The organism is Glutamicibacter sp. BW80, assembly GCF_002332385.1.
GTDB lineage: Bacteria > Actinomycetota > Actinomycetes > Actinomycetales > Micrococcaceae > Glutamicibacter.
Genome location: NZ_NRGV01000030.1, coordinates 169,801 through 285,143 on the forward strand (window position 1 = coordinate 169,801; position 115,343 = coordinate 285,143).

The following is a 115,343-nucleotide window of genomic DNA, read 5'->3' on the forward strand; positions in this document are numbered from 1 at the left end:
TCACGAGGCAAGGAAACGGATTCGAGGGCATTGCGGATGTATCCCACCAGAGCGACATTCGAGTTCAGCGCCGCCGAGCCGCCGCGCAGCAATACTGCGTTGCCACTTTTCAACGAGAGACCGGCGATATCGACTGTTACGTTGGGGCGGGCTTCGTAGATGGTGCCGATCACGCCCATCGGGACGTTGATCTGCCGCATCCGCAAGCCGTTGGGAAGCGTTTCGCCGCGTACCACGCGGCCGACTGGATCGGGCAGTCCGATGAGCTCTTCAAGGGCTGAGATCAAACCGTCGATACGCTGGTCATCAAGTTTCAAGCGGTCAAGCAGCGCGGCGCTGGTGCCGCGTTCCCGGCCATTTTCAAGGTCTTTGGCGTTGGCCGCCTTAATTTCCCGGCGATGGCTATCGATGGTCTCTGCGATGGCACGCAAAGCCTTGTCTTTCCAATCACGGTTTGCCCGCGACAGAGTGCGCGAGGCCCGGCGGGCACGATCTGCCAGCTGGTTGACCGACGCGAATACGTCGGTGGTGGATTCGGTCTTTGTTTCGGCTGAATCTAGACTCATATCTCCCATTCTATTGGCCTCCTTAGATCAAGGCCAGATCATCGACATGTACTACGGCTTTGTCGTAACCCTCGCCGAGCAACTCGGCCAGTTCGACGGTAGTGCGTCCAAGCATTTCCGGAAGTTCTTCGGCCGAGTAGTTCACTAGCCCACGAGCAATGATGTTGCCCTCTGAATCGCAGATTTCCACTGCGTCCCCGGCTTCGAACTCTCCGCGAATCGACGTGATGCCCGCGGCAAGCAAGGAATTTGTTCCGTCCGCCACGGCACGCACCGCACCGGCGTCCAGGACCAGGCGGCCTTCGGAGGAGGCTAGGTGCGCCAACCACACGTCACGGGCCGAGCGGCGCGTGTTGCGCGCGGCGAACCAGGTTCCCACGTCTTCGCCCGCCAGCGCCCTGGCGGCATTGTCGGTGCTGGTCACCAGCGTCGGAATACCCGCCGAGGCGCTCATGGTGGCCGCGTCGACCTTGGTGATCATGCCACCGGTGCCGACGCCGGCCGCTCCCGGAGTGCCCAAGTCAACAGCGTCGAGCTCGTCGGGATGGCCCACATGCGAGATGCGGCTTCCGCCGTCCTCCGGGTGCGCGTCATAAACCGAGTCAACATCGGAGAAGAGCAACAGCGCATCGGCCTTGATCAGGTGGGCGACCAGCGAGGCGAGTCGGTCATTGTCGCCGAAACGAATCTCGCGGGTAGCTACCGCATCATTTTCATTCACGATTGGCAGCACGCCCAGGTTCAGCAAGCGCGTGAGCGAGCGCAGCGCATTGGTGTACGTGTTGCGGTGCATCAGATCATCTGCCGTCAGCAGCACCTGACCGACATTGATGTCGTGTCTTGCGAATTCTTGGGTGTACTGCGCCAGCAGCAATCCCTGGCCTACGGCCGCTGCCGCCTGCTGGGTGGCAAGGTCTTTCGGACGCTTTTCCAGTCCTAGCGGCGACAGTCCGGCGGCGATAGCGCCAGAGGAAACCAAAATAACTTCGGTATCATCATGCAGCGTGTGTGCGAGCGTATCTGCCAAGAACTTCAACCGCTCGTGGGAGATCCCGCCGCTGACAGTTGTCAACGAGCTGGATCCCACCTTTACGACGACGCGTCTTGCTTGGGGTAGATCTCGAAGTGAGGAAATTGAAGATAATGTCTTAGTTGCTCGCACATTCATACTTAGTCTTCCTTATCTGCTGCCCGATTCTGAGCAGCGCGTTCAGCGTTCTTCGCATGTACCGATTCGGTCCAAATGCCCGCCCGACGCTCGGCTTCAAGCTCTTCGCGTGCGGCGGCTTTCGCCGCGCGACGCTCATCATGCTCGGCGCGCTTCTCTTCACGCGTCTTTCGGTTTCGGTCTTCCAGACGGATGTCCTCGCCACGGCGCGAGCCGAGCAATTCGGCCCCGGCGGCCATGGTTGGCTCCCAGTCGAAGACTACCGAGTTATCTTCGGCGCCGATAACAACCGCGTCGCCTGGCTTGGCGCCGGCCTTGAACAACTGGTTTTCAACACCCAGCTTAGCCAGGCGGTCTGCCAGGTAGCCGACTGCCTCGTCGTTACGGAAGTCGGTCTGCACGATCCAGCGCTCAGGCTTTTCACCGATCACTCGCCAGAGTGGTTCGAAGTTCACCTCTTCGCGGCGGATGGTGAATTCCGTCTTCTTGCCGGTGCGCTGACGCAGCATCGGAACTTCCACGATCGGGGCTTCTTCGACACGCTCGGAGCGTGCCTGCTCTACCAATTCAGCCATGGCGAAGGTCAATTCGCGTAATCCGTTACGTGCCAGTGCGGAGATTTCAAAGACGCGGTAGCCGCGCTTTTCGAGCTCTGGGCGCACGAATTCAGCCATGTCGGAGCCGTCGGGCATATCTACTTTATTGAGCGCGATAAGCTTCGGGCGCTCGGTCAAAGCAACGCTAGTGCCGTCGGTTCCAGCGAAGCTGGAGTCGGCTTCATAGGCCGCCAGTTCCGCTTCGATGGTTTCCAAATCGTGGATCGGGTCGCGGTCCGTCTCCAGCGAGCCGCAGTCCAGCACGTGCACGATCGCGGCACAACGCTCGACGTGGCGCAGGAACTCATGGCCCAACCCCTTGCCTTCGGAGGCACCTGGGATAAGCCCGGGCACGTCGGCGACGGTGAAGCGCACTTCGCCGGCCTGCACGACGCCCAGGTTGGGTACCAGCGTGGTGAATGGGTAGTCGGCAATCTTTGGACGTGCCGCGGAGATCGAGCCGATCAGCGAGGATTTACCGGCCGAGGGGTAACCCACCAGCGCGATATCTGCGACGGACTTAAGTTCCAGGACTACTTCCTGGCCGGTGCCCGGGGTACCGAGCAGGGCGAACCCTGGGGCCTTGCGCTTATCGGAAGCGATGGCCGCGTTGCCCAGTCCGCCCATGCCGCCTTGTGCGGCGAGGAACTCATCGCCGGTCTTGACCAGGTCCGCAAGGATGTCGCCATCCTTGGATTTGACCACGGTGCCCGCAGGCACGCCGAGGACCAGGTCTTCGCCCTGCTTGCCGGGGCGCAGTCCGCCCTGGCCGGGCTCGCCGTTGTTGGCCTTGCGGTGTGGCAGGTGGTGGAATTCAAGCAGCGTGGTGACCTGCGGGTCAACGCGCAAGATGACATTTCCGCCGTCTCCGCCCTTTGCCCCGTCCGGTCCGCCTAGGGGCTTGAACTTCTCGCGCTTGATGGACACACAACCGTGGCCACCATTACCTGCGGTGACATTTAGAGTTACGCGATCAACGAATGCAGCCACGGGGCCATCTTCTCCTATAACGGGGGTGCGAGTTACTACTCGCTTAAAGTCTATCTATACGCACACAAGGGGCGGACCGAAATCGGCCCACCCCTTGTGCACTCAAAAAATTGTCTGTCGCCTAAATTAGGCAGCAGTTACAATGTTCACCACGCGGCGACCACGACGGGTGCCGAACTCGACTGCGCCAGCAGCCAAAGCGAACAGAGTGTCATCCTTGCCACGGCCTACGCCGGCGCCTGGGTGGAAGTGGGTGCCGCGCTGGCGAACGATGATTTCGCCTGCCTTGACATCCTGACCGCCAAAGCGCTTTACGCCTAGGTACTGTGCGTTGGAATCGCGACCGTTGCGAGTGGAACTCGCACCTTTCTTATGTGCCATGCCTTTTAGCCTCTTTCGCTACAAAAATGGTTAGTACGATCAGCCCAAATTAGGCGATCGAGGTGACCTTGACCTTGGTCAGAGCGGCACGGAAGCCCTGGCGCTTCTTGTAACCGGTCTTGTTCTTGTACTTCTGGATAACAATCTTCTGGCCGCGAAGGTTTTCTACAACCTCAGCGGTGACCTTGACCTTAGCCAGGTCGGCAGCGGCGGAAGTTACCTTCTCGCCATCTACCAACAGCAAGGCTGGAAGGTCAATAGAGCTACCTAGGGCAGCCTGAAGACGGTCTACGGTGATGAGGTCTCCAACGGAAACCTTCTCCTGGTGGCCGCCTGCGCGGACAATTGCGTACACCACGTGGGTACTCGCTTCTACTCGACGTTTATTGTCTTACCGGCGCAGAAATCAACCCGGACGCCTGATAAATCAGGCACCTTATTCAGGGATCTCATGCGCTTGTGCCTTGACGCCGAGCGGATCAGAAATCCGTGATCTTGGCGTTTAGCACCGATGAACCAGATTACGCTAGTCCACACCACTGGGGCAAATACAAACTGCCCCAGCGGGTGAAGCGTGATCAAGTTCATCTATTTCAGTTCACGAACCGGAACCCCAACTCCGAGCATAACCGGTTGCCCGGCAGCCTCGGCTGGCTTTTCGTTTCGTGCACTGTTGGTATCCATCTGGACCACCGAACCGGTGGCAGCGGATACCTCCGCCACGCGAACCTCTGCATGCGCATCGCCCTGGACCGAGGTGGCCCGACGACTGCGACGCTTTGGCTGCGTGGAACTCTGTGGGGCCGCAGCAGCTGCTGCGGCCGGCTTGCCCTCCGTGATGGCCGCAGCAGCGGCAACCTCGGCCTGCGAGGCGGGCATCGCCAGTCCGGTCAGCGTTGGCTGGTCCGAACCGCTTGACGGCGCAACCGACTCGCTCTGAGCACGTGTGGCTCGACGGGAGCCGCGCTTGCGTGCGCTTGGTGCAGGCTGCTCTTCCGCAACCGGGGCCTGCGCCGGTGAAGGCTCGACCTCCGGCGTGGAGGATTCATCCGCGCTCTGCTCGCTGGCTTGCGCCTGCTCGCCCTGGCCGCGGCCACGGGAACGCGAACGTGAACGACGGCGTGACTTGCGCCCGCCCTCGTGCTGCTCGGCGCCTTCGGCTTCCTCTCCCCCGGGCAAAGCTGCTTCCAGAGCTTCCAGGGTCACCGAGGCATCCTCGGCAGCGGCATCCGAAGGTGCTGCTGCGGCCTTGGCGACCGGCACGGTAGCCCCATCGAACTTCAATCCCGATTCGGCTGGCTGATCGAGGTGCGAAGCGGCAGCAATATTTGCCAGCGCGTTGCGGGTCGCCTCGTGCTGCTCCCCGCCCTCTGCCTCGGCGTTCTCGGTTCCATGCTCGTTGGCTTTCGGCTCTTCACGTTCGTTGCCGCGACGGCGACGACGCTCGGAGCGAGGAGCCGCAGACTTCTCCGCGAACTTCTTAGCGTGCACTTCGCCCGAAGCGTTGAAGGACTTGCGGTGCTCGACCGGCTCTTCGTGCGTGACGAAGCCGCTGCCGGCACATGCCTCGCAAGACTCGCCGAAGACCTCAAGCAGGCCGGTGCCCATGCGCTTGCGGGTCATCTGCACCAGACCAAGGCTGGTGACCTCGGCGACCTGGTGCTTGGTCCGATCCCGGCCCAGGCACTCGACCAGACGGCGCAACACGAGGTCGCGGTTGGCTTCCAGGACCATGTCGATGAAGTCGATGACGATGATGCCGCCGATATCGCGCAGGCGCAGCTGGCGGACAACTTCCTCGGCCGCTTCCAAGTTGTTCTTGGTCACGGTCTCTTCGAGGTTGCCGCCGGAACCGGTGAACTTTCCGGTGTTCACATCGATCACGGTCATCGCTTCGGTGCGGTCGATAACCAGCGAACCACCCGATGGCAGGAAAACCTTGCGATCCAGTGCCTTGTTGATCTGCTCGTCGAGGCGGAAGTTGCTGAAGATATCTTCGGACTGCTCCCACTTCTCCAGGCGGCTCATCAAATCCGGGGCCACGTACATGACATAGGCCTCGATGGTGTCCCAAGCTTGTTCGCCGGAGACGATCAGCTTGGTGAAGTCTTCGTTGAAGACGTCTCGCACCACCTTGATGGTCAGATCCGGCTCCGAGTACAGCAGCTCCGGGGCCAGGGTCTTGGTCGAGGAAGATTGCGCCTCGATACCTTCCCACTGGGCGCGCAGCCGGTTGATGTCATTGGTCAGCTCTTCTTCGGAGGCGCCTTCGGCGGCGGTGCGGACGATGACGCCCGCGTTCTCCGGCAAGTGGTCCTTCAAGATCTTCTTCAGGCGCTGGCGTTCCACGTCTGGAAGCTTGCGGGAAATGCCGGTCATCGAACCGCCCGGCACGTAGACCAGGTAACGACCAGGCAGGGAAACCTGGCTGGTGAGCCGTGCGCCCTTGTGGCCCACCGGATCCTTGGTGACCTGCACGAGAACCGAGTCCCCGGCCTTCAACGCGTTTTCGATACGACGCGGCTGGCCTTCCAGCCCTGCGACATCCCAATTGACTTCGCCGGCGTACAGCACAGCGTTGCGGCCGCGCCCAATATCGACGAAGGCGGCTTCCATGGATGGCAGCACGTTCTGCACCTTGCCCAGGTACACGTTGCCGATCAGCGAATCCTGCTGGGTTTTGGAGACGAAGTGCTCGGCGAGCACGCCATCTTCCAATACGCCGATCTGGATGCGGTCCTCGCGCTGACGCACGATCATCTTGCGTTCCACCGATTCGCGGCGAGCCAAGAACTCGGCCTCGGTGATCACCGGACGGCGGCGGCCGGTCTCGCGGGATTCGCGGCGGCGCTGGCGCTTGGCTTCCAAACGGGTGGAGCCGCGCACCGAGGTGACCCGGTCCGATGCGGGGATATGCGCATCGGCGCTGGCACGCGGAGCGCGCACACGGGTGACGGTGTTTGGCGGATCGTCCTGCGAACCACCATCGACCTCCAGATCGACATCGCCGCGACGGCGCCGACGGCGGCGGCGCGAGGACACATCGTCTGCTTCCAGATCCTCGTCCTTCTGGCGCGAGGCGGGTGCAGTTTCCGGCTTGGCGGTGTTCGCCACCACATGCTGCACCACCGTGTGCGCTGCTTCCGGGATCGCAAACGGGTTCATGATCATGGAGCTGCCGTGTTCGGCTAGCAGTGCACCGGTATGATCCTCGGCCGAAGACTCGAAGACCTCGGCACCCTTTGCCGGTTCGGTCACCGCGGGCGCCAGCTTGATGCCGGTTTCTTCCGGTGCCTGGGCTGCGGTGGTCACCGGAGCCTCGGTGGAAGCCACTTCCTCGGAGGCCGCGGCTGCCTGTTCGACTGTGTCGCGGGCGACCTGCTGACGGCGTTCGGCCTGGCGGCTCATGCGCTTGACCGAGTCAGGAGTGGATACCTGGGTACGACGCGTTGCGCGCCAACGGTATGGGCTTTCTTCGACTCCGGCTGCGGCATTTAGCTCTGCCAGGGTCAACGCACGCCGCAATGGACGTGATGGGGTGGTGGCTACAGTGGTACGGCGGGCTCGTGTTGAACGATTGCCTCGCTTACTTCCCTGTGCCCCTCCTTTTCGCTGATTTGATGCGCTCATTTAAATTCGCGTGCTCCTAGTTTAAATCCCGCTTCGGCGACCTCCACAGACGGTGCCTAGGCTGAAACAACATTCGTCACGTGTCTTTCGGCCGTCTTCGTGAGTCGGCCAGACACAAAAGTCCTTGTGTGTTCCGCATCTGGGTTCTGTCCTGAATCAATTTTCCGATTCAAGAGAACTAGCTGCGGTTCAACGTGGCCATTGAAAACCGGCTGCTTTCCTTTGCAGCCCTACGATCCGCGGTATTCCTACGGGAGGCGCACGTAATGGGCACTCAACCGAAGCGATGCATCGCTTGACGATCTGTCGTTTCAAAAGTCTGTCGTCGGGTTGAAAGCAGACTGTGGATCCGCGAACAACCTCTTCCATTCTCTCATAGTTCGTTCATCGCTAGTTCACCAGCTCATATATATTGCACAGAAAAGCTTCATAGTATGTGAAAAGCAAGGTGCGCAATGACCCGCATTCGTCTGAACATATGGAATAGTCAAGACATGGTTTCATCACTTGAGAGTCCTCAGAACTCGGGCGTGTTGCCCTGGTGGGCAAAAGAACGCGGCTTCGGAATATTCGCCGTGCTCACCGGCACGATTGCTTGGGTCGCCTCGGGGATCCTAGTCCTTGAACGCCTCGAGCTTTACAAAGACCCCGACTACATCACCGGTTGCGATATCAACCCCTGGGTTTCCTGCGGCACCGTCATGAAATCCGACCAAGCACAATTGCTCGGTTTCCCGAACCCGCTCTTGGGCATCGTCCTCTTTGGCGTGCTGATTACCATCGGAATGGCGCTGCTGGCCGGCGCAAAGTTCCACCGCTGGTTCTGGATTGGAGTGCAGTCCGGAGTGACGCTGGCCATGGCGTTCATCGCCTGGCTATGGTCCCAGGCTTTGTATGAGATCAACGCCTTGTGCCCCTACTGCATGGTCGTGTGGGCGATGATGATTCCGCTCTTCGTCTTCACCACGTCGCGCAATATCGTCAACGGAGTCATCCCCGCATCCGAAGGCGTGAAGAAGTTCGCCAAGGAATGGAGCTGGATCGTCGTTGCGATCCTTTGGGTTTTGGTTATCGCATCCATCGTCCTCCGCTTCCCGAACGCATTCTTTGGATAGCCTCACCCGGCGCCGAATCATTTTGGGGATCAGCGCTTGTGCGCTGGTCCCCCTTGGCTTGTTCCTGCGTTTTCTGCCTTGGGGGCTCGTCGCCGACCTGGCCGGCGGGGTCCTATACGCGGCGCTGATCTACGTAGTAGTCGCCTTCATTGTCCCAACGCGCTCTTGGCTCACCGTCGGGGCCTGGGCGCTAGGGTGGTGCGTGGCGGTAGAGCTGCTTCAGCTCACCTCGTTGCCGCGAGAGGCTGCGGCCCTCTTTCCTCCCTCGCGGTTGGTACTGGGCACTGGCTTCGCAGCGATGGATCTTCTGGCCTATATTGTTGGGGCGCTGACGGCTGCGCTGGCGGATCGAGCGGCACGCCGCCGGACCTAATTCCCGCTATCAGCGAAAGGCCGCGGCGGAGCTGTACCGCTAGAAACCTGATGAACACGCAATTTATCGATGACTTTACGCCGCATCCCACGCCTAGGCACGAGACTTTAAAATGAGGCAGGTCACCCGGCTCCAAGCTAAAGCGACTAGATTAGGGTCATGGGAAGCCACAAATGGAATACAGAAAACGCCCAAGATTACGGCATCAATCTACTGACTTCGGACACGATCCGGCTACGCGAACTACAGGATGAAGATCTCTCGATCCTGGCCCAATGGTGGAATAGCCCGGAATTCATGGCGCTGCAGGGAAATATCGTACTTCCGCATCCCGGCGTCGAAGCCGCAAACCTATTCAAGAGCTGGAGCCTGAACCGAGGCACCAAGGATGGTGTAGGCCTTTCAATTACGTTGCCCGACGACACGTTAATCGGCCACACCGCACTCTACAATTTCAACGCCCCGGCCCGTTCGGCGGACCTCATGCTGATGATCGGCGGTTCCAATGTTGGGCAGGGATACGGCACGGTCGCAACCAAGATGATCGTGGACTTCGGCTTCCGCGAAATGGGGCTGAACCGGGTCGGGCTAGGGATCTGGGCCTATAACGAGCGGGCTTTGCGCACGTTCTCCCGCGCCGGGTTCCGCGAGGAAGGGCGAAACCGCCAGGCTGGTTTTCACGATGGGGCGTTCCACGACCGCATTCTGATGAGCCTGCTGGCTGACGAGTATTTCGGCCGCTAATCCGGGAATTTGGAAATGGGGGTGTTTCTTCAACCTTAGGTGGAGAAACACCCCTTTTTCATGTGCTTTGTGAGCGTAAAAGCGAAAGCCAGCGCCGAAATGACGTTTCCTCGGCGTTGTGGCAATTCCTAATCAACTCGTTAGCCTATTGTTGGAGCTAGTTAGTATCAGCCTCAAGGAGCACCAATGGATTTTCTCCGCAAACTAAAGCTACCCAAGCGCAAGCCACCGGCTGCTCCGGCACCGACCCCGGAACCTCCGGTAGGTGAATTGCTCAGCGAGTCAGAGGTTACCAAGCCAAACTTCACCGTGCATTCCCTGTGGACGGACATGCTCGGGCGCCTCGGTATCCGCAGCGCCCAGGTCTTGATCGTTGGCACCTTAACCACCTTCTTCATCATCGGACTCTTACGTCTGACGATGATCGTCATTCCAACGTTGCTTGCAGTGATTATCTCGTGCGCGCTGTGGCCCTTGGTGCTGAAGCTTCGCAAGGTCTTTTCTCCCTTGATCTCCGCCTGGATCGTCTTCCTCAGCTCCCTGTTGGTGCTCGGCGGCATCGGCACCGGGTTGGTCTTCTCGGTCATCAAGGAATGGCCAAAGCTGGTCGACCAAGCGGTCGAAGGCTTCAATCAGCTCAACGACATGGCGCAGGGAATCATCGGCAATATGCCATTGTCCATCGATCAGAGCCAGATCGACGGCGTCGTGGACACGGTGACCTCGTTCCTGACCAGTTCCCAATTCGGCACCGGCGCTCTGAACACGCTCAGTGCCGCAGGTAGCTTCGTGACGGGCTTGATCTTGCTCCTGGTGATCTTGTTCTTCTTCCTGAAAGATGGCGACCGGATCTGGGCCTTTGCAGTGTCTTGGACGCCCAAGCACTACCGCAATAAGTGGATCCTTTCCGGTGACCGGGCGCTGCGCACCTTCGGCGGCTATATTCGAGGAACCGCTACTGTGGCCGCGGTGGACACCTTGGGCATTACCGCAACCTTGCTGATCCTGCAGGTTCCGCTAGCGCTTCCCCTGGGCGTCATCGTGTTCCTCGGTTCGTTCATTCCGATGGTTGGTGCCACCGTGGCAGGCATTTTGGCTACCCTGATCGCCTTGGTCACCAACGGTCCTGTGGTAGCCCTGATCGTGCTGGCCGCAGTCATCCTGGTCAATCAGCTGGAGGGCAACTTCCTGCAGCCGGTGGTGATGGCAAACGCACTGAACTTGCACGCGCTGGTGGTCTTGATGGCCTTGACCGCTGGTACCGTACTTGCAGGTATTATCGGCGCCGTGCTGTCCGTGCCGCTGACCGCCGCAGCGTGGGCAGTGATCAAGGTGTGGACCGATCGCGATAATTCGGATGCGGTGGATGACGCGAAAAAAGACATCCGAGAGAAGGTCAAACCCGAGGAGAAGCCAAGCCTCGTAGAAAAAGCCAAAGAAACCGCTAACCCAGAGCCTGCGCCTAGCGCAGACAATAGCTAGCGTTTCCTTGCCTCCGGTCTTGGCCTCATCCCTTGGATGAGGCCAAGACCTTTTTCTTCCCCTCCAGAAAGGAATTTCGGTGACTTTACCCGATCGAGAAGTGATCGCCACACGCGAGGGGGTGTCGTTGGGGCGATACCGGGCTTCGGATTTCGCAGCGGTCCACGAGTACGCCACGGACCCCATGGTCTACCGATATGCCGAGTGGGGTCCGAATTCCGCAGAGCAGACCCGGCAGTATCTCTTAGAAGCCAGCCTGCCCAACAGCCAAGCGCTGACGTTGGCGGTCCTCGTCGATGAACAGGTGATCGGAGGCGCGGCGGTGTGGAGCACCGATGCGGACCACCGCCGCGGTGAACTGGGCTATAGCCTGAATCGCAAATTCTGGGGTCGCGGCTACGCCACGCTGGCAACGAAGATGCTGCTCGATCTTGGATTTTCTTCCCTGGATCTGCACCGCATCACAGCCACTTGCGCCCCCGAGAATTTGGCCTCCCGACGCGTGCTGGAAAAGGCCGGGTTCGCCTACGAAGGGCATTTGCGCGAGCATAAACTCGTTCGCGATCGACGCCGCGATTCCTTGCTCTTTGCACGGCTTGCTACCGACTGAAGCCGCCACATGATGACGCGCAACATTGCGCTTTCATAGACGGATGTGTTTAATGTGACTCAAGTGAAAGATGTGTATTGAAGTGGCAAGAGCAACTCCTTGAGAATTCTTGCCACTGCCCCGTCGCTCGATCAGCAGGGAGCACGAAGCGCTAGTTCGGGACACACTTCTACTCAAACTCGAAGTGCCGTCAGGCGCTCACCGCGATATTTGGGAGGTACTCATGCTGAATTTCAGCTATGAGGAAGCACTAAAGAATTTCTCGAGTCTTGTCGACAACGTAGTCTCCGAGCATGCTGTCGTCTCCGTTTCCAGGTCCCCGAGAGAATCTGTCGTCATGATCTCCAAAGATGATTATGATTCGATCCGCCAGTCTTCGCTGCGTCCTTCAACGGAAACCTTATGGGGCTCTTCGCCGGCCACCGGTGCGGCCCTGCTGCCGCATGCGCACAACTCCCTCGACGACTGGTTCTAGGGCCCTGCCACGCACTCGGGCCAGCTGCCCAGAGATGCGGCTTATTGATCAGCTACACATAGTGTCCCGCCGGATCCATCGGATAGACTCCACGTCCGCCATGCTCCGCGCCGCCAAGCCCCCTCAGGCTGCTCCACCGATTTGCTGTCCAGCGTTTCCGGAACCGAAAAATCCCCGTAGGGATCCACGTCACTAGTGGATCCCCACGGGGATTTCCTCCTCTCGTGCGAGAGGGACTTGAGCGGTCTACTTACCGAACCAGATGCCGATCTCACGTTCCGCGGACTCGACGGAGTCCGAACCGTGAACCAGGTTCTGCTGAACCTTCAGGCCCCAATCGCGGCCGAAGTCACCGCGGATGGTGCCCGGTGCGGCGGTGGTTGGATCGGTGGTTCCCGCCAGCGAACGGAAACCTGGGATCACGCCGTGGCCTTCGGCAACGATGGCGACGATCGGTCCCGAGAGCATGAACTCAACCAGTGGCTCGTAGAATGGCTTGCCTTCGTGCTCGGCATAGTGTTCGGCGAGCACCTCGCGCGAAGCGTTCAGCTGCTTCAGCTCGGCGATGCTGTAGCCCTTCGCTTCGACGCGGGCAAGGATCTGGCCGGTCAGGCCGCGCTTCACACCGTCTGGCTTGACGAGAATGAGAGTACGTTCGGTCATGTTTCTACCTCTTTGTTCTTTGATACTTTTGGTCTGTTTAAGATTCTACGTTCGGATGAGCGCGGTCCCACTCCTGCTGAGCGGCCGCGCGACGCTTATTCTCCACGTCGATTTCCCCGCCCTTCTTCAGCGCGTACCACCAGCAAAGTCCGAAGAAGACCGACAGGTAGAACATGTCCACCAAGATGAACCCGCACAGGAAGAAGACCACCTGCAGGATCCAGCCGATCAGGTATCCTGCCGGTTTGCGGAGCAACGCACAGGTGATGATGCACAGTACCGCCACTGCGGCGCCGAGGCTGAGCACCAGTGCTGGTTCGGCACGCTTGAGCCCGAAGGCGGCCAAGGTGACGAAGATTGCCAGGAACGCCTCGCAGGTCAATACGGTCGAAGCAAACATCACCTTGGTGGAGCGTTGCTTTTTCTTCATCCCCGGGTGCCATTCGCGTTGCGCCCTAGTTAGCTTGGCCATTAGGAGTTCTGCCCTCCCTTGAGCAGTAGTGAGATTTCGCCCACCAGTGTAATCGAACCGGTCACCAGGACGCCGCCGGCCAGGTCATCCCCGGCCTCTGCACGGCCAACGCACCATTCCACGGCGTCTTCAAGATTCTCGGTGACATGCAGGTCTTCTTCGGGCCACCCGGCATCGACTGCCAGGGTGGCCAGCTCCCCCGCGGGAATGGCCCGCGGCGAGGAAGACTGGGTCAGGCACAGGTCATCAACCAGATCGCCGTACTCTTCACGCATGGTGTAGAGCATCGCTTCGGCGTCCTTCTCGCGCAGGATCCCCACCATGAGCACCAGGCGGGAGAACCCGAAGGATTCCTTGATGGCTTCGGCGCTGGCTTTGAGGCCGTCCGTGTTGTGCCCCGCATCGACCAGGACGCTGGGCGCGCTGCGCACCAGTTCCAGGCGGCCCGGGCTGGTCGTTGCGGCGAATCCGTTGCGGACCAGGTCGATATTCAGTTCACGTTCTCCGCCGCCGAGGAAGGCCTCGACCGCTGCCAGCGCCACGACGGCGTTCTGTGCCTGGTGCGCGCCGTAGAGCGGAAGATAAATCTCCTCGTAGCGAGCCGCCTGCCCCTCGATGGCCAATACCTGGCCGCCAACGCCCATGGTGCGCTCGATGAGCTTGAAATCCAGCGATTCGAAAGCCACGGGAACTTCAAGCTCGCGCACCTTGGCGAGCAGCACATCCGCCGCGTCCACCGGCTGGACCGCGGAGACCAGGTAACCGCCGGGCTTGAGGATCCCGATCTTTTCTTCGGCAATCAGTCCCGGGGTATCCCCCAGCAGGTCGGTGTGGTCCAAGGAAATCGGGGTGATCACCGAAACTTCGGCATCGGCCACGTTGGTCGCGTCCGTGATTCCGCCGAGGCCTACCTCCAGCACCACCACCTCCACCGGAACCTCGGCGAAGATCGCGAAGGCCAGGATGGTCACCGCTTCGAAGTAGGTCAACCGGTTTTCGCCCTGCTCGGTCAATTCGGCATCCACCAGGTCCAGGAACGGTGAAATCTCATCCCAAACGCGGACGAAAGTCTCATCGTCAACGGGTTCCCCATCGATGCTGATCCGTTCGGTGACCTTCACCAGGTGCGGCGAGGAGTAGCGGCCGGTGCGGATATCGTGTGCCTGCAGCAGGGACTCGATCATCCGCGCGGTGGAGGTCTTCCCGTTGGTCCCGGTGATGTGGATGACCGGGGAGGACTTCTGCGGTTCGCCGAGGATCTCCATGGCACGGAACATCGGTTCCATGCGCGGTTCAATCTTATTTTCCGGCGCGCGCGCCAGCAGTTGCGCGTAAACGCGTTCTAGATCGCTCATACGGTGGGCTCCACTTCGATCTTCGCTTCGGTTAGCGCCCCGTTGGCAACTAGGTCCAGCTGGGCGGTTAAGGTTTCGCTGCTCAGCAGTTCGCGGTTCAATTCCAGCGCCGCCACCACCTCGGCGGAGGCGGTGATGACCGTGCGGATACGGTCCGAGACCTGCAGATCCGCTTCCTTGCGGGCGGACTGGATCGCACGGATCATATCGCGGGCGGTGCCCTCGGCGGCCAGCTCGGTGGTGACCTCGGTATCGAGCACCAGGAAGCCTCCGTCGATGACCGCGGCGGCGATTTCGGCTGCCTCATCCACCACGGTGTCCAAGGCGTATTCGCCCTCGGCCAGTTCCAGGCCGCCGGCGGTAACCACACCGTCGGTCACCGACCAGTCACCGGACTTCGCCCCCTTGATGGCCTGCTGCACGGACTTGCCCAGGCGCGGGCCGGCGGCGCGGGCGTTGACCACCAGCTGCTGGCTGATGCCGTAGCTGGCGGTGTCCACGCCTTCGGCGTCGATCAGCGTGACGCTCTTCAGGTTCAGCTCATCCTTGATGATCGAAGCGTAGGTGCCTTCCAGGCGGGCAGCGTCGGTGAGCACCACCTTCAACTCCGCCAGCGGCAGGCGCACGCGCAGGTTCTTCGCCTTGCGCAGCGAGGAGCCCACCGAGCAGATTCTGCGGGTGGTTTCCATGGTTTCGAGCAATTGGGCATCTGCCGGGAAATCCGCGGCCTCTGGCCAATCGGTCAGGTGCACCGAGCGTTTCCCGGTCAGCCCGCGGTAGATCTCCTCGCTGGCCAGCGGCAGCAGCGAGGCGGCGACCTTCACCAGGGTTTCGAGCGCCGTGTACAGGGTGTCGAAGGCCTGGGTGTCTTCTTCGAAGAAGCGCTGGCGGGACCGGCGCACATACCAGTTGGTCAGCGTGTCCATGTAGTGGCGCACCGCTTCGGTGGCTTCCGAGACCTCGTAGCCGTCCAGCGCCTCGGTGACCTCGCGGACCAGTGCCCCGGTGGCGGCCAGCATGTACTGGTCCAGCGGATCGGTGGAGCTGTGCGAGCGCTTCGCCTCGTAGCCGGCCCCGTTGTTCGCGGAGTTGGTGTACAGGTTGAAGAAGTGCCACACGTTCCACAAGGGCAGCAGCACCTGGCGCACGCCGTCACGGATTCCCTGTTCGGTGACAACCAGGTTGCCGCCGCGCAGGATCGGGGAGGACATCAGGAACCAGCGCATGGCGTCGGCGCCGTCGCGGTCCAGGACCTCGGTGACGTTCGGGTAGTTCTGCAGCGACTTGGACATCTTCTGCCCGTCTGAGCCGAGCACGATGCCGTGGGAGATCACGTTCGTGTAGGCGGGGCGGTCGAAGAGCGCGGTGGACAGCACGTGCATGGTGTAGAACCAGCCGCGGGTCTGCCCGATGTACTCCACGATGAAGTCCGCCGGGTGGTGCCCGGAATCAAACCATTCGCTGTTTTCGAAGGGGTAGTGCGCCTGGGCGTAGGGCATCGACCCGGAGTCGAACCAGACATCCAGCACGTCTTCGACGCGGGTGAGGGTGCCGGACTCGGCGCAGCCTTCGTGGGCGCGGGTCAGCTCGTCGATGAATGGGCGGTGCAGATCCGGCTGGCCCTCGTGGTTCAGCGGCAGGCGGCCGAAGAAGTTCTTGATTTCTTCCAGCGAACCGAAGACCTCGCGGTGCGTGCATTCGGCTCCCGAGCATTCCCAGACCGGGATCGGCGAACCCCAGTAGCGGTTGCGCGAGATGGACCAGTCGCGGGCGTTTTCCAGCCACTTGCCGAACTGACCGTGCTTGACATTGCCCGGGATCCAGTTGATCTGCTCGTTGAGCTCGACCATGCGGTCCTTGATCTTGGTGACTTCCACGTACCACGAGGAGACGGCACGGTAGATCAGCGGAGTGCGGCAACGCCAGCAGTGCGGGTAGGAGTGCTCGTAGGAGGCCTGCTTGACTAGCTTGCCGTCTTCCTTGAGCACATTGGTGATGGTCTTGTTGGCCTCGAAGACCTGCACGCCCGCGATGTCGTTCAGCGGTCCGCCGGCGAACAGCGGCAGGAACTTCGCTCCCTCATCCACCGAGAGGATCACCGGGATGCCGTGCTCTTCGCAGACCTTCTGGTCATCTTCACCGTAGGCCGGGGCCTGGTGCACGATGCCGGTACCGTCGGCGACGGTGACGTAGTCCGCGGTGACGATCTGCCAGGCGTTCTGCGTTTCGTACTTCTCCACGTCGGCGAAGGTGTCCCACAGTGGCGCGTAGCGCACGCCTGCAAGCTCGGAGCCCTGGTAGCTGGCGGTGATGGCGGCGGCCGCTTCCTTCACATCCTTGTAGCCAAGCTCCTTGGCGTAGGAGCCGAGCAGGTCGCGGGCCAGCAGGAACGGCCCGGCTGCCGCGGAGGCTTTCACTCCGGCCTCGCCTGCCGGAACCACCACGTACTCGATGCTTGGGTGGACCGCCAGTGCCGCGTTGGTTGGCAGGGTCCACGGGGTAGTCGTCCAGGCCAGGGCCTGCACACCGGCCAGCGCCTGGGATGCCGCGGTTTCACCGGCAAGAACGGTGAAGCCCACGGTGACGGTCTGGTCCTGGCGGTTCTTGTAGACGTCGTCATCCATGCGCAGCTCATGGTTGGACAGCGGGGTCTCGTCCTTCCAGCAGTACGGCAGGACGCGGAAGCCCTGGTAGGTCAGCCCCTTGTCGCTGAGCTGCTTGAAGGCCCAGATGACCGATTCCATGTACTCGACGTTCAGCGTCTTGTAGTCGTTTTCGAAGTCGACCCAGCGTGCCTGGCGGGTGACGTAGTTCTGCCATTCGTCGGCATACTTCATCACCGAGGTGCGGCAGGCGTCATTGAACTTGTCGATGCCCATGGATTCGATCTGCTGCTTGTCGGTCATGCCCAGCTGCTTCATGGCTTCCAGCTCGGCCGGCAGGCCGTGGGTATCCCAGCCGAAGCGGCGTTCGACGCGCTTGCCGCGCTGGGTCTGGTAGCGGGCTACCAGGTCCTTGACGTAGCCGGTGAGCAGGTGTCCGTAGTGCGGCAGGCCATTGGCGAAGGGCGGACCGTCGTAGAAGACGAATTCTTCGCCCTCGCGCTGGTCGATGGAGGCCTGGAAGGTATCATCGTTCTTCCAGTATTCGAGGACGCGCTTCTCAATTTCTGGGAAACGCGGTGAAGCCGGGGTTGAACCGGTCGGGTCGGTGGTGACCTTTGGGTAGAAGCTCATCGAAATGGCCATCCTTCAAGCGTAGGGTCGAAAATCTTGCCTACGAGGACGGCACTTGGCCGCGGTACCACCCCGCTTATCCGCCACCGTGATGCTTGCGCACAATGGTGGCGAACCGCTTCTCATCAGCTATGACGGGCTGGTCCCGCTTGGTTCTACTAATTCGGAAGCAACAGAGCCGTCCCGAGGGTTCTTCCAAGGACTCCCCGGCGATATCCGGATCAACGTCGTATGCCTTCCAGTCTAGCGCGTCTGGCAGGCGCTGAAAACTCAATTCACCGCGATGAAAGCTGGATCACTCTCAACGTCTTCAACGTACCGCTGGATCTGCTTTTCGCCATCGCGCAGCGCGATGCGGTAGAGCAATACGGCCGCGCCGGCACCAAGCAGCAATCGCACCACGGGGTCCAGCTCGGAAAGCAATCCCGAAGCGAGCATCATGAGCACCAGGCAAAGGAGCAGACCCGGTTTCATCGTGATACGCCGCAAGTTCGGCCCTGCCTTGCGCTCGATCGCCAGACGCAGAACTCCAATGACCGCCAAAGAGCCGGCCAGGCCAAACGCCCAAGGCCAACTCAGAGTTCCGGACTGCCCGGCAACGAACATGATCAGGGCAATACCCGCCGCGCTTCGTCGAATGTTCAGCTCTTGAGTCATCGGCCGCTTCCGCCCTTGGCATCTGGAAAGGACTCCCAGCTAATCAAATTTTACGATAAACATCAAGAATTAGAGAAACAACCAATAGGTCAATTACGAAAATATGCGTTTCCCGAACTTTTTGAACAAGGCGAGCTAGACGTTCGGAGAAACAAGAGGCGGAGCATCGAAAGCAGGTTGAGCCAGGGCCGCAATGCCCAGTGAAAGTGGAACATCAATTGTCCCTACATTTTCAGAATATAGCCTGCAGGGGGCCTTGCCACAAGACCCCCTGCAAGGCTCACAATAGGTACTTGTCCCCCACCGCTTTCGCAGCAAAAGACCGGAGCAAGACTATGCGCACCGATCCGATTCACGGCTATTTCCACCTATCCGAGCCTATGGAGAACCAGCAAATAATCGAGCAAATTTTTGAAGATCAGCATCAGCTTCGCCGCATCGCTCAGCGCCTGGATGCGCAGCGTCAGGAAGCAGCTCAGCGCATCGCCTCGCGCGGTCAAGACAGCGCCGGAAACCTGCAGCAGTCCCTGGAACGCGATGTTGACTTGCACCAGCTAGCCCGCAGGCTGCACACGCTCGAACGCTTAGGCCCAGAGGCATGCTTGGGGTTCATGGTTGAGGCAACTACCGGACGGCGCACTTACGTAGGAAGAGTCGGACTCTCCGATGAAAACTCCGCGCAATTGCTGGTGGACTGGCGTGCGCCGGCCGCGGAACCATTCTTCGCTGCCACGCACGCTCATCCGATGAATCTCTCCAGCAGGCGGCGCTATCGTTGGCGCCAAGGGGCCATAATCGACTTCTGGGATGAGGTCTTCGACTTGGCGCAGCTCACCGCGAGCCCCTCCTTGGACGAACATTCCGCATTCCTGGCCTCTCTCGGTGCCAACCGGATTGGAAAAATGCAGGATGTGCTCTCAACCATCCAGGCGGATCAGGACGCCATCATCCGTTCCTCTGCCAAGGGAGCACTAGTGGTGGACGGCGGACCCGGAACCGGCAAGACCGTCGTTGCGCTGCACCGCGCCGCCTACCTATTGCATGCCGACGCGCAGCTGCAAGGCCGTGGCGGTCGCGTGCTGGTGCTCGGCCCGCACAATGCCTACACCGCCTATGTCTCGGATATCCTGCCAAACCTGGGCGAGGAAGACGTGCTCATTTCCACCTTGCAGGCAATGGTCCCCGAAATTCGCGCGGCGCAACCCGAGGCCTCCAGCGAGGTAGCGACGCTGAAGACCTCGGGAGCCATGCTGGCTGCCCTGCGCCGGGCGGTGAGCGTATTCGAGCAACCGCCAGCCCAAGACCTGCTCGTCGAGACCCGGTGGGCCGATCTGCGGTTGACGGTGCGGCACTGGGAGCATGCCTTCGCGGCGGTCGAGCCGGGTACCAACCACAACGAGTCCCGGCTGCAGATTCGAGAGGCGCTCGAAGAAATCCTGCTCGAACAGCTTCCCGAAGGCTGCGCAGCCGAGGAGCAAGTCCGCAGGGAACTGGCCCAGAACGTCCAGTTGGCACAAGCCTTCGAAGCGCACTGGCCGCTATTGGATCCGGCAAAACTGCTGAGCGCGCTGTACTCCATCCCGGCGCTGCTGCGCTACAGCGCACCGTGGCTCACCAATGAGCAATCCGAACTCTTGTTCCGCAAGGACCCGAGCGCATTCACCGTCGAAGACGGGCCGCTGCTGGATGCCGCGCGTTTTCTGGTGGGCGATCCGGAGCTTGAGGCGGCGGCGCGTCGACGCGAGGCCCGGCTGGCCGCCGAACGGGACCTGATGAGCCAGGTTATCGATGATCTGATTTCTGCCGCAGACGATATGGAAGATCTGTCCTCTCAGTTGCGCCATGCGGACCTTCAAGACACCTTGATTCGCCAGCGCACCGAAGCCGACCCGTCCCCCGACGCCTTGGCCGGGCCTTTCGCGCATATCATCATCGATGAGGCGCAGGATCTCACCGAAGCGCAGTGGGCCATGGTGCTGCGGCGCTGCCCTTCCGGGAGCCTGACGATCGTCGGCGACCGAGCCCAAGCCGCTGGCGGATTCACCGAATCGTGGGAACAGCGTCTGGCGCACGCGGGCATTTCCCGTTGCCGTGTTGCCTCGCTAAGCGTGAACTACCGCACCACCGAACAGATCATGGACGCAGCCGAATCGGCGATTCGTGAGCAGCTGCCAGATGCAAACGTGCCCTCCTCGATCCGGACCGATGGTGCGGCGGTCATTTACGCCAGGCCTGAACGGCAACAGGACCTTGTGCGCCAGTGGCAAGACGAACACCCGCTCGGGGTCGGCGTGGTCATTGGCGACCCGAGCTTCAACGGCACGGACCGGATCCGCGCGTTGAGCCCGGAACAAGCGAAGGGACTTGAATTCGACCTGGTGGTCCTGAACCGTCCGGAAAATTTCGGCCCGGGAATTTCCGGAGCAGTGCACAGGTACATTGCGATGACCCGTGCCACCGCTCAATTGGTCATCCTCACCGACCAGCCGGGCTAGCGAGCCCGTGGTTGGCCGGGGCAGCCTGCACTAGCATTCCCTCCATGTCTCCGGCTAGTTTGAAAGCAGGACACAAAATTTAGGGGCGGGAAATGGATCGCGGGCTTTTCGCGGTTATAGACACGGAAACCACCGGGCTTTTTCCCGGTGCGCACGACCGAATCGCCGAGATTGCGGTGCTGAGAATGGATCGCCAAGGACAGATCGTTGACCGTTGGGAAACACTGGTCAATCCCGGACGTGACCTTGGCAAGCAAAGCATCCATGGAATTCAGGCCCGCGACGTGCTGCAGGCTCCCAGCTTTGAGCAGATTGCCGACGAGTTGGAGTGGCGGCTTTCGGGCACCGTGGCGGTCGCCCACAATTTGTCCTTCGACGCGCGATTCCTCGAAGCAGAGTTTGCCCGAGCAGGGCGCTCGCTTCCAGACTTCTACTTGCCCCGGGGACTGTGCACCATGCGCATGTCCCACCAGTTCCTGCAAGGCGCCGGACGATCCCTGCAAGACTGCTGCGACTCCTTTGGCATTACCTTGCAGCAGGCGCACAGCGCCGCGGGTGATGCCGAAGCAACGGCGGTATTGCTCTCACGGTACCTGGAGCTAGAGCCAACGCTGCCCGACTGGGACCAGTGCTTGGAGCAAGCCGCCGGCGCAAGATGGCGGACGCAGGCTCCGGAAGTCCTGCTCGCCCCGGCGAAGCGAAGCGTCGGCGATAGCGCTTCGGCGGAGCACTTTTTAGAGCGCTTGGTCCAGCGCCTGCCCGAAATGACCGGTGCGGAGCAATTCGACGACTATTTTGCCGTGCTGGATCAAGCGCTGATTGACCGCTACCTCTCGGCCCATGAGCAGGCGCAACTTATTGAGCTGGCAGGCTCCTTGGGAATCGATCGGGCTCGGGCGGTGGAACTACACCTGGATTACTTCGCTTCATTGGCGACTGCGGCCTGGCATGACGGGGTGCTCACCGGTGCCGAACGCTCGGATCTGCAACAGGTAGCCAAACTGCTGGGCATCGGCCAAGCCACGCTAGAGCAGGCGTTGCTCCCTCCGGCCCGCGGTGATTCGGTGGCCACCGTGCAAGGTCCCGGTGCGATTCACAAGCGATTGGAACCCGGGAGCCTCATTGTGTTGACCGGCGAGATGAGCCGTCCGCGCGTGGAGCTGGAATCCCTATTAACCCAAGCTGGTTACAAGCTGCACCCAGCGGTGACGAAGAAAGTCGGCATGCTGGTGGCAGCCGACCCGGATTCGCTATCCGGCAAGGCGCGCAAGGCACGCCACTATGGACTTCCGGTAGTCGGCGAACAGTATCTCTGGGACCACGTGCTCAATTGCTAAACGGCGCTGTTCCCCGGGCGGAGCATGCCTCCTGCGCAGCCCGGGGAACAGCCACTCCCGGAATTAGTTGGAGAAGGTATCGGCCAGCTTGCCGTCCGCGGTCCACAGGGCCAGCGAATCGCCACCGTTGTTCAGCACGCTAGCGGTGCCACCGTTATAGTAGGCGTCCTCAGCGTTGGTGCCCGGACCGGTGTACACGCGCAGCTCCTCGCCTGGTTCCAGCAAGTATCCCTGACCAACCGGCAACAGGTTGTTTCCAGCATCTCGAACGAGGTAGCCGGAGACGTCGATGGTGCGCTTGCCGGTGTTGCTCAGTACCACATGCTCGCCGGTCTCGGCCTGGAGATCATTGCCCGGAACGTCGTTGACCGAATCGCCGATGACCACGCCGTTATTCGATGGGAAAATCTTCTGCCCCTTCAAATGACGCTGAATCTGCCGGGGGAAATCACCGGTCAGGCGTTCCACGCCCAGATCCAACGAAGCCTGCGCGGCTTCGGCAGAGTTCACCGTATACACGCCCAAGCCCAGACCCGCAGCCTTCACACGCTGCGCGCCGGCTTCATCCAGGGTGCGGTAGTTGGTTCCGAAGGAATCGGCGAAAGCGGAAATTTCTGCCAATTCGGATTCGCTTGGAACGGTTCCGACCAGCTGCTGCAAGGGAACCTCCGGAGCGATTTCTGCGAACTTCTTGTTCGACGTCGCATCGAAGCTGAGCACCTCGATCTTTCCGGCGTCTTCCAATGCGCTCCACTGCGGATCGGTGGCCAGGTAATCGGCGACCACTTGCTCGACCCCGGGAGAATTAGCTGGCGACTTGATCTCGATAAACACACCGGTTTCGCCGTTCAGCGCATCTGCAACCGCGTCGAAGTGCGGGATTCCTTCGCCGGTGAACTCCGCGGAGAAGTATGAACCCGCGTCCAGCTGCTGCAGCTCAGCCCAGGTGAAGGAGGTGATTGGGTCAGCTTCGCGGCCGGGGAAGACCTCGGCCACATTGGTGGTGCGGGCGGGGGTATTGTCGTGGAAGATGAACGGAACCCCGTCGGCGGAGAGCTGGATATCGATCTCAACGAATTGGGCACCTGAACGGCTGCCGGCGTCGATCGCTGCAAGGGTGTTTTCCGGGGCCACCCCGGCGGCGCCACGGTGGCCGATCAAGATAGTCTCGTCCTGATCACCCTTGGGCGCTGCCATGGCCGGGCTGAGTGCAGTTGTGGCTAAGCAGGCGGCCAACGCGCCTACTGCGAGGGAACGTAGTTTCATCTCAGATATCTCCTTAGTTTTCTCAACGGGACTTCTGCCACGATCCCTGATGGAAACCACGCGCTGCCAAACGCGGTATGAATCGGAACTAAAGAACTGATCGAGCCCGAATCGAGCGCTGGCGTCCGCGGAATCAACATCGCGCCTTAAGCCCGCGTGGCCCTGCGTTTAGATAGAGTCAAAGACATGAATTCTTGTGCAAGGCAGATGTTGTCGAGACGGTGGGCCAACTATGGACACCGCTGAAGGCACCGCAACTTCGGCATTGGGCAGGGGGAAATCTTCGGAAAGGATCTCCAAGCAACGCGTCCTCTCGGTGCGCGCGCTGCGTTGGGGCCAGCACCTGATCACCGCGGTGCTCCTGCTCGTCGCACTGCTGCGAGCCATCTCCAGTCCAACCTCCGGCACCTGGCTGTCCATCGCAGCGAGCACGCTCTTCGGCCTGTGGTATCTTTTCGGGTTTGTCGTATTGCGGTCCAAGGGAAGCACGAGGCTCCCCGGATACTGGTTGGCGGTCCTGTTGGCCATCTGGGCTTTAGGCATGGTGGCCTCACCGGAATTCATGTGGCTGGCGTTCAGCCTCTGGCTGCTCATCGGGCACCAGCTGGCCCTGGGGCTCTCTGTGCTGTGGTCGGCTGCGGTTTACGTGGTGACGGTCGTAGCCCCGTTCCTCCATCAGGGGCAAACCACGGCTTCTGGAATTGTCGGCCCGCTAGTCGGCGGAACCTTCGCCTGGGGCATCTCGCGCGGTTACCTGCAGCTGGAAAACGACATCGCCGAGCGCAACGAACTGGTCTCCTCACTGCTGCGCGCCCATCAGGAAATGGCGGACCTCCAAGAAGAGCTGGCCCGCTCCCAGCATGAAGCCGGCGCCCTAGCCGAACGCACCCGCGTAGCCCGCGAAATCCACGACACCATAGCCCAGCAGCTCTCCTCCATCGGCCTCCACGCGAAGGCCGCCCTGGATTCCCAACAAGCCCCGCAGGCTTTCCAGGCCCTGGACCGGATCGAGGCGCTCTCCGGGCAAGGGCTCACCGACCTGCGTAGAATCATTACCGCGATGTCGCCCAGCGAACTCGATGCGCATGCCCTGGCCGGGGCCTTGCGGCGCATGCTGGTAGATTTCGAAAAGGACAGCTCGGTATCCAGCGAACTGCGCGTAGATGCCGAACTCCCCGTACTGGATCCGGGCATACAGGTGGCGCTGCTGCGCACCGCTCAGTCCGCGCTCGCCAACGTACGCCGGCATGCGAAAGCCGCTAAAACCGTCGTTTCGTTAGTCGACACGGGAGACGCCATCAGACTCGATATCGTTGATGATGGCATTGGATTCAACCTGAGCAACTGGCAATCCACCCTCGGCAAGAACCTCGAATCCGGAGGATTCGGACTGCCCGCCATGCGCCAACGGCTACGCGAACTAGGTGGCGGGCTGGACATTGAAAGCACCTTGGGCGAAGGCACGGCACTGTCGGCCTACGTCCCATTGAAGAACCCGGAGGCGGGCAATTGATTAATCTGATGCTGGTTGACGACCATCCGATCGTGCGCACCGGGCTGCGCGCGCTATTCGCGAACTACGACGAAATTACCGTACGTTGCGAGGCAGGCAGTGGAGAAGAAGCGGTCGGCTTGGCCACCAAAAATCCGGTGGACGTCGTGTTGTGCGACCTCCGTCTGGGTGAGGGAATGAACGGCGTCGCGACCACCGCTGCCTTGCGTGCACTGCCCAATCCGCCACAGGTGATCATCTTGACCACCTTCGACAAAGATGCCGAGATCCTGCAGTGCATCGAAGCCGGAGCCGCGGGGTATCTGCTCAAGGACGTCGCCGCGCAAACCATCATCGACTCGGTACGCCAAGCGGCAGCCGGATACACGGTACTGGCTCCCGAGATGGCTCAACGCGTCGTTGCCGGTCTGCGTAAACCAAAAATTACCTTGACCAGCAGGGAAACAGAAGTGCTCAAGCATCTGGCCACCGGTTCGAGCAACCGCGAAATTGCGCGTACGCTCTTCGTTTCCGAAGCGACGGTGAAGACCCATTTGGTGCATATTTTCGACAAGCTCCAGGCCCCTACGCGCACCGCGGCGGTGCAGGCCGCACGCAATCACGGACTAATTTAGCAACCCGCAACCTCCTGCGGTATCAACCGAACGGTTGACAAGCAGTTCGAACGCTTCCACGATTCGCCAGACCCATATTTGGCATTGACTAGAAGTATGAAACATCCAGTCCTCAGTTCGCTAGCGAACTCGCTCAGCTCACGGCGCGGTGCGCGCCTGTGGTTGCTCGGAGCGCTCGCAGCCATCCTCGCAGTTTTCGGTTTGCTCAGCTCCGCGCCGGCAGCCGAACGCAGCACCAGCACGCTGGTCACCGGCTCCGATTCGGCCCAGGTAGAAAAGCTTCTGGAAGAGATTCCCGACTCCGGAAAGGAATCCGCGTTGCTCGTCGCCGGCCACGGCGATCAGCACAAGCTCAGCAGCAACGACCTCAAGGGCCTCGAGACAATCTCGGGCCAACTGACCACCGCGCTTCCCGTGGAGATCTCCCAGCCGCTGCCCAGCGAAGACGGCCGGCTCTCCTTGCTCACAGCTTCCTGGGAGAGCGCGGGAACCGACGCCGATCGGCAGCTCGTTGCCGAGCTGCGCGAACAGATCAGCGCACACAATCATTCGGGATTCTTGATCGAGGTCTCCGGCGCTCCAGCATTCGGGCTCGACCTGTCGGCCACCTTCGCCGGAGCCGACTTCACGCTACTTGCGGTGACCATCGGCATCGTTGCGGTGCTGCTGATCCTGACCTACCGCTCCCCGGTTCTCTGGCTGATTCCACTGATCGTGGTGGCCATGGCCGACCGCAGCGCGAGTCTCATTGCCAACGCACTGAGCCAGCCATTGAATCTGCACTTCGACTCTGGTGTACTGAGCGTCTTGGTCTTTGGCGCCGGCACCAACTATGCCCTGCTGCTGATTTCGCGCTACCGCGATGAACTGCATCAGCATGCCGATCACCGTGCGGCGCTTGCGAGCGCCTGGCGCAATAGCTTCGAAGCGATTGCCTCCTCGAACCTGACCGTGGTTTTCGCCCTGGCGTCGTTGGCACTGGCGGTTATGGATGACACGCGCGGATTGGGAATTGCCTGCGCCGCCGGGCTGCTGGTGGCCGCCGCGTTCAACCTGTTCGTACTCACCCCGCTGCTGGCGCTCTGTGGCCGGAAGGTGTTCTGGCCGTTGATCCCTCGACCGGATCAGGCTGCGGCAAAGCGCTCCCTATGGGGCAAGGCCGCCGCCGCGGTCATCAAGCGTCCGGTAGTGAACCTGTCGGCACTGGTCTTGATCTTGGTGGTCCTCGCTTCGGCGCTCGGGGCAACCAACGTGGGATTGCGCCAGACCGAGCAGTTCCGGAGCGCCACCGAATCCTCTTCCGCCACCGAACGGCTCGCCGAGCACTTCCCGATCGGTGAAACCGCCCCGATCACGGTACTGGCAGAACCTGGTACCGGAGAAGCGGTCACCGCGGTAGCCGGAAATTTGCCAGGCGTGGAGCGCGCCACCCTGCTGCCCGCGCTACCGGATTCCGGGCTCGAACGCTTGATGGTTGTCGGCAACAGCGAATCCGGCTCTCCCCAGAGCTTTGAACTGATCGAGTCGCTGCGCAACGAATTGAATCAGGTTTCCGGCGCCGAGGCGTTGGTCGGCGGATCCATTGCCGAAGCCTATGACGCGCACCAAAGCCACCTTCGTGACTTCGCGGTCATCGCTCCGCTGATCGTGCTTGTGTGCCTGGCGATGCTCTGGGTAGTTACCGGCAAATTCCGCACAGCGCTGGTGTTGTCGCTGACTAACTTGCTCAGCGCTGCGGCCGCGGTTGGCTTGGGTTCCTTGCTCGGTTCCATGGTCTTCGACACGGCCGCCTTGGATGTCCAGGTGCCGCTGCTGGCCTTCGTCTTCCTGGTCGCGCTGGGTGTTGACTACACGATCTTCTTGACCCAACGCGTCAAGCAAGATGCGGCCCGGCTGCCACTGGATGAAGCGATCGTCAACGCAACGAGCCGGACCGGCGCCGTGATCACCAGTGCTGGCGTGGTCTTGGCCGGCGTTTTCGCCGCCCTGTCCAGTCTGCCCCTGATGGTTCTTGGCCAGCTTGGCCTCATCGTTGGCCTCGGGGTTCTGTTGGACACCTTCGTGGTGCGAACCTTGCTCCTGCCGGCGCTGTTCATCTTGCTGGGCCGCGCCAAGTCGCCGGTCTTCGGATACCGCGGCACCAGCATTACCCCCGAAAATTCTTCGAATGCCGAACTCATTGAAAGTGAAACCCATGCGTAAGCTCATCAACATCGCCTTTGCCTACATGCTCGTAGGCGTTGCTTCCGGACTCTTCTACCGCGAATTCACCAAGATCAATGAATTCCCCGAAGGCGGCTGGACGCAGCTGTCGGTGGTTCACACCCACTTGCTGGTCCTTGGATTCATCGTCACCTTGCTGGTCCTGCTGCTGGAGAAGGCCTTCAACCTCAGTGCCCACCGCAAGCTGTATGCCTGGTTCCTTGGCATCTACAACGCCGGAGTAATCCTGACCGCAGGAATGCAGGTCACCCACGGCATGCTCACCGTGCTGGGCCTTGAATCATCCAAGATGATCTCCGGCATCGCCGGGCTTGGACACATGGCCCTGACCGCAGGAATGATCTTGCTGTTCGTCATGCTTCGCCGCAGCGTTCCGGCAGGCGCCGGGGCTGAGCCGGTCGAAAAGATCACCGCCTAAAGGTAGTCTGTGCAAGGACTGGAGCTCATGGGAGGGGCAATTTTCCCTTCCCTGAGTCGTGCCAAATTCCTTAGTAACCACCACGAAGTCTGGAAAGTACTTCTCCCACCCCTTCCGTAATCTGCGCAACGAAGGTCACCACTTGCCCATTGATCAGCACCTTCGCTGATCGGACAGCCTTCAGATCGGTGATCAGCCGCTTTAACGGCAATCCGGTCAGTTTCTGCAGATGCCGACCGATAGCCAGTGCAGCGAATACCACGGTCAAATGCGCGTCAAGGGAATCCACTTCACGGTGGAAGATCGGCCTGGCACGCAGGTCTGATTTCGTCATCCTGAAAGACGCTTTAACCTGCCACAGGTCGTGATAAGCACTAATCACTTTGGTGGCAGGCACAGCTTCGATTGGCAGATTCGTGACGTAGCCTTTGAGTCCGGCCAGCATCCTGGCTCGTTCGATGATCTTCTCGTTCAGCTCTTTCTCGGCTCCAGTCACTTTCAGGAACCGCATCTTCTTCAACAGGGACTTCCCCTCGGCCACCGCTAGAGCCTTGCGTTCCATGAGGTTAATATTGCGGTTGTCCCTGGCCAAGCGTTTGGCCGACCGCTGGTACACCACCCTGAGTTCCCAGGCATTTTTCCCGGTACCCATCAGGCGGGTGGATTCGAGTACCTCCCCATTGGTGAACCTGTTGCCTTTGGCATCAAAATATTCTTGAAAGTCGTAAGGTGCCTTGGTAAGCCGGGAGCCGACAATGAACGTGAACCCGGCATCCTCGATCACGTTCAGGTTGTTGGCCGAGAGCATCCCGGCGTCGGCCACGACCACCAGGTCGGTGATGCCGTGGCGTTCCTGGAACGCTTCGAGCACGAGGATGATCGCGGTGGTTTCGGCCTTGTTCCCTTCGAACATAAGCAGTTCCAGCGGGAACCCTGCCGGGTCGACGAGCAGTCCGACCTGGATTTGCGGGTCGACGCGGCGTTCCTTGCTCATGCCGACCTTTGCGCAGTTTTTCTTCGGCTTTCGCTTCAAAAATGAAGTGTGGCTACGTCGTACATGACTAAAGAAGCCAGTCCGGCGGTTGCCGGTCGGCAGGCGCCAGGGCTTTGGCCAGCAGGTCGCGGTAGTCCTTGTCGATGCAGGTGCCCAAGCTGCGGAACAACGTGCGCAAGGAAAGATGGGGTGCATCAACCTGCTTGAGGACACGAATGCTCTGTGCCTTCGAGGTCGGCTCGATCAGCCGCGCCAGCACCATGGCTTTGAACGCCGGAGCGTCTAGGATGCTGAACCCGAGCCGGTCGCAAGCTGCTTCAAAAATCTCCCAGAGGACAGTGGCTGGGGCGCTGCGTGGTCGGCCTACGGAGCGTGTTTCTTCAGGAAGCTATTGCACGGTCCAGTTCGGGATATCGCCTATGGTCACGGGCTCTTGCTCTACGCTGAAATCGAGGGTGTCCGGGCCGGGAAGCAGCCGATCTTTCGCTGTTGCCAGTAGGGCCGCAAGGTCTTGGTCGGTGTTCGCAGAGCCCAGGTGTTCAACGCCGGTCATGGTCCGGCCATTTTTCACCACGGTTTGCACTGCAACCACGCCGGACGCGGTGCGAACTTTGCGAATGAATCGTGATTCCATGCTCTTTAGCGTACCGAAACACGGATTTTTAGTAACCACATCAGCACCACTTGGATGCTAAATCCTCAAGTCAGAACCTATTTCGATTTTCAGATCCCGAATCATGGCACGAAACACGTCCGAAGCATGCGGACGCCAAGGGGTTACCGCGCGCGTACCTTGCATCGATTCTGTTCTGGACAGCGAACGTGGACACAATGTCATTGGCCGGTACCGGTTGTCTCTGGTTGACTGGCCTGACAACCCAGATGATCGACTGCCCTCGTCGGGGCAGAAGATCCGCCCTCTGGAAAGATGTCGTCAAAGAGTTTCATGAAGTTTTCACCGCGGCTCCTGATGCACGGCAAGAAGTGGGCCATGCAGCCCTGCTGGCCTTAGGCGAAAGATATCGCCTCGGTTAGCTCTCTACGGAGGTTGCAAACGGAGGGCTGATGAGTCGAAGGAAATGGGGATCGTAGACCCGACCGGGCTTCCCCAGGGCATCTTGTCGGATAAGGCTTTCGATTTCGCTTGATGAACTATGAGTCATGCCAGCAATACGGTCAGCCGAAGGACTTGCTTGAACGGCATTGTTTGGAAGGCCTCGCAGTCCCGGCGGTTTCCGAGCCGGATGTCGCACGTCCTTTAGTGCGGCGTGCTCCCATCACCACCGATCCAAATGACGTCGATATTCAGGAATCTTCTAACAAAAGATCGGCCTCGAANNTTCGAGGCCGATCTTTTGTTCTCCAAGACAGTGAGAGAGCGGGCGTGATCAAGCCTTACTTTCTCGGTGAGCCTTTACGCGTCTGGCCCATTCGAGGCCACCTACGACAATTCCAACAACTGTGCCCAGTACGGGAATTATTGCTGATGCAAGTAAGACAACAAGGTTTTTGAAAGATCTTTCCATCCATAGATTCCAAGCAGTCATCACAATCACAGCAAGCCACACGAAGAGGAATATGGCTTCAAATAGATTTATCTCAAGCATCGTAGTCCCAATACCCAATGCGAACTCCTTTCCCGCTTACACGCAATCCTTGAACAGCTTTACCTTCTTGTATACCGCCGCTCTTGGTCACATGCCAAGTGATTTCGCAAACTGCTTTTGTCTTCTTGCTCTCGAAGTACTGCGAAGGTATCGATTGAATGGTTCTGAGTGGAATCAGGTTCGTATAGAAACCTCCGCAGCTGTTGATGCTGGTAACAGTCTTACCGTTGTACTGGTAAGTCATTCGTGCTTCAACTGAGGCGTAGGTGATTCCAAACATTTTCCACGATTTTTTGTGCGAATCCGTTTTACGCTTAGTAGCCGCCATCTGCCCAAAATTTAGATCAGCAGGCTGAGCTACGGCTGCTACCGCACCGCTGGAATCTGTTTCCTTTACATTTTTCCACTTCCCGGTCCCAGCATTGAACGTGGATTCCGGGTCGAGAGCTGCTATTAAAAGTTCTTGCTGTTGCGCCCCGGATAGGCGGTCGAACTTGACACGGTCACCCTGTGGCATGTTGGACCGAAGAGTTTCGAACGTTTGATCACTTGTATCTATCTGGAGCTCCGGAGTAATGGGTGCGCCGAATGAAGGAGTCACCAATAGTGACGTGGCCAAAACTGCTGCTCCAGTTGAAGCCACAATACGCTTTAAGAGTTTAGCCACTACTTCACCTTAACTTTCGATTTACTAGTAGATACCCATTAGATGGGGAGGCAAAAATAAATCTACACAATCGTTTGATCATTTACGGCGACGAACTGCTGCGACACGCACAAAAAATCAATTGGACTGACGCTGGCGTACGACCCGATAGATTGCTGAAACAATAACCTAGAAGCACCCCGCTTCCACCACGGAAGCGGGGTGCTTTTCTGTTCGCGGGGTGCACCGTAGAACAAGACCTCATCGTTGCGCGAGTTGGTTCACCGAAGACCCTGCGATCGAGGAGTAGGGCAATCTGAGCTTAGACTGCCGCCTTTCTGTGCATGTTCCAACGCATATACCTCCAAGAACTTCAGCGTGCTGCCGCGCGCGGCTGCACCGACAATCCGGCTCCTTTGACCTCCCCTGCATCATGACCGGCGTAGCTGTTGCCGCCATCCTCACCACAGGCGTGCTTGCTGCCACTTTCGGCGCAATCCCCTGGAGCCAGGACAAGGCCACCCCGGAGGAAGCCGGCCAGGGTACCGCGGAAGATAACTAATTCGGCGATTCCGAGCACCTTGATGAAGCGGGGCTTCTCCCCCATGGAGACACCTATTGTGCCGCGTCTACCTGAGTCGGCGAAGGATTCGAAGCGTATTCTCGTTCGAAAACCGGCAAGGTTTATACCGCCAGCGAGAAGCAGCTGACTCCGACCTTTAGTGCGGCGTGCTCCCGACTTCAGCCGGGAGGTTCAGAGCACCGGAGCGCTGCAGCAGTGACCTAGAACGGCGTGAAGCCGGTAAAAACCGCACCGTGCTACCTCGGTGCGGTTTTGTGCGTCCGGGGAGCTGTCCGGAATCTCCCGCACAAATGGGTTCCAAGCCCTGTGGAGCTCTCCCTTGCATAGACAGGATTACGGGGATCGTTCCCCGAAATACCAATCGTCGAAAGGCAGCCACAATGGCGTTCACCCATCCGCATGTCCACTCGGAGATGAGATCCCTAGATGGCCTGCGTCGTGATGAAGCCGGTCCGAAGCGTGCCACGGCTCTAGGCCAGGAAGCTATGGCGATCACCGATCACGCAGATCTCACTGGCGCCTACGCGTTCCGTAAAGCAAGCCTGCACGAGGGCATCAGGCCAATCATCGGTGTGGAGTTCTATTTGGCGATCGGCTCGCGTTCCGAGAAGAACTCCGAGACGGTAGCCAACGATGACGACAACGCCACTGATGCTGATGACGGCAAAGAAAAATCCAAGAAGTACATGCACCTTACCGTGGTGGCGCGCAATGAAACTGGCTGGAAGAACCTGCTCGCCCTGCACAACAAAGCCGAAGATTACTTTCGGTATAAGCCGAGAATTGATTTTGACCTGATCAAAAAGCACCGGGAAGGACTGACCATCCTCACCGGCTGCTTGGGTGGGCCAGTCGCCGGGCCGCTGTCCCGCGCGGGGGCAACTGAGAAGCGAGGCGATGCGCAAACCGCAGAGCTATTTCGGACTGAAGCTCGCAAGAACCTCGATATCCTCATCGATGCGGTGGGACGCGAGCATGTATTCCTTGAAGTCATGTACCACGGCATTGGCGCCGAGGTGCATGCATTCCGTGAGATCCGCGCATTGTCTGAGGAAACCGGCATCCCACTGGTCGCTACCAACGACTGCCACTACGAACACCAAGAGGACGCCCACGCGTACGATGCATTCCTAGCCGTCGTGAAGAAAACGTTAGATGATCCCGAACGGTTCAGTTCCAACGGCACCCCGGACTACTACATCAAGTCCGAGGACGAGATGCTAGCCGTACTTGGCAACCCCAAAATGAAGCCGCAGCTTCCGCATGGGGAGAGGCATGTGCCAACACCCAGCTGGTCGCTGATCAGGTTGCTGATCGGACCATTCCTGACGACCGGCAGCGCCTCCCCGATTTCCCGATCCCGGAGGGTGAAGGCACTGCGGAAGAATTCTTGTATAAGCTGGTTAAAAATGGAGCAAAAGACCGCGGTGACGGGCGCGTCGCTAAAGAGGTCGGAGATCGTCTGCGCATCGGGCTGAACATCATCAACTCGATGAGGTTCGCCTCTTACTTCTTGATCACTTGGGACATGATCAAGTGGGCGGAATCTAATTACCTGTCTGCGGATTGGATTGCCAAGCAGGCTGGCGGGAATGTCGATGAGGAACGCCGCGAACGCAAAGAACCAATCCTTGTCGGGCCAGGCCGTGGTTCGGCCGGCAGCTCCTATGTTCCTCGGAGTTTAGGAGCTGTCAACGACATAACGGGCAACCGCCTCTCCCATTTCCGTTTTAGCCTGGGGCCCGGGTAGCCCCGGCAGACGCCTTGCTTCGGGCACGATCAAGATCCGCCGGATCGCTTTCTTGCTTTTGCTGGTTAAAGGAAAATGGCACTCGATGATCAAAAGATCATCGAGTGCCAGTTATTCCTGAACCTGTCTGCGTACTACAGGCTCTTAGCTAATTTTTTTGCTCGAGCAAACTCCAGCATGTCGTTGCGCTCGACGAGCTTGATGCGGTCGCGGGTGATTTCACCGAAGCGAGTTTCGAGGGTGCCTGCGGCAGCGCCCAGAGCCTTTTCCTGTTCGTCCAGGTTCATCCAGCCCTCCCAGTCTGCGTAGTCCACGCCACGGGATTCCAGGAGTTCGGCTGCACTCTGCTCGGAGGTTGGGACCGGAAGGCTGCCCAGGTCCGAAAGCAGGTGGTTGATGGTCTCCAGGGCATCGCCCTTGGTGTGGCCGATCAAGCCAATTGGACCGCGCTTGATCCATCCGGTCGCGTACAAGCCGTCGATGTGGGTGCCGCTAGCATCCAGCACACGGCCTTCGACGTTTGGCAGCACGCCGCGCTTGCCATCGTATTCGATGCCATCCACGGCAGAGCCGAAGTAGCCCACCGCACGGTAAACGGACTGGACCGGGTACTCGACGAATTCGCCGGTGCCCTTGACGTTACCGGTTCCGTCGAGTTCATTGCGTTCAAGCTTCAGGCCGGTGACCTTGCCATCTTCGCCGAGGATTTCAACCGGAGACTGCAAGAAGTGCAGGTGCAGGCGGCGAGAAGCGCTGCTGGCTTCCTCGCGTTCCTCCTGTTCAATCAACCAGTTGGTCAGGGTCGCAACCATGGTCTTGGTCTGGTTGCTGGTTCGGATTGCTTCCTCCGAACCTTCGTCAAAGTCGAAGTCTTCTTCGTACAGGACAATATCCACATCCTTGGAGTGCGACAGTTCGCGCAGTTCCAACGGGGTGAACTTCACCTGTGCCGGGCCACGGCGACCGAAGACGTGCACATCGGTGACTGCCGAGTCATTGAGCTGTTCGAAAATATGTGCCGGGATTTCGGTTTCCAGCAGCTGGTCTGCATGCTTGGAGAGGATACGGGCCACGTCCAACGCGACGTTGCCGTTGCCGATCACGGCAACTTCCTTGGCCGACAGGTCCCAGTCCTTATCCGCATCCGGGTGTGCGTCGTACCAGGAAACGAAGTCCGCGCCACCATGGGATCCAGCAAGTTCAACACCTGGGATGTTCAGGTCTGCGTCCTTCTGGGCGCCGGTTGAAATAATGACCGCGTCATAGCGTTCCTGGAGTTCTTCCAGGCTGATGTCGCGACCCAGACCAACATTTCCGTAGAAGTTGATCCAGTCATTATTCAGCACCTTGTGCAGGGCGGTGATGATGCCCTTAATGCGCGGGTGGTCCGGGGATACGCCATAGCGAATCAAGCCGAACGGGGTGGGAAGCTCATCGAAGAGGTCCACCTTGAGGGACAACTCGCCGGAGGAAACAGGCTGGCTCTTATTGAGCAGGTCTGCTGCGTAGATGCCTGCAGGACCGGCACCGACAATGGCAACGCGCAGGGCGCGGGAGGTCAAATGTCCAGGTACGTGAATTTCACTCATCAAACAACATCTACTTTCTTAGTCAGCGAATGAGGCCGACGCTGCGGCGTCGACGGTGTCCAGCGGCTGAAGTCCAACCAACTGGGTTGAAGCTTCAGGTGCCAGACGAACAACGTCACCGATCACGATGACGGCCGGATTCGCCACGGCGGCCTTGCGGGCGCGCACTACAATCTCTTCTAGCGTACCGATAGTTGTCCGCTGCGTCTGTGAGTAACCTCGCTCAACTATCCCAATTGGCGTACTTGACGCTAAGCCACGGGTAAGCAAAGTCTCAACGATTTGTGGCAGATTAGACACCCCCATCAGCACTACCAGCGTGTGATCGGCGCGCAGCGGGACGTCGGTGAGATCGTCATGGCCGCTGATCACCGTGAACCCGGCAGCCACGCCCCGATGCGTCACCGGAATTCCCGCCGCGGCAGGCACCGAAATGGAACTGGTAATTCCCGGAATGACACGAGTCGAAATTCCATGCTCCGCGGCGAATAGCATTTCTTCACCGCCGCGGCCCAGAACGAACGGGTCGCCGCCCTTCAAGCGAACCACATCAAGCCCTTCGGAAGCGTACTTGACTAGTAGTTCGTTGATTTCATTCTGGGTTTTGACGTGGCAACCGGGGGCTTTTCCGACATCAATAACTTTGACGCCCTCGGCAAGGTCCGCCAACAGCGCGGTGGGACCAAGCCGATCGGCGAGCACCACATCCGCTGCCAAAAGTGCCTTATATCCGGCCACGGTGATCAGCTCGGGATCCCCCGGGCCGCCACCAATCAGGGTTATTTTTCCCTTAGCCATTATTTCCTCCAGTTCGATTCATTCCCCGGTCGCGCAAGAGCTTGCGCTCCAAGGGGGCAAAGCATAAAAGTTCGATGAGTATGCCGACGAGCAAGATCACCAATATGACCAACATCACCAAGGGCAGGTCTGCCAGATCGCGGCCTCGTTGCAGCAACGAGCCCACCCCGAGTGCCAGCGATCCGCCCACTGCGATGAGTTCCGCGGCCATCAATGACCGCCAGGCGAAAGCCCACCCTTGCCGGAGCCCGGCAACATATCCTGGCAATGCGGCAGGCAGTTCAACGTGCCAGATATGCTGGCGTTTGTTTGCGCCGAGCACCGTGGACAGCGCGCGGTACTGCCGCGGGATCAGGTCGATTCCGGAGAGCAACCCGTTAATAATCGAGGGAACCGCGCCCAGCAAGAGAACCGTGTAGATGGTCGCATTGCTCAACCCGAAGAGAATGATGGCCGCTGGAACCCAGGCGATGGATGGAAGCACCTGCATGGCCGAGATCAGCGGCCCAATGCCCTGGCGGGCCAGTGGCTGATGGGCCAGCAGCAAGGCAACCGGAGTCGCGATGACTACCGCAAGCAGAAATCCCGTCAACGCTCGAAACAGCGAGGTACCCACGGCAGCAGCCAGCGATCCGTTGGCCAGCATCTCAGGCAATTTCGCGGCAACGGCTCCGGGGCCTGGGAAGAGGTCTTCACGGATCGGAACAGCCCACGAAGCAATCTGCCACAGGCTAATGAGCACAACCACCGTGATGATTGGCGCGATGACCGCATCCAATGATTTCTTCGCCCTGCCCTGGCGTGCGGCTTTGGCCGCAGGCCGGCTAGCTCGCTGAGTCAATGTGCTCATGCTTTCGCTGCTCCTTCCTGAGGATCGTTGTGAGCTCATCGGCGAGGGCGGCCGACTGGGCGGGGTCGTTTCTTAGTTGGGTGGAGATGCGCCGGGTCTCCAGGATTCGCCCCGGATGGGAAGAAAGCACCAGGATCCGGCCGGACAGCCGAATCGCTTCGCGCACATTGTGGGTGACGAAGATGATCGTCTTGCCTGTCTGCTGCCAGAGATTCCGCAATTCTTCATGCAGCATGTCTCGGGTGATCGCATCCAACGCGGCGAACGGTTCGTCCATCAGCAGCACCTGGCGGTCCTGGGCGAGGGCCCGTGCCAGCGCCACGCGCTGCCGCATGCCGCCGGAGAGTTCATGTGGCTTTTTCTTTCCGGCTTGCCCCAACTGCACCAGTCGGAGCAATTCGGCAACTCGCACCTCACGTTGCTCGGCCGGGTATCCCCCAAGTTTCAACGCCAGCGAAATGTTCTGCGCTGCGCTGAGCCACGGGAGCAGATTTGCATCTTGGAACATGAAGGCGGCGCCGTCTTTGGGGACTTCGAGCCACCCGGAGGTGGGCTGGAGCAGTCCGGCAATCAGGTTCAGCAGCGAGGATTTACCGCAGCCCGAGGCCCCGAGGATGGCAATGAATTCACCGTCTTCGATCTGTGCGCTGAGATTCTCTATCACCAGATCCGCGCCATCATAGCTCAGCGAAACTTCGTGGAGTTCCACACCCATCAGTCTGTCCCGATCCATTGGTCGTTTACGATCTTGGAAAGATCTCCAGAATCGCCCAAGCCTGCGGATTCGAGGTGCTCCATCAGCGTCGGGAAGGTGCTTTCCAACGGATTCTCATCGAATCCGACCTCGCCAAGCGCCGCACCGATAACCGTATCCGGCAGGCTGCTCCCGTTGATCCCGGTCAAGGCTTCCTGCACCGCGGCCAGGCGTTCGGCGGGTTCTGCCGAGTTCAACCAGCCGATGGCTTCGGCGTTGGCGGCAACCAGTTCCTTGACCGTTTGCGGGTGTTCTTCCAAGAAGTCTTGGTTGACCACTAATACGGTCGTCGGGAACTTGCCATCGGGCCACAGCGTCGCCTCGTCCACCAGCCGGTGGGCGCCGTATTGCTCGACGAGCAGCGAAGCATGCGGTTCCGGAAGCCACGCTCCATCGATGGCCTCGCGAGCGAATAACTGGGGAACCGTGCCATTCGAGCTTGGTGTCACGGTCACCGAGTCTTGGATCCCGCGTTCTTGCAGGTAGTTCCGCAAGGCCACATCCTGGGTCCCGCCGAACTGCGGCGTGGCAAGCTCGGTACCGGCCAGCTGTTGAACCGAAGCAATATCTTCGGAAACCACCAGGCTCGCTCCCCCATTCGTTGCCCCGGCGACGACCTGCAACGAGGATCCACCACTGGACAGATAGCTATTGAGCGCCGGAGCCGGCCCCAGATAGGCTGCGTCCAGCGCCCCGCTATTAAGCGCTTCGATGGCCGCCGGACCGGCATTGAAGATTTGCGTCTCCAACGCCGTGGAATCCGTCTCCAGCGCCGATTCCAAGATGCCGCGCCGGTCGGCGATGAGCGCCGGGGCATGGGTGACATTGGCAAAGTACCCCAGGCGCAACTCCGCTGCCGGACTCGGGCCGGCCACCGAACTTCGTTCCGTGCTCGGCGGCGGAACGACGGTCGTGGTCAGCGCCAATGCCGCCAGCACTCCAACGAGCACAACCCCGGCAAAACGCGCCCGGTGATTGGGCTGCTCAACCAGCGAGGTGAAGCGTTGGCGTTCGGAGGATTGGTGCTCAGGCGGCTGCATTCTGGGCCTCGATAATTCCCGCTGCCAAGGTCTGCCCGCTGCTCGGATCGATCAGCAGGAATGAACCGGCGGTGCGTGAGTCTTGGTACTCGGAGACGGCCAAGGCCGCCGAACTGCGCACCGTCACGCGAGCCAGGTCGTTCAGATTCAGCTCGGTGGCCGCGCTGCGCGAGAAGTCGGCCACGTTGATCACGTGATCCAGGCTTTGGATCTTCGCCTTGGCTACCTTCGTGCCGTGCTTGATGAGCAGCTGCTGTCCGGCGGTGAGCTTGGCCGGAGCCAGCACGCAAATATTGGCTTCGATCTCGCGCACCGCGGCATCGAGCTCCCCGGCGATGATCGTGTCGCCGCGGGCAATATCGATCTCTTCGCTCAGCTGCACGACGACCGCGTCTCCGGCGAGCGCGGTGTCCACCATGCCGGCCGGGGTTCGGATGGCCTTGATCCGGCTGCTGGCCGGCTGGCCGTTGGACAGGATGGCTACCGAATCGCCGACCGACAGTCCCCCGTCGACCAGGGTGCCGGCGTAACCGCGGAAGTCGCGGTATTCTTCGGCGTCCAGTCCGGCGGCAAGCGCCCCCTGCGGGCGGATGACGTACTGGACATCGAGCCGGCCGGCGCCCTGGCCGCCGCCCGGTTCGAGACCTTCGAGGAGCCCGAGCAGGGTGGGGCCGGCATACCAGTCGCTGAGCGCCGAAGCGTCGACGATGTTATCGCCGTTCAGTGCCGAGACCGGGATGACCGCGCTCTGCGTGATGCCAAGGCCGGCGGCGATCTGCAGAATGTCGGTTTCGATGTCGCTGAAGCGTTGTTCGTCCCAGCCGACCAGATCCATCTTGTTCACGGCCACCACCAGCTGCGGCACCCGCAGCAAGGCAAGCACCCCGAGGTGCCGGCGGGTTTGCTCCAGCACTCCGTGCCGCGCGTCGACCAGCACGATCGCCGCATCCGCGGTGGATGCCCCGGTGACGGTATTGCGCGTGTACTGCACGTGGCCCGGGCAGTCGGCCAGGATGAAGGAGCGGTTCTGGGTGGAGAAGTACCGGTAGGCCACGTCGATGGTGATGCCCTGTTCCCGTTCGGCACGCAGTCCGTCGGTGACCAGCGCCAGGTCCAGGGCCGGGGTCTCTCCGCCGAAGCCGCGTTCGGCGCTGGTCCGGGCGATGTCGTCCAGCGAGTCGGCGAGGATGGCTTTGGCGTCATGCAGCAGCCGGCCCACAAGCGTTGATTTTCCGTCGTCTACCGAGCCTGCGGTGGCGATGCGGAGCAGTGTGGTGGTCATTTTAGAAGTACCCTTCGGTCTTGCGGTCTTCCATTCCCGCAGCGGAAATTCGGTCATCTGCACGGGTGGCGCCGCGTTCGGTCAAGGTTGCCAGGGCTAGTTCATCCAATACCTTGGGCACCGTATCCGCCGCGGAGAGCACCGCGCCGGTGCAGCTTGCGTCTCCCACGGTGCGGTAGCGCACCTGCCGGATGCTCACGATCTCTCCCTTGGCCGGCTGCGAGACGGAGGTGACCGCCCGCCACATGCCGTCGCGTTCGAAGACCTGGCGCTTATGGGCGAAGTAGATGGGTGGCAGCTCGATCTGTTCCTGCTCGATATAGGCCCAGATGTCGCGTTCGGTCCAGTTGGAGATCGGGAAGGCGCGCACATGTCCACCGGGGGCGTGCCGTCCGTTGTACAGGCTCCAGATTTCCGGGCGCTGGTTGCGCGGATCCCACACCCCGAATTCATCGCGGAGGGACAAGATGCGTTCCTTGGCGCGGGCCTTGTCTTCGTCGCGTCGGGCCCCGCCGAAGACGACGTCGAAGCGGTTGGCCTCGATGGTGTCCAGCAGCACCCGGGTCTGCAACCGGTTGCGCGTGCCATCGGCCAGCTCGGTCAATTCGCCGCGGTCAATATATTCCTGCACCGAGCCGACAACCAGGTTCAGTCCGTAGCGGGCCACCACCTGGTCACGGAATCTGAGTACCTCGCCGAAGTTGTGGCCGGTGTCGATATGCACAACCGGGATCGGCACCCGGGCGGGGAACACGGCCTTGGCTAGCAGGTGCAGTACGACTACCGAGTCTTTTCCTCCGGAGAACAGCAATCCGGGATTTTCGAATTCGGCGAGCACCTCGCGGATGATGTGAATTGATTCGGCTTCTAAGGCGTCAAGGACGCTGCGCCGCGCTTGGGTGGGCGCGTTGGCTGTAATGGTCATTTGCTTCTCTCCTCGACTAGATGTGTATGCCGCATTCGGTTTTCGCCAGCCCCGCCCAGCGACCTGCGCGGGGGTCTTCGCCTTCGGCCACCGGCCGGGTGCATGGTTGGCAGCCAATGGATGGATACCCGTGGGCGAGCAGCATATTCACCGGAACCGAGTGCTCCGTGGCGTAGCCGATGAGCTCCTCAAAGGTCCAGGCGGCCAGCGGGTTGAACTTCACCAGCCCGTGGGCTTCGTCGAAGGCCACCAGCGGGGTGTTCACTCTGGTGGGTGCCTCGTCGCGGCGCACCCCGGTGAACCAAGCCCCGTAGCCGTTCAGGGCGTTCTTCAGGGGATCCATCTTTCGCATCTGGCAGCAGGACGCTGCATCGCGGGCGAATAGCTCCTTGCCGAATTTGGCGTCTTGCTCTGCCACCGTGAGCTCGGGCAGGACGTCGATGATGCGTACCGGCAGGGCCCGGGCGACCTCGTTGCGGGTCGCAATGGTTTCGGCGAAGTGGTACCCGGTTTCCAGGAACAGCACGTCCACCTCTGGAATCGTTTCGGAGACCAGGTGCGGGAGTACCGCGTCTGCCATGGAACAAGCCACCGCAATCTCGCGTAGTTCAAAGTGCGTGGCCGCGAATTTGATGACCTGTTCGGCGGTTGCGTCCCAGCCAAGTTCTTCGGCTCCTAGGGCGGCGATCCGCCGGAGCTCAGATTCGCTGCGCTGTACGGTGCTCATACCAGTTTCTCCTCCTCCGCGCGGTGTGCCCAGGCGGCGAATGACTCGTTCTCCTCGGCGTGGGTTGAATAGCTTTTGACGACGCGTTCCACGTATTCGGGCAGCTCGTCGGCGGCGACCTTCAGCCCGCGAACGGTGCGGCCGAGTCCTGCCTCGCCGTTCTCGAAGCCGGCCAGCGTTCCGCCGAGGTGCACCTGGAATCCGGAGACCTGTTCGCCTTCGGCGTTGGTAATCAGCTGTCCTTTCAGCCCGATGTCTGCGGTCTGGATTCGGGCGCAGGAGTTCGGGCAGCCGTTGACATGCAGGGACAGGGCCTTGGGGAGCTTTCCCTCGTGGTCCGCTAGCCTTGACTCGATTTTTTTGACCGCGTCGATGGTGGTGTCCTTGGTATCGACGATGGCCAGTTTGCAGAATTCGATGCCGGTGCAGGCGATGGCCGAACGCTTGATCAGCCCGGGAAAGGGGTCCAGCCCCAGTTCCTGCACCGCAGTGGTGAAGGCATCGACCTGGTCTGCGGGAATATCCAGGGCGATCACCTTTTGGTGCGGGGTGGTGCGCAGCCTGGTGGAACCGGCCGCTTCGACGAGGTCTGCGAGCTTGTTCAGGATGCTTCCCGAGACCCGGCCCACCGGTGGGGTGAGCCCGATATAGAACCGGCCGTCCTTTTGCTCATGCACTCCGGAGTGGTCCCCTGATTCTTCCGGTTTGACCGCCGGCGGGCCATCTGGAAGCTCATAGCCGAGGTATTCGTCCTGGAGGACCTGGCGGAACTTCTCGGTTCCCCAATCGGCGAGCAGGAACTTCAAGCGGGCCCGGTTGCGCAGGCGGCGGAAACCGTAGTCGCGGAATATGGAGGTGACGCCCTCCCATACTTCGGCCGCCTTTGCTTCGCTGACGAAGGTGCCGAGGCGTTCGCCAAGTCGCGGGTTGGCAGATAATCCGCCGCCCACCCAGAGGTCATATCCTGCACCGAGTTCCGGGTGCACGACGCCGATCAGCGCGAAGTCGTTGATCTCATGGACGACATCCTGATTCGGATGACCGGTAATGGCGGTCTTGTACTTGCGTGGCAGGTTGGAGAATTCCGGGTTGCCCACATAGCGTCGGGCGATCTCTTGGATCACCGGGGTGGGGTCGATGATCTCATTCTTGGCGATGCCGGCCACCGGTGAGCCCAGGATGACGCGCGGGACGTCTCCGCAGGCTTCGGTGGTGTTCAGGCCCACCGCTTCGAGGCGGCGCCAGATTTCTGGCACATCAACCACGTCCACCCAGTGCAGCTGAATATTCTGCCGGTCGGTGAAGTCGGCCGTGTCGCGGGCGAATTCGGTGGAGATCCCGGCGATGACGCGCAGCTGCTCGGTGCTCAGCGCCCCGCCGTCGATGCGCACTCGAAGCATGAAGTACTTGTCTTCAAGTTCGTGCGGCTCAAGGGTGGCGGTCTTCCCGCCGGGAATGCCCTGGGCGCGTTGGGTGTATAGGCCCCACCAACGGAAACGACCGTGCAGGTCATCTGGATCTATCGAGTCGAAGCCTTTGAGCGCGTAGATCTGTTCGATACGTTCCCGGACGTTCAGTCCGTCGTCGGCGGCTTTGAGTTCCTCGTTATGGTTCAACGGCTCGTGGCCGTCGATCTTCCATTGACCTTGAGGTTTAGCTGCCCGCTTGGGGCGAACGGGTGCGGTTGATTGCGTCATGTAAGCCAGCGTAGAAACCAGCCCCGGGGGGCTGGCAACCACGAGTAGTCACATGAACGCGCTTTACTCAATCACGATGCACTTCGTCATCTAAGGAAAGCCAACCGGCCGCTTTGAGCGCCTCTTGGAGTCTTACGAAGAAACATTTAGCGATCATGACGTCCGGCAACAGCGGGCTTGTGATCACCGAGGCACCCGTGCTAGCGAGGCGCGTTTGGAATAAACCATCGGCGAGCAGCGCGCTCAGCACGAGCACCGGTGTCTGGATTTCGGTGGAGAGCAGATCCTGGATCAGCGGCTTGGCGCCGGCGCAGTAAGCGACCTGCACTTCGCGTCCAAGCTCGACCGAGAGCCGTTCTGCCAGTTTCCGGACCTGTAGCTGGCCTTTTTCTAGTCGGGTTCCGGCCGCGGCTAGAACAACGCTTGGGTGCTCTGCAAGATGAGCTTGCGCGCGTTGCGCCAAGACTTTGGCAAGATCCGGCAAGGAGCCAAGCGGGGCGGCCGCGGTGGTGTTGGCTCTGGCCGCTACCGCGCCGGCGATGTCATAGGTCGTATGCACTCCGTCTGCCACCAGCAGCGGCAAGACCACTGCCGGTTCATCTGCGGGCAGTGAGCCGAGCACTTCGGGAAGCCGCGGCTGCTGGACATCTACATAGGCTTCATGCCACACCAGCTCGGTGAGCCCGGCGTCGCGTGCCAGCTCTTCGAGCTGTGCGCGCAGCTCGTGGATCAGCTGCTGGCCGCGTTCATTATCGGTGCCGTGCGAAGCGGCAAGTACGTGTATTCGTCCCATATTAGGTGTCCTAGCCCTTGCGGATCAGCTTGTGATTGGCGGCCTGAGCCTGCGGACGGATCACGATTTCGTCGAGGTTCACATGGGCCGGCGCGCTGACCGCGTAGCGGATCACCTCGGCCACGTCTTCGGCGGTCAATGGTTCGGCGACCCCGGCGTAGACGTTCTCCGCGGCTTCCTTGCTTCCCAGCCGGCGTAATGCGAATTCTTCGGTCTGCACCAGACCCGGAAGGATCTCGATGACGCGAATCCCGTTTTCGACTTCCTCCAGGCGCAACGCCTGGCTCATGGCGCGCTGCGCCGACTTTGCAGCGTTATATCCGCTGCCGCCTTCGTAGCTGGCCAATGCCGCGGTGGAGGTGACATTCAGGATTGTGCCACCGGTGGTGCGCAGCGACGGCAGCAGCGCTCGGGTCAGCCGCATGGTGCCCATGACGTTCGACTGCCACATGAACTCCCAATCTTCGTCTTTGGCCTCGGCCCAGTAGTCGCTGCCGCGTGCGCCGCCTGCGCAGTTCACCAGCGTGTCCGCACCGCCTTGTTCGGCGACGCTGAGCACCAGTGCGTCCACCTCGGACTGCACGCTCACGTCGGCGGCCAAGGCAATCGCACCGCTCTCCGCGGCCAGGGCGTTGAGCCGCTCGGCACGGCGGGCCACGGCGAAGACCTTCCAGCCTTGTGCGCGAAGTGCGCGCACCGTTGCCTGTCCGATGCCGCTGGACGCGCCGGTGACGAGGGCCGAACGGGAGATTTCAGTATTTTGCGAAGTAGTCATACCCCAACCTTAGAACTTCGCGGCTTCGGGGCGTGCGGCGATGAATTTGTCTTACGCGAAGACTTTCTGCGTTTCTAGTTCTCCGGCGGCCCTGCCTGGCTTGGGCCAAGCCTAGGCAAACTCTTCTGGGACGAGTGCACTATTGGCTCTGGCCCTTTGACGCTCTCCGTGCACAGCGTTGCTGGTCAAGTGGCCGAGACCATGGATCACAATGCCCGGCTCCCCGGCAAAGCATGGAAGAATGGAACCATGGCAGAAGACAACTTGGGCACAGACACGCCCGCAACGGTTTCCGTTCCTGACAAGCCCGCTTTGGAAGGCTTGGAGGAACGTCTTTCGTCCCGGTGGCGCACCGAGGGCACCTATCACTTCAACGAGGACACGACCCGCGAGGCCGTTTACTCCATCGACACTCCCCCACCGACCGCTTCGGGTTCCCTGCACGTAGGACACATGTTCTCCTACACGCAGACCGACGTGTTGGCTCGCTTCCAGCGCATGAGCGGCAAGAACGTGTTCTACCCGTTGGGCTGGGATGACAACGGCCTGCCCACCGAGCGTCGCGTGCAGAACTACTATGGCGTTCGCTGCGATCCGACCAAGCCGTACATCGAGGGCTACCGCCCGCCGGAGTCCCCGGCGAAGAACCAGCGCGACTGGGATGTGGTGAGCCGCAAGAACTTCATTGAACTCTGCGAAGAATTGGCGGTCGAAGACGAGAAGGTCTTCGAGCACCTGTTCAGCACCTTGGGCCTGTCCGTGGACTGGCGCATGACCTACCGCACCATCGATGACAATTCCCGCGCCGTATCGCAGCGCGCCTTCCTGGAAAACCTGGCGGAGGGCGATGCCTACATGGCAGAGGCGCCTACCCTGTGGGATGTTACTTTCCGCACCGCGGTGGCCCAGGCGGAACTCGAAGACCGCGAAATGCCCGGTGCCTACTACCGCTACGCATTCAATGCCGAAGGCGGCGAGCAGGTTTTCATCGAGACCACCCGCCCGGAGCTGCTCGCGGCCTGCGCAGGTCTTGTGGCCCACCCCGAAGACGAGCGTTACAAGCACCTCTTCGGCAAGACCGTCACCTCGCCAATCTTCGGCGTACCGGTGACCGTCTACCCGCACCCGCTGGCCCAGCCAGACAAGGGTTCGGGTATCGCCATGGTCTGCACCTTCGGCGACCTGACCGACGTCACCTGGTGGCGCGAACTGCAGCTTCCAACCCGTGCCATCATCGGCCGAGACGGCCGAATCCTGGCCGACACCCCGGAGTGGATCAGCACCGAAGCCGGCCAGGCCGCCTACGCAGAGATCGCGGCCAAGACCGTATTCTCCGCCAAGGAAAGCGTCGTCAAGATGCTCACCGAGGCGGATCTGCTCGATGGCGAGCCGAAGAAGGTCTCCCGTCCGGTGAACTTCTTTGAAAAGGGCGACAAGCCACTGGAGATCGTCACCTCGCGTCAGTGGTACATCCGCAATGGCGGGCGCGACGAAGAGCGCCGCACCCAGATGATCGCGCGCGGCGAGCAGATCGATTTCCATCCTTCGTTCATGCGCTCGCGCTACGAGAACTGGGTCTCGGGACTAAATGGCGACTGGCTGGTTTCCCGCCAGCGCTTCTTCGGCGTGCCGGTACCTGTTTGGTACAAGGTCGACGAACAGGGCGAACCGGATTACGATGCTCCGATCTTGCCCGAGATAGCGCAGCTTCCGGTTGACCCGGCTGCCGACGCTCCGGCAGGATTCACCGAGGATCAGCGCGGCGTGGCCGGCGGCTTCATCGGTGACGCAGATGTGCTCGATACCTGGGCTACCAGCTCGCTGACTCCACAGATCGCGGGCCGCTGGGGACGCGACGACCAGTTCTTCTCCAAGGTCTATCCCTTCGATCTGCGCCCGCAGGGCCACGACATCATCCGCACCTGGCTGTTCTCCACCGCCGTGCGCGCAGATGCGCTGCACAACGATGTCCCATGGAAGCATGCGGCCATCTCCGGTTGGATCCTGGATCCAGATCGCAAGAAGATGTCCAAGTCCAAGGGCAACGTTGTGGTTCCGAACGAGGTTCTGGAGAAGTTCGGTTCTGACGCCGTGCGCTACTGGGCAGCCAGCGCCAAGCTGGGCGCGGACACCGCCTACGAGATCAACCAGATGAAAATCGGTCGCCGCTTGGCGATCAAGATTCTCAACGCCTCGAAGTTCGTCTTGAACCTGGGCGCCACCGAGGCCAATGTGCTCACCGATGACGCATCGGTGGTGGCCAACGGCCTGGACCGCTCGCTGCTTCTGCGTCTGTCCACGGTCATCCGGGACGCACAGCGTGCCTTTGAGAATTACGACTACGCCCGTGCCTTGGACATCACCGAGTCCTTCTTCTGGTCATTCACCGACGATTACGTCGAGCTGGTCAAGGATCGCGCCTACGGCGGTCATGGTGCAGAGGAGCAGGCTAGCGTCCTGGCAACTCTGGCTACGACCTTGGATTCGGTGCTGCGTTTGTTCGCACCGTTCCTGCCGTTCGCTACCGAAGAGGTTTGGGGCTGGTGGCGCACCGGTTCGGTGCACCTGTCGCAGTGGCCGAGTTCCGCGCACCTGACGGCCGCTACCGAAGGCGCCGACGCAACGGTTCTCCCAACCGTCGGCATGGCACTTTCTGGCATCCGCAAGGCCAAGTCGGACGCTAAGGTCAAGCAGCGCACCGAGGTCCTCTCCGGTGAGATCCATGCACCGGCGGTTCAGGTTGAACAGCTGCGGGCCGGCTTCGCCGACCTCAAGTCGGCCGGCAACGCACGCGAACTGACTTTGGTTGAGGCCAAAGGCGAGCTGAGCGTAGTGAACGTGGAATTGGCTCCCGCAGAAGAAGCCTAGTCTTCGAAAACAGCGTGTGAAGAAGGCCGTCGAGATTCTCTCGACGGCCTTCTTCATGCCTGAGCCGTTCCACGAATCGACCTTCGAAGACGATGCCGAAGTCGCTTGTTGGTTCTCAACGCCTTGATATTATTTATTCATGCCTTAGAGTCAAGGGGTACGCTCATACTACGTATTCAAGCTGCTCTCCAGGGAGGCTCGCATGACTACCACGCCGGAAGACCCAAATGACTCCGATCCGCTCAGCGAGGGCCATCGCTCGACCCCCTCGCCTGGCGAATCAACGACGCCCCCTTCCAGTTCAGAACCGGCTGGACCATATCCGGGACAGGTGAATGACCCGCAGCAGGGCTACCAGGGGCAAAACCCGGATGAGAACCTCCAACGGATTCAGCTCAACGGCTGGCTATCTGCATTCTTCGGCATTATCCCGGCGCTGATCTTCTTTATCATCGACAAGGAACGCACCAATCCGATAGTGCGAGACTTCCATCGAGATACCCTGAATTTCAGCATCATCCGCGCGATCATCGGCTTGTTGGCGCTCCTGCCCGTGGTCGGCTGGGTCATCGGTCTGCTCGGTGGCCTCATCTGCTTCGTGGTGGCCATCGTGGCCGCAGTTAATGCTCCGAACGAGTATCAGGCAGGTCGTTCTTACAGGTATCCCTTCAATTTCACGTTCGTGAGCTAGCCAAGTAGCCGCGTTGCGGGCGATACCTAGCGTGCTGCTCTCGAACCTGTCGGTTCGAGAGCAGCACGCGTTAACCAGAATGTCCAGCGACAGGGTCAGTTGCCGTCCTCATCCTTGCTTTGCCCGGTTGGGCTTGGTATTACTACCTGCATCGGCTTGGCATCCTGCTTTCGCATGTCGTTAAAATATGCAAGCTGTTCGCTGACCGTTTGATCCAACTTTTGCCTAGTGCGCTTTTCGCTGGCACATTCCCCAGCGGCTTCATCCTCTGCTTGCATCCCCTGCTCCTCAACGGATTTGGGCGGAATGTCGTCACTGACATTCCGCCCAAATCACGTCCTGCTAGTTCTGAGCTGCGTTATATGCCTGCTCAACGACCGATCCCCAGTAGGGGCCGAACATCGTGTTACGCACTCCACTGTAACCGAAGCTGTTGACGGAGTTCTGGTATCCATCGGAACCGCCGAGGAACCATGGGCCGCCGGAGGATCCGCCCGTCATGTCGCAGGGAATGCCTTGGGACTGCGACTGTCCGTAGGGATCATCAGTGGCAGATCCACTACAGGACTGCAAAGTTTCACCGTTGAACGGGGTCGCGGCGGGGTATCCGAAAGCTGTGTAGCTCAATCCGCGCGCCTGGTTGAAGGCTACGCCCGAAGCTCCAACCTGATCTGCGAGGCTTACCCCGCTGTTGTCGGTGACCACCGCGAAGGCGGTGTCGTAGCTGATGTCTCCGCCGTTGCTCCACTGGGTTGGGGTGACCAGTTCGGTAGCCGCGAAGGAGCCATAGGGTGCGTTGCCGTTTTCATAGGCTGGAACGAACACCCATCGAGTTGCGAAGGCGCCCGGTCCTTCATTGGCGCAGTGGCCGGCAGTGGACACGGTCGATTCATTGGCCGAGACAACCGAGTTGCCCGAGCAAACGTAATCAGATCCGCCGAGGGTGAAGAACACCTTGCCGATATGGGACACCGGAGTGACTGCAGATCCCTTTTTCGGCTTGTTGGCGTTCTCGTTGCGCTTCAGCGCTTCCTGGCCGGCAATCTTCTTTGATTTGCCCGCCTTCAGTGGCGCGTTTGAGGCTGCTTTACCGTGGGCGAGGCTGTCAGCGGACTTGGCGTTTTCCATGCGCTCAGAAGTCCAGTAACTCATTGCATTTTCCGCCTGCGACAAGGTAATGCTTGTCGACTCGATCTTGTCCGTGGGGGCTGTGGGGGCAGCCATAGCCATCGATGCACTTCCACCGATGAGTCCGCCGGCCAGCAAAAGCGCGGCGAAAGCTCTGCCCTTGTTTTTGCCCTTCTTTGGACCACGATCTTCGTATCTATCTTGCACGATTTCTCCCTATCTGGCGGATGGGGGCCGCCATCGAAAGCATGTGCCGAAGCACCTGTGGGAGTTAGTCAAACACATCTTTCAGGCATTACCTAGGGGTTTCCAACAAGAAATTTGACAGTCCATTGTCGCTACCGTCAAAAAATATGAAACGGATTTTTTCCTACTAATAACTTCTGCGGGAGACAATCACGGCCCCGAAAACCAGGGCGCGCCTTTTGCCTTGGGGTTGCATTCGCTACTCACCAGTAATTTCCGGGAACCGCCAATCCCAACTGCCGATCGACTGAACCAGCTACTCTGAGGAGGAGCGGCAATAATTTATGAAAGCTCCGCGACGCACTTCACATTATTTACATAGAAGATTCACATATATTTTTTCAGGACAATTAGCAAGAAATGAAACATTAACTCACGACTAGTCAGTGAAAGCGCTCCCCCAAGATGCGCAGGGTTACTTATAATCCGTCGCGAACTAACCGCGCAAGAGCCATGGGAAGCCGGACCTATCGCTTAGCCCCTGCCAAAGACAAAAGGGTCCAGCCAAGAAATTTTTGGCTGGACCCTTTGGTGTTGGAAGCAAACCCGGATTATTCGAAGATTGGGCTTTCGGTCCGACTACGCTTCATCTCGAAAAAGTATGGGAATGAAGCAAGCTGCGCTGCAGCGTCAAACATCTTGCCTGCGTCTTCTCCGGTTGGAATACGGGTGATAACCGGCCCAAAGAAGGCGACACCATCCACAGCGATGATTGGCGTTCCTACATCTTGGCCGACCTTGGAGATGCCTACCTCGTGGCTTGCGCGAAGTGCAACGTCATTTTCATCGGTATTCGCCGCATCTGCGAGTTCGGCAGGCAGACCTACCTTCGCAAGTGCCCGGGCGATCACCTCGTCACGATCTGAAACCTTCTCGTGATGGAAAAGTTCACCCATGGCGGTATAGAGCTTGTCGATCACTTGATCGCCATGATCTTGGGCGGCCTTGATCACGACGCGGACCGGTCCCCAAGACTTATCCATGGAAGCGCGGTAGTCTTCCGGAAGTTCCCGTCCTTCGTTGAGCACCGATAAGCTCATAACATTCCAGCTCACGTCGATGTCGCGGACCTTTTCAACTTCCTTGATCCAGCGGCTAGTCGCCCAGGCAAAGGGGCAAATTGGGTCAAACCAGAAATCAACTTGAGTGCGCTTGGGCATGAACCCTCAACTTTCTACCGATAACTCAGCGGGATTTTAAACTATGCGGACTTCTTGTTTCGCTTGGCAGCGACCTCGTGTGAAAGAAGTAGCGGTGCTTCACGGTTCATCACCGTGCCACGGGTGACAACCACTTCGGCAATTTCTTCAAGGCTTGGCAGTTCAAACATGATCCCGCCAAGGCTCTCTTCCAAAATGGCACGAAGCCCGCGAGCACCAGTTTCACGTTCGATGGCCAGCTCAGCGACCGCATCCAATGCCTGCGGTTCGAAGCTCAGCTCCACACCGTCCATGCGGAACATTTTTTGGTATTGCTTGACCAAAGCGTTCTTGGGCTCAGTCAAGACCCGAACCAGGGATTCGCGGTCAAGGTGTTCGACCGTGGTGATCACCGGCAGTCGCCCGACAAACTCGGGTATCAAACCGAATTTCAGCAGATCCTCAGGACGAACATCGGAGTACGACGGGGTTTCAGATTTCAGCGCGGTCAAGGGCGCACCGAAGCCGATTCCCTTACGTCCCGCGCGCGAGGAAATGATCTCTTCGAGCCCTGCAAAAGCGCCAGCTACGATGAACAAAATGTTTGTCGTGTCCAACTGCAAGAAGTCTTGATGCGGATGCTTGCGTCCCCCCTGTGGCGGGACTGCGGCAACGGTACCTTCAAGGATTTTCAGCAATGCCTGCTGGACGCCTTCACCCGAGACATCGCGAGTAATCGACGGATTCTCGCTCTTTCGCGAGATCTTGTCGATTTCGTCGATGTAGATAATGCCTGTCTCGGCCTTCTTCACATCGAAGTCTGCGGCTTGGATTAACTTGAGCAGAATGTTTTCAACGTCTTCGCCAACGTAGCCAGCCTCGGTCAGGCTGGTCGCATCTGCAACGGCGAACGGAACGTTGAGTTTTTTGGCCAGTGACTGCGCCAAATAGGTCTTACCGCAACCGGTGGGACCTATCAACATGATGTTGGATTTTGAGACCTCAACATCGTCCAGTGGGTTGTCACTGTTTAAAGCAGCGACCGGAGCATGCTCCTGGGTGCCATGAATTCGTTTGTAGTGGTTGTACACGGCTACGGACAGTGCGCGCTTCGCGTTCTCCTGGCCGATCACGTACTCCTCTAGGGAGTTGAAGATCTCAAGCGGTTTTGGCAGCGAGAAATCTTCGGAGACCTGTTCTTCAGCAAACTCCTCTGCAATGATTTCATTGCACAGTTCGATGCATTCAGTACAGATGTAGACTCCGTGGCCTGCAATTAGCTTCTTAACCTGCTTTTGGCTCTTTCCGCAGAAAGAACACTTCAACAGATCCGAGCCTTCGCCCATTCGTCCCATCGCACCGATCTCCTGTTTGCTTGAGTTGCCGTGGACTATCCCAATTCTAGGTCAGATAACCCCAAAATTAGCTGAATATGGCGGTCTACCTGTGTGGTGTCCTCCTCTTGTGGAGAACGCACCAACAAGGTAAACCGCCAATACTCAATGATTATTCCGCGTAAGGCCTAGTTACCGAGCTGAGCGCGGTTTACCTTGCGTGGGGTAAGTACTTCGTCAACGATGCCATATTCCTTGGCGTCGGCGGCAGTCATGAATAGGTCGCGCTCCACGTCGTCGCGAACCTTCTCCACGGACTGGCCCGAGTGCCCGGCAATGGTCTCTTCCAGCCACGCGCGCATGCGCATTACCTCTTCGGCCTGGATCTGCAGGTCCGTTGCGGTACCGCGTTCGCCCCCGCCCATCGATGGCTGGTGGATCAGCACGCGGGCGTTTGGCAGCGCCAGACGCTTGCCCGGGGTGCCGGCGGCCAGCAATACAGCTGCTGCTGAGGCTGCCTGGCCGAGGCAAACGGTCTGCACCTCTGGGCGAATGAACTGGATCGTGTCATAGATCGCGGTCATTGCGGTGAACGAGCCGCCCGGTGAGTTGATGTACAAGGTGACATCGCGCTCCGGGTCCATGGATTCGAGCACCAGTAGCTGTGCCATCACGTCATCTGCCGACGCGTCGTCGACCTGGGCGCCGAGGAAGATAATGCGATCTTCGAACAGCTTGGCGTATGGATCCTGGCGCTTGAACCCGTATGGGGTGCGCTCTTCGAACTGTGGCAGGATGTAGCGGGCCGACGGCGTCTGACCGCTGATGGCTTCCGGATTGAAGTTCATGGTTTTCTCCTAGGACAAATCTTTGGGATTCAGGCGGATGAGTAAGACCGACTACTTGGCGGTATCGACGCCGCCGCCACCGGTGACCGTGCCGGCATGCATGGCGATCTGATCGTAGAAGCCGTACTTCAGGCCCTCTTCAGCGGTGAACCACTTATCGCGCTGGTTATCGATAAGGATCTGCTCAACGCTCTGACCGGTCTGCTCGGCAGTCAGGTCGCTCATGACCTTCTTCATGTGCATGATCAGCTCGGCCTGGATCTTAATATCAGAGGCGGTACCGCCGATGCCGCCGGAAGGCTGGTGCATCAGGATGCGGGCGTTCGGCGTAGCGTAGCGTTTGCCCGGAGTGCCCGAGGACAACAGGAACTGGCCCATCGAAGCGGCCAGGCCGGTTGCAACGGTGACGACATCGTTGGGAATGTACTGCATGGTGTCGTAGATAGCCATGCCCGCGGTGATGGAGCCACCTGGAGAGTTGATGTAAAGGTAGATGTCCTTTTCAGGATCTTCCGCCGAAAGCAACAGCAACTGCGAGCAAATAGCGTTCGCATTGTCGTCGCGGACCTCGGAGCCCAGCCAGATGATGCGCTCTTTGAGCAGGCGGTTGTAGATGTAATCCTCACGGCCGGCCGGGTCAACGGTGGCCATGGTGGGAGTGCGCGAATCATTTGACATGTTCTCTACCTCTTCCAAACGTGTAGATCAGATTTTGAAACTCTATTTCGAATCTCAAAGCTGCAACTGGTTACTTTGAGATTACTGACTTCAACCCGGCCTTGGGGCGTTTCATGCCCCGTTTTCGCTCACGGCGCATGAGTACACCGAGAGCGAACAAAAAATGGCCGCCTGCCAGCTTGTTTCCAAGCTGGCAGGCGGCCATCTATATTCCGGGGACTACTTGGCCTCGGTGGTCTCCTCGACCGCTACAGCTTCTTCTTCGCCAGCTGGCTTCACGAAGGAAGTCAGATCCACTGCGGCACCGTTCGAGTCGGTGACGGTTGCGAATTCCAGCACCTTGGCAAGTGCCTTGCGACGGCGAACTTCGCCCATCAGCATTGGGACCTGACCGGCGCCGTCCAGCATCTGTGCGAACTGGTTCGGTTCCATGCCGTACTGACCTGCGGTCTGCACGATGTAGTCGATCAACTCGGACTGCTCAACGCCAACTTCCTCGGCGTCTGCGACGGCGTCAAGGATGATTTCGTTCTTGAATGCACGCTCGGTGTTCCCGCGAACCTCTTCGCGGTGCTCCTCGGTGTCGTGGTCAGCTTCAGCGTCTGGTGCGTTGAAGTGCTGCTCGATCTGCTCTTCGATCACCGATGCAGGCACAGGGACCTCGATCAGTTCGACCAACTTGTCCAAGACGAGCTCGCGGGCCTCAACACCCTGCTCGACAATCTTGCCCTCAGCAGCATCGTTGGACAGCGACTCGCGCAATTCAGCGATGGTGTCGTATTCGGAAGCAAGCTGAGCGAAGTCGTCATTCGCTTCTGGCAGTTCGCGCGACTTCACGGCGGAGACGACAACGTTGACGGTTGCGGTCTTGCCTGCGTGCTCGCCACCGGCAAGGGTGGTCTCGAAGGTTGCGTCTTCGCCAGCGGACAGGCCGGTAACAGCCTCGTCCATGCCCTCAAGCATGTTGCCCGAACCCACCTGGTAGGACAGGCCCTGTGCAGCGTCAACCTCTTCGCCCTCAACCGAAGCGGTCAGGTCGAGAGTGACGAAGGAATCTGCAGCTGCTGGTGCTTCAACATCCTTCAGGGTGCCGAAGCGACCGCGCAGGTCGTCAAGGGCCTTCTCGATATCTTCGTCGGCAACTTCCTTCGCCTCGACGGAGACCTCGATGCCCTTGTAGTCAGGCAGTTCAACCTTCGGACGGATATCAACTTCGAAGGTGAAGACCAGCTGGCCTTCGCCTTCCTTCTCGATGGAAGGAAGCTCGGTGATGTCAACCTCTGGGCGAGACAGCGGGGTCAGCTCGTGCTCGACCATGGCCTTCTGATAGAAGTCGTTCAGCCCCTCGTTCACAGCGGTTTCAATGACGTAACCGCGACCAACGCGCTGATCGATCATGCGAGTTGGAACCTTGCCCTTGCGGAAGCCTGGAACCTGAATCTGCTGAGCGATGGTCTTGTACGCCTCATCGACGCGGGGCTTCAGTTCCTCATAAGGAACCTCAACGTTCAGTTTCACCCGAGTCGGGTTGACGTTTTCGACGGCGCTCTTCACAGCGTTGTACTCCTGAGTGTCTAAGAATTAGGTCTGATCTGCAAAAAACCCCGCAACATGGTGGCGTTGCGGGGTTATTCGACAGAGTCGGGGTGACAGGATTCGAACCTGCGACCTCACGCTCCCAAAGCGCGCGCTCTAGCCAAGCTGAGCTACACCCCGATTAGCAGTGATTAGTCTAACCTGAGTTATCCTTTATCCACTAATCGTTTGTGATGCATACCAGCAACTTTTCACAGTTCCCGGTGATCACCAGAGCTAAATTATATTTAGTTCTCGATTTCATGAGATATAAACCGAAGTTCTTATTTCACGAGTCGGGGTAACAGGATTCGAACCTGCGACCTCACGCTCCCAAAGCGCGCGCTCTAGCCAAGCTGAGCTATACCCCGTTGAACACCTAGTGAAAATCCCTTTTCACCTGAGTCAACATCTTGCGAATCGTTGCTGGGTTTTTGTTATCCCTGCGTGATCACAAGAAATAAATTTACACGGGTTCGCGCGAAATGCAAAATCGGCATCCTGCTGGCAATTATCAACAACTTCAGCGAATTTACGCGGAATTTACCGCCTTGACGTCTCTTTTTAGCGCAAATCAGCGAAAAAGGTGAGGTGAGTAACAGGAAATTTGAACGTTTTTCATCGCTTTTGCACTCAGTTCATCCAGCAAGTTCCACGATGGCTGTAGCCGCCGAACCGCACCAGACGGGACATTCCATGGACTCCGCGCAGTCAATCCATCGGGGCTACGATCACCCTATGGCAATTACTTGGGCACTGACCTTTGACTGCAATGCACCGGCGGATCAAGCGAAATTCTGGAAAGTGGCGCTTGATTATGCGGACGCTCCCCCGCCACCAGGTTTCACTTCTTGGACCGACTGGCTTATCGCTTGCGATGTGCCAGAGGACGAATGGGACGACGGGGCAGTGATTTGCGATCCCACCGGGGAAGGCCCGCAAATTTCGATGCTAAAGGTCCCGGAGGGGAAAACCGCAAAGAACCGGATTCATCTAGATCTGAAAGTTGGCCTAGGGCGGAAGCAACCCGCGCACTTGCGCCGGCAACGGATCGAAGAGAAGGTTGGGCTGCTTCTGAGCCTGGGAGCTAGTGAACTGGCGCGGCACTACATGAATGGTGAACTGGATCATGTGGTTCTTGCAGACCCCGAAGGAAATGAATTCTGCGTGGTTTAAGTAGCATTCGACCCTCGGCGCAAAAAAAGGTCCCGCATCAGCGGGACCTTTTTATTTGGAGGGGATGACGGGAATCGAACCCGCATCATTAGTTTGGAAGACTAAGGCTTTACCACTAAGCTACATCCCCACATTTCGTGACTTCATCGCCGCGAACAGAATTTAGTCTAGACCATAAATCTAGGTCCATGCAAATCGGCTGATTTGGGTTCCGACTTGGACGCATCCTCTATAGCACCACGTGGAGCCCGGTGGGGCGATAACGCGCCGAGGGGCCAGGATCTCCTGAGTGATTCCGCACCCACGCATCCAGATGCCTAGCGTGAAGCGTCTTTGCTGCGCGGCAACTTCTGGCACCGCGGACACCAGTACAGTTTCCGACCAGCCACTTCTTCGAGTCTTATGCTCCCTGGGCACTTGCGACAGCCCATCCCCTGACGCTGATAAACGTAGTAGGCGTTGTCCGGCCAGAGCACGCCTTCAGGATCGCGATCCTCTTCGCGAGTGGTAATGATCTTTCCATCGCGGACCCCGTCCTCCATGATGGCGACAATATCCCACCACAATCTGTTGGCGGTTCGCCCGGAAAGCTGGTTGGACGGAAGGCTTGGGCAAACACGATTCCGGAATAGCGCCTCGGCGCGATAAATATTCCCAACACCGCTGATCAGGTTCTGATTCATCAACGCGACGCCGATGGGTGTGCTGGTGCGCGCGAGATTGACTCGAAACTCCCTGAGCCCTGCGTCCAAGTATCGCTGGTCTACGCCTGGTTCCACCTGCCCCTTGGCAGCTTGAAAACGCGCGGATGCCCCCGCCAGCGGATCCGGCCCAAGCTTCGCTAGCTGCCGTTGCACCTGATCGATGTCCAAGACTTCGCATGCGGTAGGTCCACGTAGATCCGCCCAGCCATGCTTGGATACGATGCGAGCACGGACCGCTCCGATTGGAGCAGGCGGTCCGGAGTACGACGCAGTCTCCTGCATGCTGGCTTCGCGCTCGCCTATGCGTCGTGGAGCGCCGATGGACGATGCACCAGCGAATAGGCTGTCGCCGCCAAAGTCGAAAGCCCCATAGAGGCCTAAGTGCACCCGCAGATATAGGTCGTTGGAGAAGCGGCAAAACAGTTGCTTCCCTTTGGCGAAGGCGTGCTCTAGCTCGTGGCCGTCAATGCGAGCGGCATCCGATGCAAAGCGCCCTTGGGGCGAAGAAACCTGTACCGCCTGTCCACCAAAGACATCGTCGAATTGGCGGGACAGGCGATGCAGGGAATGTCCTTCAGGCACAGTTAGTCGATAACCTCGCCGGTTGTTTCATACGAGGCGATTTTGCCGATGCGGCGCACATGTCGTTCGGCGTCGCTAAAAGGTTCAGCCAGGAATGCTTCGATTAGCTCAGCGGCTTCCACCACCGAGTGCTGGCGTCCGCCAACGGCGATGACATTTGCATTGTTGTGCTCGCGAGCAAGCTTCGCGGTATCAAGGTTCCACGCTAGCGCTGCGCGCACGCCTTCCACCTTGTTCGCAGCAATCTGTTCGCCATTGCCCGATCCGCCGAGGACGATACCCAAGGCGTCTAGCCCCGCGCGCTGATCCGCAACGACAGCTTGGGCCGCGTTAATGCAGAAAGCTGGGTAATCATCTTCTGGATCATAGGCCTCCGGCCCGTGATTGACCATTTCGTACCCTCGGTCCGTGAGGTGCTTGACCAAGAAGTCGCTCAGTTCCAGACCTGCGTGGTCAGTGGCGATATGCACGCGCATGTTTTATTGCCTCATTCATTGGGAGGAAAGCCGGTTTAATGCTCCCTCAAGCTTAGCGACCCCCGGGACATAGAATCTAACTCTGCAATGATTCGCAGTGTCTGTGACACCTCATATGAGCACGCACTATTTTGCCAGTCATAAAAAATTTTGCGGTCAAGGACTTGCGTGCTCCCCCGTTGCCAGTGACACAATGGAGGAAGTTATTCAATATTCGTTTCAGAAACTGAGGCGATGTCACTTCATCGCCTGAAGACGGAGAGCCCAATGCCCGGAATGAACCTCACGCGCGCCGAAGCAACCGAGCGCGCGAATCTGATCAATGTCGACAGCTACGAGGTGAGTCTGGACCTAACCCAGGGCGACCGCGTATTCACTTCCCGCACTACCGTACGTTTCACCGCGAGCCCGGGAGCAAACAGCTTCATCGACGCGATCACCGACACCGTCCGTTCGGTGGTCCTCAACGGCACCGAGCTGGATCCAGCAGTCGTCTCCGACGGTGTACGGATCCAGCTTCCAGAACTCGCGGCACAGAACGTGCTGGTGATCGACGCCGATGCGCGCTATATGAACACTGGCGAGGGACTGCACCGATTTGTAGACCCAGTCGACCAGGAGGTATATCTCTACTCCCAGTTTGAGGTCGCCGACTGCCGCCGCATGTTCGCCGTATTCGAACAGCCGGACCTTAAAGCCACCTTCCAGTTCTCGGTGAAGGCCCCGACGAAGTGGAACGTTGTTTCAAACGCGCCAACACCTCAGCCAGTGGTCGATGGCCAGGCCTCACGTTGGGATTTCCCGGCCACTCAACGCATCTCTTGCTACATCACCGCACTGATCGCAGGACCCTACGAGGTTGCAAGGGATTCGCTGGTCTCGTCCGACGGCCGCACCATAGAGCTTGGAGTCTTTGCCCGCGCCTCGATGATGCAGTATTTGGATACCGAAGATATCGTCACCATCACCCGCCAGGGATTCGAATTCTACGAAAAGAACTTCGGAGTGGCATATCCGTTTGAAAAGTACGATCAGCTTTTCGTTCCGGAATTTAATGCCGGAGCCATGGAGAACGCCGGAGCCGTTACCTTCCTCGAAGAATATATCTTCCGCTCCCGTCCGACCCACGCCATGGTGGAACGCCGAGCGATCACCATCCTGCACGAACTGGCTCACATGTGGTTCGGCGACTTGGTCACCATGAAGTGGTGGAATGACCTTTGGCTCAATGAATCCTTCGCGGAGTTCATGTCGGCCCTTGCCGCGGCGCAGAATACCGAGTTCACCAGTTCTTGGACCACCTTCAACATCATGGAAAAGAACTGGGCCTACCGCCAGGACCAGCTTCCGAGCACCCATCCGATCGTTGCCGAGATCAACGATTTGGAAGATGTGGAAGTCAACTTCGACGGCATCACCTATGCCAAGGGCGCTTCGGTGCTGCGCCAGCTGGTGGCCTTCGTTGGCCAAGAAGAATTCATGGCCGGTGTGCGCGAGTATTTCAAAAAGCATGCATGGTCCAACACCGAGCTGCCAGACTTGCTGACCGAGCTTGAGTCGGCAAGCGGGCGTGATTTGAGCGATTGGGGCACCTCCTGGTTGGAGACCGCCGGCGTGAATACTTTGAAGGCGGACATTTCCACCGATGATTCCGGATGCATCACCGGATTCACCATTAACCAGTCGGCCATCGAACAGTTCCCAACACTGCGCAAGCACCGGCTGGCGGTAGGCTTCTACACCCTCGATGAGCAGGGCAAGCTCGTCCGCGTACACCGCGAGGAGCTCGATGTTGCTGGCCCGGCCACCGAAGTTCCGGCGCTTGTAGGAATGCAGCGCCCCGATCTGGTCTTGCTTAACGACGATGACCTGACCTACACCAAGATTCGTCTGGATGAGATCTCGCTGGCTACCGCCAGCGAGCACTTGAAGGACTTCACCGAGTCATTGCCGCGCACCTTGGTGTGGAGCGCAGCTTGGGATGCGGTGCGCGATGCTGAGACCCCGGCTAGCGCCTATGTGCAACTGCTGCTCAACAATATCGGACACGAAATTGATTCCTCGGTGATCATGGTGCTGTTGCGCCAGCTGAATACCGCAATGGATTACTACGTATCCGGCGACAAAGCCAAGGAGCTATCGGTGCAAGCCGCCGATCGCCTGTGGGAATTGGCGCAGCGGGCCGAATCAGGTTCCGATGCCCAGCTTCAGTTCGCCAAGGCCTTTGCGCATCGTTCGCGCACCGCGGCCCAGCTCGACCAGGTGGCCGGCTTGCTCAATGGCACGGTTCTGTTGCAGGGCCTTACCCTCGACACCGATCTGCGCTGGTCCTTGGCGATCGCGTTGTCTGCCGGGTCCCGCATGGATGAGAAAGCCCTCGACGCGATGCTCGCAAGCGATGACACCGCTAAGGGCAAGGCAAGCTGGTTCACCGCCCGGGCAGCTCGACCGACAGCCGAGGCGAAGGCCGAGGCCTTCGCCGCAGCGACCTCGGCGACACTATCCAATGATCAGCAAGGCGCGGTGATATCCGGATTCAATATTGCCCACGATAACTCGCTGCTCGAAAGCTATACCGAGGATTACTTTAATCTGCTGATTGATGCGTGGGAGAACTTTTCCCATGAAATGGCGAAGCAGATCGTGCTCGGTTTCTACCCTTCCTCTATGGTCTCCGTGCAGACCATCGAACGCACCGATGCGTTTTTGTCGGCGCTAGGTGAAAAGCATCCGGCCATGCGCCGACTGTTGGTTGAAAGCAAAGCAGATGTGGTTCGGGCGCTGGCCGCACAGGCCACGGACGCCGAAGCCTAACTTTTAGTTTGCACCGGTGGTGTGCGGTGTGGCTCGATGGGGTTATGGTACCTAGTAGGTACGGAAACCAGCCATTGTGCCACACCGCACACCACAAGCATTTTAAAGGGTGGGAGAATAGCAGCATGGACCTCTCGCAGCACAGCTATCGAGTCGACATAGAGTGGACAGGTAATCACGGAGCTGGCACCACCAGCTATCGTGACTACGGCCGTGAGCACATCATCCGCGCGGCCGGGCTACCCGACATCGCGGGCACGGCCGATCCGACTTTTCATGGCAGCCCCGATCGCTGGAACCCCGAACAGCTCTTGTTGGCGGCCTTGAGCCAATGCCATATGCTCTCCTATCTCCATGTAGCCGTGACCCATGGAGTTGTTGTCACCAGCTATCAGGACCAGGCTTCCGGTAGCTTGCGGTTGAACCGAGATAACAGTGGAGAATTTACCGAGGTGATTCTCCGCCCGCAGGTTCAGTTAGCCGATGAGTCCCAACGAGAACTCGCGGATTCTCTCCATCAGCAAGCCAATAAGGTATGTTTCATCGCTAGATCCGTGAATTTTCCGGTTCTCCATGAACCAGTTGCCGCTTAATTTCAGGAAAGTACCCATGAGCGATTTGAACCCACTGCCCCACACCGTGAAGCGGGATCCCATGACCAATCCGGTGGTTACCGGTCCGTCGAGTGAAGAATTCCTGCAATTGGCGCAGGCACCGGTGGATGCGTCCGACTACGCCGGAACCTTCTACGCGGAAGTAGGCGGCCGCGAAGTCTTTGCGCAGCTGAGCAAAAACTTCTACGCCTCCGTTGCAGAAGACGCGGAATTCCGGGAAATGTATCCGGAGAAGGATCTCTTCCCCGCGCAAATTCGATTACAGCTGTTCCTTGAGCAGTACTGGGGCGGCCCGACATCATACTCGGAGCACCGCGGGCATCCACGCCTGCGCATGCGCCACATGCCTTACCTCGTCAACCCGCATAATCGAGATGTTTGGCTCGGGCATATGAATAAGGCTATCGATCAGCTGGAGCTGCCAATGCTTCATGCCGAGACGCTGCGAGAATATTTTGATCGCGCGGCGCACTCCTTGCTCAACGCATCAAGCTAAATTCTCGATAGGCAGTCCGCGCCGGGACTACCGGCGCGGATTTCGCCTCTAGGCAAGCAGGGCTGAACGGCGCAGCAGCACATGTCCCAGGCCGTTGCTGACTCGAATCCAGTTCCCCTGGCGCAGTACACGGCTTTCGCCGCCGGGGGTCAGGAATCCCAAGGCATGCATCGCGAATGCGGCGCCAAGCGGTAGAGGTGGCTCGGTGTTCTCCAGCTCGGAAGACCAAACCCGCTGGCGGATTTGCGCTACGACAGGTTTCCCCGGATTAGCAGGTAAAGCTTGGGCTACCGCGTCAATACCTGTCTGCGTGGCTGCGGATAGAACGTCATCAGGAACGCTCCCAGCATCTTCCCACCCAGACATTGGAACGGTAATACCTGCCCACCTGGGATTTTCTTCCACTGGCGGCAACACGAATTCGGTGGATGCATCGCCCATTCGCGCCAAGCGATCCTGAATTGCGGAGAAAGAATAGCAAGCATTTACCGCGCCCGCCACGGCTAACCGATGCACACGCATACCAAGAATGGTGTAATTGCCCTGGCCTAGCTCGGCCGGGACTAGAACCGGAACATAAACCGCAAGGGCAGTGCCTCTAGCGGTCAGCAAGGCTCCGTCATCTTCAATTGCCTTAGCCCTGCTCAGCAGGTTGGCTAAATCGCTTACTGAATTGGAATCTTCAAAAACAAGTGCGTCACTGACCATAGGCCAATCGTCTCATGACTTGATCCTAATCATCCGGCGCAAGCAAGCATTTTCGTCATATGCCGGCTCCGTCGTGCGGTGCTGTCGCGAGATTCTTGACACTTGTCACGATAGAGTTTTCAAAGTCATCGCAAGCACGTCAAGGAGTCATTATCGTGACAGAGGAACTAGGCACTACTCAGATCCTGCTAGATCTCTTGGATCTAGACGGAGACGACCGGGCGCGTACGGATGAAGATATCTTCATCGGCCATACTCCCAAACAGTCTCGAACCCGAGTCTTCGGTGGCCAGGTCCTGGCCCAATCTGTGGTTGCTGGATCACGCACCGTTCCCGATGGACGGGCAATTCATTCAATGCATGGTTACTTCCTGCGTCCAGGTGATGCATCGCAGAACATCACCTTCGGTGTCCAGCGGCTGCGTGACGGGCGTTCATTCTCGGCGAGACGAGTACATGCTTATCAAAACGGCGTGCCCATCCTGTCCATGATTGCTTCTTTCCAGGAGCCTGCTTCCGGCCTGGATCATCACGATCCGGTGCCATTTGACGTGCCGGCTCCGGAGACTTTGCGCACAACGGCGGAAATTATCGGCAAGTTCGACCACCCGGTTGCTCGTGAATGGGCTTACGAGCGGCCTTTTGATATGCGTCACATCACCGAACCGGTTTATCTTCCCGGCTATGACCAGCACGAGGCCATGGCAGCGGTATGGATGCGCACCACCGCCCCGATGCCCGATGATCCAATGCTGCACCGCGCCGCGCTGGCCTACGCCAGCGACTACATGCTGCTTGAACCGGTGCTTCGAGGACATGGAGTCAGTTGGATTCATCGTGGCCTGAGTATCGCCAGCTTGGACCATGCCATGTGGTGGCATCGTGAATTCCGGGCCGACGAGTGGTTGCTCTACGTACTGCGATCACCGAGCGCTTCTTCGGCTCGTGGCCTCGGCACGGGGCAGGTTTTCAATGCTGCCGGTGAACTGGTAGCAACCGTAGCTCAAGAGGGCATGGTGAGACTTCCAGAATTCTTGTCCGAAGACGAATAGCCTCGGTTCGCGCTCGATCCCAATCAGTCCCCTGATGCGGCACGCAACGATGGACAGGCTCTTTGGTTACTTGTTCTTTGGCGAGGAGAATCAGACGCGCCAAGAAACGGGGCTAGGAATGGGCAGAAGTCGTCGCGTGGCCGTTAATGTCGGCAGAACACCTGAACTCGTTGCTTAAATATCGCTCTCGGCATCCCCGGTTTCCAGTCTTCGGGCGCCGGCTCCTTCTTGGGCGAGCGCGTCCTCTGGATTCAGCAGCAAGCAAGCTTGCATCGAAAGGCACCCGCAACCGATGCAGCCCATGAGCCTGTCTTCTAATTCTTCGATTGCTCGCCGGCGGCGCTCGAGGACCCGCTTCCATTCGTTGGATGCGCGTTGCCAGTCCTTCTCAGAGGGAATTTTATCCATTGGCACCGGCTCAAGAGCGTGCCGGATGTCCGCCAGAGGAATACCGAGCTTGCTGCCGACGGTAATCAGCGAAATGCGTCGAAGCATATGGCGTGGGTAACGTCGCTGATTGCCGGATGTTCTGGTCGAACAGATCAATCCAATTTCTTCATAGTAGTGCAGCGCTGATTTTGCCACGCCGGTGCGTTCGCTGACGTGTCCAATCCCGAGCAGCTCCTGGCCGGGTTCTACATGTTCCGCCATGTTTGCTTCCCTATGCCCCTCATCACTGTCCAGTAGCTTGACCTCAAGTTTACTTGAGGTTCTAGGCTAATGGGTAGATGGTGTCCATGCACACAGATACTTTTCGAATAGGAACCATGGATCGCGAAGATTCAGCAAGCGAAGGACTACTTACATATGAAGAATTTGTCGGCTGATTTCCGCGATGCATTTCGCGCACACCCTGCGGGTGTAGCCTTAATCACCGCAACGGTAGCTGGCATTCCCTACGGACTAACCATCTCCAGTCTGGCATCGCTGTCCATCGAGCCTGTAGCGGTTTCTTTTTCACTCACCAAAGAATCCGGAGCCGCAGGTGCGGTACTTTCCGCAAGCTCTTTCATGATTCACATGCTGGGCGAAGACCATTCGGAGCTTGCCGACAATTTCGCCCGCCCCGGCGCTCCTCGCTTCACACCCGAACAGGGTTGGTCCTATCTGCCAACCGGCGAGCCTCACTTCGACCAGGCGCCCGTGTCCATGCGTGCACAGATTCACTCGTCGATTAGCGTCGGCGGTTCGCGGCTGATAGCGGCAGAGATCCTTCAAGTCATCACGGGAGAGCCAGTCCAGCACCTGATGTACCAGAACCGCGAATACCTGAAGCTGCCTTCGCTGCTCGATGCATCGGCACCGCGTAAATAATCAAGGCTTGCGGCGGCAACGTTACTTAGATAGCCCAAAGGCCACCACGAAAATAATTCGTGGTGGCCTTTGGCTTCGACTCAGACTTAGTCGCGAGTCAGGCGACGGTGGGTCACGCGATGCGGCTTAGCTGCGTCGGCCCCCAACCGTTCAACCTTATTGTCTTCGTAAGACTGGAAGTTTCCTTCGAACCAGTACCAGTTCGATGGGTTTTCTTCCGTACCCTCGTAGGACAAGATATGGGTTGCGACCCGGTCCAGGAACCAACGGTCGTGCGAGACGACCACTGCGCAACCGGGGAACTCGAGAAGAGCATTTTCCAGTGACGAGAGAGTTTCAACGTCAAGGTCGTTTGTAGGCTCATCGAGGAGCAAGAGGTTTCCGCCCTGCTTCAGGGTCAATGCAAGGTTCAGACGGTTACGCTCACCACCGGAGAGGACACCGGCCTTCTTCTGCTGGTCTGGGCCCTTGAAGCCGAATGCCGAGACATAGGCACGCGATGGCATCTCAACCTGACCGACCTGAATGTAGTCCAGGCCTTCCGAAACTACTTCCCATAGGGACTTTGTCGGATCAATGTTTTCGCGGTTCTGGTCAACATAGGAAATCTTGACGGTATCACCGATCTTCAGCGTGCCCCCATCGAGTTCTTCCATGCCAACAATGGTCTTGAACAGAGTCGATTTACCAACACCGTTAGGACCGATCACACCGACGATGCCATTTCGAGGAAGTGAGAAGGACAGTCCGTCGATTAGCACACGTTCGCCGAAGCCCTTGTTCAAGTCCTGGGCTTCGATGACGACCTGACCCAAGCGTGGACCAGGTGGAATCTGGATCTCTTCGAAGTCAAGCTTGCGGGTGCGCTCGGCCTCCGCAGCCATTTCTTCATAGCGGGCCAGACGAGCCTTCGACTTCGTCTGGCGTCCCTTGGCGTTGGAGCGCACCCAGTCGAGCTCTTCGGCCAGACGCTTGGCAAGCTTCTGGTCCTTTTTGCCCTGTACCTCCATACGCTCGCGCTTCTTCTCCAGGTAGGTGGAGTAGTTGCCCTCGTATGGGTGCAGGCGACCGCGGTCAACTTCACAGATCCACTCTGCGACGTGATCCAGGAAGTAACGGTCGTGGGTTACGGCCAAAACCGCGCCCGGGTAGGCTGCCAGGTGCTGTTCGAGCCACAGTACGGACTCGGCGTCCAAGTGGTTAGTAGGCTCATCGAGGAGCAACAGGTCTGGCTTCTGCAGCAGCAATTTGCACAGCGCGACGCGTCGACGCTCACCACCGGAGAGGTGGGTGACCATTTCGTCGCCCGGCGGGCAACGCAGGGCATCCATTGCCTGTTCGAGCTGGTTGTCGATGTCCCAAGCATCGGCGGCGTCAATAGCCTCCTGGAGCTTGCCCATCTCTTCTAGCAAGGTGTCGAAATCGGCACCTTCCTGAGCCATCTCTTCTGAGATTTCGTTGAATCGGGTGATCTTTTCATAGATCTCACCGACGCCTTCCTGGACGTTGCCCAGGACGGTCTTTTCTTCGTTGAGGGGTGGTTCCTGCAGCAAGATGCCCACAGAGTAACCAGGTGAAAGACGTGCCTCACCATTGGACGGGGTATCGATTCCCGCCATAATCTTCAGGATCGTTGACTTACCAGCACCGTTAGGACCCACGACACCAATTTTGGCGCCCGGGTAGAAGGACATGCTGACATCGTCAAGGATGACTTTGTCACCAACGGCCTTGCGAGCCTTGGTCATCGTGTAAATAAATTCCGCCATGGTCTTAAGGCTAGTGCCTCAGAGGGTGCAAATCCGAATCCACACACCACTATTTTGCTCCAGTGGTGCCCGGTTTCACACGTTTTCCCGCGACACCACTGAATGCAGAGGATTTACGCTGCGTCGGTGTCCCTTTCAGGCCACGAGCCACCGGTATTCTCGCTCATGGGATGGTTGCGCGATTCGATTTGGGAGGGATGTGGCGAACGTTCAATGTCTCCCGAGGCGGTTCGCACTTTAGTGAAGTGCGAAGTCCCGAACTTCAGGTCATGGCCGAACGAGAAGGCCTCAATATCAGCGCTCGTTCCGCGCGATCCATCCGCCCGTTCGAACTGGCGAATTTGGAGCTTGCCGATGATGACAATGTGGTCGCCCTGCTCCAACGACTCCATCCCATTCTCGGCCAGCCCTCGGAAAGCACTGACGGAGAACCAGTTGGTTCCGGCATCGACCCATTGCCCGGTTTCAGGGTCCTTTTTGCGTTCGTGAGTCACCGCACGAAATTTGAGCACCGCAAGCCCCTGCGGGGTGATACTCAATTGTGGCTCTGTTCCAATTACTGCACGGATGGTCACAAGATCACTCATGACGTTCTTCTCCTTTGGTCCTGCCCCGGGAGCGGCCCCGGGCTTCAGTCCATGCTGAGCCCCTGCCCATTGGATCCAGTACTCTTCAGCTCATTCTGTGGATAACTTGGATCGGTTCTTGCCCGGAAGGCTCCGAATAGCACCATCACCAAAATCACCGCCCCAGGCAAGATCCAACCCGACCAGCCCAGGATTGAGGCCTTGGTCGAATCAAGCATTGACCCCATCATCATGAACAGCGATACCAACCCCACGCTGGCATTGAAGACGCCATGAGCAAATGCGGCAGGCCAGACGGAGCCACTGAACGTGCGCAGCCAGGCAAAAAATGCCCCTACAACGATGCACATTCCGCACATCGCGGCAAGGCCCCACGCGCCCTTGGCGAATGGGTAGTTGTATCCCAATAAGATCAATGGAGCATGCCAGATACCCCAAATAACACCTGAAATCAAAATTGCGGGCACCTGCCCTATTGGCTGCAGTTTTGGCCATAGCCATCCACGCCAACCGATCTCTTCACCCAGGGCAGGAATGAGGTTCATTAATCCGGCAACGAGGATGATTCCTGCCTGGCCAAGCAAATATCTGCCGGGTCCGTCGGTCCCCGCCACGAAGTTCAAGACCATGAACTGGTTCAAGTCTCCGGGGAAGACCCCTAGCCACGTTCCAATGATTGGCGCCTGAACTATCAGGACGATCGGCAATAGGTAGGCAAGCAGCACTGCGAGCAGAAATCGCGTGGGCTTGCCAAGCGGAAGCAGTCCGGATTCCTTCAAGAATTGTTTTCCGCGACGTTGAAGCAAGCTCATACACAGGGCAGCGACAGCGGGCGTCAGCATCATACCCATGGCGATCCACATGAATTGCGGATGATGAAGGCCCGAGCCTTGCCACAACGGCAAAGCGACGAGCCACGCGAGCCCTAAACTTATGGCCGTATAACAGGCGATGCTTTTCAGACCGCCAATTCTCCATCGCTGCATACAAAGATTCCCTACTCAACGCCCAACAAAGCGGTCCTACTACAACACTAGCGTCTCCGGTTAGAGATCTTGCTTGTCAATGGGCTAAACTAATTTTCGGTTACGCCTCCGTAGCTCAGCTGGATAGAGCAAGAGCCTTCTAATCTCTAGGTCGCCGGTTCGAATCCGGCCGGGGGTACCAAATTAAACCGTCGCTCTCTTGGTAAAACAAGTGAGCGGCGGTTTTTCTTTTCGAATCGAGAAAGAGGCCGCCTTAGCGGGCTTTGACCATAGTTTTGTTTTTCAGCCCCAAGCCATGGCATCTTTTCAGATTTGCGCATCACCAAATGAAGTATTCCTCAGACCAGGATTCAGGCCTGCAACAGTCCACCACGTTCGCGATCACATCATGTCGCTTCAGGGCTAATGCGCTTGCCCGCCGAGATTGCACTCCTGCCCGTGGATCGTCACTGGCAGTCCCGCAACAATTTGATTCGAAAACTCCTAGTTTCACCCCTGCCCCAGGCCGCATCGCTTGCATGGCGCCTTCGTGGCGCTTCGCCAATCGCTTTATTGCCGATAGAAATCCTCATGCTCAGCGGCTTAGAACGAACTCCGGCTAGCCGAACACCGGGACTAAAAGTATCCGATACTTAGAGTTTCATCGGAGCCCCCTAAAAGTGCGCTAGCAGTACTCGGAATCGCATAGATTTTAGTTTCAACTTTTTTGAAACTGGGATAAACTCAAGGTGCTGTACAAATCAGGAGGAACCGGTAAATGGCGCTCATCGCCCCCGCTCGAGCAAAGCCGGTATTCGGCGAACGCTTAAGCGTTAACCTGATCTTTTTGATTGCTGGTTTATCCTTTGCCTCCTGGGCGGGCCGACTTTCGATCTTCGCCATGATCTTTGATTTTTCTGGCTCTCGGCTCGGGGCTTTCCTCTTTTGCATGACCGCCGGAACACTGGCCGGCATCACGTTTGCACCGGCACTGAGCCGAAGAATCTCGGCCAAGAACTTGCTCTTGGTGTTGCCGATAATCCTTGCCCTAATACTTGTCGGGCTAGGAATGTCCGTGTCGATACTGCACAGCGAGGTCTTAGCATTCGTCGTGCTTTTCACCAATGGGCTGGTTTTTGGTTGCCTTGACATCACCATGAATGTCAATGGGGCCAAGGTTGAACGAAAACTTGGTAAGAGCATCATGCCTTCCCTGCATGGCTACTTCAGCCTTGGCTCCTTGCTTGGCGCAGGAATCGCGACGACCACCCTCAGCTTGGGCATCACTACGGCATGGCACTTTATTCTGGTCGCCGTCGTGATCATTGCATTGGCACTAGTAGCGCAGACTGGATTCAGGGATTGGAACTACAACTACTCCCGTCCACGAGAAAGCACCCAGCTGAAGGTTTCGGGAGCACGCTCCCACCGGGGCTTATTGCTCTTGCTCGGACTTATGGTGGCTGGACTGAGCTTCGCCGAGGGGGCGGCCAATGACTGGCTGGCAGTGGCCTCGGTTGACGGCCATGGTTTGGACCACCCAACCGGTGCCTTGATGTTCACCCTGTTCGCCGGAGCCATGACGATAGGCCGGTTCGCCGGTGGGCCGATCGTGGACCGCATCGGCACCAAGTGCTCGCTGATGATCATGGGAATGATCGGCCTAATCGGGATCGTGCTATTCATCCTGGGCGAAAACACTGCAACCCTAGGAGCGGGCGCCGTACTTTGGGGTCTTGGAAGTGCCCTTGGCTTCCCTGTTGGCATGTCGATCGCTGCCTCACGTAGCGATCACCTCGGCCCACGAGCCGTGAGCGTGATCAGCGCTTTCGGTTACGGTGCGATGCTCAGCGGACCTCCGGTAATCGGATTCGTAGCGGATGTCACCGGCTTACCGCAGGCGCTATGGATCATTGCGGGTATTTTGGTGATTTCGTTACTCATTACACCTCGCGCCGCGCAGTCCGGCAACGCGGTTGAAGTCAACCATTAGACCGGCAGGATCGCCCGCTCTTTGATATTTCGCATCACGATCGTGCTATTTAGTTTTTCTACTCCTGGCAGCTCGACTAGCACGTCATCGTATAAGTGCTGATAATGCGTCAGGTCTTTGGCGTACACACGAAGCAGGAAATCCGGTTCGCCAAACAAGCGCTGCGCTTCGACGATGAGTTCGTCCTTCTCTACAGCCGCCTCAAAGGCCTTGAGTTGGGTTCGGTCTTTCAGTGTCACGAACACCAACGCTTCGAAGGCCAGCCCTACGCGCTCAGGGGTGACAACGGCTTGATATCCGGCGATAACCCCCGTGCGTTCGAGTTCGCGAATGCGACGGTGGCATGGCGCCACCGATAGTCCCACCTTGTTCGCCAAGGCGGTTGCACTCATCCGGCCGTCCAATTGCAGCTCAGCGATAATCGCACGATCCAACTTATCCATAGCGCCAGCATACTACGCAAAATAATTGCGCTAAGCGCGGCTATCTCGAATAAATTGCGCTCAAATTTCGTCATTTCAAGCAAAATCGGCAAACACTTTTCGATGAATATTTCCTACGCTTGCCCTAGTACTGCAAGAACCACGAGGAGACACCTTGGATATCGCTCAACTAACCGGATTCCTCCTTGTCTCCGTTACGCTTGCCTGCACTCCGGGTGCCGATTGGGCGTATATCATCTCTTCTGCCATTGGGCCCAAGGGGTATTGCGCAGCGGTTTGGGGGCTCCTCACCGGATATCTGTTTCATACCGTGCTACTGGTCTGCGGTGTGGCGGCACTTGTGGCTAGCTCGCCGCAACTCTTGTTGTGGCTCACCATGGCCGGATCCCTTTACCTTTTGTGGCTTGGCATCATCACCCTCGCGAGTTGGAGATCCGCGAAATTTTATAGCGGCTCATCAGCTACACCTTCCGCGTCCATGACTCCGGTGAGTTCTTCAAGCGATCCCACGGAGCTTCCATTCGCGGCTGCCGCCGTGCTTACCGAAAGCCGTCCGCTGCTGAAAACTGCCGGCCCATGGCGCGGCGCGTTTTTCAAGGGCCTGCTCACCAGCAGCACCAACCCGAAGGCTTTGCTTCTCTACCTTGCGCTCATCCCCCAATTCATTGACCATTCTGCCGCCTGGCCGCTATCGCTGCAGACCGGAGCCCTGGGGCTCACGCACTTCGCCGTTTCAGTCCTTGTGTATTTCTCGATTGCCTTCGCCTCGCGTCTTTTATTACGCTCACGTCCACTGGCCGCACGGATAGTGACTGCATGTTCAGGAATCATCATGATCGGTCTCTCACTAGTGCTTATCTACGAGCAGTTCCTCGGCTTCTAGAAATTTCTTGAACACCGATCAAGACAATTGAACAGTGATCAAGTATGCTCCTTTCTCAGTGGTTCAATCGACCACGAAGAACGCAGCCCTACCGCCAACTAGCCACTGGTGATTTACTGGGCGAACAAGTACGTCGCGATGGAGCATTGTGGAACTACCAGAGATCCAACTTGAGCATGTCACCGTCAGCTTCGAGGACCGGACGGTCTTAGCTGATATTAATCTGACGCTCAACGAACGTCGCATCGGAATCATCGGCGCCAACGGCGCCGGGAAAAGCACCCTGTCCCGATTGCTCAACGCTCTCGTTGTTCCCACCTACGGCACGGTGCATGTAGGCGATTTGAATACCTCCAAGCATGCAAAACAGATACGCCGCGATGTAGGTTTCGTCTTCCAAAACCCTGCAAACCAAATCATCATGCCGCTGGTGGCTGATGATATTGCGTTCGGCCTGAAGAACCTAGGGCTGTCAAAGGCCGACCGCAAGGTCCGGGTCGCGCAAACCCTAGACGAGTTGAACATCAAGCATCTAGCGGACCGGGAAAGCCATACCCTTTCAGGGGGCGAGCAGCAGATGGTCGCGCTGGCCGCCGTGATTGCAATGCAGCCACGCACGATCGTCTTCGACGAGCCAACGACCATGCTCGATCTGCGCAACCGGCTACGATTCCAAGGAGAAATTGCGCAGCTTCCACAGCGCGCGATCGTGATCACGCACGATCTGGAACTGCTCGAAGATTTCGATCGCGTACTGGTCGTCACCGACGGAACCATTGCATTTGACGGCCTTCCAGCGGACGCCATCGCTCACTACCGGCAGTGGAGCCACGTATGATCGCGGCACACAATACCTCCTACCTGGCAAAGCTTCCTGCCGGACTAAAGTTTGGCGCGCTCTTGGCTATCAGCATCGGGTTGTACCTGATCCCAAGTTGGCAAGCGCTTGTCGTGCTGCTCATTGGCAGCCTCCTGCTGCTGTTCAGCGCGCGAGTGAAATTTCAGCAATTGCGCACCGCCTTGATCACCTTGTTGCTGATCCTCAGCTTTGTCTTTATTTCGCTGGGCATGCAGACCAACTGGGAAAACGCTTGGGTGTCCGTGCTTCGATTGCTCACCATGTGCATGTTCGCCTACGCCGTCAGCCTGACCACAACCTTCGACGCCATGCTGGAACTCTTTCAGCAGGTGGCCTCTCCCCTGCGTTATGTGGGCGCTAACCCGGCCCAAATTTCCTTGGGGCTATCTCTAGCCATTCGCTTCATTCCAGAGCTCAAGCGAGTTTATCTAGAAGTACGCGAGGCACAGCATGCGCGCGGGCTGGCCAACAATCCTTTGGCTGTGGCGGTCCCGCTGGTGATTCGCTCACTGCGAATTGCCGACGACACCGCCGAAGCACTGGAAGCTCGTGGGTACGACTCTGCCGACAAACTCAAATAACCTCGCCATCAGCTCTCGCAGCATCATTCGTTAGGACCCAACTATGGCAACTGCCACTTCTTCGCAAACCCGAAATACCGTCTACGTAGCTATTTTTGCTGCGATGATCGCAGCCATGGGACTTGTTCCCCCAATCGTGATTGGCATCGTTCCGGTGCCCATCACCTTGCAGACCTTAGGCGTCATGCTGGCAGGCGCGCTGCTCGGCCCCATCAGAGGCATGCTCTCCAGCCTGGTTGTGGTTGTCCTTGCCCTGGCAGGATTACCGCTCCTAGCAGGCGGCCGCGGCGGACTCGCGGTCCTACTCGGCCCAACCGGCGGCTACCTGCTCGGCTGGATCTTTGGCTCCTTGGTCATTGGCGTATTGTTCAAGTACTGGGTGCTTCGCCAGAAAAGCCAGGGCACGCGCATCGTGACCGGACTGCTTTCCATACTGTTGGGTGGAATAGGCATCATCTACCTCTTCGGAATTCCCTGGACTTCCGTGGTGACCGGCCTTGACCTTGGCACCTCTGCGCTCGGTTCCCTGGCGTTCATCCCCGGGGATCTGATCAAGGCAGTGGTCGCCACGCTCGTGGCCGTCACCGTTCACCGCAGCTACCGGGGACTCATGCGCTAGATCCATGAATCTCGCCAGCCAGCTGCAGCATCACGCGCTCACTCGTCCAGATCACCCGGCCGTAATCAGCATTTCCCAGGTAATCGATTACGCAACCCTGTACGCCTCGAGCCACGATTTGGCTCAGGCATTGCAGCGGGATCCACGCATTGGCCGTCGCGTAGGACTCTACTGCTCGGATCCAGTCGCATTGGCCATAGGATTCCATGCTTGTCTGCTCGCCGGGGTGAGCGCCATGATTCTCGATCCGACCTGGCCTGCCGAAAAGCTGAAGACCACGCTCACGCAATTCGGGTCTCCGAAGGTCCTAACGGATCAGCCCGGTGAAGCGTCGGTGACAGAGCTTGGCCACACGGCTCTAGGCGTGCGCAAGGTATCGGATCCCAGCCATGCGCTTGCGGACCTGGCCACACAGGCCGGCTCCGACTCCGAGCTTTTGCTCATCTTCACCTCCGGATCCACCGGCAGCCCCAAGGCAGTTGTTCGCACCCGCCATTCATGGGAGCAGTCCATCAGCCGGTGCGCGGGGATTCTCGGGGCCAGCGAAGATTCCACAACGCTTGTTCCCGGTCCGCTCGCTCATGGCCTCGGCCTATATGCGCTGGTTGAATCGGTCGCGCTCGGCGGCACCCTAGTGGCACCGGGACGTTGGCAGGCCGGGCACGTTCGGCGACTATTGCAGTCAACCAGCTGTAACCGACTGGTTGCAGTTCCTTCGCTCGTGCGGTTGCTGCTCCAGCAGATTCCACTCCAGCGGCTCTCCGGGCTGCGTCACGTGGTCACCGGCGGCGAAGCCCTGAGCCTGGATCTGGCCCAGCAGATCCTACAGCTCTCGAAAGACGTAGATTGCATCGAATACTTCGGCAGCAGCGAGCACAGCCTGATTGCCTACCGCCAGCGCAGCCTTGAAGAAGCCGAGGAGAGCCCTTTCATTGGGACGCTCTTCGACGGAGTCCGGGCACATTTGCATGCACAGAATGGCACCGACGGGACAGGTCGGCTCATGATTCGAAGTGCCTTCAACGCCATCGGTTATGACCCGCAGGGCTCGGGCCAGCTAGAACGCTGCGAGGAAGCGACCGGAATCGGAGATATTGCCCGCTTGCTACCCGGTCAACGTATTCAAATCCTTGGCCGCGGCGGCGAGATGATGAACATCAATGGAAACAACGTCTATCCTGCGGAGATCACCAGAGCGCTCGAAGCGGCAGGCTTGAGGCAGTCGCTCGTTCTGGCGCACCGCCTGGCCCACGGCAAGACGGTGCTGACCGCCTATGTGCAACTTGCTCTTCACCAGCCACTGCCCGATCCATCTTCGGTCTTGCAGGTACTCCGCGAGATTCTGCCCGTTTACAAGATTCCCCACGACGTAGTGTTTTTGCCTTCTTGGCCACTGACCGCCAGCGGCAAATGCGATATTCAAACTCTTCCAGCACCAACAACATCCGGACTGAGAAAGCTGCGCTTGCGATGAATGAAGCCTTGATCATAGCCGCCAGGCGCACGCCAGTGGTGCGCTCAAATAAGGAATTCGCTCGTCTCGGAGCCGACCAACTACTGGGCAAGGTCTTTGACGCCTTGTTGGAGGACACTGGAATCTCCCCCGCTGACGTGGACCACGTCTTCGCGGGAAACGCGGCAGGACCCGGCGGAAACATTGCGCGCGTCGCAACGCAGGTTTCTCGGCTGCCTGACTCCGTGCCGGCGACTACCCTCGATGCCCAATGCGCGAGCGCGTTGGAGGCAATCGCAGCGGCAGCCAGAATGGTGCGCTGCGGCGAGGCACGGGCGGTGATCGCTGGTGGTGTCGAATCGGTATCCACCGCACCTTGGCGAATGGAGAAGAATGGGGATCCCGCTTCTCCGCCACGGATCTATTCGCGCGCCCGTTTTACCCCGCACCCGCAAGCCGACCCGGAAATGGGTGTGGCCGCGGAGAACATCGCCGCACAGTTCCAGATCTCCCGCACCGCCCAGGACGAGTTTGCCCTACGCAGTCACCAACGCGCGGTGCAAGCGCAGCAAGCCGGACGCTTCAACCAGGAAATCGTGCCGATTGGCACTCCTTCGGGAGTGGTCCAATCCGATACCTGCCCACGCGAGGGATTGTCGGCCAAGAAACTAGCCTCCTTGCGTCCCGCGTTCGTTCCCGGCGGTACCGTGACGGCAGGCAATTCATGCCCTATAAATGATGGGGCCGCAGCGGTGTTGGTTGTCGATGCAGAGCATTATGCACGACTTGACGCACGGTTTGCCCTGAGATATCTAGGAACCGGCACCGGGGCCTGCGACCCACAAATCCTTGGCATGGCAGCGGTGCCCGCGTATCAAAAGCTTGCGCAGCTGCTCGGCGTCGACCGGCTAGGCAAGGCGGAACTCATCGAGTTCAATGAGGCGTTCGCCGTCCAGGCCTTGGCTTGCCTTGCAGAGCTAGGAATTGGCGCCTCAACGGTTAACCGTGATGGCGGCGCGCTTGCCTTGGGACACCCCTACGGTGCCAGCGGGGCTTTGCTGGCCACCCGGCTCTTTTGGCAGGCACGGGCCACCGCACGCGGCGATGAACTCTGTCTGGCCCTCATGGCCGCCGCCGGTGGCACCGGTACGGCGATGGCTTTTGAATCGGTGTACACACAGCCCGACTAAAACCATCGGGCCAGGGACGGGGCTACAACCAGCGCAGATTCAACAAGCGGATTAAGAAAAGGCACCTTTCGAATCTNNAGATTCGAAAGGTGCCTTTTGGCTCTACAACTTAGATGTTGAACCCAAGGGCTCGCATCTGGTCGCGACCATCGTCGGTAATGCGTTCCGGACCCCAAGGCGGCATCCAGACCCAATTCAAACGATGCTCGTCGACAACGCTTTCCATCGCTTGGGCGACCTGCTCCTCGATAATATCGGTGAGCGGGCAAGCCGCGGTGGTCAGGGTCATGTCGAGAATAAGTGCGCCGTCTTCCGCGTACTTCAGACCGTAAAGCAGGCCCAAGTCGACGATATTAACACCGAGTTCCGGGTCAATGACGTCCTTGAGCGCCTCCTCTACGTCTTCCAACGGAGTCGTAGCGGCTCCCGTGCTCTGTTCGGTTGATTCACTCATGGAATTTACCTTACTAGGCCTTGACGTTGAGGAAGCGGTCGTAGCCTTCGTCTTCCAAACGATCTGCAAGTTCCGGGCCACCCTGCTCAGCGATGCGACCGTCAACAAACACGTGCACGTGGTCTGGCTTGATGTAGCGCAGGATGCGAGTGTAGTGGGTGATCAGCAAGGTGCCCATCTGGTTATCATCCTGAGCGCGGTTGACGCCCTCGGACACGGTCTTCAACGCGTCAACGTCGAGGCCCGAGTCGGTCTCGTCCAAGATGGCGAACTTAGGCTTGAACAGTTCCATCTGCAGGATTTCGACGCGCTTCTTCTCGCCGCCGGAGAAGCCTTCGTTGACGTTACGGCCAGCGAAGTCCGCATCGATCTTCAGCTTCGCCATGGCTTCCTTGACGTCCTTGGTCCAGGTACGCAGCTTCGGAGCTTCGCCGTCGATTGCGGTCTTGGCGGTACGCAAGAAGTTGGTCATGGTCACGCCGGGGACCTCGACTGGGTACTGCATGGCCAGGAACAGACCGGCCTTGGCGCGCTCGTCAACGCTCATCTCCAGCACGTCGACGCCATCAAGGGTAATCGAACCCGAGGTGACCTTGTAACGTGGGTGGCCGGCGATGGTCGAGGCCAAGGTGGACTTGCCCGAGCCGTTGGGGCCCATGATTGCGTGGGTTTCGTTGGTGTTGATGGTCAGCGAAACACCCTTGAGAATTTCCTTCTCACCCTGCTCGGTGTCGATCGAGACGTGCAGGTCTTTGATTTCCAGAGTAGACATACGTCGTTCCGTTTCTATATCTAAAAGGCTGGTAGAACCGGCACTACCTAGAGGGTAGTGGTTGCCAATTCTTCTTCGATGGTGTCGGTCAGGCGCTCCTGGAGCTGCTCATCACCGATCTGCTGGACGATTTCGTTCAGGAAGCCACGAACCACCAAGCGGCGTGCGGTCTTCTCATCGATACCGCGAGCCATCAGGTAGAACAGGTGCTCGTCGTCGAAGCGTCCGGTGGTGGAAGCGTGTCCGGCACCGTCGATCAGGCCGGTCTCGATTTCCAAGTTAGGCACCGAGTCGGCACGGGTGCCGTCGGTGAGCACCAGGTTGCGGTTCGCCTCGTAGGAATCGGTTCCCACGGCAGCCTTCCGGATCAGCACGTCGCCAACCCAGACGGTGTGCGCGTTCTTACCCTGCAAGGCACCCTTGTACAGCACGTTCGACTTGCAGTTCGGTACCGCGTGGTCGACGAACAAGCGGTGCTCCAAGTGCTGACCGGCGTCGGCGAAGTACAGGCCGTAGAGCTCGATCTCGGCGTGCTCTCCGGCAAAACGAGCCGAAGGGTTCACGCGCACCAGGTCGCCACCGAAGGTGACCACGATGTGCTTGAAGGTTGCGTCCTTGGCCACCGAGGCCTGCTGCGAGGAAGCGTGGATTGCATCCGATTCCCAAGCCTGCAGCGAGACAACGCGCAGACGAGCGCCCTGGCGCACATCGAATTCGATGTTCTGCGCCAGCACTGCCGAGCCTACGTGGTCGATAACGACCATGGCTTCGGAGTTCTCCTCTGCCACGATGATCAAGTGCTGAGCCGCTGGATCCAGCGACTCACCGGTGATGCGCAGGACGCTCTTCACATCTTCGGCGTTAGCCGGGATGGTGAGCACCTGTGCGCCGTTGGAGTACTTCCAGCTGTTGGCCGACACGCGGTCATCAGGGGTGAAGGCGTTGCCGCGGATCGCGTCGTCTGCCGCGACGGTGCGCAGCGAGACGTTTTCGGAACCGGTCAGTTCAACCTTCGGTGCCTTGCCGGTCAGTTCAGCGGTGTGCAGGCCACCGATGCGCTTGAGCGGGGTGAAGCGCCAGTCTTCTTCGCGTCCGGTCAGCTTCGGGAAATCCTCGACGTTGAAGCTGGTCAAACGACCGGCACGTGAAGAATCCGTCACACCTTCGCCGCCGCCGTGGCTGTGGCTCTTGGCCGAGTCGCCGGCAAGTGGGGAGGTGGCGCTGTCGTTCAATGGCGAAAGGTTTTCGCCCTCTTCTGTGAAGCCCGGGATGGAGGGGGCGCCAATGCGCGCCTTCTCATCGGGAATCTGAGTAGTGGTCTCGGACATTCTTAGCCGACCGATCCTTCCATCTGGAGTTCAATAAGGCGGTTCAGTTCCAGCGCGTATTCCATTGGAAGTTCACGGGCGATTGGCTCAACGAAGCCACGCACGATCATCGCCATTGCTTCGTCCTCGGCCAGGCCGCGGGACTGCAGGTAGAACAACTGTTCTTCGGAAACACGGGAAACCGTTGCCTCGTGGCCCATGGTCACGTCATCCTCGCGGACGTCGATGTATGGGTAGGTGTCCGAACGCGAAATCTGGTCAACCAGCAGCGCGTCACACACGACCGAGTTCTTGGTGCCCTTGGCACCCTCGCGAACCTGAACCAGACCGCGGTAAGCGGAGCGGCCACCGTTACGGGCCACCGACTTGGCGACAATGGAGCTGGAGGTGTTCGGAGCGATGTGAACCATCTTCGAACCGGTGTCCTGGTGCTGGCCTTCGCCGGCGAAGGCGATGGACAGGGTCTCGCCCTTGGCGTGCTCGCCGACCAGGTAGACAGCCGGGTACTTCATGGTGACCTTGGAACCGATGTTGCCATCGACCCACTCCATGGTGGCGCCCTCTTCGCAGACGGCACGCTTGGTCACCAGGTTGTACACGTTGTTCGACCAGTTCTGGATCGTCGTGTAGCGGACGCGGGCGCCCTTCTTCACGATGATTTCCACGACTGCCGAGTGCAGCGAGTCCGACTGGTAGATCGGCGCGGTGCAGCCCTCGATGTAGTGGACGTAGGAGTCCTCGTCGGCGATGATCAAGGTGCGCTCGAACTGACCCATGTTTTCCGTGTTGATACGGAAGTAGGCCTGCAGCGGGATCTCCACGTGTACGCCCTTGGGGACGTAGACGAACGAGCCACCGGACCAGGTCGCGGTGTTCAACGAAGCGAACTTGTTATCGCCCGCCGGGATGACCGAGCCGAAGTACTCCTTGAAGATGTCTTCGTGTTCCTTCAACGCGGTATCCGTGTCGAGGAAGATGACGCCCTGGGCTTCGAGGTCTTCACGCAGCTGGTGGTAGACAACCTCGGACTCGTACTGAGCGGCTACGCCGGAAACCAGACGCTGCTTTTCAGCCTCTGGAATGCCCAGCTTGTCGTAGGTGTTCTTGATGTCTTCGGGCAGGTCCTCCCACGTGGTGGCCTGCTTCTCGGTCGAGCGAACGAAGTACTTGATGTTGTCGAAGTCGATGCCCGAGAGGTCTGGACCCCAGGTAGGCATTGGCTTGCGGTCGAAGTACTTCAAGCCCTTCTGGCGCAGCTCCAACATCCACTCAGGTTCTGACTTGAGGTTGGAAATGTTGGCTACAACATCGGCGTCAACGCCGCGACGTGCATTCGCACCCGCGTCGTTCTTGTCTGACCAGCCGTATTCGTAATTACCGATTCCGTGGAGTTCGGGGTTCTTCTCCAGAATATCGGAAATTACACCTGGGTCGGCAGACTCCTGTGCAATCTGATCCGTCATCGCGGCCTCTCCTGCTTCGTGAACTTAATTCGAGTTCTCTTCTCAGCGCGTATTGGCGCCTTTCCGCGACCCACAGGGATGTGGGTCGTGCACACATGTCCACCGCCGGCCAGCGTCGACAGCCTTCTCACGTCGACACCGACCAGACGGGCAAACATTTCAGTTTCCATGTCGCAAAACACCGGAAACTCGCGTGCCAAATCTTGTATGGGGCAGTGCCCCTGGCACAGCTGAACGCTGCGCATTAGTGCTGTTGAAACCTTCGCTTCAACCTTGCGGGTGTAGCCAACGAAGCCGTCGGAGCTAAGCAATTCGCTGAGCTTCGCCGCCCGTTCCTCCAGCCCTTCAACACCGTCTAATGCTTTCGCATAGCGGCTTTCCATCGTCGCGAAGCGGTCCTGGGCGAATTTGCGAATCGCATCTTCTCCCGCCGCGTCCCCCAGCACTTTAAGTGCCTGGGTGGCGATATCCAGGTAGTCATTGCCCAGTTTCGCCTGTCCCCGGTGCGAAAGTACGTACCGACGGGACGGACGGCCTGCGCCCGACTTCTGGTTGGCTACCAGCTTCACCTCTACCAGTCCGGTTTTGGACAAGGCATCGAGGTGACGCCGAACCGCCGCGGGCGTGAACCCGAGCTTGGTGCCAAGCTCGGCCGCACTAACCGGTCCATCTTCAAGGACTGCGTTCAGAACTCGGTCTCGCGTGCGCTCCTCAGTATCCCCAACCGCGTCAACCGTAGTGCCAGTTGTGGTACTAGCTGTGTCTGAATTAGATGAATACACAACATAAGCATGCCTATATTTTCAGCGTACGTCTAGTAAGGAAGGACTTACTAAGGTAGAGCTTGTCACCTTGTGAATCTCGCGGATTTTCTCTTCCGCTACAACCATCATCCTCCGCACGCAAACCTAATTCGAGTCTTCGTGACAAAGGACTCAGGGCCCTTGACTTCGACATGACGTAGAATGCTGTGGTGTCTTCAGTTACTCCCAGCCTCATCATCAATGAGCTGAGCAAGGATCTGGGACCGGTTCCTGCGCTGAATAATCGCATGCTCAGGGTCCTGGATTCCGTCTCCCTCAAAGCCTTCCCCGGGCAGGTCACCACGCTTCTCGGCTCCAATGGCGCCGGCAAATCAACGACCCTCGCCTGCGCCCAGGGGCTTATGCGCCCGGAAAGCGGAACGGTGCAATTGCTCGGCCAGGATCCCTACGGGGACAATCCAGACCTCCGCTCGCGTGTCGGCGTCATGCTGCAGGACGGCGGGCTGCCACCCTCGATGCGCCCGGTTCCCTTGCTGCGCCATGTCGCGGCCATGTACAAGAACCCAATAGATATTAACGCGCTGATAACGCGTCTAGATCTCGAATCCTTCGGCAGCCGCACCATCCGCCGGCTTTCCGGCGGCCAAAAACAACGCATCGCCCTGGCCCTGGCGCTGGCCGGGGACCCGGAGGTCCTGTTCTTGGACGAGCCAAGCGCGGGACTGGACCCGCAGTCGCGCCAAGTAGTTTTCGACCTGATCAGCGAACAGCGCGACGCCGGCAAGGCGATCGTGCTCACCACCCATCTGATGGATGACGCGCAACGCCTCAGTGATTACGTGTACATCATCGACAAGGGCCGCACCGTTGCGCAGGGCACCGTCGCCGAATTGACGACACTGGCCGCCGCCGAACATGAGACCCGCCCGGTGAGCTTTGGGGCGGCACCTGGCCTCGCGCTACCGCACCCGCCGGCAGGCCTGCACTTGAGCGAAACGGCACCCGGCGAGTACCACCTGACCGGAGTGAGCGCCGCGGAGCATCTGCACTGGCTCACCAGCTGGTGGGCACGCGAGGGAATCCTGCCTAAGCATATGAATCTGCAGGCACGCAGCCTCGAAGATGTTTTTCTGGAATTCGCGCAAAAGGAGGAACCGGCATGAGCCAGACAGCCGCCAAATCCAACGCGGTTTCCACGCCCAAGCGCATCGCGCTCCAGGGCAAATACGAAACGATCATGATGCTCAGCAATGGCGAGCAACTGGTACTCGCGGTGGTGCTGCCTATTATCGCCTTGTTCGGTCTCACCTTTACCGATTTGCTCGAAGGCGTTGCCCCGCGCAGCATCGATGCAGCCGTCCCCGGCGTATTGGCCCTGTGCGTGATCTCCACGGCCTTCACTGGCCAGGGCATTGGAACTGGCTTCGACCGCCGCTATGGCGTGCTGCGGATGTTCTCCACTACTCCCCTGGGAAAGACCGGATTAATCTTCGGCAAGGTCATTGCGGTGCTCACCGTGCTGGCCATCCAGGTAGTCCTCATCACCCTTGTGGCCTTGCTGCTCGGATGGGAGCCAAACCTGTTTGGAATCCTTCCGGCGATCCTGTTCTTGCTTCTCGGGGCAGCGGCCTTCACCGCCCTGGGGCTGTTGATTGCCGGCACAGTTCGCCCCGAAGCCACATTGGCAATCACGAATTTGGCGTGGATCCTGCTCGCCGGAGTGGGCGGGGTGCTCTTCCCGCTGAGCATGGCGCCGCATTGGATCCAGCCGACCCTGGACGCCTTGCCCTCTGCCGCACTCGGCGATGCGATGCGCTCGGCGCTCATAGAAGGCCGGTTCAGCATCGCGAGCGTGATCTTCTTGGTGCTTTGGGCCGCAGCTGGTTCATTTGCTGCCATCAAACTATTCAAATGGAACTAACCAGAACACCAATGAAGGGGAGATTTCCATGTCTTCAGACCTAGCTAAACGAAGCTGGGCTTCCAGGATGCTCGCCAAGATCGGTGACCTCTTCGGAATCATTGTCGCTGCCGCCAATACATGGCTAGGCACTATGCCGCCGAAGGTCACCGGCATCGTCCACGGCCTGGCAATCGCCTCCTTGGTTTCGCAGATCGGGATCATCGTGACCGGCGGTGCGGTGCGGCTGACCAAGTCCGGGCTCGGCTGCTCCCACTGGCCTAACTGCGTCCCGGGGTCGATGACTCCGGTTCCAGAAATGGGTTACCACGGGCTGATCGAGTTCGGGAACCGCCTGCTGACCTTTGTCCTGCTTGCCATCGCGGTGGCGTTCTTGATTTCGATCTGGAATATGCGCAAGAGCCACCCTTCGATCTTCAAGCTCGCAGTGGTGCTGCTGGCAGGCATTCCGGCTCAAGGCGTGATCGGCGGCATTACCGTCTGGACCGATCTGAACCCCTGGGTAGTTTCCCTGCACTTCATACTCTCGGGCACGCTGGTGTGCCTGGCCACAATCCTGGTCAACCGAACCCGCCGCGAGCTGAAACATGACATCACCCCGCCAACGACGAAGACCATTGGGCAATTCGCGACCGCCGCTTGGGTCCTGTCGATGCTTGCCGTCATCATGGGAACGATCGTAACCGGAACCGGTCCGCACGCCGGGGATGCCACCGCTCCCCGGCACCTCTTCGACCCCTTGCTGGTCACGCGCATGCACACCGCCCCGGTGTACCTGCTCGTCCTTGCCACGGTGATCGTCTTGGTACTGGCCTACCGCACCGGAGGCAACGCCAAGCTCCGCGCAGCCAGCTGGTGGCTGGTCGTCGTTATTGCCTTGCAGGCGGCCCTGGGTTACATCCAGCACTTCACCGGTCTACCTATCGGCTTGGTGCTTCTGCACATGCTCGGTGCGAGCCTGCTGATGGTCGCCTCCACGAACCTGTGGGATCGTGCGGCCAGACTGCCGAAGAGCGAGCGCGTCGAGCAGCACTAACAACGGACTCGGCATGGCAAAAGGCTGGAAACCACTTGGTTTCCAGCCTTTTGCCTTCCCATATGGGCTAGCGCATGTTGTGCGAAGCAGGCTCTCCAGCAGCCCCTAGTGCAGCAGCACATAGCGCCCGAAGGCAGGGACCAGTCCCCCGGACAGCCACCAGAGCGGCGACGAGCATTCCTCCGTCGAATGCCGCACCGTAGAATGAATCGCCGCGTAATTGAGCGCGGCCAGTCGGAAATCTCCGTTGAGCTCCACCGATGGCAAGCACCTGCGGGAGCAGCATCAGGGGCACTCGATCAGGGGCACTCGGGTCGAGTCCGTCCAAGGAGACAAAAATCCCCGCCTCCAACTCAATGGAAGCGGGGATTTCAGAGTATTACTTAGCCAAACAGCGGGCTGCCGACGAACGGGTCAATGGCCAGCGCCAAGAACACGATCGATAGGTAAGTGATCGAAATATGGAAGACCTTCATGGCCTTGCGATTCATCTCAGCAGGGCTGTGATCGCGCTGAGCCTCGCGGTAGAGCACATGTGATTCGTAGACGAACCAAACGCCTGCCCCGCCGGCGATCGCGGTGTAAACGATGCCCGCATATCCCATGGGCAGCAGCAGCAGGGAGCAGACCACCGTGGCCCAGGCGTAGAGAACTACCTGCACCGACACACGGCGGGCATTGGCGATCGCTCCAAGCATCGGCACCGAGGCGGCGTTGTAATCATCTGCATACTTCATGGACAGTGGCCAGTAGTGCGGCGGGGTCCAAAGGAAAATCACCAGGAATAGGATGATCGCCGGCCATTCCACGGTCTCGGTGACCGCCGCCCAGGCGATAAGGACCGGCATGCAACCGGCAATGCCGCCCCAGACGATGTTCTGCGAGGTGCGGCGCTTGAGGATCATCGTGTAGAGAACTACGTAGAGAAGGATCGCGGCAAGTCCCAGGGCCGTGGCCAGCGGATTGGTGCCGAACCAGAAGACAACGAGCGATGCGATCGCCAAGACCCAAGAGAAGATCAGGGCCTCGCGCGGGGTGACGTCACCGGTAACCAAAGGCCGCCCCTTGGTGCGCTTCATCAACTTATCCATGTCGCGATCGAGGTAGCAGTTGAATGCGCTTGCCGCGCCGGCGGCCATGGCACCGCCAAGAATGGTAGCAACCATCAACCAGACGGCGGGGAAACCGCGCTCTGCGAAGATCATTGTCGGCAAGGTGCTCACCAGGAGCAGCTCTACGACGCGAGGCTTGGTGAGCGCCAGATAGGCACGGGCCTTGCGCTTGGCAAAATCCCCAGCATTTTCGTCAGGTTGGCGCGATGAGCGCGGTACTAACGATCCGGCGACGCTAAGAGTCTTCAATTAAACGCACTCAGTTCTACACGGGTACAAGACAGACACCACTTATTCTACGACGAATAGAACTCGGACGGTAGTTGCTTGATGTAAGTATTCATGGCCAACCGCGTGATTCCGGTCATCTTTACCCCTCTGCCATCCTCGGGGTGCAGCCTCGCATACTCCGTAACGCTGGGCCGCAGCCACTAGCCGGCACCCGCGTCGAGCGGCAGCACCGCCACCCCGGCCCGAAAGCAACAACCCCCAAAGTTTGTGAATCACAGAACAACAACAACATAACATTGTAGGGCAAGGGGTTTCCCAAGCTTCAAGCACAACCTCACCTGGATGGCCAAGGCTCTCCGCGCGATAACCATTTCCCCACGACCCTCAAGCGAGCGCGGCATGGCATTCGCGCACCGCCGGAGCGGCGGAGAGAGGCCCAAATCAACACCGCGTGTCGTTGCCGCATCCCGGGCCACGGGAGGCTCGCCCTCCGGTTGTGACCTCGGCAATGTTCGATGGGTCAAAGATTGATGCAAAATGTGCGTGTCATGTTTGTTCAACCCATACAGTCATAGAGCGATTCGCGATACAGTGGACACTAATCGCGCCGTCGCCACCTAATACCCCAAAAAGCTCGACTACGGGTAGCAGGGTCGACGGCGTATTGCGTGTCAGCGGGATAAACCCCGTCCAAGCCTGAATGGAAGGAACGCCGCAGTGGCGATTGAATCCTTAGTAGAAGAGTTCTCACTTACCGAGTTGGATCGTAAGGCCATCGACACCACTCGTGTCCTGGCAGCCGACGCAGTAGAAAAAGTTGGCAACGGCCATCCCGGTACCGCCATGAGCTTGGCTCCGGCTGCGTACCTGATCTTCCAGAAGCACCTGCGTCACGACCCGAAGGATCCGAACTGGATCGGTCGCGACCGCTTTGTGCTCTCCCCCGGTCACACCTCGCTGACCCTCTACCTGCAGCTCTTCCTCTCGGGCTACGGCCTGGAGATGGAAGATATCGAAGCGCTGCGCACCTGGGGCGCGAAGACTCCGGGCCACCCGGAATACGGCCACACCGCCGGCGTAGAGATCACCACCGGCCCGCTGGGCCAGGGCCTGGCCTCGGCCGTTGGCTTCGCTTACTCCCAGCGCCGCATGCGCGGCCTGCTGGATCCGGCAGCAGAAGCCGGCACCAGCCCGTTTGACCACACCGTGTACGTCATCGCCTCCGATGGCGACCTGCAGGAGGGTGTCACCTCCGAGGCCTCCTCGCTGGCTGGCCACCAGGAACTGGGCAACCTTGTCGTTATCTACGATGACAACAAGATCTCCATCGAAAACGACACCGACATTGCGTTCACCGAAGACGTGCTGGGCCGCTACGACTCCTACGGCTGGCACACCCAGCGCGTGGACTGGACCGTGACCGGCGAATACATCGAAGACATGCATGCCCTGGACGCCGCAATCCGCGCCGCCAAGGCCGAGACCTCCCGTCCCTCGATGATCGCGCTGCGCACCATCATCGGCTGGCCTTCGCCAACCAAGCAGAACACCGGCGGCATCCACGGTTCGAAGCTCGGCGGCGAAGAAGTCGCAGGGCTGAAGAATGTCCTGGGCTTCGACCCTGAGCAGTCCTTCCACATCGATGAGGAAGTACTCGCCCACGCCCGCGAGGTAGTGACCCGCGGTGCGGAGCTGCACGAGTCGTGGAACGAGACCTTCGAAGCGTGGAAGCGCGCCAACCCCGAAGAGGCAGCGCTGCTTGAGCGCCTGCAGGCAGGGGAACTGCCGGAGGGCTGGACCGAAAAGATCCCGACCTTCGAACCAGGTTCCACCATGGCTACGCGCGCCGCTTCGGGCAAGGTCATCAACGCGATCGCCGATGAGCTGCCGGAACTGTGGGGCGGCTCCGCGGACCTCGCCGGTTCGAACAACACCACCATCGCCACCGCGAAGTCCTTCGCACCCGAGCGCCGCTCCACCGATTCCTGGGATGCCAGCCCCTACGGCCGGGTGCTGCACTTCGGCATCCGCGAGCACGCCGCCGCGTCGATCGTGAACGGCATCGTGCTCTCTTCCCCGACCCGCGCGTTCTCCGGAACCTTCCTGATCTTCTCGGACTACCAGCGTCCGGCCATCCGCCTGGCCGCCTTGATGGGCATCCCGTCGATCTTCGTCTGGACCCACGACTCGATCGGCCTGGGCGAGGACGGCCCGACCCACCAGCCGGTGGAGCAGCTCGCTTCCTTGCGCATCATCCCGAACTTCGACGTCGTCCGTCCGGCCGACGCCAACGAGGTCGCCTACGCCTGGCGCGGCATGCTGGAGTTGACCGGCACCCCATCGGGTATCGTGCTCTCCCGGCAGAACCTGCCGATCTATGACCGTTCGGCGCCAGGCTTCCGCGGTGCCGAAGGCACCCTGAAGGGCGGCTACATCCTGGCCGAGGCCGTCCGCGAGGGCGCCGAGACCACCCCGGATGTCATCTTGCTGGCCACCGGCTCCGAGGTCGAGCTGGCCGTCGAAGCCCGCGAGGCACTGGCCGCGAAGAACATCGCCGCCCGCGTCGTCTCGCTGCCGAGCTTCGAGTGGTTCGCCAAGCAGGACGCCGCTTACCGCGAAGAGGTGCTCCCGGCGGCCATCACCGCCCGCGTGTCGGTGGAAGCCGGCGTAGCCCAGGGCTGGCGCGAGCTGGTCGGCGCCGCAGGCGAAATCATCTCCCTGGATCACTTCGGTGCATCCGCAGACTACAAGAAGCTCTACAGCGAATTCGGGATCACCACCGATGCAGTTGTCGCAGCCGCCGAAAAAGTTGTTAAGTAAAGGAACTGGCACACATTATGAGTAACCCAAATACCCAGGCCCTGTCCGACGCCGGCGTTTCGATCTGGCTGGACGACCTTTCCCGCGAGCGCCTGACCAGCGGTTCGCTGGCCAAGCTCATCGAAGAGCAAAACGTCGTCGGCGTGACCACCAACCCGTCGATCTTCGCCGCGGCACTGACCAACGCAGCGGTCTACGGCGAGGCCATCGCCGAACAGCGCCACAAGTCGGTCGAAGACGCGATCACCGAGATCACCAGCGACGACGTTGCCGCCGCCTGCGATCTCTTCCGCCCGGTCTACGACTCGAGCAACGGCTTCGACGGCCGCGTGTCCATCGAGGTCGACCCGCGTCTGGCCCATGACACCGCGCAGACCATCGTCCAGGCCAAGGCCCTGCACGAACGCGTAGCCCGCGAAAACGTGCTCATCAAGATCCCCGCCACGCTGGCCGGCCTGGAGGCCATCACCGAAACCATCGCGGCGGGCATCAGCGTCAACGTCACGCTGATCTTCTCGCTGGAACGCTACCGCGAGGTCATCAACGCGTACCTGATCGGCCTGGAGAAGGCCAAAGCCAAGGGCTTGGACCTGTCCAAGATCCACTCGGTCGCCTCCTTCTTCGTCTCCCGCGTGGACTCGGAAATCGACAAGCGCCTGAACGCCATCGGCACCGAGGCGGCACTGGCACTGCGCGGCCAGGCCGGTGTGGCCAACGCCCGCCTGGCCTACCAGGTCTTCGAGGAGACCTTCGCCTCGGCACGCTACGAAGCGCTGGCAGCCTCCGGGGCCAATGTGCAGCGTCCGCTGTGGGCTTCGACCGGTGTGAAGGATCCTGCCTACCCATCCACCCTGTACGTCACCGAACTGGTGGCACCGCAGACCGTGAACACCATGCCGGAAAAGACCCTGGAGGCCACCGCCGCAGAGGCCGAGGTCCGCGGAAACGTGGTTTCGGGCAGCTACGCCCAGGCCAACGGCGTGCTCGACGCGCTCGCGGCCCAGGGCGTGGACTACAACGAGGTTGTGTCGCTGCTCGAGGTCGAAGGCGTTCAGAAGTTCGACGTCGCCTGGAACGAACTGCTCGAGGACATGTCTGTGGCTTTGAAAGAGGCCAAGTAGATGGAGTTGGGCTTAGTTACTTCCGGCGCGGCCCTCGCCTCGGTCGACCGGCTGCTTCCGCAGCTCATCGAGGCTAAGGTCGGCAGCCGCATCGCCGGCCAGGACCCCACCGTGTGGGGTGCCGAGGCCGAAGCCGAGTCCGCCATGCGCCTGGGCTGGACCCAGCCCTTCGAAGCCGCCGCAAAGCTGCTTCCGCAGATCCTTGAGCTGCGCGAGCAGCTGCTGGCCGAGGGCCTGACCCGGATCGCCCTGTGCGGCATGGGCGGCTCCTCGCTGGCACCCGAGGTGATCGCCGCGCATGACGAGGTTGACCTGGTCATCTGCGATACCACCGACCCGCAGATGGTTTCCGAGATCGTGAACACCGAGCTGGAGCGCACCGTCGTGGTCGTCGCCTCCAAATCGGGGTCCACCGTGGAAACCGATTCGCAGCGCCGCGCCTTCACCGCGGCCTTCGAGGCCGCCGGCATCGATCCGGCTACCCGGCTGGTGCTCGTCACCGATCCGGGTTCCCCGATGGACAATCCCGAAGGGGTGCGCGCGGTCTTCAATGCCGACCCGAATGTGGGCGGGCGCTACTCGGCGCTGACCGCCTTCGGACTGGTGCCTTCGGGCCTTGCCGGGGCCGATATCGAAGCGCTGATCGAAGAGGCCGGGTTGATCTCGGACCTGCTCAGCGGCGACGACGAGGACAATATTGCGCTGCACCTGGGCGCCGCGCTGGTTACCGCCGGCCGCGACAAGCTGGTGATCGCGGAAATCGGCGACGCCCTGCCGGGCTTCGGGGACTGGGCCGAACAGCTCATCGCCGAATCCACCGGCAAGCTCGGCAAGGGAGTGCTCCCGGTGGTGGCCCACGCGGACGCGCCCGAGCTGGAGCAGGTGGCCGCCGATGTGCTGCCGCTCTACCTGCACGAACAGCTGCCCGCGGAAATTGATGAGGAGGCCACCGCGATCCACCTCAGTGCACCGCTGGGCACCTCGTTCATGATCTTCGAGTACGCAACCGCCGTGGCCGGCTACCTGCTGGGCATCAACCCGTTTGACCAGCCCGATGTCGAGGCCGCCAAGATTGCCGCGCGCTCGCTGCTCGACGCGCCGACCGCCGGATCCCCGGATGCGGTGGACGGCAGCGTCGAGCTGTTCGGCACGCAGGCCGCCGATCTGGCCGGCGCGCTCGATGCGCTGACCGCGCAGCTGGGCGAGGATGGCTACCTGTCCATCCACGCCTACCTGGACCGCCACGGCGACAAGGATCTGGAGGCGCTGCGCGACCTGCTGGCCGAACGCACCTCACGTCCGGTGACCTTCGGCTGGGGGCCACGCTTCTTGCACTCCACCGGCCAGTACCACAAGGGCGGCCCCCGCCAGGGGGTCTTCCTGCAGGTGACCGCGAACCACGAGCAGGACCTGGAGATCCCGGGCCGCGCCTACAGCTTCGGCGGTTTGATCACCGCCCAGGCTACCGGCGACGGTGCGGTGCTCGCGGACGCCGAACACGGCCGTCCGGTGCTGCGCGTGAATCTAACCGATCGCGCCGCGGGTATCGCGGCGCTGCTTGAGGCTGCGAGCTAAGAACAAAATATGAGCAATCCACTTCGCGACGCCCGCGACCGGCGGCTTAACCGCATCGCCGGTCCGGGCGCGCTGGTGTTCTTCGGAATCACCGGCGACCTGGCCCGCAAAAAACTGATGCCCGCGGTCTATGACCTGGCCAACCGCGGCCTGCTACCCCCGAACTTTGCCATCGTCGGCTTCGGCCGCCGCGACTGGTCCGCCGAGGACTTCGCCAACCAGGCCCGCGAATGGATCCTGGCCAGCGCGCGCACCCCGTTCAACGAGACGGTGTTCGACCAGCTGGCCTCCGGAATGCGTTTCATCTCCGGGGCCTTCGACGACGACAACGCCTATGAGCAGCTCTCCGCCACCCTGGACGAGCTGGCCGATTCGCGCTCCACCGGACGCAACCACGCCTTCTACCTGTCCATCCCGCCTAGCTGGTTCGACGTGGTCTGCCAGAAGCTCTCCGAGCACAAGCTCGCCAAGGATGAGAATCCCGGCTGGGAGCGCGTGGTCATCGAGAAGCCCTTCGGCCACGACCTGGAAAGCGCCCGCGAGCTCAACGAGATCGTCGAGTCGGTCTTCCCGCCCGATGCGGTATTCCGCATCGACCACTATCTGGGCAAGGAAACCGTGCAGAACCTGCTGGCCCTGCGTTTCGGCAACCAGATGTTCGAGCCATTGTGGAACAACAAGTACGTGGACCACGTGCAGATCACCATGGCCGAGGATATCGGCATCGGCGGGCGCGCCAGCTACTACGACGGGGTGGGCGCGGCCCGCGACGTCATCCAGAACCACCTGCTGCAGCTCCTCGCCCTGACCGCCATGGAAGAGCCCATCTCCTTCGACGCAGATCACCTGCGCGCCGAGAAGGAAAAGGTGCTCACCGCGGTGCAGCTGCCCGAGGATCTGGGGGCCGCCAGCGCCCGCGGCCAGTACACCTCCGGGTGGCAGGGCGGCGAAGAGATAGTCGGCTTCCTCGACGAGGAGGGCTTCAACCCGAAGTCCAAAACCGAAACCTACGCGGCGGTGCGGCTGAACATCAACACCCGCCGCTGGGACGGGGTGCCCTTCTACCTGCGCGCCGGCAAGCGCCTGGGTCGCCGCGTCACCGAGATCGCGGTGGTCTTCAAGCGCGCACCGAACCTGCTGTTCACCGACCACGCGGATGACGAGTTCGGGCAGAACGCCTTCGTGATCCGCGTGCAGCCCGATGAGGGCGCGACCATCCGCTTCTCCTCCAAGGTGCCCGGCACCCAGATGGAGATCCGCGACGTGACCATGGACTTCGGCTACGGCAACGCGTTCACCGAGTCCTCCCCGGAGGCCTACGAACGCCTGATCCTCGACGTGCTGCTCGGCGAACCGCCGCTGTTCCCGCGCCACGAAGAGGTCGAACAGTCCTGGCGCATCCTCGACCCGTTCGAGGATTACTGGGCCGCACAGCCCGAACAGCCAGACCCCTACCTGCCCGGCTCCTGGGGCCCGGCCAGCGGCGATGAGCTGATGGCCAAAGACGGAAGGACGTGGCGACGCCCATGATGATCGATCTTCCCAACACGACCACCTCGAAGGTGGCCAAGAAGCTGCTCTCCTCGCGCCGCACCCACGGCGTGGTGGCCCTGTCCCGGGTGCTGACTCTGGTGGTCATCACCCGCGAGGGCTTCGCGGAGAACGCCATCGAGGCGGCCAACCTGGCCAGCCGCGAACACCCCTGCCGCATCATCGTGGTGGTGCGCGGCTCGGAGAAGGGCGAGAACCGGCTCGACGTGCAGATCCGCGTCGGCGGGGACGCCGGGGCCTCCGAGGTCATCGTGATGCGCACGCATGGCCCGGATATGGCCGCCGACGAGGCGCTGATCTCCGCGCTGCTGCTGCCCGACGCGCCGATCGTGGCCTGGTGGCCGCACGGGGTCCCGGCCGACCCGTACAACACCGCGCTGGGCAAGCTGGCGCACCGGCGGATCACCGACTCGAACGAGACCAAGGATCCTACCGAGGCGCTCTTCCAGCGCGCGAGCACCTACCGCGCCGGGGACACCGACCTGGCGTGGACCCGCATCACTCTCTGGCGCGCCCAGCTGGCGAGCATTATCGATTTGATCGGTACCGAGGGCTTGAGCGGCATCACCGTGAAGGGTTCGGAGAACTCTCCGTCCACCTCGCTGCTGGCGGCCTGGCTGACCATGGCCTTGGACGTCCCGGTGACCATCGCGGCGGATAAGTCCACCGGCGGGCTCTCCAGCGTGCGTCTGGCTCGTGAGGATGGCGACGTGGAGCTTTCCCGTCCCTCCGGAGCCGTGGCCCACCTCTACCTGCCGGGCAGCGCGCCGCAGCGCATCTCGCTGCCGCGCCGCTCGGTGGCCGAATGCCTGGCCGAGGAGATGCGCCGCCTGGACGCGGACGATGTCTTCGGCGAGGTCATCACCCGCGGGCTGAACCTGACCAACCTAAGGAGCATCATTCCCAGTGATCGCTAGACAGATTGTCATCCATGAAGACACCGCCGCCACCGCGCACGGGGTCGCAGCCCGGCTGATCACCTCCATCGCCGATGCGATCGCCGCCCGCGGGGTCGCCCACGTGGTGGTGACCGGCGGCACGCTGGGCATCGCGGCGCTGGTGGCCGTGGCGCAGAACCCGGCGAAGGCTTCGGTGAATTGGTCCCAGGTGCACTTCTGGTGGGGAGATGAGCGCTTCGTCGCCGCCGGCAGCACCGATCGCAACGCGGTGCAGGCCGAACCGCTGTTCGCCGCCCTGGACGAGCTGGGCCTTGACCGCGGCACCGTCCACGTGATGGGTGACAGCGACGCCTACGCCAGCGCCGAGGACGCGGCGGCCGCCTACACGCAGCTGCTCGCCGAGGAGGCCGGCGACGGCGCGGCGAACCCGGTCTTCGACGTGCTGATGCTCGGCATGGGCCCGGATTCGCACGTCGCCTCGCTGTTCCCGGACCACACGCGCTCCACCGAGCTCGGGGCGATCGCGGTGCACGACTCCCCCAAGCCGCCACCGCACCGGGTGTCGCTGACCATGAGCACCATCAACACGGCCCGCGAGGTCTGGCTGCTGGTCTCCGGCGCGGAGAAGGCGCCGGCCCTGGCCGCCGCCCAGCACGAGGTCAACGAAGCCAAGGTGCCGGCAAGCGCCGTGCAGGGCACCGAGGCTACCCGCTGGCTGATCGACCGCAGCGCCGCGACGCTGCTCTAAGCCTCACCGCAGACCGGTGCCGCCCAAAAGCCATGGGCGGCACCGGTCTTTGTGATTTGAAAGGACCCTGGACATGACCGCGCAGCAACAGCCGGCAGAGGCACGGCGCATCACGGTGATCGGTGCCGGAGTGATCGGGCTGTCCACCGCCCACGAGCTGGCCAGCGCCGGCCACCGCGTCACCGTAATCACGGATCAAGACCCATTGGAGACCGTCTCCGCGGTGGCCGCCGCCATCTGGTTCCCCTACCACTCGGAGAACTCCCCCGCCGCGGATTTGCTGCTGGCACGCTCGCTGGCGCGGTTCGAAGAACTGGCGTCCATCCCCGAAACCGGAGTGGATCTGCGTTCGGGCTTGAACGTCGATCATCTGCCCGGGGCCGACCGCTCCTGGACCAGAATCGTTGCGAAGACAATCGAAGCGCCAAAGGCAGATTTGCCCGAAGGCGCCCACGCCGGAGTCTACGCGCGCCTGCCGATCATCGACATGACCACCTACCTTTTGTGGCTGCGCAATGAGGCCGAAGCACTCGGGGTGGTTTTCATCCACGGTACGGTCATGGATCTTAGGGAGCTGCAGGGCGGCGCAGATCTTGTAGTCATCGCCGGCGGGCTGCGCGGTGGACAGCTCTTGGGCGATGATGAGTCCGTCTACCCGATCCGCGGCCAGGTGGTACGCCTGGCCAATACGAAGAAGCTCACCGACTGGCTGTGCGACGACGACTACCCCGGCGGGGTCAGCTACATCATTCCCCGGCGCGAGGACATCATTGTCGGCGGCACCGACACGGCCAATGATTGGAACCGCGAGGTCGAGCCGGACACCGCGGCGGCGATTCTGCGCCGCGCCACCGAGCTGGTGCCAGAACTCGAAGGGCTGGAGGTCCTGGAGCACAAGGTGGGACTTCGCCCGGCGCGCGATGCCATCCGCCTCGAACGCGTTGCGGGACACCAGTTTCCGGTGATTGCCGCCTACGGCCATGGCGGCGCGGGTGTCACCCTGTCGTGGGGTACCGCGCAGCGCGTCGTCGAGCTGGTCGGCGAGATTCACTAGCCGCTCGCGTTCCCCGAAGGTCCTCGAAGGCAAATCCCGATTATGCGGTTTGACTTCGGGGATCCATGCTTTACTCTCGATGCTCGATGCACCGGGCGGCCCAATTAGATGAGATGCATATCACGGATTAGTACCTTGAAGACAGGCGTAGTATTTCATTCGTTACTCGCGCTCGCGCTTCCGCACGGCGTCACTACGACCAATGTGAAATCATGCTCGCAAAGAAGTCCGGACTCCAAGTGAGCCCTCGCCACAATCCCCTGGCCCGGCCAGCGCAACTGGTCGCCCTGGGGTTCCTAGGCGCCATCCTGATCGGTGGCCTGCTGCTCGCCACACCGTGGGCACACACCGATGGACGATTCACCCCACTGATCGACGCGCTGTTCACCGCCACCTCGGCGGTCTGCGTCACGGGGCTGACCGTGGTGGACACCGCAACCCATTACACGCTCTTCGGCAAGCTCATCATCTTGGCGCTCATTCAGCTCGGCGGGTTGGGCATCATGCTTGTCGCCTCCCTGCTGAGCATGCTGCTCATGGGCAAGATCGGGTTGCTCACCCGGCAGTCCTCCCAGCGCGAAAGCAAGGCCATGAGCGGTCAGGACGTCCGCACAGCCACGAAAACCATTCTGCTCTTCTCCCTGTCCCTCGAAGCGGTCACCGCGGTGCCACTGGCCCTGCGCTTCTGGCTGGGCTACGACTACGATGTGCCCTCGGCCCTATGGCACGCGGTGTTCCATGCGGTGTCCGCGTTCAACAACGCTGGATTCGCGCTCTATTCGGACAGCCTCATGGGTTTTGTGGACGACCCGTGGATCAGCTTGCCGGTCAGCTTCGCGATCATCCTCGGCGGACTCGGCTTCCCGGTACTCGTTCAGCTGCGCCGCTACGGACGCAACACGCTCAAATGGAGCATGAACACCCGACTCGTGCTGCTCATGACCGGCCTGCTGCTGCTCGGCGGTACGGTGTTCATCACCGCCATGGAGTGGAATAATCCCCAAACCCTTGGCACCTTGGACCCGGCGGCACGCGTGCTCGCCGGCTTTTTCCACTCGGTGCAAACTCGTACCGCCGGGTTCAACTCCATCGATATCGGCGCCATGCACCCGGCCTCGTGGCTCGGCATGGATGTGCTCATGTTCATCGGTGCCGGCCCTGCCGGTACCGCCGGTGGCATCAAGGTCACCACCGCGGCGGTGCTCCTATTTATCATTCTCACCGAGCTGCGCGGCGAAACGGCCGTCAATGTGCTGGGCAAACGGCTTTCGCGGTCCATTCATCGCCAAGCGCTGACGGTCACGCTCTTGGGCGCCGCCGCGGTCTTCGCGGGAACCATGGGATTGTTGCTGCTGACGCCGTATTCGCTGGATCGTTGCCTCTTCGAGGCCACCTCGGCCTTCGCCACCGTTGGCCTGTCCACCGGCATCACCCCCGACCTGCCCGATGCCGGCAAGAGCATCCTGATCGCGCTCATGTACTTAGGGCGCGTCGGAGTGCTCTCGCTCGGTTCGGCCCTCGCCTTGCGCGACCGCAAGGCCCTCTACGAACTTCCAAAAGAAAGGCCCGCAATTGGGTAAGCTACTGAATTTCCGCTCAGACTCGAAGCATATTGCCGCCGCCGACTCGGTTGCGGTGATTGGCTTGGGGCGCTTTGGCGCTTCGCTCGCCATGGAATTGATGAAATCGGGCACCCATGTACTGGGCATCGACTTGAACGAGGATAATGTCCAGGCGTTGAACGGTGAGCTGACCCAGGTGGTGCGGGCGGACGCCGCACGCCGCGAGGTGCTCGAGCAGCTCTCAATTCAGGACTTTGACCGCGTAGTGGTCGCCGTAGGCAGCCATCTGCAGTCCTCCATCCTATGCTGCTCGCTGCTGGTCAGCATGGACATTCCATTGATTTGGGCGAAGGCTCAGGATGACCGGCACGGGCTGATCCTCGAACAACTTGGGGTGCACCACATTGTCTACCCCGAAAAGGATATGGGCCGGCGCGTAGCCCATCTGGTGCGCGGCTCGATCATGGATTACGTGGAGGTCGATCCGGGCTACGCCCTGGTGAAGATGACCGCACCGGCAAGCCTGCATGGGATGCGGTTGAGCGAGATGGGAGTCCGGAAGAAGTACCGGGTGACCATCGCAGCGAAGGCCAACGCCTCCGGCATTTGGCAGAATACCGATGCGGACACCGTGCTTGTCGAAGGGGACCGCGTGCTGGTGCTCGGATCCACCGCGGACACCGATCGCTTCGGCCAGCTGCGCTAGGCGGCACAAGCGAATCGAGGCTTAACTAGGAAAGGGGACCCACTGTCGTGGGTCCCCTTTCCTAGTTGTCTGCTATGACTCGATGCTGAAGCGCATGACCAGGGCTAGGCCAATGATGACCGCGCCCCAGACCAGACCAAGAACAATGGTGATGCGGTTCAGGTTGCGCTCGGCAACACCGGACGAACCCATCGAGCTGGTCATGCCGCCACCGAACATGTCGGACATACCGCCGCCTCGACCCTTATGGAGAAGGATCAATAGGGTGAGCAGGACACTGGTGATACCCAGCAGTACCTGCAGAATGATCTTGATGATATCCAAGTCGACGGTTCCTTAATTAGATTCAGTCGGTGACGAGATGGTGCTCGAACCTAACAATATTAGCAAACTCTTCGGCATCCAAACTAGCACCGCCGACCAGCAGGCCATCAACATCGCGTTCACGCATGATCTGCGCGGCATTTGCGGCCTTGACGCTTCCGCCATAGAGCAGGCGTGCCTTCTGCGCAATCTCCTCGCCGAAGCGCTCGATCAATGCTCCGCGAATCGCGGCGCACATTTCCTGCGCATCGGCCGGGCCCGCCACTTCGCCGGTTCCGATAGCCCACACCGGCTCGTAAGCGATGACGAGGGTTTCGGCCTGTTCGGCGGTGACGCCTTCCAGGGACTCGGCAAGCTGGTTCAGCGTGTAGGCAACATGCTCGTTCGCCTGGCGCACCTGGAGCCCTTCGCCGACGCAAAGCACCGGGGTCAGCTCGTGGCGGTACGCGGCGGCAAGCTTCGCGGCAATCACAGCGTTGGACTCGTTGTGGTATTCGCGGCGCTCCGAGTGGCCGACCAGCACGTAGCTGCAGCCAAGCTTATTCAGGAACTGGCCGGAGATCTCCCCGGTATAGGCTCCCGAGTCCTGTGCGGACAGGTCCTGTGCGCCGTAGACGACGTCCAGCTTGTCGCCCAGGGTCAGGGTCTGCACACCGCGGATGTCGGTGAACGGCGGGAACACCGCAACCTCGGCACGGTCGTAATCGTGCTGCGCATCCTTCAGCGTCCACGCGAGCTTCTGCACCAGGGTGATGCCCTGGACGTGGTCCATGTTCATCTTCCAGTTGCCCGCGATCAGCGGCTGGCGCACGTAGGCGCCGTTATTCGACATCGTCATAAATTTAGCCTTCCAAAGCGGCAACACCCGGCAGGGTCTTGCCTTCAAGGTATTCGAGCGACGCTCCGCCACCGGTGGAGATGTGGCCGAAGTCGTCCTCCGAGAAGCCCAAGGCACGTACCGCGGCGGCTGAGTCGCCACCGCCTACGACGCTAAACGCCTCGGAACCTGCCAATGCCTGGGCCACCGTGCGGGTGCCCTCGGCGAAGGCCGGGATCTCGAAGACGCCCATTGGGCCATTCCAGAACACGGTGTTTGCGCTCTTGATGTAGCTTGCGAACAGCTCGGCGGACTTCGGTCCAATATCCAGGCCCAATCCGTTCGAGCCGAAGCTGGCTTCTTCGATCTTGTCGGCGGCAAGCACCTCGTGCTCGGCGTCTGCCCCGAACTTGCTGGCCACGACGACGTCCGATGGAACGATGATGTCGCAACCGAGCTTTTCGGCGCGGGCCAGGTATTCCTGGCAAACCGGGATCTGGTCTTCTTCAAGCAGCGAGCCGCCGATGGCGTATCCCTGGGCCTTGAGGAAGGTGAATGCCATGCCGCCACCGATCAGCAGCTGATCGGCCTTGCCTAGCAGGTTGTCGATGACCGCGAGCTTGTCCGAAACCTTCGACCCGCCCAGGACGACCACGTAGGGACGCTTTGGCGCTTCGGTCAGGGTCTTGAGAACCTTGACCTCGGTTGCCACCAGGTCACCCTGGTAGCTCGGCAGCAAGGCAGCGATGTCGAATACCGAGGCGTGCTTGCGGTGCACTGCACCGAAGGCATCGTTGACGTAGGCGCCGTTGTCGCCGGTCAGTGCGGCCAGCGCCGTGGCGAATTCTTCACGCTCGGCGTCTACCTTGGAGGTCTCGCGGGCGTCGAAGCGCACGTTCTCGAGGACCAGTACCGCACCCTCGGCCAAGGCGGCGGCGGATTCGCGAGCCGAAGCTCCTACTACATCCGTTGCCACGGTGACATCGAAGTCTGCAAGTTCGTTCAAGCGGTGAGCGGCAGGCTCGATGGAGTACTTCGAATCGACCTGGCCCTTAGGGCGACCCAGGTGTGCCATCACGATGACCTTGGCGCCAGCCTCGGTCAGTTTGGTGATGACCGGAAGGGACGCGCGCACGCGTCCGTCATCGGTTACGGTCGCCCCGTCGAGCGGTACGTTCAGGTCGCTTCGGACCAATACGTACCGCCCGCGGACACCGTCAGCGAGTAATTCGTCGAGAGTGTGAGAAGACATGTCTCTAGGTTATCGACTAGAGGCTTGATCCCACGAATTCAACAAGGTCAACAAGTCGCGAGGAGTAGCCCCACTCGTTGTCGTACCAAGCCACAACCTTGACGGTGTTGCCAATCACGGAGGTCAGGCCGGAGTCGAAAATGGCGGAGTGCTTGTTCGTCACAATGTCGGAGGAAACCAGCGGATCGGTCGAGTACTCGAGGTAGTCGGCCAGCTTGCCTTCGGTGGCAGCCTTTTCGAAGGCGGCGTTGATTTCTTCAACGGTGGCGGTGCGAGCCAGGTTGACGGTCAGATCGGTGGCCGAGCCGGTTGGTACCGGTACGCGCATTGCGTAACCGTTAAGCTTGCCCTTCAATTCCGGAAGCACCACGCCGATGGCCTTGGCGGCACCGGTGGAGGTCGGGATCAGGTTCAGCGCAGCGGCGCGGGCACGGCGTGGGTCGCTGTGCGGTGCATCCTGCAGGCGCTGGTCGGCGGTGTATGCGTGGATGGTGGTCATCAGGCCGTCAACAATGCCGAATTCATCGTTCAAAACCTTGGCCATTGGGGCCAGGCAGTTGGTGGTGCACGATGCGTTCGAAATGATGTTGTGCGTAGCCGGATCGTACTTGTCGTGGTTGGCGCCCATCACGATGGTGATGTCTTCATCGCTGGCCGGAGCCGAGATGATGACCTTTTTTGCACCGGCGGTGATGTGCTTGCCAGCGTCGGCAGCCTTGGTGAAGAATCCGGTCGATTCGATGACAACGTCGACGTTCAATTCGCCCCATGGCAGGTTTGCCGGGTCGCGCTCCGAGAGCACCTTGATGCGGCGTTCTCCGACGACGATGGTGTCGCCATCTACGGATACTGCTTCGCCGACTGGGCCCAGAACGCTATCGAACTTCACCAGGTGCGCCAGTGCATCGATGGAACCGAGGTCGTTGACTGCAACGATTTCGATGTCTGCCTTGTGCGCCAGAGTGGCACGCAGGAAGTTGCGTCCGATACGACCGAAACCATTGATTCCAACACGAGTAGTCATGTGGCTATCTCCTCTAAATGGGATGATTGCGCCACTGCCGTGCTTTTCACGGAAGTGGCCTGCTTATCTAAGAGGACACTCCGTTGTGTCGTGAGTTGCAGACCTCGTGAAACACGAGGTCTGCAACACACCTGATACATCCTACGCGAAATTCGCACAGAATGTGAGCTGAATTACCAGAAGGTTAATTCGGCAATAATTACTTACCTGGAACCACCAGCGAAGCAGCGCCATTGCGAGCGGCTTCGAAGCGAGCCTGGACATCAGCCCAGTTCACGATGTTCCAGAAGGCCTTGACGTAGTCGGCCTTGACGTTGACGTAGTCCAGGTAGAAGGCGTGCTCCCACATGTCCAGCATCAGCAGTGGGATGGTTCCCACTGGGACGTTGCCCTGCTGATCGTACAGCTGCTCGATGACCAGCTGGCCACCTAGCGGCTCGTAGGCCAGAATTGCCCAGCCCGAGCCCTGCAGGCTCATTGCCGAAGCGGTGAAGTGACCGCGGAATCCGTCGAAGGAGCCGAAGAACTCGTCGATGGCCGCTGCCAACTCGCCTACTGGCTTGTCGCCGCCCTCTGGGGAGAGGTTGTTCCAGAAGATCGAGTGGTTGGTGTGTCCACCCAAGTGGAACGCCAGATCCTTCGAAAGCTTCGGAATGTTACCGAATTCGCCCTTTTCGCGGGCTTCTGCCAGCTGCTCCAACGCCGAGTTAGCGCCTGCAACGTAGGTTGCGTGGTGCTTCGAGTGGTGCAGCTCCATGATGCGAGCCGAGATGTTCGGCTCCAGTGCAGCGTAGTCATACTGCAGTTCTGGCAGTGAATAGACAGCCATGATTCTCCTCAATCTTCTCAATTGGTTGAATCTCCGCGGAAGGCCTCCCGCGGGGACACTTTTTACTGTTCCAGTTCATCTACTGGAACACTGGACTCGGTTCCAGGTATTCCCAGATCACCAGCTTTTTTATCCGCCATGGCTAAAAGCCGGCGGATCCGGCCGGCAATCGCGTCCTTGGTCATTGGAGGTTCGGCCATGCGGCCCAATTCATCCAGCGACGCTTGCTTGTGCTCCAGGCGAAGCACCCCGGCATAACGCAGGTGCTCAGGCGCCTCGTCGCCAAGAATCTCCAGTGCGCGCTCCACGCGCGCGCCGGCAGCCACAGCAGCTTGGGCGCTGCGGCGCAGGTTTGCATCGTCGAAGTTCGCTAGCCGATTTGCGGTGGCGCGGACTTCTTTGCGCATGCGGCGCTCTTCCCACACCATCAGCGCGTCGTGTGCGCCCATGCGCGTCAAAAGTTGGGCGATGGCATCGCCATCGCGAATCACCACACGGTCCACGCCGCGTACCTCACGCGCCTTGACCGTCAGGTCCAGGCGCCGAGCAGCACCGACTAGGGCGAGTGCGGCCTCTGGGCCGGGGCAAGTAATTTCAAGTGCCGAACTGCGTCCCGGTTCGGTGAGTGAACCGTGGGACAAGAACGCGCCGCGCCAAACCGCTTCGGCATCGGCAGTGGAACCGTTGACGATCACCGAGGGCAGTCCGCGTACCGGACGTCCGCGCTGGTCGAGAAGCCCGGTTTGGCGTGCCAAAACTTCGCCGTCCTTTGCGACGCGCACGATGTATCGGCTGCCCTTGCGGATGCCGGAACCGGAGACCATGACAATCTCCGCGTCGTGTCCGTAAAGCTCGCCAATGGCGACCTTGAGCCTGCGAGCGGTCGCAGCCAAGTCAACCTCGGCCTCGATTACTATTCGCCCGGAGACAATATGCAGTCCGCCGCTGAAGCGGAGCATGGTCGAAACCTCGGCCTTGCGTACCGATGGCTTGCGAATCTCAACCCGCGACAGCTCGTCTTTGACGGAAGCCGTCAATGCCATGAATCAAACTCCCTTACATAGATCCGATCAGGATCCTATTGCGGTAAACACCTCATGATAGGCCGCCGCTAAGCGCAACGGGTCGTGCTCGGCACGACCGTCAGATACACCTACTCTACTAAAGAAGACACGTGCCCCGAGTTTTTGCGCTGCCAGCTCAAATCTCTCCTTGTTACGAACCCGTGATTCATCAGCGATAATCGCGTCAAATTGCACGTTCGGGGCGTAACGTCCTAAAACCTCCAGATGCGCTGCGGCATCCATTCCCGAGGTTTCGGCGGTGTCAACGGATAGATTCATGGTCAGCAGTTTTTTCGCCGTGGTATCAGCAATGGCTTGACGCATATCGGGCAACAGCAGATGCGGAAGCACCGAGGTGTACCACGAGCCTGGGCCCAGAATGATCCAGTCAGCCAATTCGATCGCGTCCAACGCCTCGGGGCAGGCAGGAGCTCCGTCTGGTTCCAAATACACCTTGGAGACCAGTCCCCCACCTCCCGCTGCGGCTAGCTGCGCCTGGCCATCTATCCGACGCTTGATCAGGGTATCGGTGACTTCGTCGGCTTCAAGAACTTCACCGTGGATCGATAGCGGAACGGTGCTCATGGGCAGCACCTGACCGCGGGCGCCAAGCAAGGCGCCGGCCCAGCGCAGTCCGGCTACCGGACTGTCAAGCAGTTCCCAGAGCGCGAGAATCAGCAGGTTGCCCACCGCATGGCCGTTCAGCGGCTCTTCTGGATGCTCGTCGGATTTGAACCGGTGCTGCATGACATCGCGCCAGGTGCGGCCCCAGTCGTTGTCGTCGCACAGCGCGGCCAGTGCCATGCGCAGATCCCCCGGGGGAAGCACATCGAAGGAACCGCGCAGCCTTCCGGAACTTCCACCGTCGTCGGCCACGGTCACCACGGCCGTCAGTTCGGTGGTGAGCCGGCGCAGCGCCGAAAGCGAAGCAGACAGGCCATGTCCACCACCCAGCGCAACCACCGAGGGGTTGCGCATATCATCGGGCCGGGTAAGGCCTTGAATCGGGATTGGTCCCGTTGCGAATGCCATCGAGGACTACTCCCGGCCTAAGTCACGGTGCGTGATGTTCACACGCACATTGGGCAGCTGCGCCAGGCGGCGCCCCAATTCGATGGTCGTGGCTACCGAACGGTGCTTGCCGCCCGTACAGCCAACGGCAATCGTCGCGTAGTGCTTATTCTCTCGGCGGTACCCCTCGAAGACTGGTTCCAGTGCCTTGAGGTAGTTTTCGATAAATTCGTTGGTTCCCGGCTGGCGCAGGACGTAGTCCGAGACTTCCTTGTCCTTGCCGGTTTGCGGACGCAATTCCGGAACCCAGTGCGGGTTCGGAATGAAGCGCACATCGGCCACGTAGTTGGCGTCGGTGGGCAGACCGTATTTGAACCCGAAGCTCATCACGTTGATCCGCAAGATGATCGGGCCCGATTCGGCAAATAGCTCATTCGCCGAACGCGCCAGGTCATGCACCGACATGGATGAGGAGTCCAGAATAAGTTCAGCGGCTTCACGCAACGGTCCGGTCACGTCCCGCTCCCGCTTGATGCCGTCGACGATCCGCCCGTCGCCCTGCAATGGGTGCGGGCGGCGGCCCTGTTCAAAGCGCCGCACGAGGACCTCATCGCTGGCATCCAAATAGACCAGGCGGTATTTCACCCCGCCGCTGGTGAGCAGCGCCAGGGATTCACGAATTTCTGGAAAGAGATCTTTGGAGCGCACATCCATGACCACTGCCAATCGTGGAATGGTTCCCTGGGAACGGCTCATGAGCTCGGTCAGCATACCCAGCATGGAAGGCGGCAGGTTCTCCACCACATACCAGCCCAGGTCTTCGAGTGCGTGGGCCACGGTGGTTCGACCGGCGCCTGACATGCCGGTGACGATCACGAGCTCGGATTCCGGAGGTTTTACAGCTTCATACTCGGTGGTCATACCTCAAGGCTAGTCGAGAATTTCACCGGTAGTCATGTTCACACCCGCACGTGAAGTATCTTCCAAGGATTCTTTGATGGAAGTCGCAAGCTTTTCCCCGACTCCAGACACCGCCATGAGCTGCTCCAAGGACGCGGCCCGGATCTTTTTCATCGATCCAAAGTGCTTGCGGAGCGCTTCTTGCTTCGATTTGCCTAAGCCCGGAATGGCGTCCAAATCCGAGGAAATCATCGACTTCGAACGCTTGGCTCGGTGGAAGGTAATAGCAAAGCGGTGTGCCTCATCGCGCAGGCGCTGCACCAGGTACAACGCCGCCGAGGCACGCGGCAGGATCACCGGGAAGGGGTCCTCCGGCAGCCAGAGCTCTTCGAGCCGCTTCGCCAAGCCAACGACGGGAATATCATCAATCCCCAAGTCATCGAGGGCTTTTTGAGCAGCAGCTACCTGCGGCGGGCCACCGTCGACGATCACCAAGGATGGCGGGTAAGCGAATTTCTTGACGTCGCTGGCACCGGGCTCAACCTCGCCGGTATTAAAAGTCTCCGGGTCGATTTTTTCCTTCAGGTACCGGCTGAAGCGCCGGTGAATCACGTCGTACATGCTGGCGGTGTCATCCCGCGCGGCATCACCGGTAATCGAGAATTTTCGGTATTCGCTCTTCTTGGGCAGCCCATCTTCGAAGACCACCATCGAGGCGACGACGTTGGTCCCCTGCGTATGCGACGCGTCGTAACATTCGATGCGCAACAGGGCGGTTTCCGCTCCCAGCGCCTCCTGCAGTTCCTGCATCGCGGCCGATCGGGTCGAAATGTCGCCGGCGCGTTTGGACTTGTGCAGGCGCAACGCCTGTTCGGCGTTCTCCACCACGGTTGATGCCAGCGCCGCCTTGTCACCACGCTGCGCGACGCGCAGGGATACCTTCGAGCCACGCAGTTCGGTCAGCCAGGTGGTCACATCTTCAAGGTCATCGGGCAAGGTGGGCACCAGCACTTCGCGCGGGATCCGGTCCGCATGATCGGCATACACCTGGGTGAGCAGCTGTTCGACGAATTCGGCGTCGGTCAGGTCCGCAACCTTTTCGACCACCCATCCGCGTTGCGAGCGGATACGGCCATCGCGCACGTGGAAGACCTGCACCGCGGCTTCAAGTTCATCGGCGTGAATGCCGAAGATATCCGCTTCGGTGCTCTCGGCAAGCACCACCGCATTGCGCTCGAAAACCCTGTTCAGGGCGGCGATGTCGTCGCGATAGCGGGCCGCCTGTTCGTATTCGAGATCGGCGACGGCAGCGTGCATTTGCGCGGTCAGCTCGCGGGTGAACTTTCCCGCCTCGCCGCCCATGAAGGTGCACAGGTCATCGGCCAATGCCCGGTGGTCTTCCGGCGAGATCCGGCCGACACAGGGCGCGGAGCATTTATCGATATACCCCAGCAAGCACGGCCGGCCCGAGGCTTCGGCACGCTTGAACACCCCGGGCGCGCAGGTGCGCACCGGGAAGACGCGCAGAAGCGTATCGAGGGTTTCACGGATCGCCTTGGCCGGGTAGAACGGGCCGAAATACTTCACGCCCTTGCGCTTGTCCCCGCGCATGACCAGGGCGCGCGGGAACTTTTCGTCCATCGTGATGGCCAGGTACGGGTAGGTCTTGTCATCGCGGAAGACAATGTTGAATCGCGGAGTGTACTCCTTGATCCAGGTGTACTCGAGCTGAAGGGCTTCCAGCTCGGATCCGACGGTTGTCCATTCGACGCTGGCCGCGGTGAACACCATCGTGCGCGTTTTAGCGGTCAGGCGTTCGGGGTTAACGAAATATGAGGCCAAACGATTGCGCAGGACACGGGCTTTACCCACATAGATGACCCGGCCGTGCTCGTCGCGGAAGCGGTAGACACCCGGTTTGGTGGGGATATCCGAGGATTTCGGACGGTAGCTGGCTGGATCTGCCATGGCTACTTCGCGTCCGGCGGCAACTGGTTGTACGAGTCGACACGTTCCTGACCGCTCAGCTCGGCGATCGCGTCAACGATCCGGTCCGTCGCGCGGCGGCGTTCGGGCAGCGGGTGCTTGCGGCCCAGCTGGTCAAAGTACAGCGGCTCCCCGTAATGAATGGAGAACTTCGTCGGGCGAATGCCCTTGGTGTCGGCCGGCTGCAGCTTCTCGGTGCCGATCAGTCCCACCGGGATCACCGGGACGCCTGTGGTCAGGGCCAGCCAGCCCACGCCGGTGCGGCCGCGGTAGAGCTTGCCGTCGCGCGACCTGGTACCTTCCGGATAGATGCCGATTCCACTTCCGCTTTCGACGATGTCCACCAGCGAATCCAGAGCCGCCACGGAGGCCGCCTGTTCACCGCGCTGCACCGGGATCGAACCCACGGATTCGAAAAAGGTCTTCATCGCCTTGCCTTTGAGCCCGGGGGTGGTGAAGTATTCGGCCTTGGCGAAAAACGCGACGTCGCGAGGGGTCAACGCCTGGACGATGATCGAGTCGAGGAAGGACAAGTGGTTTGAGGCGACAATGAAGCCACCTTCTTTGGGCACATTATGGATGCCGGTGATCTCCGGACGGCACAAGGTGTGGAGCATGCCGCGGATCGAGGAGCGGGTCATGGTGTAGAGGCTCATTACTTCAGGCCCTCCTGCATCGGCTGTCCGTCTAGCGCAGCGGCGCGTTCTGCGCCCAGCAGCAAGACCGCGAGCTCATGCACGCTATCGGCCAGGTGGTCTGCCGCATCCAGCTCATTGGGAAGCGCAAAACCCCAGCTGACACCAATCGATGCCACCGAGTTTTCACGCGCCGCGTCCAGGTCGTAGTAGCGATCGCCGACGACCACGGTGCGCGCCGGATCCAGGTCGCCCGCTTGCAGTGCGGCCAAGACGATATGCGTTTTGCTCGAGCCCATGGAGCCGTGCTCCGAGGCGTTGCCGAAGATGGCGTCCAGCGAGGAGTCCAGGCCCTGCTTGGCGATCAGCTCCCGCGCAATGGGCTCCGGCTTGGCCGTGGTCACTGCGACGTAGATTCCGGCCGCGCGGAGCGCGGCCAGCAGTTCACGCAGTCCCGGGTACACCCGCGAGGCGGCCATGCCCACCGCGGCGTACCGGGCCCGGTATGCGGCGATGATCTGATCGATATTCTCATCGGTAACACCGTCCAGGGTGCGCAGGCCGATTTGCAGCGGTGGACCCACCAGCGCCTCGACGGCTTCCTCTCCGGGATCGGCGACATCATGCGCCGCGAGGGCATGACGAATTCCGGATGTAATGGAACCTGCGGGGTCCACGAGAGTCCCGTCCAGATCAAAGAGCACGCTTGTTACCGACATATTCACTTAGACATCATCCCATGAAGCGGACTCACGTTAGGAATCCATAACTGAAAACGCATATTCCGCGGGTCCGCCTCGCTCCGGATTTGAGGTTTTAGAGAATTTCGGCCAGGTACTTTCCGGTGTGCGATGCGGAGACCTTCGCCACGGATTCCGGGCTTCCGGTGGCCAAAATCGTTCCGCCGCCCGAGCCGCCTTCCGGCCCCAGATCGATCACCCAGTCGGCCGACTTGATGACGTCCAGGTTGTGCTCGATGGTCAACACGGTGTTTCCCTTGTCCACCAGTCCTTGCAGAACCAGCAGCAGCTTGCGGATGTCTTCGAAGTGCAGACCGGTGGTCGGTTCGTCGAGCACGTAGATGGAGCGGCCGTTTGAGCGCTTCTGCAATTCCGCGGCGAGCTTCACACGCTGCGCCTCGCCGCCCGAAAGCGTGGTGGCCGGCTGCCCCAGGCGCACATAGCCCAGTCCCACATCGACCAGGGTCCTCAGGTGGCGGGCGATCGGGGTGAACGCGGCGAAGAACTCGGCGCCCTCGGAGATCGGCATATTCAGCACGTCCGAGATGTTCTTGCCCTTGTAGAGCACCTGCAGGGTTTCGCGGTTGTAGCGCGCACCCTGGCAGACCTCGCACGGCACGTAGACGTCCGGCAGGAAGTTCATTTCGATCTTCAGCGTGCCGTCACCCGAGCAGGACTCGCAGCGCCCGCCCTTGACGTTGAAGGAGAAGCGGCCCGGCTGGTAGCCGCGCAGCTTCGCCTCGTTGGTCTCCGCAAAGAGCTTGCGGATATTGTCGAAGACTCCGGTGTAGGTGGCCGGGTTCGACCGCGGGGTCCGCCCGATCGGCGACTGGTCCACGTGCACGACCTTGTCCAGGTGCTCCAGGCCCAGCACCCGGGTGTGGCGGCCGGGAACCTGCTTGGCGCCGTTGAGCTTATTGGCCAACACCTTGTATAGGATGTCGTTGACCAGCGTCGACTTGCCCGAACCTGAGACACCGGTAATGGCGGTCAGCACGCCCAGCGGGAACTCCACGGTGACGTCCCGCAGGTTGTTTTCCTTCGCGCCCACCAGCTTGAGCATGCGCTTCTTGTCGGCCTTGCGGCGCTTTTTCGGCAGCTCGATCTGCTTGCGCCCGGAGAGGTAGTCTCCGGTCAGCGAACGGGTGTTCTCCTTCAGCCCCTCCAGCGAGCCGGAATGGACCACCTCACCGCCGTGCTCCCCGGCGCCCGGACCGATGTCCACGATCCAATCCGCCTCGGCGATGGTGTCCTCATCGTGTTCGACGACGATCAGCGTATTGCCCAGCGAACGCAGATGCAGCAGGGTTTCGATCAGCCGGCGGTTGTCGCGCTGATGCAGGCCGATGGAGGGCTCGTCCAGCACGTAGAGCACGCCGACCAGCCCGGAGCCGATCTGCGTGGCCAGGCGGATGCGCTGCGCCTCGCCGCCGGACAGGGTGCCCGCGGCGCGTTCCAGGGTCAGGTATTCCAGGCCCACGTCCAGCAGGAACTTCATGCGCGCGCCAATTTCCTTCAGCACCTGGGTGGCGATCTGCGCCTCGCGGTCGCTGAGCTCCAAGGTGGTGAGGAATTCGGCCGCCGCGCGCAGATCCATGGCCGCCACCGCGGCGATCGACTTGCCGCCGATCAGCACCGACAGCGAGGCCGGGTTCAGACGTGCGCCGCCGCAGGTAGGGCACGGAATCTGGCGCATGTACTGCTCGTAGCGATCGCGTGCGTGATCCGATTCGGTTTCCTCATGCTTGCGGTGCACATAGGAGATGACGCCTTCGAACCCGGTGGAGTACTTGCGCTCCCGGCCGAAACGGTTCTTGTACTGCACGACGACCTTGTGGTCTTTGCCGTTCAGGATCGCCTGGCGCGCCGGTGCCGGCAGGTCCTTCCAGGCGGTGTCCATGCCGAAGCCCAGCTCCTTGCCGAGCCCCTCGATCAACCGGTTCCAGTATTCGGTGGTCGCCTTGCCCAAGGACCACGGCGCGATGGCCCCGTCGGCCAGCTTGACCTCGGCATCCGGGACGATCAGGTGCTCATCGACTTCGAGCTTGGTGCCGATGCCGCTGCAGGCCGAACAGGCGCCGAAGGGGTTATTGAAGGAGAAGGTCCGGGGTTCGATCTCATCGATGGCCAGCGGGTGCTCGTTCGGGCAGGCGAGGTTCTCGGAGAACGCACGGACGCGCTTCGGGTCATCCTCCGCCAGATCCACGAAGTCCACCAGCACGCGGCCATCGGCCAGAGTCAGTGCGGTTTCCACCGAGTCGGTCAGCCGCTGGTGCACCGTGTCGTTAATGGCCAGGCGGTCAACGACCACCTCGATGGTGTGCTTGACCTGCTTGGCCAGCTTAGGCGGCTCGGTCAGCTGAATGGTTGTGCCATCGACCCGGGCACGGGAGAATCCCTTGGAGGAGAGCTCGGCGAACAAGTCAACGAACTCGCCCTTGCGGGCGCGCACCACCGGGGCCAGCACCTGGAAGCGGGTCTTCTCCGGCATCTCCAGCAGCTGGTCGACGATCTGCTGCGGCGACTGCTTCGAAATGGGCTCCCCGCATTCGGGGCAGTGCGGGCGTCCTACGCGGGCCCAAAGCAGGCGCATGTAGTCATACACCTCGGTGATGGTGCCCACGGTGGACCGCGGGTTGCGGCTCGTGGACTTCTGGTCGATCGACACGGCCGGGGAAAGCCCCTCGATGAAGTCCACATCCGGCTTGTCGACCTGGCCCAGGAACATCCGTGCATAGGCGGACAGGGATTCGACGTAGCGGCGCTGCCCCTCGGCGAAAATCGTATCGAAGGCCAGCGATGACTTGCCGGAGCCGGACAAGCCGGTAAAGACGATCATCGCGTCGCGCGGAAGATCCACATCTACGTTCTTCAGGTTGTGCTCGCGCGCACCCTTGACGATCAGACGGGACAAATCCAGTTTTTTGCTTTCTGCAGTAATAGCCACGAAGCAATACTAATCGAAAACTACTTCGAATAAACGTGGTGCTTGGCACAAATGCGCGTTACTTTCGCGCAGGGCGATATCCCGGGCATTTCCAGCCCTGAAGATTTGCTGGTCGGCGGCCGTTTCGAGCCTCGGACGGATCGAGCAGGAGAAACCAGACGATTAGGCACCAGCGTCGGCAGCGTTCATCCTCTTGGCATGTCCCCACAAAACTGCCCCGACGAGCCATGTGGCCGGCACCTCCCGGCGAAGCGCTCCAGCCCGGCCACGGAACCCTTGGCCTTCAACTAAATACGGCCACCGGCGTCCGCTGGGATGACTTGCCAGTTCGCTCGGATAATGGGAGGCTGAGCTCCCGCGCCGGCATTGAGGAAATGTATCCACCATGAGCAAAACCATTATCATCACCGGCGGCAGCGACGGCATCGGTGCGGCCGCCGCGCGCACGCTGGTTGGCCGTGGCCATCGCGTCGTCATCGTCGGGCGCTCGGAGGGCAAAACCAAAAGCATCGCCGCAGAGCTGTCTGTGCCTTACTATGTCGCGGATTTCGCGGAGCTGAACCAAGTCAGAAAGCTGGCAGATGATCTGCTGAAGGCATACCCGGAAATCAACGTGCTCGCGAATAACGCAGGCGGGATCATGGGTAAGCGAACCCAAACCGTTGATGGGCATGAAACCACTTTCCAGGTCAACCACCTTGCTCCGTTCCTGCTCACCAGCTTGCTCATGCCAGCGCTGTTTGCCGGCAAGGCAACGATTATCCAGACAGCCAGTGCGGCCGCTCGGATCTTCGGGCGGATGGATATCGAAGACCTGCAGAATACCGTGGGCTACGCCCCGCAGAAAGCCTATGGCAACGCGAAACTCGCTAACATCCTCTTCACTCAGGAATTGCAGCACCGGTTCGGACCACGAGGCGTCACTGCCGTTGCTTTCCATCCGGGTATCGTCGCCAGCAGCTTTGCCAGCGAAACTACGCATTTCATGCGGCGCATTTACCACGGGCCACTCAAACGACTATTTACGGTCACTCCCGAAAAAGGGTCAGATCAGCTTGTTTGGCTCGCGGAAGGGACTCCTGGAACGACTTTCCTGCCGGGTTCCTACTATGAATCCCGCAGGATAGCGACAAGGGTAAGTGCCGAAATGCACAACCCGAAGTTCGCAGAACAACTCTGGAAGAAGTCGGCTTCACTGCTCCGAACCGCCAACTGACAGGATTTGCCCGAGTTATCTGAGCGTGGCGCAGAATCTGCCGATGGTTCTGGTGCAGTGCGGTTTGGGCCCAACTTGCATGAACCAACCTTTAGGGACACTCAAATCGCGTTTCGGGTTAGCTCGCCTCGCACAGCCCGGTGCCCCATGGCCCGAAGGCCACTGATTAGCGAGGCAGCGAGCTGAAAGCGGCGCGCAGGTATCTGACCGCGGTTTCTTCGTCCACCGACCAGGTCTGGGCGACGCGTGCCAGATCGGCTGCGGCATCGCTGACTTCTTGCTGGGCGCGATCCTCGGCCGCTTGCACGATGGTTCCGTGCCGCCCGCGGGTCACTACCGCACCCTGGGCTTCCAGCTCCTTATAGACCTTAGCCACCGTGTTCACCGCAAGATCCAGGTCACCGGCGAGCGCCCGCACCGAGGGAAGCTTGGTTCCGGGTGCCAAATCTCCACCCGCAATACGTGCCAGGATTTGCTCACGTACCTGCTGGTACGGTGCGACAGCCGATTTCGAGTCGATACGGATGAAATCCAGATTGGCCATGGGCGCTCCATTCGGTGCAATGCTTTAGTTGATTCACTGAGCCTATCGCGTTCAAGCCAGTCGCCACCGTAGGGTAATGGGTATGAGTGAACTTCTATTAGCCGACGTCACGATTCGGTCGGTGAGCGTCTCGGAAATGAACAACAACGTTTACTTGGTCACCGAACGGGCCAGTGGCAAACAACTACTGATCGATGCGGCCGACGAAACTCCTGCGATTCTTGAACTCGTGGCCAGCGCCGCCAAGGATGGCCCCGAACCAGAGGTCGTTGGCATCGCCACGACCCATGAGCATTGGGACCACGTGCGGGCTCTGGCCGAGGTCGTCGAACGCTTCACCGTTCCCACGTACGCAGGCGCCGAAGATATCGACGGTATCGCCAAGGAGTCCGGCGTGAAGATCAGCCACAGCTTGACCCATGGCGATCGAATTTCCGTTGGCGAGATGGAGCTTGAGGCCATTCACCTTCGCGGGCACACCGCGGGCTCGATCGCCTATGCATTGCACGACTCCTCGGGACAACAGGTCATCTTCAGCGGAGACAGCCTATTTCCCGGGGGTGTAGGCAATACCTGGGAGGACCCGGAGCGGTTCGAGTCATTGCTCAACGACGTATCCGAACGTATCTTCGAGAAATTCCCAGATGAAACCGCCGTCTTACCTGGTCACGGCGGCTCCACCACCGTAGGCGCCGAGCGCCCGCACCTCGATGAATGGCGCCAGCGCGGCTGGTAGTCCATACTTTGAAGAATTGCCCGTCAGGCTACGGCCCGGTGGGCAATTCTTGCAGGTAGAGCAGCATCCGCCACTCACTGCCCGGTGCGTGGTTCACAAACCCGCGGTCCTCGTAAAAGCGACGAGTCTGCGCATCGTCTTCATCCACGTTGATGTGCATTTCGCTGCCCCCGCGCGCGGCCAGCTGGATCAGGACATGATCAAGGATGGCGCCGCCGATGCCTTGGCCGCGCAGTGGAGGGCGCACATACAGCTCATCAAGCACCGCGAGCGGTCCGTCGGAATAGATGGTTGGCCGCAGGGTAACGATGGCGTGACCCGATGGTTGAGATGCAGGACCGGCGAGCACTGCATAACAGTGCGGGCCAGCGAGCATGCCCCGCAACCGCCTGGCTAGTATCTGCTCCGCGGGGCAGGGAGAACCGAACTCCGCATTAAAATCAGCCTGCAGCTTGGCCAGCTGCGCGCAATGTTCCGCCGTAGCCAAGTGGGTGCGCCGCTTTTCCATGCGGCCATTGTCCTCCATGTCCAGCGGCGGCACCAGTGATTCAGCCCTGCTTGCGTGCCACCATAAAGATGCGCCGGAAGGGAAAGTTCGTCAGCTTGGCACCGTCCGGTGCCGTGAATGACGGGTAATGCTCGGCGACGGCAGCGGAGTAGTCCGCTTCGAAATCCAGGTATTCGTCCTCGGGCAGTGTTGCCTTGATGGGCAGCAACGCGGTGCCTCGCACCCAGTCAAGGATCGGGCTCTCCCCCACCATCACCTGGTGGTAGGTCGTCTCCCACACATTTGCCTGGAACCCTGCATCTAGCAATAGCCGCTGGTACTCTTGTGGTTCGCCCACCACGTCTTCGTGCCGCAGCACGCCGCCGAGCCTGCCTGCCCACTTCTGAGAGTCGGCCACCTGGCGCATCACCGCATGGGAGGCAGCGCCGAAGTTTCCCGGCATCTGGATTGCGACGTAGGCACCGGCCTTCAAATCACCCAACCAGCTTTTGAGCAGTTCGCGGTGTTCGGGGAGCCACTGCAGCATGGCGTTGGAAAAGAGCAGGTCGATCTCGGGTCGCGGGTGCCAATGGCGTGCGTCGAGCAGCTCGAAGCCCAGATTCGGCTGCTGCACCGCGCCGTTGGCTTGGGCGATCATCTCCGGGGAAGAATCCAATCCGGTCACCTGCGCCTGCGGCCACCGCTCGGCCAGCAAGCTCGTCTTGTCTCCCGGCCCGCAG

At 60.0% G+C, this 115,343-nt stretch carries 107 protein-coding genes and 4 tRNA genes (2 of these 111 only partly in view); 43 read left to right on the top strand and 68 right to left on the bottom strand.

Annotation, left to right across the window (positions count from 1 at the left end; all coding sequences use genetic code 11):
• The 6 genes from CIK76_RS07450 to CIK76_RS07480 form a co-directional block, all read right to left on the bottom strand.
• Positions 1–566, bottom strand: partial view of a glutamate-5-semialdehyde dehydrogenase gene (locus CIK76_RS07450; protein ID WP_255248389.1) — the 5' portion only. It extends 730 nt beyond the left edge of the window; 566 of the gene's 1,296 nt are visible here — the first part of the coding sequence; its start codon is at positions 564–566; the stop codon falls past the left edge of the window.
• Between the two features lie 22 nt (positions 567–588).
• The gene (gene proB / locus CIK76_RS07455) at positions 589–1,734 is read right to left on the bottom strand and encodes a glutamate 5-kinase (RefSeq protein WP_096284979.1); all 1,146 of its coding nucleotides are present in this window, start codon (positions 1,732–1,734) and stop codon (positions 589–591) included.
• A 2-nt stretch (positions 1,735–1,736) separates the two neighbouring features.
• On the bottom strand, positions 1,737–3,320 hold the full coding sequence (gene obgE, locus CIK76_RS07460; protein ID WP_096284981.1) for a GTPase ObgE: 1,584 nt from the start codon (positions 3,318–3,320) through the stop codon (positions 1,737–1,739).
• A 126-nt stretch (positions 3,321–3,446) separates the two neighbouring features.
• On the bottom strand, positions 3,447–3,701 hold the full coding sequence (gene rpmA, locus CIK76_RS07465; RefSeq protein WP_096254657.1) for a 50S ribosomal protein L27: 255 nt from the start codon (positions 3,699–3,701) through the stop codon (positions 3,447–3,449).
• Between the two features lie 49 nt (positions 3,702–3,750).
• On the bottom strand, positions 3,751–4,059 hold the full coding sequence (rplU, locus tag CIK76_RS07470) for a 50S ribosomal protein L21 (protein WP_096284983.1): 309 nt from the start codon (positions 4,057–4,059) through the stop codon (positions 3,751–3,753).
• Between the two features lie 230 nt (positions 4,060–4,289).
• Complete coding sequence (locus CIK76_RS07480; RefSeq protein ID WP_096284987.1) at positions 4,290–7,331, bottom strand: Rne/Rng family ribonuclease; 3,042 nt, start codon at positions 7,329–7,331, stop codon at positions 4,290–4,292.
• A 494-nt stretch (positions 7,332–7,825) separates the two neighbouring features.
• Between CIK76_RS07480 and CIK76_RS07485 the strand changes: the two genes are divergently transcribed.
• From CIK76_RS07485 to CIK76_RS07510, 6 genes are all read left to right on the top strand, one after another.
• Positions 7,826–8,446, top strand: coding sequence for a vitamin K epoxide reductase family protein (locus CIK76_RS07485; RefSeq protein ID WP_096284989.1), 621 nt, complete (start codon positions 7,826–7,828; stop codon positions 8,444–8,446).
• A complete protein-coding gene (locus tag CIK76_RS07490) occupies positions 8,439–8,819 on the top strand; it encodes a DUF2809 domain-containing protein (protein WP_176484125.1) in 381 nt (126 codons plus the stop codon). Before CIK76_RS07485 ends, CIK76_RS07490 begins: the two co-directional genes overlap by 8 nt.
• Before the next feature lie 159 nt (positions 8,820–8,978).
• Positions 8,979–9,563: a GNAT family protein gene (locus tag CIK76_RS07495; RefSeq protein WP_096284993.1), complete on the top strand. Its 585-nt coding sequence runs from the start codon at positions 8,979–8,981 to the stop codon at positions 9,561–9,563.
• Positions 9,564–9,749: 186 nt separating this feature from the next.
• On the top strand, positions 9,750–11,045 hold the full coding sequence (locus CIK76_RS07500; RefSeq protein WP_096284995.1) for an AI-2E family transporter: 1,296 nt from the start codon (positions 9,750–9,752) through the stop codon (positions 11,043–11,045).
• Between the two features lie 79 nt (positions 11,046–11,124).
• Complete coding sequence (locus CIK76_RS07505) at positions 11,125–11,655, top strand: GNAT family N-acetyltransferase (RefSeq protein ID WP_217990357.1); 531 nt, start codon at positions 11,125–11,127, stop codon at positions 11,653–11,655.
• A 223-nt stretch (positions 11,656–11,878) separates the two neighbouring features.
• Entirely contained in the window at positions 11,879–12,130 is a 252-nt protein-coding gene (locus tag CIK76_RS07510) for a type II toxin-antitoxin system Phd/YefM family antitoxin (RefSeq protein ID WP_096285000.1), read from the top strand.
• A gap of 246 nt (positions 12,131–12,376) precedes the next feature.
• On the opposite strand, the gene ndk is transcribed toward CIK76_RS07510, so the two are convergent.
• The 5 genes from ndk to CIK76_RS07535 form a co-directional block, all read right to left on the bottom strand.
• A complete protein-coding gene (gene ndk, locus CIK76_RS07515) occupies positions 12,377–12,793 on the bottom strand; it encodes a nucleoside-diphosphate kinase (RefSeq protein WP_096285002.1) in 417 nt (138 codons plus the stop codon).
• 37 nt (positions 12,794–12,830) lie between these two features.
• Positions 12,831–13,265, bottom strand: a complete 435-nt coding sequence (locus CIK76_RS07520; RefSeq protein WP_096285004.1) for a DUF4233 domain-containing protein — start codon at positions 13,263–13,265, stop codon at positions 12,831–12,833.
• The gene (locus CIK76_RS07525; RefSeq protein ID WP_096285006.1) at positions 13,265–14,620 is read right to left on the bottom strand and encodes a Mur ligase family protein; all 1,356 of its coding nucleotides are present in this window, start codon (positions 14,618–14,620) and stop codon (positions 13,265–13,267) included. Before CIK76_RS07525 ends, CIK76_RS07520 begins: the two co-directional genes overlap by 1 nt.
• On the bottom strand, positions 14,617–17,856 hold the full coding sequence (ileS, locus tag CIK76_RS07530) for an isoleucine--tRNA ligase (protein WP_096285301.1): 3,240 nt from the start codon (positions 17,854–17,856) through the stop codon (positions 14,617–14,619). The genes CIK76_RS07525 and ileS overlap by 4 nt, the downstream gene beginning before the upstream one ends.
• Positions 17,857–18,126: 270 nt before the next feature.
• Positions 18,127–18,513 carry a hypothetical protein gene (locus tag CIK76_RS07535; RefSeq protein WP_096285008.1) on the bottom strand — a complete coding sequence of 129 codons (387 nt, stop codon included), beginning with the start codon at positions 18,511–18,513 and terminating at the stop codon, positions 18,127–18,129.
• A gap of 293 nt (positions 18,514–18,806) precedes the next feature.
• Here CIK76_RS07535 and helR point away from each other — a divergent pair, with 293 nt between their 5' ends.
• Positions 18,807–21,008, top strand: coding sequence for an RNA polymerase recycling motor ATPase HelR (gene helR, locus CIK76_RS07540; protein ID WP_141393504.1), 2,202 nt, complete (start codon positions 18,807–18,809; stop codon positions 21,006–21,008).
• Between the two features lie 92 nt (positions 21,009–21,100).
• A complete protein-coding gene (locus CIK76_RS07545) occupies positions 21,101–22,345 on the top strand; it encodes an exonuclease domain-containing protein (RefSeq protein ID WP_096285012.1) in 1,245 nt (414 codons plus the stop codon).
• 63 nt (positions 22,346–22,408) lie between these two features.
• Here the strand turns inward: CIK76_RS07545 and CIK76_RS07550 are convergent, their stop codons facing one another.
• Entirely contained in the window at positions 22,409–23,611 is a 1,203-nt protein-coding gene (locus CIK76_RS07550; protein WP_096285014.1) for a glycerophosphodiester phosphodiesterase family protein, read from the bottom strand.
• Between the two features lie 232 nt (positions 23,612–23,843).
• On the opposite strand from CIK76_RS07550, the gene CIK76_RS07555 reads away from it, so the two are divergent.
• The 4 genes from CIK76_RS07555 to CIK76_RS07570 all read left to right on the top strand — a co-directional run bounded on the left by CIK76_RS07555 (position 23,844) and on the right by CIK76_RS07570 (position 28,379).
• A complete protein-coding gene (locus CIK76_RS07555) occupies positions 23,844–25,124 on the top strand; it encodes a sensor histidine kinase (RefSeq protein WP_096285016.1) in 1,281 nt (426 codons plus the stop codon).
• Positions 25,121–25,738, top strand: a complete 618-nt coding sequence (locus CIK76_RS07560; protein ID WP_255248390.1) for a response regulator transcription factor — start codon at positions 25,121–25,123, stop codon at positions 25,736–25,738. The genes CIK76_RS07555 and CIK76_RS07560 overlap by 4 nt, the downstream gene beginning before the upstream one ends.
• 96 nt (positions 25,739–25,834) lie before the next feature.
• Positions 25,835–27,940, top strand: a complete 2,106-nt coding sequence (locus CIK76_RS07565; protein WP_096285020.1) for an MMPL family transporter — start codon at positions 25,835–25,837, stop codon at positions 27,938–27,940.
• Complete coding sequence (locus CIK76_RS07570; RefSeq protein ID WP_096285022.1) at positions 27,933–28,379, top strand: DUF2871 domain-containing protein; 447 nt, start codon at positions 27,933–27,935, stop codon at positions 28,377–28,379. Before CIK76_RS07565 ends, CIK76_RS07570 begins: the two co-directional genes overlap by 8 nt.
• 70 nt (positions 28,380–28,449) lie before the next feature.
• On the opposite strand, the gene CIK76_RS07575 is transcribed toward CIK76_RS07570, so the two are convergent.
• The 5 genes from CIK76_RS07575 to CIK76_RS07595 all read right to left on the bottom strand — a co-directional run bounded on the left by CIK76_RS07575 (position 28,450) and on the right by CIK76_RS07595 (position 32,233).
• On the bottom strand, positions 28,450–29,373 hold the full coding sequence (locus CIK76_RS07575) for a transposase (protein WP_176484126.1): 924 nt from the start codon (positions 29,371–29,373) through the stop codon (positions 28,450–28,452).
• Between the two features lie 67 nt (positions 29,374–29,440).
• Positions 29,441–29,635, bottom strand: coding sequence for a hypothetical protein (locus CIK76_RS19340; RefSeq protein WP_176484127.1), 195 nt, complete (start codon positions 29,633–29,635; stop codon positions 29,441–29,443).
• Between the two features lie 126 nt (positions 29,636–29,761).
• On the bottom strand, positions 29,762–30,007 hold the full coding sequence (locus tag CIK76_RS07580; protein WP_096285026.1) for a hypothetical protein: 246 nt from the start codon (positions 30,005–30,007) through the stop codon (positions 29,762–29,764).
• 965 nt (positions 30,008–30,972) lie between these two features.
• Positions 30,973–31,647, bottom strand: a complete 675-nt coding sequence (locus CIK76_RS07590) for a hypothetical protein (protein WP_141393506.1) — start codon at positions 31,645–31,647, stop codon at positions 30,973–30,975.
• 352 nt (positions 31,648–31,999) lie between these two features.
• Positions 32,000–32,233, bottom strand: coding sequence for a hypothetical protein (locus CIK76_RS07595; RefSeq protein WP_096285032.1), 234 nt, complete (start codon positions 32,231–32,233; stop codon positions 32,000–32,002).
• A gap of 356 nt (positions 32,234–32,589) precedes the next feature.
• Here CIK76_RS07595 and CIK76_RS07600 point away from each other — a divergent pair, with 356 nt between their 5' ends.
• A complete protein-coding gene (locus CIK76_RS07600) occupies positions 32,590–33,687 on the top strand; it encodes a PHP domain-containing protein (protein WP_181148239.1) in 1,098 nt (365 codons plus the stop codon).
• Positions 33,688–34,093: 406 nt separating this feature from the next.
• On the opposite strand, the gene CIK76_RS07610 is transcribed toward CIK76_RS07600, so the two are convergent.
• From CIK76_RS07610 to CIK76_RS07660, 11 genes are all read right to left on the bottom strand, one after another.
• A complete protein-coding gene (locus CIK76_RS07610; RefSeq protein ID WP_096285038.1) occupies positions 34,094–35,548 on the bottom strand; it encodes an FAD-dependent oxidoreductase in 1,455 nt (484 codons plus the stop codon).
• Between the two features lie 18 nt (positions 35,549–35,566).
• Positions 35,567–36,346 (bottom strand): uroporphyrinogen-III C-methyltransferase, encoded by a 780-nt coding sequence (cobA, locus tag CIK76_RS07615; protein ID WP_096285040.1) that lies wholly within the window; start codon positions 36,344–36,346, stop codon positions 35,567–35,569.
• A complete protein-coding gene (locus tag CIK76_RS07620) occupies positions 36,339–37,196 on the bottom strand; it encodes an ABC transporter permease (RefSeq protein WP_096285042.1) in 858 nt (285 codons plus the stop codon). Before CIK76_RS07620 ends, cobA begins: the two co-directional genes overlap by 8 nt.
• Positions 37,171–37,911, bottom strand: a complete 741-nt coding sequence (locus CIK76_RS07625; RefSeq protein WP_096285044.1) for an ABC transporter ATP-binding protein — start codon at positions 37,909–37,911, stop codon at positions 37,171–37,173. Before CIK76_RS07625 ends, CIK76_RS07620 begins: the two co-directional genes overlap by 26 nt.
• On the bottom strand, positions 37,911–38,990 hold the full coding sequence (locus CIK76_RS07630; RefSeq protein WP_096285046.1) for an ABC transporter substrate-binding protein: 1,080 nt from the start codon (positions 38,988–38,990) through the stop codon (positions 37,911–37,913). Before CIK76_RS07630 ends, CIK76_RS07625 begins: the two co-directional genes overlap by 1 nt.
• Positions 38,977–40,272 carry a GTP-binding protein gene (locus CIK76_RS07635; RefSeq protein ID WP_096285048.1) on the bottom strand — a complete coding sequence of 432 codons (1,296 nt, stop codon included), beginning with the start codon at positions 40,270–40,272 and terminating at the stop codon, positions 38,977–38,979. Before CIK76_RS07635 ends, CIK76_RS07630 begins: the two co-directional genes overlap by 14 nt.
• Before the next feature lies 1 nt (position 40,273).
• Complete coding sequence (gene cysD / locus CIK76_RS07640) at positions 40,274–41,197, bottom strand: sulfate adenylyltransferase subunit CysD (protein ID WP_096285050.1); 924 nt, start codon at positions 41,195–41,197, stop codon at positions 40,274–40,276.
• Positions 41,198–41,213: 16 nt separating this feature from the next.
• Entirely contained in the window at positions 41,214–41,924 is a 711-nt protein-coding gene (locus CIK76_RS07645; protein ID WP_096285052.1) for a phosphoadenylyl-sulfate reductase, read from the bottom strand.
• The gene (locus CIK76_RS07650; RefSeq protein WP_096285054.1) at positions 41,921–43,621 is read right to left on the bottom strand and encodes a nitrite/sulfite reductase; all 1,701 of its coding nucleotides are present in this window, start codon (positions 43,619–43,621) and stop codon (positions 41,921–41,923) included. Before CIK76_RS07650 ends, CIK76_RS07645 begins: the two co-directional genes overlap by 4 nt.
• 67 nt (positions 43,622–43,688) lie before the next feature.
• The gene (locus CIK76_RS07655; RefSeq protein ID WP_096285056.1) at positions 43,689–44,414 is read right to left on the bottom strand and encodes a CbiX/SirB N-terminal domain-containing protein; all 726 of its coding nucleotides are present in this window, start codon (positions 44,412–44,414) and stop codon (positions 43,689–43,691) included.
• 10 nt (positions 44,415–44,424) lie between these two features.
• Entirely contained in the window at positions 44,425–45,189 is a 765-nt protein-coding gene (locus CIK76_RS07660) for an SDR family oxidoreductase (protein WP_096285058.1), read from the bottom strand.
• Between the two features lie 249 nt (positions 45,190–45,438).
• On the opposite strand from CIK76_RS07660, the gene valS reads away from it, so the two are divergent.
• Together valS and CIK76_RS07670 are read left to right on the top strand one after the other, a co-directional pair.
• Positions 45,439–48,057 (top strand): valine--tRNA ligase, encoded by a 2,619-nt coding sequence (valS, locus tag CIK76_RS07665; protein WP_096285060.1) that lies wholly within the window; start codon positions 45,439–45,441, stop codon positions 48,055–48,057.
• 202 nt (positions 48,058–48,259) lie between these two features.
• Positions 48,260–48,748, top strand: coding sequence for a DUF4870 domain-containing protein (locus tag CIK76_RS07670; RefSeq protein ID WP_096285062.1), 489 nt, complete (start codon positions 48,260–48,262; stop codon positions 48,746–48,748).
• Between the two features lie 95 nt (positions 48,749–48,843).
• Here CIK76_RS07670 and CIK76_RS07675 read toward each other — a convergent pair whose 3' ends face one another.
• The 9 genes from CIK76_RS07675 to CIK76_RS07715 all read right to left on the bottom strand — a co-directional run bounded on the left by CIK76_RS07675 (position 48,844) and on the right by CIK76_RS07715 (position 56,067).
• Positions 48,844–49,026: a hypothetical protein gene (locus CIK76_RS07675; RefSeq protein WP_096285064.1), complete on the bottom strand. Its 183-nt coding sequence runs from the start codon at positions 49,024–49,026 to the stop codon at positions 48,844–48,846.
• Between the two features lie 64 nt (positions 49,027–49,090).
• Positions 49,091–50,083: a hypothetical protein gene (locus tag CIK76_RS07680; RefSeq protein WP_096285066.1), complete on the bottom strand. Its 993-nt coding sequence runs from the start codon at positions 50,081–50,083 to the stop codon at positions 49,091–49,093.
• Positions 50,084–50,673: 590 nt separating this feature from the next.
• On the bottom strand, positions 50,674–51,282 hold the full coding sequence (locus CIK76_RS07685; protein WP_096285068.1) for a DsbA family protein: 609 nt from the start codon (positions 51,280–51,282) through the stop codon (positions 50,674–50,676).
• A 41-nt stretch (positions 51,283–51,323) separates the two neighbouring features.
• The gene (gene clpX / locus CIK76_RS07690; protein ID WP_096285070.1) at positions 51,324–52,616 is read right to left on the bottom strand and encodes an ATP-dependent Clp protease ATP-binding subunit ClpX; all 1,293 of its coding nucleotides are present in this window, start codon (positions 52,614–52,616) and stop codon (positions 51,324–51,326) included.
• A 167-nt stretch (positions 52,617–52,783) separates the two neighbouring features.
• A complete protein-coding gene (locus CIK76_RS07695) occupies positions 52,784–53,443 on the bottom strand; it encodes an ATP-dependent Clp protease proteolytic subunit (RefSeq protein ID WP_096285072.1) in 660 nt (219 codons plus the stop codon).
• A gap of 51 nt (positions 53,444–53,494) precedes the next feature.
• Positions 53,495–54,094: an ATP-dependent Clp protease proteolytic subunit gene (locus CIK76_RS07700; RefSeq protein WP_096285303.1), complete on the bottom strand. Its 600-nt coding sequence runs from the start codon at positions 54,092–54,094 to the stop codon at positions 53,495–53,497.
• Positions 54,095–54,340: 246 nt separating this feature from the next.
• Positions 54,341–55,675, bottom strand: a complete 1,335-nt coding sequence (gene tig / locus CIK76_RS07705) for a trigger factor (RefSeq protein ID WP_096285074.1) — start codon at positions 55,673–55,675, stop codon at positions 54,341–54,343.
• 87 nt (positions 55,676–55,762) lie between these two features.
• Positions 55,763–55,837, bottom strand: a tRNA-Pro gene (locus CIK76_RS07710).
• 155 nt (positions 55,838–55,992) lie between these two features.
• Positions 55,993–56,067: transfer RNA gene (locus tag CIK76_RS07715), tRNA-Pro, on the bottom strand.
• 220 nt (positions 56,068–56,287) lie between these two features.
• On the opposite strand from CIK76_RS07715, the gene CIK76_RS07720 reads away from it, so the two are divergent.
• On the top strand, positions 56,288–56,872 hold the full coding sequence (locus CIK76_RS07720) for a VOC family protein (protein WP_255248391.1): 585 nt from the start codon (positions 56,288–56,290) through the stop codon (positions 56,870–56,872).
• 56 nt (positions 56,873–56,928) lie between these two features.
• Here the strand turns inward: CIK76_RS07720 and CIK76_RS07725 are convergent.
• From CIK76_RS07725 to CIK76_RS07735, 3 genes are all read right to left on the bottom strand, one after another.
• Positions 56,929–57,002: transfer RNA gene (locus CIK76_RS07725), tRNA-Gly, on the bottom strand.
• A 187-nt stretch (positions 57,003–57,189) separates the two neighbouring features.
• Complete coding sequence (locus tag CIK76_RS07730; RefSeq protein ID WP_096285076.1) at positions 57,190–58,158, bottom strand: DNA glycosylase; 969 nt, start codon at positions 58,156–58,158, stop codon at positions 57,190–57,192.
• A 2-nt stretch (positions 58,159–58,160) separates the two neighbouring features.
• Positions 58,161–58,634 carry a ribose-5-phosphate isomerase gene (locus CIK76_RS07735; protein ID WP_096285078.1) on the bottom strand — a complete coding sequence of 158 codons (474 nt, stop codon included), beginning with the start codon at positions 58,632–58,634 and terminating at the stop codon, positions 58,161–58,163.
• A 267-nt stretch (positions 58,635–58,901) separates the two neighbouring features.
• Between CIK76_RS07735 and pepN the strand changes: the two genes are divergently transcribed.
• The 3 genes from pepN to CIK76_RS07750 all read left to right on the top strand — a co-directional run bounded on the left by pepN (position 58,902) and on the right by CIK76_RS07750 (position 62,558).
• Positions 58,902–61,448, top strand: a complete 2,547-nt coding sequence (gene pepN, locus CIK76_RS07740) for an aminopeptidase N (protein WP_096285080.1) — start codon at positions 58,902–58,904, stop codon at positions 61,446–61,448.
• Between the two features lie 125 nt (positions 61,449–61,573).
• Positions 61,574–62,041 (top strand): OsmC family protein, encoded by a 468-nt coding sequence (locus CIK76_RS07745; RefSeq protein WP_096285082.1) that lies wholly within the window; start codon positions 61,574–61,576, stop codon positions 62,039–62,041.
• A 16-nt stretch (positions 62,042–62,057) separates the two neighbouring features.
• Positions 62,058–62,558 carry a globin gene (locus CIK76_RS07750; protein ID WP_275542576.1) on the top strand — a complete coding sequence of 167 codons (501 nt, stop codon included), beginning with the start codon at positions 62,058–62,060 and terminating at the stop codon, positions 62,556–62,558.
• Positions 62,559–62,606: 48 nt separating this feature from the next.
• On the opposite strand, the gene CIK76_RS07755 is transcribed toward CIK76_RS07750, so the two are convergent.
• The gene (locus tag CIK76_RS07755; RefSeq protein WP_096285084.1) at positions 62,607–63,266 is read right to left on the bottom strand and encodes a hypothetical protein; all 660 of its coding nucleotides are present in this window, start codon (positions 63,264–63,266) and stop codon (positions 62,607–62,609) included.
• A gap of 155 nt (positions 63,267–63,421) precedes the next feature.
• On the opposite strand from CIK76_RS07755, the gene CIK76_RS07760 reads away from it, so the two are divergent.
• Positions 63,422–64,318 carry an acyl-CoA thioesterase II gene (locus CIK76_RS07760; RefSeq protein ID WP_255248392.1) on the top strand — a complete coding sequence of 299 codons (897 nt, stop codon included), beginning with the start codon at positions 63,422–63,424 and terminating at the stop codon, positions 64,316–64,318.
• Between the two features lie 174 nt (positions 64,319–64,492).
• On the opposite strand, the gene soxR is transcribed toward CIK76_RS07760, so the two are convergent.
• The gene (gene soxR, locus CIK76_RS07765) at positions 64,493–64,969 is read right to left on the bottom strand and encodes a redox-sensitive transcriptional activator SoxR (RefSeq protein WP_096285088.1); all 477 of its coding nucleotides are present in this window, start codon (positions 64,967–64,969) and stop codon (positions 64,493–64,495) included.
• A gap of 156 nt (positions 64,970–65,125) precedes the next feature.
• Between soxR and CIK76_RS07770 the strand changes: the two genes are divergently transcribed.
• A complete protein-coding gene (locus tag CIK76_RS07770) occupies positions 65,126–65,632 on the top strand; it encodes a flavin reductase family protein (RefSeq protein WP_255248393.1) in 507 nt (168 codons plus the stop codon).
• Between the two features lie 86 nt (positions 65,633–65,718).
• Here the strand turns inward: CIK76_RS07770 and ettA are convergent, their stop codons facing one another.
• The 3 genes from ettA to CIK76_RS07785 form a co-directional block, all read right to left on the bottom strand.
• Complete coding sequence (ettA, locus tag CIK76_RS07775; RefSeq protein WP_096285090.1) at positions 65,719–67,401, bottom strand: energy-dependent translational throttle protein EttA; 1,683 nt, start codon at positions 67,399–67,401, stop codon at positions 65,719–65,721.
• 113 nt (positions 67,402–67,514) lie between these two features.
• Positions 67,515–67,988, bottom strand: coding sequence for a single-stranded DNA-binding protein (locus CIK76_RS07780; protein ID WP_096285092.1), 474 nt, complete (start codon positions 67,986–67,988; stop codon positions 67,515–67,517).
• 44 nt (positions 67,989–68,032) lie between these two features.
• Positions 68,033–68,800 carry a CPBP family intramembrane glutamic endopeptidase gene (locus tag CIK76_RS07785; RefSeq protein ID WP_217990358.1) on the bottom strand — a complete coding sequence of 256 codons (768 nt, stop codon included), beginning with the start codon at positions 68,798–68,800 and terminating at the stop codon, positions 68,033–68,035.
• 278 nt (positions 68,801–69,078) lie between these two features.
• On the opposite strand from CIK76_RS07785, the gene CIK76_RS07790 reads away from it, so the two are divergent.
• Positions 69,079–69,155: transfer RNA gene (locus tag CIK76_RS07790), tRNA-Arg, on the top strand.
• A 542-nt stretch (positions 69,156–69,697) separates the two neighbouring features.
• On the opposite strand, the gene CIK76_RS19345 is transcribed toward CIK76_RS07790, so the two are convergent.
• Positions 69,698–69,967: a hypothetical protein gene (locus CIK76_RS19345; protein ID WP_176484130.1), complete on the bottom strand. Its 270-nt coding sequence runs from the start codon at positions 69,965–69,967 to the stop codon at positions 69,698–69,700.
• Positions 69,968–70,028: 61 nt separating this feature from the next.
• Between CIK76_RS19345 and CIK76_RS07795 the strand changes: the two genes are divergently transcribed.
• On the top strand, positions 70,029–70,946 hold the full coding sequence (locus tag CIK76_RS07795) for an MFS transporter (protein WP_176484131.1): 918 nt from the start codon (positions 70,029–70,031) through the stop codon (positions 70,944–70,946).
• Here CIK76_RS07795 and CIK76_RS07800 read toward each other — a convergent pair.
• Complete coding sequence (locus CIK76_RS07800; protein ID WP_096285098.1) at positions 70,943–71,389, bottom strand: Lrp/AsnC family transcriptional regulator; 447 nt, start codon at positions 71,387–71,389, stop codon at positions 70,943–70,945. The genes CIK76_RS07795 and CIK76_RS07800 overlap by 4 nt on opposite strands.
• 154 nt (positions 71,390–71,543) lie before the next feature.
• Between CIK76_RS07800 and CIK76_RS07805 the strand changes: the two genes are divergently transcribed.
• The 6 genes from CIK76_RS07805 to CIK76_RS07830 all read left to right on the top strand — a co-directional run bounded on the left by CIK76_RS07805 (position 71,544) and on the right by CIK76_RS07830 (position 76,974).
• Positions 71,544–72,272, top strand: coding sequence for a LysE family translocator (locus CIK76_RS07805; protein WP_096285100.1), 729 nt, complete (start codon positions 71,544–71,546; stop codon positions 72,270–72,272).
• 148 nt (positions 72,273–72,420) lie between these two features.
• On the top strand, positions 72,421–73,110 hold the full coding sequence (locus tag CIK76_RS07810; protein ID WP_096285102.1) for an ABC transporter ATP-binding protein: 690 nt from the start codon (positions 72,421–72,423) through the stop codon (positions 73,108–73,110).
• Positions 73,107–73,712, top strand: a complete 606-nt coding sequence (locus CIK76_RS07815) for an energy-coupling factor transporter transmembrane component T (protein ID WP_096285104.1) — start codon at positions 73,107–73,109, stop codon at positions 73,710–73,712. The genes CIK76_RS07810 and CIK76_RS07815 overlap by 4 nt, the downstream gene beginning before the upstream one ends.
• Before the next feature lie 43 nt (positions 73,713–73,755).
• Positions 73,756–74,331, top strand: coding sequence for a biotin transporter BioY (locus tag CIK76_RS07820; protein WP_096285106.1), 576 nt, complete (start codon positions 73,756–73,758; stop codon positions 74,329–74,331).
• Positions 74,332–74,335: 4 nt separating this feature from the next.
• The gene (locus tag CIK76_RS07825; protein WP_096285108.1) at positions 74,336–75,805 is read left to right on the top strand and encodes a class I adenylate-forming enzyme family protein; all 1,470 of its coding nucleotides are present in this window, start codon (positions 74,336–74,338) and stop codon (positions 75,803–75,805) included.
• Positions 75,802–76,974 (top strand): thiolase family protein, encoded by a 1,173-nt coding sequence (locus CIK76_RS07830; RefSeq protein ID WP_217990359.1) that lies wholly within the window; start codon positions 75,802–75,804, stop codon positions 76,972–76,974. The genes CIK76_RS07825 and CIK76_RS07830 overlap by 4 nt, the downstream gene beginning before the upstream one ends.
• A gap of 109 nt (positions 76,975–77,083) precedes the next feature.
• Here CIK76_RS07830 and CIK76_RS07835 read toward each other — a convergent pair whose 3' ends face one another.
• From CIK76_RS07835 to CIK76_RS07855, 5 genes are read right to left on the bottom strand one after another with little or no spacing between them, the layout of a single operon-like run.
• Positions 77,084–77,428 (bottom strand): metal-sulfur cluster assembly factor, encoded by a 345-nt coding sequence (locus tag CIK76_RS07835; protein ID WP_096285112.1) that lies wholly within the window; start codon positions 77,426–77,428, stop codon positions 77,084–77,086.
• A 13-nt stretch (positions 77,429–77,441) separates the two neighbouring features.
• Positions 77,442–78,200: a Fe-S cluster assembly ATPase SufC gene (sufC, locus tag CIK76_RS07840; RefSeq protein ID WP_096285114.1), complete on the bottom strand. Its 759-nt coding sequence runs from the start codon at positions 78,198–78,200 to the stop codon at positions 77,442–77,444.
• A 47-nt stretch (positions 78,201–78,247) separates the two neighbouring features.
• Positions 78,248–79,528: a Fe-S cluster assembly protein SufD gene (gene sufD, locus CIK76_RS07845; protein ID WP_096285116.1), complete on the bottom strand. Its 1,281-nt coding sequence runs from the start codon at positions 79,526–79,528 to the stop codon at positions 78,248–78,250.
• A gap of 2 nt (positions 79,529–79,530) precedes the next feature.
• Complete coding sequence (gene sufB, locus CIK76_RS07850) at positions 79,531–80,991, bottom strand: Fe-S cluster assembly protein SufB (RefSeq protein WP_096285118.1); 1,461 nt, start codon at positions 80,989–80,991, stop codon at positions 79,531–79,533.
• The gene (locus CIK76_RS07855) at positions 80,988–81,773 is read right to left on the bottom strand and encodes a metalloregulator ArsR/SmtB family transcription factor (RefSeq protein WP_096285120.1); all 786 of its coding nucleotides are present in this window, start codon (positions 81,771–81,773) and stop codon (positions 80,988–80,990) included. Before CIK76_RS07855 ends, sufB begins: the two co-directional genes overlap by 4 nt.
• Positions 81,774–81,961: 188 nt before the next feature.
• Between CIK76_RS07855 and CIK76_RS07860 the strand changes: the two genes are divergently transcribed.
• From CIK76_RS07860 to CIK76_RS07870, 3 genes are read left to right on the top strand one after another with little or no spacing between them, the layout of a single operon-like run.
• Positions 81,962–82,918, top strand: a complete 957-nt coding sequence (locus CIK76_RS07860) for an ABC transporter ATP-binding protein (RefSeq protein ID WP_096285122.1) — start codon at positions 81,962–81,964, stop codon at positions 82,916–82,918.
• Positions 82,915–83,676, top strand: a complete 762-nt coding sequence (locus CIK76_RS07865) for an ABC transporter permease (RefSeq protein WP_096285124.1) — start codon at positions 82,915–82,917, stop codon at positions 83,674–83,676. Before CIK76_RS07860 ends, CIK76_RS07865 begins: the two co-directional genes overlap by 4 nt.
• A 28-nt stretch (positions 83,677–83,704) precedes the next feature.
• Positions 83,705–84,712: a COX15/CtaA family protein gene (locus CIK76_RS07870; RefSeq protein WP_255248394.1), complete on the top strand. Its 1,008-nt coding sequence runs from the start codon at positions 83,705–83,707 to the stop codon at positions 84,710–84,712.
• A 383-nt stretch (positions 84,713–85,095) separates the two neighbouring features.
• Here CIK76_RS07870 and CIK76_RS07875 read toward each other — a convergent pair whose 3' ends face one another.
• A complete protein-coding gene (locus CIK76_RS07875) occupies positions 85,096–86,073 on the bottom strand; it encodes a heme o synthase (RefSeq protein ID WP_096285128.1) in 978 nt (325 codons plus the stop codon).
• Positions 86,074–86,772: 699 nt separating this feature from the next.
• Here CIK76_RS07875 and tkt point away from each other — a divergent pair.
• The 9 genes from tkt (at position 86,773) to CIK76_RS07920 (ending at position 98,091) form a co-directional block, all read left to right on the top strand.
• Entirely contained in the window at positions 86,773–88,875 is a 2,103-nt protein-coding gene (tkt, locus tag CIK76_RS07880; RefSeq protein WP_096285130.1) for a transketolase, read from the top strand.
• Positions 88,876–88,892: 17 nt separating this feature from the next.
• Positions 88,893–89,996 (top strand): transaldolase, encoded by a 1,104-nt coding sequence (tal, locus tag CIK76_RS07885; RefSeq protein ID WP_096285132.1) that lies wholly within the window; start codon positions 88,893–88,895, stop codon positions 89,994–89,996.
• Positions 89,997–91,571, top strand: a complete 1,575-nt coding sequence (locus CIK76_RS07890) for a glucose-6-phosphate isomerase (protein ID WP_096285134.1) — start codon at positions 89,997–89,999, stop codon at positions 91,569–91,571.
• A gap of 9 nt (positions 91,572–91,580) precedes the next feature.
• A complete protein-coding gene (gene zwf, locus CIK76_RS07895) occupies positions 91,581–93,101 on the top strand; it encodes a glucose-6-phosphate dehydrogenase (RefSeq protein ID WP_096285136.1) in 1,521 nt (506 codons plus the stop codon).
• Positions 93,098–94,039: a glucose-6-phosphate dehydrogenase assembly protein OpcA gene (locus CIK76_RS07900; protein ID WP_096285138.1), complete on the top strand. Its 942-nt coding sequence runs from the start codon at positions 93,098–93,100 to the stop codon at positions 94,037–94,039. The genes zwf and CIK76_RS07900 overlap by 4 nt, the downstream gene beginning before the upstream one ends.
• Positions 94,029–94,769, top strand: coding sequence for a 6-phosphogluconolactonase (pgl, locus tag CIK76_RS07905; protein ID WP_096285140.1), 741 nt, complete (start codon positions 94,029–94,031; stop codon positions 94,767–94,769). The genes CIK76_RS07900 and pgl overlap by 11 nt, the downstream gene beginning before the upstream one ends.
• 73 nt (positions 94,770–94,842) lie before the next feature.
• Complete coding sequence (locus CIK76_RS07910) at positions 94,843–95,823, top strand: FAD-dependent oxidoreductase (RefSeq protein ID WP_096285142.1); 981 nt, start codon at positions 94,843–94,845, stop codon at positions 95,821–95,823.
• A 212-nt stretch (positions 95,824–96,035) separates the two neighbouring features.
• Positions 96,036–97,403, top strand: a complete 1,368-nt coding sequence (locus CIK76_RS07915; RefSeq protein WP_096285144.1) for a potassium transporter TrkG — start codon at positions 96,036–96,038, stop codon at positions 97,401–97,403.
• Positions 97,396–98,091, top strand: a complete 696-nt coding sequence (locus CIK76_RS07920) for a TrkA family potassium uptake protein (RefSeq protein WP_217990360.1) — start codon at positions 97,396–97,398, stop codon at positions 98,089–98,091. The genes CIK76_RS07915 and CIK76_RS07920 overlap by 8 nt, the downstream gene beginning before the upstream one ends.
• A gap of 72 nt (positions 98,092–98,163) precedes the next feature.
• Here CIK76_RS07920 and secG read toward each other — a convergent pair whose 3' ends face one another.
• The 12 genes from secG to uvrA form a co-directional block, all read right to left on the bottom strand.
• Positions 98,164–98,415: a preprotein translocase subunit SecG gene (secG, locus tag CIK76_RS07925; protein ID WP_096285146.1), complete on the bottom strand. Its 252-nt coding sequence runs from the start codon at positions 98,413–98,415 to the stop codon at positions 98,164–98,166.
• A gap of 22 nt (positions 98,416–98,437) precedes the next feature.
• Complete coding sequence (tpiA, locus tag CIK76_RS07930; RefSeq protein ID WP_096285148.1) at positions 98,438–99,253, bottom strand: triose-phosphate isomerase; 816 nt, start codon at positions 99,251–99,253, stop codon at positions 98,438–98,440.
• 4 nt (positions 99,254–99,257) lie between these two features.
• The gene (locus CIK76_RS07935; RefSeq protein WP_096285150.1) at positions 99,258–100,484 is read right to left on the bottom strand and encodes a phosphoglycerate kinase; all 1,227 of its coding nucleotides are present in this window, start codon (positions 100,482–100,484) and stop codon (positions 99,258–99,260) included.
• A gap of 16 nt (positions 100,485–100,500) precedes the next feature.
• Positions 100,501–101,508 (bottom strand): type I glyceraldehyde-3-phosphate dehydrogenase, encoded by a 1,008-nt coding sequence (gap, locus tag CIK76_RS07940; RefSeq protein ID WP_096285152.1) that lies wholly within the window; start codon positions 101,506–101,508, stop codon positions 100,501–100,503.
• A 199-nt stretch (positions 101,509–101,707) separates the two neighbouring features.
• Positions 101,708–102,337, bottom strand: a complete 630-nt coding sequence (locus tag CIK76_RS07945; protein WP_096285154.1) for a superoxide dismutase — start codon at positions 102,335–102,337, stop codon at positions 101,708–101,710.
• A gap of 62 nt (positions 102,338–102,399) precedes the next feature.
• Positions 102,400–103,380 carry a DNA-binding protein WhiA gene (gene whiA / locus CIK76_RS07950; protein ID WP_096285156.1) on the bottom strand — a complete coding sequence of 327 codons (981 nt, stop codon included), beginning with the start codon at positions 103,378–103,380 and terminating at the stop codon, positions 102,400–102,402.
• Between the two features lie 27 nt (positions 103,381–103,407).
• Positions 103,408–104,433 (bottom strand): uridine diphosphate-N-acetylglucosamine-binding protein YvcK, encoded by a 1,026-nt coding sequence (gene yvcK, locus CIK76_RS07955; protein WP_096285158.1) that lies wholly within the window; start codon positions 104,431–104,433, stop codon positions 103,408–103,410.
• A gap of 6 nt (positions 104,434–104,439) precedes the next feature.
• The gene (gene rapZ / locus CIK76_RS07960) at positions 104,440–105,333 is read right to left on the bottom strand and encodes an RNase adapter RapZ (RefSeq protein ID WP_096285160.1); all 894 of its coding nucleotides are present in this window, start codon (positions 105,331–105,333) and stop codon (positions 104,440–104,442) included.
• Between the two features lie 9 nt (positions 105,334–105,342).
• Positions 105,343–107,280, bottom strand: a complete 1,938-nt coding sequence (gene uvrC / locus CIK76_RS07965) for an excinuclease ABC subunit UvrC (protein ID WP_096285162.1) — start codon at positions 107,278–107,280, stop codon at positions 105,343–105,345.
• Positions 107,281–107,282: 2 nt separating this feature from the next.
• Positions 107,283–107,954: a lysophospholipid acyltransferase family protein gene (locus tag CIK76_RS07970; RefSeq protein WP_096285164.1), complete on the bottom strand. Its 672-nt coding sequence runs from the start codon at positions 107,952–107,954 to the stop codon at positions 107,283–107,285.
• Entirely contained in the window at positions 107,954–108,652 is a 699-nt protein-coding gene (locus tag CIK76_RS07975; RefSeq protein ID WP_255248397.1) for an HAD hydrolase-like protein, read from the bottom strand. The genes CIK76_RS07970 and CIK76_RS07975 overlap by 1 nt, the downstream gene beginning before the upstream one ends.
• Positions 108,653–108,749: 97 nt before the next feature.
• Positions 108,750–111,620, bottom strand: coding sequence for an excinuclease ABC subunit UvrA (uvrA, locus tag CIK76_RS07980; protein WP_096285168.1), 2,871 nt, complete (start codon positions 111,618–111,620; stop codon positions 108,750–108,752).
• A gap of 385 nt (positions 111,621–112,005) precedes the next feature.
• Between uvrA and CIK76_RS07985 the strand changes: the two genes are divergently transcribed.
• Complete coding sequence (locus CIK76_RS07985; RefSeq protein ID WP_096285170.1) at positions 112,006–112,836, top strand: SDR family NAD(P)-dependent oxidoreductase; 831 nt, start codon at positions 112,006–112,008, stop codon at positions 112,834–112,836.
• A gap of 166 nt (positions 112,837–113,002) precedes the next feature.
• Here the strand turns inward: CIK76_RS07985 and CIK76_RS07990 are convergent, their stop codons facing one another.
• Entirely contained in the window at positions 113,003–113,380 is a 378-nt protein-coding gene (locus CIK76_RS07990) for a GntR family transcriptional regulator (protein ID WP_096285172.1), read from the bottom strand.
• A gap of 82 nt (positions 113,381–113,462) precedes the next feature.
• On the opposite strand from CIK76_RS07990, the gene CIK76_RS07995 reads away from it, so the two are divergent.
• Complete coding sequence (locus CIK76_RS07995; RefSeq protein WP_096285174.1) at positions 113,463–114,116, top strand: MBL fold metallo-hydrolase; 654 nt, start codon at positions 113,463–113,465, stop codon at positions 114,114–114,116.
• A 28-nt stretch (positions 114,117–114,144) separates the two neighbouring features.
• Here the strand turns inward: CIK76_RS07995 and CIK76_RS08000 are convergent, their stop codons facing one another.
• Together CIK76_RS08000 and CIK76_RS08005 are read right to left on the bottom strand one after the other, a co-directional pair.
• Complete coding sequence (locus tag CIK76_RS08000; RefSeq protein ID WP_096285311.1) at positions 114,145–114,624, bottom strand: GNAT family N-acetyltransferase; 480 nt, start codon at positions 114,622–114,624, stop codon at positions 114,145–114,147.
• Positions 114,625–114,664: 40 nt separating this feature from the next.
• On the bottom strand, positions 114,665–115,343 hold the 3' portion of the coding sequence (locus tag CIK76_RS08005) for a methyltransferase domain-containing protein (protein ID WP_096285176.1). It continues 113 nt past the right edge of the window; 679 of the gene's 792 nt are visible here — the last part of the coding sequence; the start codon falls outside the window, past its right edge; its stop codon occupies positions 114,665–114,667.

Excerpts from the sequence above, each read along its gene's own strand:
- soxR (WP_096285088.1), bottom strand. The coding sequence starts at position 64,969 with ATGGCGGAACATGTAGAACCCGGCCAGGAGCTGCTCGGGATTGGACAC.
- CIK76_RS07870 (WP_255248394.1), top strand. The coding sequence starts at position 83,705 with ATGTCTTCAGACCTAGCTAAACGAAGCTGGGCTTCCAGGATGCTCGCC.
- CIK76_RS07485 (WP_096284989.1), top strand. The coding sequence starts at position 7,826 with ATGGTTTCATCACTTGAGAGTCCTCAGAACTCGGGCGTGTTGCCCTGG.
- gap (WP_096285152.1), bottom strand. The coding sequence starts at position 101,508 with ATGACTACTCGTGTTGGAATCAATGGTTTCGGTCGTATCGGACGCAAC.
- CIK76_RS07785 (WP_217990358.1), bottom strand. The coding sequence starts at position 68,800 with ATGAGCTTGCTTCAACGTCGCGGAAAACAATTCTTGAAGGAATCCGGA.
- CIK76_RS07700 (WP_096285303.1), bottom strand. The coding sequence starts at position 54,094 with ATGGCCACCGTTGACCCGGCCGGCCGTGAGGATTACATCTACAACCGC.
- ileS (WP_096285301.1), bottom strand. The coding sequence starts at position 17,856 with ATGAGCTTCTACCCAAAGGTCACCACCGACCCGACCGGTTCAACCCCG.
- CIK76_RS07985 (WP_096285170.1), top strand. The coding sequence starts at position 112,006 with ATGAGCAAAACCATTATCATCACCGGCGGCAGCGACGGCATCGGTGCG.
- CIK76_RS07610 (WP_096285038.1), bottom strand. The coding sequence starts at position 35,548 with ATGAGTGAAATTCACGTACCTGGACATTTGACCTCCCGCGCCCTGCGC.
- CIK76_RS07825 (WP_096285108.1), top strand. The coding sequence starts at position 74,336 with ATGAATCTCGCCAGCCAGCTGCAGCATCACGCGCTCACTCGTCCAGAT.
- clpX (WP_096285070.1), bottom strand. The coding sequence starts at position 52,616 with ATGGGACGAATGGGCGAAGGCTCGGATCTGTTGAAGTGTTCTTTCTGC.
- CIK76_RS07555 (WP_096285016.1), top strand. The coding sequence starts at position 23,844 with ATGGACACCGCTGAAGGCACCGCAACTTCGGCATTGGGCAGGGGGAAA.
- CIK76_RS07650 (WP_096285054.1), bottom strand. The coding sequence starts at position 43,621 with ATGACGCAATCAACCGCACCCGTTCGCCCCAAGCGGGCAGCTAAACCT.
- CIK76_RS07495 (WP_096284993.1), top strand. The coding sequence starts at position 8,979 with ATGGGAAGCCACAAATGGAATACAGAAAACGCCCAAGATTACGGCATC.
- CIK76_RS07580 (WP_096285026.1), bottom strand. The coding sequence starts at position 30,007 with ATGGAATCACGATTCATTCGCAAAGTTCGCACCGCGTCCGGCGTGGTT.
- tal (WP_096285132.1), top strand. The coding sequence starts at position 88,893 with ATGAGTAACCCAAATACCCAGGCCCTGTCCGACGCCGGCGTTTCGATC.
- tpiA (WP_096285148.1), bottom strand. The coding sequence starts at position 99,253 with ATGACGATGTCGAATAACGGCGCCTACGTGCGCCAGCCGCTGATCGCG.
- CIK76_RS07685 (WP_096285068.1), bottom strand. The coding sequence starts at position 51,282 with ATGCCCAAGCGCACTCAAGTTGATTTCTGGTTTGACCCAATTTGCCCC.
- sufB (WP_096285118.1), bottom strand. The coding sequence starts at position 80,991 with ATGACGGATCAGATTGCACAGGAGTCTGCCGACCCAGGTGTAATTTCC.
- CIK76_RS07890 (WP_096285134.1), top strand. The coding sequence starts at position 89,997 with ATGGAGTTGGGCTTAGTTACTTCCGGCGCGGCCCTCGCCTCGGTCGAC.
- CIK76_RS07735 (WP_096285078.1), bottom strand. The coding sequence starts at position 58,634 with ATGCGCGTGCATATCGCCACTGACCACGCAGGTCTGGAACTGAGCGAC.
- rpmA (WP_096254657.1), bottom strand. The coding sequence starts at position 3,701 with ATGGCACATAAGAAAGGTGCGAGTTCCACTCGCAACGGTCGCGATTCC.
- CIK76_RS08000 (WP_096285311.1), bottom strand. The coding sequence starts at position 114,624 with ATGGAAAAGCGGCGCACCCACTTGGCTACGGCGGAACATTGCGCGCAG.
- CIK76_RS07510 (WP_096285000.1), top strand. The coding sequence starts at position 11,879 with ATGCTGAATTTCAGCTATGAGGAAGCACTAAAGAATTTCTCGAGTCTT.
- CIK76_RS07500 (WP_096284995.1), top strand. The coding sequence starts at position 9,750 with ATGGATTTTCTCCGCAAACTAAAGCTACCCAAGCGCAAGCCACCGGCT.
- CIK76_RS07655 (WP_096285056.1), bottom strand. The coding sequence starts at position 44,414 with ATGGGACGAATACACGTACTTGCCGCTTCGCACGGCACCGATAATGAA.
- CIK76_RS07900 (WP_096285138.1), top strand. The coding sequence starts at position 93,098 with ATGATGATCGATCTTCCCAACACGACCACCTCGAAGGTGGCCAAGAAG.
- CIK76_RS07770 (WP_255248393.1), top strand. The coding sequence starts at position 65,126 with ATGAAGAATTTGTCGGCTGATTTCCGCGATGCATTTCGCGCACACCCT.
- CIK76_RS19340 (WP_176484127.1), bottom strand. The coding sequence starts at position 29,635 with ATGGTGCTGGCGCGGCTGATCGAGCCGACCTCGAAGGCACAGAGCATT.
- valS (WP_096285060.1), top strand. The coding sequence starts at position 45,439 with ATGGCAGAAGACAACTTGGGCACAGACACGCCCGCAACGGTTTCCGTT.
- zwf (WP_096285136.1), top strand. The coding sequence starts at position 91,581 with ATGAGCAATCCACTTCGCGACGCCCGCGACCGGCGGCTTAACCGCATC.
- CIK76_RS07865 (WP_096285124.1), top strand. The coding sequence starts at position 82,915 with ATGAGCCAGACAGCCGCCAAATCCAACGCGGTTTCCACGCCCAAGCGC.
- proB (WP_096284979.1), bottom strand. The coding sequence starts at position 1,734 with ATGAATGTGCGAGCAACTAAGACATTATCTTCAATTTCCTCACTTCGA.
- CIK76_RS07910 (WP_096285142.1), top strand. The coding sequence starts at position 94,843 with ATGACCGCGCAGCAACAGCCGGCAGAGGCACGGCGCATCACGGTGATC.
- CIK76_RS07595 (WP_096285032.1), bottom strand. The coding sequence starts at position 32,233 with ATGGGGGAGAAGCCCCGCTTCATCAAGGTGCTCGGAATCGCCGAATTA.
- CIK76_RS07535 (WP_096285008.1), bottom strand. The coding sequence starts at position 18,513 with ATGACTCAAGAGCTGAACATTCGACGAAGCGCGGCGGGTATTGCCCTG.
- CIK76_RS07625 (WP_096285044.1), bottom strand. The coding sequence starts at position 37,911 with ATGGGTGTGGAACTCCACGAAGTTTCGCTGAGCTATGATGGCGCGGAT.
- CIK76_RS07570 (WP_096285022.1), top strand. The coding sequence starts at position 27,933 with ATGCGTAAGCTCATCAACATCGCCTTTGCCTACATGCTCGTAGGCGTT.
- CIK76_RS07520 (WP_096285004.1), bottom strand. The coding sequence starts at position 13,265 with ATGGCCAAGCTAACTAGGGCGCAACGCGAATGGCACCCGGGGATGAAG.
- CIK76_RS07800 (WP_096285098.1), bottom strand. The coding sequence starts at position 71,389 with ATGGATAAGTTGGATCGTGCGATTATCGCTGAGCTGCAATTGGACGGC.
- CIK76_RS07575 (WP_176484126.1), bottom strand. The coding sequence starts at position 29,373 with ATGAGCAAGGAACGCCGCGTCGACCCGCAAATCCAGGTCGGACTGCTC.
- CIK76_RS07565 (WP_096285020.1), top strand. The coding sequence starts at position 25,835 with ATGAAACATCCAGTCCTCAGTTCGCTAGCGAACTCGCTCAGCTCACGG.
- whiA (WP_096285156.1), bottom strand. The coding sequence starts at position 103,380 with ATGGCATTGACGGCTTCCGTCAAAGACGAGCTGTCGCGGGTTGAGATT.
- CIK76_RS07660 (WP_096285058.1), bottom strand. The coding sequence starts at position 45,189 with ATGACTACTTCGCAAAATACTGAAATCTCCCGTTCGGCCCTCGTCACC.
- CIK76_RS07670 (WP_096285062.1), top strand. The coding sequence starts at position 48,260 with ATGACTACCACGCCGGAAGACCCAAATGACTCCGATCCGCTCAGCGAG.
- CIK76_RS07750 (WP_275542576.1), top strand. The coding sequence starts at position 62,058 with ATGAGCGATTTGAACCCACTGCCCCACACCGTGAAGCGGGATCCCATG.
- CIK76_RS07545 (WP_096285012.1), top strand. The coding sequence starts at position 21,101 with ATGGATCGCGGGCTTTTCGCGGTTATAGACACGGAAACCACCGGGCTT.
- yvcK (WP_096285158.1), bottom strand. The coding sequence starts at position 104,433 with ATGGCATTCGCAACGGGACCAATCCCGATTCAAGGCCTTACCCGGCCC.
- pepN (WP_096285080.1), top strand. The coding sequence starts at position 58,902 with ATGCCCGGAATGAACCTCACGCGCGCCGAAGCAACCGAGCGCGCGAAT.
- sufD (WP_096285116.1), bottom strand. The coding sequence starts at position 79,528 with ATGTCCGAGACCACTACTCAGATTCCCGATGAGAAGGCGCGCATTGGC.
- CIK76_RS07630 (WP_096285046.1), bottom strand. The coding sequence starts at position 38,990 with ATGCAGCCGCCTGAGCACCAATCCTCCGAACGCCAACGCTTCACCTCG.
- CIK76_RS07835 (WP_096285112.1), bottom strand. The coding sequence starts at position 77,428 with ATGAGTGAATCAACCGAACAGAGCACGGGAGCCGCTACGACTCCGTTG.
- cobA (WP_096285040.1), bottom strand. The coding sequence starts at position 36,346 with ATGGCTAAGGGAAAAATAACCCTGATTGGTGGCGGCCCGGGGGATCCC.
- ettA (WP_096285090.1), bottom strand. The coding sequence starts at position 67,401 with ATGGCGGAATTTATTTACACGATGACCAAGGCTCGCAAGGCCGTTGGT.
- CIK76_RS07600 (WP_181148239.1), top strand. The coding sequence starts at position 32,590 with ATGGCGTTCACCCATCCGCATGTCCACTCGGAGATGAGATCCCTAGAT.
- CIK76_RS07935 (WP_096285150.1), bottom strand. The coding sequence starts at position 100,484 with ATGTCTTCTCACACTCTCGACGAATTACTCGCTGACGGTGTCCGCGGG.
- sufC (WP_096285114.1), bottom strand. The coding sequence starts at position 78,200 with ATGTCTACTCTGGAAATCAAAGACCTGCACGTCTCGATCGACACCGAG.
- CIK76_RS07675 (WP_096285064.1), bottom strand. The coding sequence starts at position 49,026 with ATGCAAGCAGAGGATGAAGCCGCTGGGGAATGTGCCAGCGAAAAGCGC.
- CIK76_RS07525 (WP_096285006.1), bottom strand. The coding sequence starts at position 14,620 with ATGAGCGATCTAGAACGCGTTTACGCGCAACTGCTGGCGCGCGCGCCG.
- CIK76_RS07830 (WP_217990359.1), top strand. The coding sequence starts at position 75,802 with ATGAATGAAGCCTTGATCATAGCCGCCAGGCGCACGCCAGTGGTGCGC.
- ndk (WP_096285002.1), bottom strand. The coding sequence starts at position 12,793 with ATGACCGAACGTACTCTCATTCTCGTCAAGCCAGACGGTGTGAAGCGC.
- CIK76_RS07480 (WP_096284987.1), bottom strand. The coding sequence starts at position 7,331 with ATGAGCGCATCAAATCAGCGAAAAGGAGGGGCACAGGGAAGTAAGCGA.
- CIK76_RS07975 (WP_255248397.1), bottom strand. The coding sequence starts at position 108,652 with ATGTCGGTAACAAGCGTGCTCTTTGATCTGGACGGGACTCTCGTGGAC.
- CIK76_RS07645 (WP_096285052.1), bottom strand. The coding sequence starts at position 41,924 with ATGAGCACCGTACAGCGCAGCGAATCTGAGCTCCGGCGGATCGCCGCC.
- CIK76_RS07755 (WP_096285084.1), bottom strand. The coding sequence starts at position 63,266 with ATGGTCAGTGACGCACTTGTTTTTGAAGATTCCAATTCAGTAAGCGAT.
- CIK76_RS07970 (WP_096285164.1), bottom strand. The coding sequence starts at position 107,954 with ATGAGCCTCTACACCATGACCCGCTCCTCGATCCGCGGCATGCTCCAC.
- CIK76_RS07915 (WP_096285144.1), top strand. The coding sequence starts at position 96,036 with ATGCTCGCAAAGAAGTCCGGACTCCAAGTGAGCCCTCGCCACAATCCC.
- CIK76_RS07815 (WP_096285104.1), top strand. The coding sequence starts at position 73,107 with ATGATCGCGGCACACAATACCTCCTACCTGGCAAAGCTTCCTGCCGGA.
- uvrC (WP_096285162.1), bottom strand. The coding sequence starts at position 107,280 with ATGGCAGATCCAGCCAGCTACCGTCCGAAATCCTCGGATATCCCCACC.
- CIK76_RS07550 (WP_096285014.1), bottom strand. The coding sequence starts at position 23,611 with ATGAAACTACGTTCCCTCGCAGTAGGCGCGTTGGCCGCCTGCTTAGCC.
- CIK76_RS07995 (WP_096285174.1), top strand. The coding sequence starts at position 113,463 with ATGAGTGAACTTCTATTAGCCGACGTCACGATTCGGTCGGTGAGCGTC.
- CIK76_RS07635 (WP_096285048.1), bottom strand. The coding sequence starts at position 40,272 with ATGACCACCACACTGCTCCGCATCGCCACCGCAGGCTCGGTAGACGAC.
- CIK76_RS07695 (WP_096285072.1), bottom strand. The coding sequence starts at position 53,443 with ATGAACTTCAATCCGGAAGCCATCAGCGGTCAGACGCCGTCGGCCCGC.
- CIK76_RS07745 (WP_096285082.1), top strand. The coding sequence starts at position 61,574 with ATGGACCTCTCGCAGCACAGCTATCGAGTCGACATAGAGTGGACAGGT.
- CIK76_RS07990 (WP_096285172.1), bottom strand. The coding sequence starts at position 113,380 with ATGGCCAATCTGGATTTCATCCGTATCGACTCGAAATCGGCTGTCGCA.
- rapZ (WP_096285160.1), bottom strand. The coding sequence starts at position 105,333 with ATGACCACCGAGTATGAAGCTGTAAAACCTCCGGAATCCGAGCTCGTG.
- CIK76_RS07820 (WP_096285106.1), top strand. The coding sequence starts at position 73,756 with ATGGCAACTGCCACTTCTTCGCAAACCCGAAATACCGTCTACGTAGCT.
- CIK76_RS07620 (WP_096285042.1), bottom strand. The coding sequence starts at position 37,196 with ATGAGCACATTGACTCAGCGAGCTAGCCGGCCTGCGGCCAAAGCCGCA.
- cysD (WP_096285050.1), bottom strand. The coding sequence starts at position 41,197 with ATGACCATTACAGCCAACGCGCCCACCCAAGCGCGGCGCAGCGTCCTT.
- CIK76_RS07780 (WP_096285092.1), bottom strand. The coding sequence starts at position 67,988 with ATGAGTGATCTTGTGACCATCCGTGCAGTAATTGGAACAGAGCCACAA.
- CIK76_RS07945 (WP_096285154.1), bottom strand. The coding sequence starts at position 102,337 with ATGGCTGTCTATTCACTGCCAGAACTGCAGTATGACTACGCTGCACTG.